At 56.2% G+C, this 81,321-nt stretch carries 80 protein-coding genes and 2 tRNA genes; 53 read left to right on the forward strand and 29 right to left on the reverse strand.

The window, feature by feature from the left end:
• The first annotated feature begins 521 nt into the window (after positions 1-521).
• The 3 genes from HZB34_16450 to HZB34_16460 all read left to right on the forward strand — a co-directional run bounded on the left by HZB34_16450 (position 522) and on the right by HZB34_16460 (position 2,164).
• Positions 522-1,202 (forward strand): uracil-DNA glycosylase, encoded by a 681-nt coding sequence (locus tag HZB34_16450; GenBank protein ID MBI5317554.1) that lies wholly within the window; start codon positions 522-524, stop codon positions 1,200-1,202.
• 267 nt (positions 1,203-1,469) lie between these two features.
• Complete coding sequence (locus HZB34_16455) at positions 1,470-1,715, forward strand: hypothetical protein (GenBank protein ID MBI5317555.1); 246 nt, start codon at positions 1,470-1,472, stop codon at positions 1,713-1,715.
• Between the two features lie 104 nt (positions 1,716-1,819).
• Positions 1,820-2,164 (forward strand): hypothetical protein, encoded by a 345-nt coding sequence (locus HZB34_16460; GenBank protein ID MBI5317556.1) that lies wholly within the window; start codon positions 1,820-1,822, stop codon positions 2,162-2,164.
• Positions 2,165-2,186: 22 nt separating this feature from the next.
• Here HZB34_16460 and HZB34_16465 read toward each other — a convergent pair whose 3' ends face one another.
• A complete protein-coding gene (locus tag HZB34_16465; GenBank protein ID MBI5317557.1) occupies positions 2,187-2,375 on the reverse strand; it encodes a hypothetical protein in 189 nt (62 codons plus the stop codon).
• Between the two features lie 123 nt (positions 2,376-2,498).
• Positions 2,499-2,840 carry a hypothetical protein gene (locus HZB34_16470; protein ID MBI5317558.1) on the reverse strand — a complete coding sequence of 114 codons (342 nt, stop codon included), beginning with the start codon at positions 2,838-2,840 and terminating at the stop codon, positions 2,499-2,501.
• 227 nt (positions 2,841-3,067) lie between these two features.
• Between HZB34_16470 and HZB34_16475 the strand changes: the two genes are divergently transcribed.
• A complete protein-coding gene (locus HZB34_16475; GenBank protein ID MBI5317559.1) occupies positions 3,068-4,783 on the forward strand; it encodes a GGDEF domain-containing response regulator in 1,716 nt (571 codons plus the stop codon).
• 243 nt (positions 4,784-5,026) lie between these two features.
• Here the strand turns inward: HZB34_16475 and HZB34_16480 are convergent, their stop codons facing one another.
• The 5 genes from HZB34_16480 to HZB34_16500 all read right to left on the reverse strand — a co-directional run bounded on the left by HZB34_16480 (position 5,027) and on the right by HZB34_16500 (position 9,748).
• Positions 5,027-5,458: a hypothetical protein gene (locus HZB34_16480; GenBank protein MBI5317560.1), complete on the reverse strand. Its 432-nt coding sequence runs from the start codon at positions 5,456-5,458 to the stop codon at positions 5,027-5,029.
• Positions 5,459-5,677: 219 nt separating this feature from the next.
• Positions 5,678-6,112 carry a hypothetical protein gene (locus tag HZB34_16485; GenBank protein MBI5317561.1) on the reverse strand — a complete coding sequence of 145 codons (435 nt, stop codon included), beginning with the start codon at positions 6,110-6,112 and terminating at the stop codon, positions 5,678-5,680.
• Positions 6,113-6,164: 52 nt separating this feature from the next.
• Complete coding sequence (locus HZB34_16490; GenBank protein MBI5317562.1) at positions 6,165-6,833, reverse strand: hypothetical protein; 669 nt, start codon at positions 6,831-6,833, stop codon at positions 6,165-6,167.
• Between the two features lie 5 nt (positions 6,834-6,838).
• Positions 6,839-8,401: an AAA family ATPase gene (locus HZB34_16495; protein MBI5317563.1), complete on the reverse strand. Its 1,563-nt coding sequence runs from the start codon at positions 8,399-8,401 to the stop codon at positions 6,839-6,841.
• Between the two features lie 468 nt (positions 8,402-8,869).
• Positions 8,870-9,748, reverse strand: coding sequence for a hypothetical protein (locus tag HZB34_16500; GenBank protein MBI5317564.1), 879 nt, complete (start codon positions 9,746-9,748; stop codon positions 8,870-8,872).
• A gap of 173 nt (positions 9,749-9,921) precedes the next feature.
• Here HZB34_16500 and HZB34_16505 point away from each other — a divergent pair, with 173 nt between their 5' ends.
• The gene (locus tag HZB34_16505) at positions 9,922-10,563 is read left to right on the forward strand and encodes an MBL fold metallo-hydrolase (protein ID MBI5317565.1); all 642 of its coding nucleotides are present in this window, start codon (positions 9,922-9,924) and stop codon (positions 10,561-10,563) included.
• 15 nt (positions 10,564-10,578) lie between these two features.
• The gene (locus HZB34_16510; GenBank protein ID MBI5317566.1) at positions 10,579-11,085 is read left to right on the forward strand and encodes a bifunctional nuclease family protein; all 507 of its coding nucleotides are present in this window, start codon (positions 10,579-10,581) and stop codon (positions 11,083-11,085) included.
• Positions 11,086-11,089: 4 nt separating this feature from the next.
• Here the strand turns inward: HZB34_16510 and HZB34_16515 are convergent, their stop codons facing one another.
• The 5 genes from HZB34_16515 to HZB34_16535 all read right to left on the reverse strand — a co-directional run bounded on the left by HZB34_16515 (position 11,090) and on the right by HZB34_16535 (position 15,964).
• Positions 11,090-11,386 (reverse strand): hypothetical protein, encoded by a 297-nt coding sequence (locus HZB34_16515; protein MBI5317567.1) that lies wholly within the window; start codon positions 11,384-11,386, stop codon positions 11,090-11,092.
• 190 nt (positions 11,387-11,576) lie between these two features.
• Positions 11,577-11,996, reverse strand: a complete 420-nt coding sequence (locus HZB34_16520) for a PEGA domain-containing protein (GenBank protein ID MBI5317568.1) — start codon at positions 11,994-11,996, stop codon at positions 11,577-11,579.
• Between the two features lie 215 nt (positions 11,997-12,211).
• Entirely contained in the window at positions 12,212-13,201 is a 990-nt protein-coding gene (trpS, locus tag HZB34_16525; protein MBI5317569.1) for a tryptophan--tRNA ligase, read from the reverse strand.
• Positions 13,198-13,941 (reverse strand): site-2 protease family protein, encoded by a 744-nt coding sequence (locus tag HZB34_16530; protein MBI5317570.1) that lies wholly within the window; start codon positions 13,939-13,941, stop codon positions 13,198-13,200. The genes trpS and HZB34_16530 overlap by 4 nt, the downstream gene beginning before the upstream one ends.
• 13 nt (positions 13,942-13,954) lie before the next feature.
• Positions 13,955-15,964 (reverse strand): penicillin-binding protein activator, encoded by a 2,010-nt coding sequence (locus tag HZB34_16535; protein MBI5317571.1) that lies wholly within the window; start codon positions 15,962-15,964, stop codon positions 13,955-13,957.
• 107 nt (positions 15,965-16,071) lie between these two features.
• On the opposite strand from HZB34_16535, the gene xerD reads away from it, so the two are divergent.
• The 17 genes from xerD to HZB34_16620 all read left to right on the forward strand — a co-directional run bounded on the left by xerD (position 16,072) and on the right by HZB34_16620 (position 31,375).
• Positions 16,072-16,974, forward strand: a complete 903-nt coding sequence (xerD, locus tag HZB34_16540) for a site-specific tyrosine recombinase XerD (GenBank protein MBI5317572.1) — start codon at positions 16,072-16,074, stop codon at positions 16,972-16,974.
• Positions 16,975-17,103: 129 nt separating this feature from the next.
• Positions 17,104-17,179 (forward strand) — tRNA-Val (locus HZB34_16545).
• Between the two features lie 121 nt (positions 17,180-17,300).
• Positions 17,301-17,377, forward strand: a tRNA-Asp gene (locus tag HZB34_16550).
• 206 nt (positions 17,378-17,583) lie between these two features.
• Positions 17,584-18,288, forward strand: coding sequence for a MotA/TolQ/ExbB proton channel family protein (locus HZB34_16555; GenBank protein MBI5317573.1), 705 nt, complete (start codon positions 17,584-17,586; stop codon positions 18,286-18,288).
• Entirely contained in the window at positions 18,285-18,737 is a 453-nt protein-coding gene (locus HZB34_16560) for a biopolymer transporter ExbD (GenBank protein ID MBI5317574.1), read from the forward strand. The genes HZB34_16555 and HZB34_16560 overlap by 4 nt, the downstream gene beginning before the upstream one ends.
• A gap of 30 nt (positions 18,738-18,767) precedes the next feature.
• The gene (locus tag HZB34_16565; protein MBI5317575.1) at positions 18,768-19,706 is read left to right on the forward strand and encodes a TonB family protein; all 939 of its coding nucleotides are present in this window, start codon (positions 18,768-18,770) and stop codon (positions 19,704-19,706) included.
• Positions 19,703-21,043 (forward strand): Tol-Pal system beta propeller repeat protein TolB, encoded by a 1,341-nt coding sequence (tolB, locus tag HZB34_16570; GenBank protein MBI5317576.1) that lies wholly within the window; start codon positions 19,703-19,705, stop codon positions 21,041-21,043. The genes HZB34_16565 and tolB overlap by 4 nt, the downstream gene beginning before the upstream one ends.
• Positions 21,044-21,362: 319 nt before the next feature.
• Entirely contained in the window at positions 21,363-21,782 is a 420-nt protein-coding gene (pal, locus tag HZB34_16575) for a peptidoglycan-associated lipoprotein Pal (protein ID MBI5317577.1), read from the forward strand.
• 87 nt (positions 21,783-21,869) lie between these two features.
• Positions 21,870-23,258, forward strand: a complete 1,389-nt coding sequence (gene ybgF / locus HZB34_16580) for a tol-pal system protein YbgF (protein ID MBI5317578.1) — start codon at positions 21,870-21,872, stop codon at positions 23,256-23,258.
• Between the two features lie 5 nt (positions 23,259-23,263).
• On the forward strand, positions 23,264-24,052 hold the full coding sequence (gene ybgF, locus HZB34_16585; protein ID MBI5317579.1) for a tol-pal system protein YbgF: 789 nt from the start codon (positions 23,264-23,266) through the stop codon (positions 24,050-24,052).
• Positions 24,053-24,118: 66 nt separating this feature from the next.
• Entirely contained in the window at positions 24,119-25,954 is a 1,836-nt protein-coding gene (gene mutL / locus HZB34_16590) for a DNA mismatch repair endonuclease MutL (GenBank protein ID MBI5317580.1), read from the forward strand.
• Entirely contained in the window at positions 25,954-26,955 is a 1,002-nt protein-coding gene (gene miaA / locus HZB34_16595) for a tRNA (adenosine(37)-N6)-dimethylallyltransferase MiaA (protein ID MBI5317581.1), read from the forward strand. Before mutL ends, miaA begins: the two co-directional genes overlap by 1 nt.
• Positions 26,952-27,851, forward strand: coding sequence for an S-methyl-5'-thioadenosine phosphorylase (gene mtnP, locus HZB34_16600; GenBank protein MBI5317582.1), 900 nt, complete (start codon positions 26,952-26,954; stop codon positions 27,849-27,851). Before miaA ends, mtnP begins: the two co-directional genes overlap by 4 nt.
• Before the next feature lie 3 nt (positions 27,852-27,854).
• Positions 27,855-28,769 carry a sugar kinase gene (locus HZB34_16605; GenBank protein ID MBI5317583.1) on the forward strand — a complete coding sequence of 305 codons (915 nt, stop codon included), beginning with the start codon at positions 27,855-27,857 and terminating at the stop codon, positions 28,767-28,769.
• Positions 28,766-29,452, forward strand: coding sequence for a tetratricopeptide repeat protein (locus HZB34_16610; GenBank protein ID MBI5317584.1), 687 nt, complete (start codon positions 28,766-28,768; stop codon positions 29,450-29,452). Before HZB34_16605 ends, HZB34_16610 begins: the two co-directional genes overlap by 4 nt.
• A gap of 13 nt (positions 29,453-29,465) precedes the next feature.
• The gene (locus tag HZB34_16615; protein MBI5317585.1) at positions 29,466-30,395 is read left to right on the forward strand and encodes a helix-turn-helix domain-containing protein; all 930 of its coding nucleotides are present in this window, start codon (positions 29,466-29,468) and stop codon (positions 30,393-30,395) included.
• A gap of 530 nt (positions 30,396-30,925) precedes the next feature.
• Positions 30,926-31,375, forward strand: a complete 450-nt coding sequence (locus HZB34_16620) for a cytochrome c (protein MBI5317586.1) — start codon at positions 30,926-30,928, stop codon at positions 31,373-31,375.
• A gap of 104 nt (positions 31,376-31,479) precedes the next feature.
• Here HZB34_16620 and HZB34_16625 read toward each other — a convergent pair whose 3' ends face one another.
• Together HZB34_16625 and HZB34_16630 are read right to left on the reverse strand one after the other, a co-directional pair.
• Positions 31,480-33,372 carry a hypothetical protein gene (locus tag HZB34_16625; GenBank protein ID MBI5317587.1) on the reverse strand — a complete coding sequence of 631 codons (1,893 nt, stop codon included), beginning with the start codon at positions 33,370-33,372 and terminating at the stop codon, positions 31,480-31,482.
• A 551-nt stretch (positions 33,373-33,923) separates the two neighbouring features.
• Positions 33,924-34,739: a glycosyltransferase family 2 protein gene (locus HZB34_16630; GenBank protein MBI5317588.1), complete on the reverse strand. Its 816-nt coding sequence runs from the start codon at positions 34,737-34,739 to the stop codon at positions 33,924-33,926.
• Positions 34,740-35,166: 427 nt separating this feature from the next.
• Here HZB34_16630 and HZB34_16635 point away from each other — a divergent pair, with 427 nt between their 5' ends.
• From HZB34_16635 to HZB34_16675, 9 genes are all read left to right on the forward strand, one after another.
• Entirely contained in the window at positions 35,167-36,684 is a 1,518-nt protein-coding gene (locus HZB34_16635; GenBank protein MBI5317589.1) for a Do family serine endopeptidase, read from the forward strand.
• Between the two features lie 68 nt (positions 36,685-36,752).
• Positions 36,753-37,706 carry a twin-arginine translocase subunit TatC gene (gene tatC / locus HZB34_16640; GenBank protein ID MBI5317590.1) on the forward strand — a complete coding sequence of 318 codons (954 nt, stop codon included), beginning with the start codon at positions 36,753-36,755 and terminating at the stop codon, positions 37,704-37,706.
• Positions 37,707-37,742: 36 nt separating this feature from the next.
• A complete protein-coding gene (locus HZB34_16645; protein MBI5317591.1) occupies positions 37,743-38,696 on the forward strand; it encodes an Mrp/NBP35 family ATP-binding protein in 954 nt (317 codons plus the stop codon).
• A gap of 13 nt (positions 38,697-38,709) precedes the next feature.
• The gene (locus HZB34_16650; protein MBI5317592.1) at positions 38,710-40,008 is read left to right on the forward strand and encodes a molybdopterin molybdotransferase MoeA; all 1,299 of its coding nucleotides are present in this window, start codon (positions 38,710-38,712) and stop codon (positions 40,006-40,008) included.
• 90 nt (positions 40,009-40,098) lie between these two features.
• The gene (mobB, locus tag HZB34_16655; protein MBI5317593.1) at positions 40,099-40,623 is read left to right on the forward strand and encodes a molybdopterin-guanine dinucleotide biosynthesis protein B; all 525 of its coding nucleotides are present in this window, start codon (positions 40,099-40,101) and stop codon (positions 40,621-40,623) included.
• A 155-nt stretch (positions 40,624-40,778) separates the two neighbouring features.
• Complete coding sequence (locus HZB34_16660) at positions 40,779-41,507, forward strand: ABC transporter ATP-binding protein (GenBank protein ID MBI5317594.1); 729 nt, start codon at positions 40,779-40,781, stop codon at positions 41,505-41,507.
• 146 nt (positions 41,508-41,653) lie between these two features.
• The gene (locus HZB34_16665) at positions 41,654-42,445 is read left to right on the forward strand and encodes an ABC transporter permease (protein ID MBI5317595.1); all 792 of its coding nucleotides are present in this window, start codon (positions 41,654-41,656) and stop codon (positions 42,443-42,445) included.
• A 250-nt stretch (positions 42,446-42,695) separates the two neighbouring features.
• Positions 42,696-43,025: an RNA-binding protein gene (locus HZB34_16670; protein MBI5317596.1), complete on the forward strand. Its 330-nt coding sequence runs from the start codon at positions 42,696-42,698 to the stop codon at positions 43,023-43,025.
• Between the two features lie 255 nt (positions 43,026-43,280).
• Positions 43,281-44,990: a response regulator gene (locus HZB34_16675; protein MBI5317597.1), complete on the forward strand. Its 1,710-nt coding sequence runs from the start codon at positions 43,281-43,283 to the stop codon at positions 44,988-44,990.
• 87 nt (positions 44,991-45,077) lie between these two features.
• Here the strand turns inward: HZB34_16675 and HZB34_16680 are convergent, their stop codons facing one another.
• Positions 45,078-45,407 carry a hypothetical protein gene (locus HZB34_16680; GenBank protein ID MBI5317598.1) on the reverse strand — a complete coding sequence of 110 codons (330 nt, stop codon included), beginning with the start codon at positions 45,405-45,407 and terminating at the stop codon, positions 45,078-45,080.
• A 499-nt stretch (positions 45,408-45,906) separates the two neighbouring features.
• Between HZB34_16680 and HZB34_16685 the strand changes: the two genes are divergently transcribed.
• Positions 45,907-46,587 carry a hypothetical protein gene (locus tag HZB34_16685; protein ID MBI5317599.1) on the forward strand — a complete coding sequence of 227 codons (681 nt, stop codon included), beginning with the start codon at positions 45,907-45,909 and terminating at the stop codon, positions 46,585-46,587.
• A gap of 7 nt (positions 46,588-46,594) precedes the next feature.
• Entirely contained in the window at positions 46,595-46,741 is a 147-nt protein-coding gene (locus HZB34_16690; protein ID MBI5317600.1) for a hypothetical protein, read from the forward strand.
• A 475-nt stretch (positions 46,742-47,216) separates the two neighbouring features.
• Here HZB34_16690 and HZB34_16695 read toward each other — a convergent pair whose 3' ends face one another.
• The 3 genes from HZB34_16695 to HZB34_16705 all read right to left on the reverse strand — a co-directional run bounded on the left by HZB34_16695 (position 47,217) and on the right by HZB34_16705 (position 51,266).
• A complete protein-coding gene (locus HZB34_16695) occupies positions 47,217-48,596 on the reverse strand; it encodes a sigma-54-dependent Fis family transcriptional regulator (protein ID MBI5317601.1) in 1,380 nt (459 codons plus the stop codon).
• A gap of 113 nt (positions 48,597-48,709) precedes the next feature.
• On the reverse strand, positions 48,710-50,029 hold the full coding sequence (locus HZB34_16700) for a DUF1015 domain-containing protein (GenBank protein MBI5317602.1): 1,320 nt from the start codon (positions 50,027-50,029) through the stop codon (positions 48,710-48,712).
• Positions 50,030-50,153: 124 nt separating this feature from the next.
• The gene (locus tag HZB34_16705; GenBank protein MBI5317603.1) at positions 50,154-51,266 is read right to left on the reverse strand and encodes a polyprenyl synthetase family protein; all 1,113 of its coding nucleotides are present in this window, start codon (positions 51,264-51,266) and stop codon (positions 50,154-50,156) included.
• Positions 51,267-51,402: 136 nt separating this feature from the next.
• Here HZB34_16705 and gltB point away from each other — a divergent pair, with 136 nt between their 5' ends.
• The 3 genes from gltB (at position 51,403) to HZB34_16720 (ending at position 59,545) form a co-directional block, all read left to right on the forward strand.
• Positions 51,403-55,926: a glutamate synthase large subunit gene (gene gltB, locus HZB34_16710; protein MBI5317604.1), complete on the forward strand. Its 4,524-nt coding sequence runs from the start codon at positions 51,403-51,405 to the stop codon at positions 55,924-55,926.
• Positions 55,927-56,012: 86 nt separating this feature from the next.
• The gene (locus HZB34_16715; GenBank protein MBI5317605.1) at positions 56,013-57,449 is read left to right on the forward strand and encodes a glutamate synthase subunit beta; all 1,437 of its coding nucleotides are present in this window, start codon (positions 56,013-56,015) and stop codon (positions 57,447-57,449) included.
• Between the two features lie 431 nt (positions 57,450-57,880).
• On the forward strand, positions 57,881-59,545 hold the full coding sequence (locus tag HZB34_16720; protein ID MBI5317606.1) for an AAA family ATPase: 1,665 nt from the start codon (positions 57,881-57,883) through the stop codon (positions 59,543-59,545).
• A 49-nt stretch (positions 59,546-59,594) separates the two neighbouring features.
• Here HZB34_16720 and HZB34_16725 read toward each other — a convergent pair whose 3' ends face one another.
• Positions 59,595-59,801, reverse strand: coding sequence for a hypothetical protein (locus HZB34_16725; GenBank protein ID MBI5317607.1), 207 nt, complete (start codon positions 59,799-59,801; stop codon positions 59,595-59,597).
• 195 nt (positions 59,802-59,996) lie between these two features.
• Between HZB34_16725 and HZB34_16730 the strand changes: the two genes are divergently transcribed.
• The 7 genes from HZB34_16730 to HZB34_16760 all read left to right on the forward strand — a co-directional run bounded on the left by HZB34_16730 (position 59,997) and on the right by HZB34_16760 (position 62,875).
• A complete protein-coding gene (locus HZB34_16730) occupies positions 59,997-60,320 on the forward strand; it encodes a type II toxin-antitoxin system RelE/ParE family toxin (GenBank protein MBI5317608.1) in 324 nt (107 codons plus the stop codon).
• Positions 60,317-60,610 (forward strand): XRE family transcriptional regulator, encoded by a 294-nt coding sequence (locus HZB34_16735; GenBank protein MBI5317609.1) that lies wholly within the window; start codon positions 60,317-60,319, stop codon positions 60,608-60,610. Before HZB34_16730 ends, HZB34_16735 begins: the two co-directional genes overlap by 4 nt.
• A 357-nt stretch (positions 60,611-60,967) precedes the next feature.
• On the forward strand, positions 60,968-61,246 hold the full coding sequence (locus tag HZB34_16740) for a type II toxin-antitoxin system RelE/ParE family toxin (protein MBI5317610.1): 279 nt from the start codon (positions 60,968-60,970) through the stop codon (positions 61,244-61,246).
• A 1-nt stretch (position 61,247) separates the two neighbouring features.
• Complete coding sequence (locus HZB34_16745) at positions 61,248-61,541, forward strand: HigA family addiction module antidote protein (GenBank protein ID MBI5317611.1); 294 nt, start codon at positions 61,248-61,250, stop codon at positions 61,539-61,541.
• 28 nt (positions 61,542-61,569) lie between these two features.
• The gene (locus HZB34_16750; protein MBI5317612.1) at positions 61,570-61,806 is read left to right on the forward strand and encodes a CopG family transcriptional regulator; all 237 of its coding nucleotides are present in this window, start codon (positions 61,570-61,572) and stop codon (positions 61,804-61,806) included.
• Positions 61,807-61,983: 177 nt separating this feature from the next.
• Positions 61,984-62,415, forward strand: coding sequence for a DUF5069 domain-containing protein (locus tag HZB34_16755; protein ID MBI5317613.1), 432 nt, complete (start codon positions 61,984-61,986; stop codon positions 62,413-62,415).
• Between the two features lie 82 nt (positions 62,416-62,497).
• A complete protein-coding gene (locus HZB34_16760) occupies positions 62,498-62,875 on the forward strand; it encodes a hypothetical protein (protein ID MBI5317614.1) in 378 nt (125 codons plus the stop codon).
• Positions 62,876-63,166: 291 nt separating this feature from the next.
• On the opposite strand, the gene HZB34_16765 is transcribed toward HZB34_16760, so the two are convergent.
• The 3 genes from HZB34_16765 to HZB34_16775 form a co-directional block, all read right to left on the reverse strand.
• Entirely contained in the window at positions 63,167-63,532 is a 366-nt protein-coding gene (locus HZB34_16765; protein ID MBI5317615.1) for a PilZ domain-containing protein, read from the reverse strand.
• A 102-nt stretch (positions 63,533-63,634) separates the two neighbouring features.
• Complete coding sequence (locus HZB34_16770; GenBank protein MBI5317616.1) at positions 63,635-64,159, reverse strand: response regulator; 525 nt, start codon at positions 64,157-64,159, stop codon at positions 63,635-63,637.
• Positions 64,160-64,294: 135 nt separating this feature from the next.
• A complete protein-coding gene (locus tag HZB34_16775; GenBank protein MBI5317617.1) occupies positions 64,295-65,743 on the reverse strand; it encodes an NFACT family protein in 1,449 nt (482 codons plus the stop codon).
• A gap of 192 nt (positions 65,744-65,935) precedes the next feature.
• Between HZB34_16775 and HZB34_16780 the strand changes: the two genes are divergently transcribed.
• The 4 genes from HZB34_16780 (at position 65,936) to HZB34_16795 (ending at position 69,359) form a co-directional block, all read left to right on the forward strand.
• Positions 65,936-66,151, forward strand: coding sequence for a hypothetical protein (locus tag HZB34_16780; GenBank protein MBI5317618.1), 216 nt, complete (start codon positions 65,936-65,938; stop codon positions 66,149-66,151).
• A gap of 194 nt (positions 66,152-66,345) precedes the next feature.
• Positions 66,346-67,188 carry a hypothetical protein gene (locus tag HZB34_16785; protein ID MBI5317619.1) on the forward strand — a complete coding sequence of 281 codons (843 nt, stop codon included), beginning with the start codon at positions 66,346-66,348 and terminating at the stop codon, positions 67,186-67,188.
• A 119-nt stretch (positions 67,189-67,307) separates the two neighbouring features.
• Positions 67,308-68,873 carry a hypothetical protein gene (locus HZB34_16790; GenBank protein ID MBI5317620.1) on the forward strand — a complete coding sequence of 522 codons (1,566 nt, stop codon included), beginning with the start codon at positions 67,308-67,310 and terminating at the stop codon, positions 68,871-68,873.
• A 66-nt stretch (positions 68,874-68,939) separates the two neighbouring features.
• On the forward strand, positions 68,940-69,359 hold the full coding sequence (locus tag HZB34_16795; GenBank protein ID MBI5317621.1) for a PilZ domain-containing protein: 420 nt from the start codon (positions 68,940-68,942) through the stop codon (positions 69,357-69,359).
• A 149-nt stretch (positions 69,360-69,508) separates the two neighbouring features.
• On the opposite strand, the gene HZB34_16800 is transcribed toward HZB34_16795, so the two are convergent.
• The 7 genes from HZB34_16800 to HZB34_16830 all read right to left on the reverse strand — a co-directional run bounded on the left by HZB34_16800 (position 69,509) and on the right by HZB34_16830 (position 75,640).
• Positions 69,509-70,279 carry an ABC transporter permease gene (locus tag HZB34_16800; GenBank protein MBI5317622.1) on the reverse strand — a complete coding sequence of 257 codons (771 nt, stop codon included), beginning with the start codon at positions 70,277-70,279 and terminating at the stop codon, positions 69,509-69,511.
• Positions 70,276-71,082, reverse strand: a complete 807-nt coding sequence (locus HZB34_16805) for an ABC transporter ATP-binding protein (protein ID MBI5317623.1) — start codon at positions 71,080-71,082, stop codon at positions 70,276-70,278. The genes HZB34_16800 and HZB34_16805 overlap by 4 nt, the downstream gene beginning before the upstream one ends.
• Before the next feature lies 1 nt (position 71,083).
• Positions 71,084-72,052 (reverse strand): aliphatic sulfonate ABC transporter substrate-binding protein, encoded by a 969-nt coding sequence (locus tag HZB34_16810; GenBank protein ID MBI5317624.1) that lies wholly within the window; start codon positions 72,050-72,052, stop codon positions 71,084-71,086.
• A gap of 25 nt (positions 72,053-72,077) precedes the next feature.
• Positions 72,078-72,812 (reverse strand): hypothetical protein, encoded by a 735-nt coding sequence (locus HZB34_16815; protein ID MBI5317625.1) that lies wholly within the window; start codon positions 72,810-72,812, stop codon positions 72,078-72,080.
• Entirely contained in the window at positions 72,812-73,633 is an 822-nt protein-coding gene (gene modA / locus HZB34_16820; protein ID MBI5317626.1) for a molybdate ABC transporter substrate-binding protein, read from the reverse strand. The genes HZB34_16815 and modA (HZB34_16820) overlap by 1 nt, the downstream gene beginning before the upstream one ends.
• Before the next feature lie 40 nt (positions 73,634-73,673).
• The gene (locus HZB34_16825; protein ID MBI5317627.1) at positions 73,674-75,317 is read right to left on the reverse strand and encodes a hypothetical protein; all 1,644 of its coding nucleotides are present in this window, start codon (positions 75,315-75,317) and stop codon (positions 73,674-73,676) included.
• A 149-nt stretch (positions 75,318-75,466) separates the two neighbouring features.
• Positions 75,467-75,640: a YezD family protein gene (locus HZB34_16830; protein ID MBI5317628.1), complete on the reverse strand. Its 174-nt coding sequence runs from the start codon at positions 75,638-75,640 to the stop codon at positions 75,467-75,469.
• 208 nt (positions 75,641-75,848) lie between these two features.
• Between HZB34_16830 and HZB34_16835 the strand changes: the two genes are divergently transcribed.
• The 5 genes from HZB34_16835 to HZB34_16855 are packed head-to-tail and all read left to right on the forward strand — an operon-like array spanning position 75,849 to position 81,167.
• Positions 75,849-77,021, forward strand: coding sequence for a helix-turn-helix domain-containing protein (locus HZB34_16835; GenBank protein MBI5317629.1), 1,173 nt, complete (start codon positions 75,849-75,851; stop codon positions 77,019-77,021).
• Positions 77,022-77,076: 55 nt separating this feature from the next.
• A complete protein-coding gene (locus tag HZB34_16840; protein ID MBI5317630.1) occupies positions 77,077-78,633 on the forward strand; it encodes an alginate export family protein in 1,557 nt (518 codons plus the stop codon).
• 12 nt (positions 78,634-78,645) lie between these two features.
• Positions 78,646-79,413 carry a molybdate ABC transporter substrate-binding protein gene (gene modA, locus HZB34_16845; protein ID MBI5317631.1) on the forward strand — a complete coding sequence of 256 codons (768 nt, stop codon included), beginning with the start codon at positions 78,646-78,648 and terminating at the stop codon, positions 79,411-79,413.
• Positions 79,414-79,416: 3 nt separating this feature from the next.
• Positions 79,417-80,091 carry a molybdate ABC transporter permease subunit gene (gene modB, locus HZB34_16850; protein MBI5317632.1) on the forward strand — a complete coding sequence of 225 codons (675 nt, stop codon included), beginning with the start codon at positions 79,417-79,419 and terminating at the stop codon, positions 80,089-80,091.
• Positions 80,076-81,167: an ABC transporter ATP-binding protein gene (locus tag HZB34_16855; GenBank protein ID MBI5317633.1), complete on the forward strand. Its 1,092-nt coding sequence runs from the start codon at positions 80,076-80,078 to the stop codon at positions 81,165-81,167. Before modB ends, HZB34_16855 begins: the two co-directional genes overlap by 16 nt.
• The last annotated feature ends 154 nt before the right edge of the window (positions 81,168-81,321 follow it).

Raw genomic sequence — 81,321 nt, forward strand, 5'->3', positions numbered from 1 at the left:
CCGAGGTTCCGGGCGGCCCGACAGCGGGCTAACCCCGAGAAAGACGCGCTCGGACCAGCGGATTCCCACCTGTTTGCCCCCGTTGATCCACCCAGGAACAGAGTTCTTCGTGCAAACATGAATTAATCAGACCTTCCCTAGTGTATGGCAGCATACAGCGCAGATCCTTTTAGGTGAGCCATAGCTGGTTCACCGGATGTATTACGTCATTCGTATTTCTCTGCAATTTGAGATCTTCATCGCAAAGTGTGAGGGTATTGGCTAATGCCTGCTCAATGCTTATGTGGTTGGTCCGATCGATGTCTCGGAGTCAAAGCAAATTATGAGCCGGGCTCAACGGTGTTTATTTTGGCTCTAAATATGGAATTTCTGATATTTCCATCACGAGATTCAGCTCATGGGTGAATCATTTATTGTTAGAGTTGAATTCGAACCGATTCATTGCGGTTGAATTATTGGGGTTGTCTAGGCTCTGATTTTCGGGGAGCATTAGTGCCTGCTCTGTGGTATCAGTTTCTCCTATGCTTCCTTCCATTCCTCTCGGCTGGCGTTCTTTGTTCAAAGATGAAACGCGCCAGCCCTATTATCGAGAGCTCGATGCGTTTCTACAAAAGGAATTAGCTGATGGGCAGACGATTCTGCCCGCTCGTAAGGACATCTTCAACGCATTAACTGCCACACCGTATGACCAGGTCCGAGTGTTGCTCGTCGGCCAGGACCCTTATCCAACCCCTGGTCATGCCCATGGCCTCTGTTTCTCTGTGCAGCCGACCGTTCGACCGTTACCCCGTTCGGTACAGAATGTTTTTCGTGAGCTGCGCGAAGATGTCGGATGCCGGATCCCCAATAATGGGTATCTGGAACCCTGGGCCAGGCAGGGCGTCCTCATGCTCAATGCGGTTCTCACGGTCCGCACTGGCCAGGCCAATTCGCACCAGGGACGAGGCTGGGAGCGATTCACCGATCGCATTATCGAATTGGTTGCAGCGAAGCAAACCCGGGTGATTTTCATCCTGTGGGGACGCGCAGCTCAGAAGAAGCGGGCACTGATTACACAAGCACACCATACCGTGATTGCAACGGCACATCCCTCTCCTTTCTCGGTTAGAAAGTTTTACGGAAGTCGCTGCTTCTCGCAGATCAATCGACGTCTTGTCGATGCAGGATCGGCTCCGATTGACTGGCAGATCCCAGACAATTGACTCTTCGCCCCATGGGCCTGTAGGGTAGCTTATGACGTACTGAGCCACGTCGACTGTCCCATCTCTCGCACAGCACTCCCTCCCACGTTCCCGTGCGTCTGATTCTCCAGTCTCCGCCGCTTCTACGCCAGAGGTTCTGTTGATTGCCACACGTGCGTGGCCCACTACCACTGTGTCCAACGAGGGAAGTGGTTGTGTCAAACCGATGGGACGCAGCAGTCGTGTTCTGTCTACGCTGTAATTATTCACGCGAGAAAGGAGTGCCATATGAACCAAGAACAATTCAAAGCCTTTTGGGTACAGCTCAAGGCGCCACTCAAAGCGAAATGGGGAAAGATCACGGATGCGGATCTTCAGGAGATCGAGGGGAACCTGAATACGTTTACCGCTGTGCTGGGGAAGCGATATGGGACGACTGAGAGTGCCGAAGTCAATACCTGGGCCAACCGGCGCTATTGCCATTGGTCTGGGATCTATACAAGTAAGTACGCAGATCCGGTAAAGGCAGGCTGACGAACAGCGCAGCCTGATCGTATAGGAAATGTGGCCGATGCACGGCATGATCAAGAAGGGCGCGACGTCGAGAACCACGACAAGGAAGAGGAAAGGATCAATCCATGAAAAAGATTGTGATCAATAAAAGCTACGGTAATTTTTGCGTGAGTCATCAGGCGTTTCTTCGATTGCGTGAGCTGGGCCAGCAGGATGCGCTTACGGAGGTGGATCTCGGCGCCTATTGGCCCGAGGCGGCGGCGCCGAACGAGCCGAGACTCAATCAATGCGGAAAGATGATCCCGCGCGATGACCTGAAGCTGGCCCAAGTCGTGGAGGAACTCGGTGGGGCTGCCAATGGCCATGGGGCCGAGCTACGGGTAGTCACGATCCCGGACGATGTCCGATGGATCATTGGTGGTGTGGGTGGGGTGGAGCACGTCAGCGAAGTTCACCGGACCTGGGCGTAACTCATATCATTCAGGAAGGCTTCTACTGCAACTGTTGATGCTGTGGGGAGAGGGACGTGGTCAGATCCTGTGGTTCGCCTAGCAGCAACTTAGCGCGCTGAAACGCGTTGGTTCTTGCTTCCCATTCCGTCTTGTAGCCTTTCGACGAATCCTGGCCATGCAGTCCGTTGTCGAGATGGCTGAACCCCGGATCGAAAACTTGCACAGCCATTTGCCATTCTTAATCTGGCTGGTAACCAGGATCACTTTCTGGCCTTTGGCGTAGCAGGTTTCCGTTATGATTGGCAGGCAAGAACCGTTGTCCAGATCAATCCTTCTGGCTTGTCTTGTAAAGCTAAGCCGGTTTCATGAAGCGATCAGGCGTCAGCACGCTGTGCAGCGATTGTGTGACAGCGCGGCGGTAGGGCGCCTTCTGACGCAGCATGATCACGAGGTCTTCGTCGTCGATCAAAATCGATAGATCGTTCTCGGTGACGAGCTGCCGATCCGGCGCCCCGATATTCATGCGATACTGCGTCTTCCCGTCAGGATTCCGGTTGGGTCCGCTGACGATCTCGGTGAGCCCATCGATAAATCCAACATGTCCTTCATGCCGGTGCTTGACCTTCGTGCCGTCGGGAATACGGACCCAGGCTTTGGCTGTTCCAGACTGCACAGGGCGGAAAAACAGGGACATTCTACTTTTCTGAACGTGAGATGACCCCAGGGCTTTCTTCTGAGATGAACCTGCTGGGGCGAACCAGTCAGCCCCTCTGCTTCCACATGTCTCGATGCGCGGTTCTCAATATTTCGTTGGCCGGTGGTGGGTCTCATTCTATACTCAGCCATGGTCGTGAGCGAGGCCGGCGCTTGCACACTCCTTTTGGAGGGAAAGGTACGGCCCCGTACCAGACGTGGACGGCAATGGCAACGAACCTCAACCTGCTGCTGCTCGAAGACTCTCCGAATGATGCGGAGCTGATTCTCGATGTACTTGAGGAGGCTGGGTTCTCTGTGGCCTCCCGCCGCGTCGATTCGCAAGATGAGTACATCCGCGCACTCGACCAGCCTGTCGATTTCATTCTTTCTGATTTCTCCATGCCGCAGTTTACAGCGCATGATGCGCTGCGACTCATGAAAGAGCGAGGGCTCGATATTCCGTTTATTGTCGTGTCGGGCTGTATCGGTGAGGATATGGCGGTCGAATGCATGAAGGCAGGGGCAAGCGATTATCTGCTGAAAGACCGCCTCGCCCGCCTGGGTCACTCGGTGTCACAGGCGCTCGAACGGAAACGGTTGATCGAAGAAAAGCACCAGGCTGAGCAACGGCTGTTTCTGGAGACGTTTCACGACTCGCTCACGGGCCTCCCCAACCGTGCGCTTTTTTTAGACCGATTGGATCGGGTCTACCAACAGAGCAGGCGTCAACCTAGCCATCTGTTTGCGTTGCTGTATCTCAATCTCGACGGTTTTCGTGTGGTACGCGACAGTCTGGGGCCTGCGGCAGCGGATCGCCTGCTGATGGAGGTAAGCCAACGGATTCTGCGTCGTGTGCGCTCGGCTGATACGGTGGCGCGGATGGAAGGGGATGAATTCGCGTTTCTGCTGGATAACCTGAAAGCGGTTGGCAATGCGACGCGCGTGGCCGATCGTCTCCGGCAGGAATTTTCTACGCCATTTACGGTTGAGGGCCGACAAGTGTGCCTCACGGCCAGCATGGGCCTCACGTGCAGCAACCAGGAGTACGAATGTGGCGAACAGCTCTTGCGTGATGCGACGACCGCGATGCATCAGGCGAAAGTCTCCGGTCGGACGAGGTTCGTGATTTTCGACACAGCCATGCATGAGCAGGCGATGGTCCGATTGAAGCTGGAGGCCGAGCTTCGGCAGGCGCTGGACCGGCGGGAGTTCCGGTTGGAGTACCAGCCAATCGTGGCATTGAAGTCCGGGCTTGTCACCGGGTTCGAAGCATTGCTCCGCTGGGAGCATCCTGAGTATGGGCTCGCCAGGCCGGAAGTGTTCCTGGAAGTTGCCACGGAGTTGGGTTTGATGACCAGGATCGGTGAGTGGAGTCTTCAGGAGGCCGCAAAGCAACTGAAGCTCTGGCAGGCTGAGTTTCCCAGGATTCGCCCGTTGACTGTGAGTGTAAACTTCTCGCTCAGCCACTTGGCGAATGCCGATCTGGCAGCGCTGGTCAAGGAGGTTCTGCTGGCAACCGGCTTAGATCCGCCGAGCCTCAAGATCGAAATCACGGAATCGGACGTGATGCAGAACCCTGAAGCGGTTACCTCTGTGTTGAAACAGATCGAATCGCAGAAAGTTCAAACCTGTCTGGACGATTTTGGCACTGGTTATTCGTCTTTGAGTTATCTTCAGCAGCTGCCGATCACGTTTCTAAAGATCGATCAGTCGTTCATCCGGCGGCTGGGAGCTGACGACGACGCCCTTGCGATTGTGAAAACCATCATCGTTCTCGCGCATCAACTGGGGCGCCAGGTGATTGCCGAGGGAGTGGAAACCACCGAACATCTGACGACGCTCCGCCTGCTCGGATGCGAATACGGTCAAGGTTACTTGTTCGCCAAGCCGCTGCCCGATGCGGAAGTGTCTGCTTTCCTCGCCTCAGGCCGCCACTGGTAGCATGCTCGCTTCGCGCCCTTCGTGAATTGTGGGCGAGACAAGCTAGACATGCGCAACAGGCGCGACTCACGAAGATAAAACGTCCGATCAGTTCCACTTTTCGCGCGTGTCTCGAGAGTCTTGCGCGAATATTGAGATACGCTTCACGATTCACGCTTCAAGGGTTGAGGAAACGTCGTCGCAGAGGGCTTCAGCATCCTGGCAGGGGCGATGATCTGGATAAGACACGGACAGTTATGAGGATTACGCGGCGATTTTAGTGAGAAGTTTCTTGAGTTCGACGTGGGCAAAGATGACGTCGGGTTCCCGCTGGAGGGCTTCGTAGTAACTGCGCTCGAACCCATCTCCTTCCTCTGAAGGGCGGATCAGGGCGCGGGCCTCTATCAGAAAGTGCTCCATCTCGACGTGCAAGAGTTCGGACTTGTCATCCAAGAGTTCATCGATGCGAATAACCAGCTGAGACAGGGGATGAAGCCAGGTAAACCAGGGATCATTCAGCACCAATTGCAGCAGTTGGCTGGTTGATGCGACTCTGCCATTGATGCGTTCATAGGTCACTTGTTCCGCCAGAATCAGGGCCTTGTGAAGACTCAAGAGGCTGCCTCGCATATCGAGGAGTTGCTTGCGGAGAGGGCAGGATCCTCTCGATGAGGTCTTATGCGAGACAGGTAGCATGAAATAATTCTAGCAGGTTATTGGAAAAATGGTGTCCCTGGAATTCGACTGAGAAAATGACACCAGTGGTTGTTTGAATATCGGCATATTCTGTCGCCTACTGTAGCAGGCTGTGGACCCTGGTGGGTTTGGTCTATCTGGTCTATTTCGTTTATTTGGTTGAACTGGATAGACAAGATAGACCCTACAACCGTCTTCCGATGCCGGCGCCGGATTGATTTACGCGGCTTCTGCTTGCAGGGCGCGCGTGACGTGAAAGTGGGCGAGCAGCACATCAGGAGCGCGCCTGAGGGCCTCGTAATACGCACGCTCGAATCCATCTCCTTCATTCGACGGGTGGGTCAAGTTGCGCACCTCGGCGACAAGGTGCACAACGTTTTCATGGGTGATGTCAAACGCGTCATCAGCGAGGAGTTGATCGATTCTGAGCAGCAGATCCAAGAGCGGGGAGAGCCATGTAAACCAGGGATCTCTGAGCAGCAACTGGATGAGCTCGTCTGTTGAGCCGACGCGGCCGTGGATGCGTTCGTAGGTGAGTTGCTCCGCTACAATCAACGCGCAATAGAGAGACAAGAGTCTCTGCTGGACTTCCAGCATTGTATGGCGTAAAGGGGCATCGTAGGTGGTTGGACTATACGGTGTCAGTGAATCCATTCGCTAAGTGTAGCAGGACGATAGGTTCTGTCTATCTGGTACCGGTCTTCTGTTAGTTCCTCACCCGAGTGGCAAACTGAGCGAATAGTTCCCCTGCGAGGTAGCCGGTATCGGATGGATCGGCGGCATCTTTTCGGCGAAGATAGTCGTTGAGGATTCTGCCGTCTGAGGTCTTGTGGACGTGGGGCAGGCTGAGATTCATGTGGTAGCGTTCGATAGCGTCTGCCACACGACTGATGAAGATGATCGTGCCATTCGGCTCCCGCCGCTCGACGATCCCGACGTGGGTCAGAGGGTCGTTCACCTTACCGTCCCGATTGAAGTCCCATGTGTTGTTGAAGAAGACGAGATCGCCCGGGTGGGCGACCGGCCCTGGGTGGAACGTGCCCTGTTGCTGGATATGGGCATGGATAATTCGGACGCCGTTGGCGTCTGGCTCGCCAGGTTCACCGGCATAGAGATCGATCCCGTGCGCGAGAAACACGGCGCGAGTCACCCCGGCACAGTCATAGGCGATGCGTCGCCCGTTGCTCGTAATCGTTTTCGCGCCCACGAGCTTGGCCGCTGTCTGCACTATGCCGTTCCGGCTCGGCCCGCGCTCACCGGCTTGACAGCAGCGGCGCGCGTCCGATGTCGTTGTGCGAGGGTGCTCGACCTGTGGTGTGGCGCAGCCTACGAGCGTGACCATTGCGATCGCGGATGTGATGAAGAGCAATCGCATCGGGTTCACCGTACGTTGACAAACCGGCCTTGGGCCGTCTCCCGGAGCTGATCGATGTCTTCACTCCGGGTAACGGAGAGAGGTACAGTGTTGGTCAATTCTTCAATCAATAGGTCAGTTGTGAGCGGTGTTTTTTGATGGAGCGCGCGATAGAGGCCTGCGACCACAGCCTGTTCGATTTCTGATCCGCTGAACCCGTCGCTCGCACTGACGATTTTGAGTAGATCGAACTGTTTCACGTCCTGCTTCCGAAGACTCAGGTGAATGGTCCAGATGGATTCCCGTTCCCTGTCGTCCGGCAGATCTACAAAGAATATTTCATCGAATCGCCCTTTGCGAAGGAGTTCGGGAGGGAGCAAGGAAAGATTATTGGCGGTCGCCACGACGAAGACTTCTTGTTTCTTCTCCTGAAGCCACGTGAGAAATGCGCCGAACAGCCGGCGGCTCAACCCTGCATCTGCCTCGCCGTTCCCGCCCCCTGCGGCCATCGCTTTTTCGATCTCATCGATCCAGAGAACAATTGGAGACAACGACTCAGCCGTCTCGATCGCCTTGCGGAAATTCTTTTCCGTCTCCCCGACATACTTATCGAATAATCTGCCTGCATCAAGTTTGAGGAGCGGAACCTGCCATTCCCGCGCAATGGCCTTCGCTGCCAGCGATTTCCCGCAGCCCGGCACGCCCACGAGCATGATGCCTCTGGGAGGCGTGAGATTGAGCGCCTTGGCCTCTGCGGTAAACCCGACTTTCGCCCGTGCCAACCAGGACTTCAGATTGACGAATCCGCCCAGCTCGAACCGGTTGTCCTCAAGTGGATAGTATTCGAGCAGACCGCCGTCTTTAATGGCCTGCACCTTGCGCGTCAGAATCTTTTGCACATCATCGGCGGAGAGTGTGCCGTCCTCGACGAGACATTGCGTAATAACCTGCCGGCCCTGATGGAGGGTCATCCCCTGCAAGGCGCGGAGGATGGCGTCACGCTCGTTGGCCGAAGGGTACGGGTCCGCCGCTTTGGACTCGTTGATGGAACTGAGGAGGCTTTGCACGACGGTGGTCGAGCGTGGACGACGGGGCGAGGTTCTGGGAGCGAGCGATTGCAGGACGTTCTGGAGCATGGATTGGAGTTCATCACGATCCGGCAGTCGCAGGTCGAAACGGACAGCCATCTGTTCGATATCGAGCGGCAGGGCAATGGGATGGCCGGTCAGCACGCAGGTGGCACGCGAGTGCCCGTGGACTGTCGCGACTTCTCGAAGCTGACGGGCGACGGCTGGATCTTGTAGGTGTGGCGCGAGATCTTTGAGCCAGAAGACCGCTTCGACGGTCAGACCCTGCAGATGTTGGAGGACAGCCAGAGGAGAGGCCGTGATTTTGCTCAACGTCGGTGTGTCATCGCTTCGGGTCAGCCCCCTGGTGACGGACCATTCGAATAACGGCATGCGCTCCTGTGCGACCACCGATTGCAGCAACGCCAGGACTCGGTCCTCTTCCACCGTCTCGATGATGATGAGCGGGTGGTAAGAGCGAATGAGGGTGCGGAGGTCATGTACGCTGGTTGACAGGGCCATAGGAGGAAAATGGTAGCACGAGGCTTGTCCCCTACCAAGGAAAGGGAGCTTTGGTGCGACCTGATTGCAGGATGCTGAAAAATGGGTGGGGGTGGCCTGGCCGTCCTCCTGCTTGCGGAACGCGCACGATCAGAATGTGCTCGTTCGACGCGCGCACTCGAGGAGCGACCAGGCTACCCTTGAAAGTGAAATAGGGGATTGGAAAGCCGTGTGCAATTGGGATCATCCCAGCCATCCCTTGGTGAGTGATAGTTCGCTGAGGCCTTGCCTGAGGAACGGCGCGCCAAGATGCGCCTGGTCCCGAGCAAGGCCGCAGACGATTCGAAACCGGAGGCGTACCCTCTGGGGCGTACGGTGCGACGAATAAGGAGCACCACGTCTGTGCGCGCCGCCGAGTGGTGAGGCGGTCGTCTCCCCGTTGAGGATTTCAATGAGCCAAGAACGAAGCTGGTGGACGTGTTCATACTGCTAGGTTTTGCTGGGAGAGGCCAAGGCCTTGTTAATCTCGCGGATGAGGCTCCGTTCAATTTCCGCGACTTCTTCCGAGCTCACGCTGAGGACCCGTCCTCCCTGAGCCAGTTTTTCGAAGTCGGCTTTGACGCTGAGCCTGGTGACGTTCGAGGGAAGCGCGTGAAGCGACAGCACGTACTGATTCCGTGAGCCGGCGACTTCAAGCGAGGCAGGGGGTGAGACTTTGCGCTCAGTCACGTAGACCGCTTTCTGATCGGTCTTGATACTCACTTTGATGTGGTATCCATTGCGGCTGAGCGCATCCTCTGCAATCTTGGCGACGCTGCTCAAGGGGCGGGGAAGGTCTTCAGTCTGTGTCCCTTTCTCCTCAACGTGGATATGCTGTGCTGCCTGAGCTGCTACAGTTCTCTCAAAGTCTGCGCTCAACTTCTTCGCCTGGGCTGTTTGTATGGCCAAATTCTCGGCGGCAGATTTTGCGTCGGCCTTGGCAGTCTCGGCAGATTTCTTCGCATCGCGCAGCTCTTGGTTCAGCAGATCGATCTGTTGCTGCATGACCTTGTTCCCGTCCTGCAGAGAGGTCACGACCGACTCTTCCTTGGCCAATTGCTTGCGAAGCGACTCATTCTCTGCTTTGAACGGAGAGTCGTCAGGTTTGCAGCCGGTTGCCATCAGGCAGAGCGTGAGGGCTCCGATCCACGAGCCCGCATTACTCATGACGGTTCGTCGCGAAATCGTGCAGTCGCGTTGCGAGATGGGCATGCGGAGCCGCGAGATTCCGAGGCGTACTTGAACAGTATGTCGAGGAAGCGAGCGGCGAGCCTGCCAGCCGAAGGCGCGTCGCAGCAGCGAATCCACGATTGCAGCAGAAGCGCTCATGAATAATGCGGGCAAGCGCCATTGGTTCGATGGTGTGTTGTCCTGCACGTCAGGTCCCTCCCGCTTATCTGATTTCCAGGATTATCTACGGTTCGCGCCAGCTTGTCCATGTCGGATTCTATGAAGAAGGGCCGCTGCTTGCGCTCTGAGGAGCATGGGGGTAGCATGCATCCATGACGCCGGCTGTGATCCGAAAAACTTTTTCCGTCCCGCCCCTTGGTTGCAATTGCTCGATCATCGGAGATCCGGTGACAAAACAGGCGATCGTGGTCGATCCGGGTGGCGCCCATGAACAGATTGTGCGCGAGGTCCAGAAACTCGGATTGACGGTCACACATATCCTCCATACCCATGCCCACTTCGACCATTTCCTTGCTTCCGGAGAGATGAAGAAGTCGACAGGGGCAACGATCTGTCTGCATCAGGATGATCTTGGCCTGTGGAACAATCTTGAATTGCAATGCCGGAAGTTCGGCGTCACCTACAGTCCTGTTCCTTTGCCGGACTACTGGCTCAAGGATGAGGAGAAACTGTCGGTCGGTCAGGTTTCCGTCACCGCTCTCCATACGCCTGGCCACACCCCCGGGTCCATGAGTTTTCATGTCCCCGGCGATAATTTGGTCTTGGCCGGTGACACACTCTTTCGTGGCAGCATCGGACGTACCGATCTCTGGGGCGGCGATTTTGATGCTATTGAGCGATCCATCCGGGAACGGCTCTATACCTTGGAGGATGCCACGATCGTCGTGACAGGGCATGGCCCAGAGACCGAAATCGGACAGGAAAAGGAGACGAATCAGTTCTTCCGTGCCTGACCGCCGGAGGTGACCATGATGGCATGCATGCGGTCCGTCCTCTCTCTCTGTGTTCTCGGCTGGCTTGCGCTACCAGTCGCACAAGCCAGCGAATCCTCACCGCCAATCTCGGAGCAGGTCACGATCACCGATGTCCAGGTTCGCATGTCCGACCACGGTCCTGTGGTGCTCTTGTGGGCCGAAGGTAAGGCTATTCCCATTTTCGTCGACGTTACAGTCGCGAGGTCGATCCAAAGTGCGTTGAATGGCGAGAAGCTCTCCCGCCCCCTCTCCCACGATTTGATGCATACAATTTTGGAAGCATACGGCGGGAAAGTATTAAAGACCGTCATCACGCTCAGGGGAAGTACCTTTTACGGTGCCTTGACCGTTGCGGTGCAGGATCAAGTGAAGACGTTCGATAGCCGGTCGTCTGACTCCATCGCGCTGGCGGTTCATTTCAAGGCGCCGATCATTGTGGGACGGGATTTGCTGAACTCGGCTGGACCTCTATCGGGGGAATCGAAAGCAGAACCACTGTGAGGGGCTATTCCTTGTCCATCCTGGCGCGAAGCCGTTCAAGGCGCTTTTCTGTGGACTGTTTGATGAACGCCATGTTTTCACCCAGGTGCTGCTCGGCGTTGATTTTACCTTCCTCGCGCCGCTTCAGCTGATCGAGCCCGAACTGAGCGATGAGAGGCCCATCTTCTTTGTTGAGTTCTTTCCAAATCTCAGCGCAACGTACCTGCTTCCCCGACGGGTATTTGTCGCAAGGCGGATCGGCGCCCCATGAGCTGCTCCAGTTCGCTCCCAGTAGAATGAATGCCAATACCAGTGCGGTCATGCTCCCTCTCCTCGCGGCATGAATCGCCTTTCTCGCCTGGCTCACCATAACACAACTCAAGTTGTCCTGCAGACAATCCACGTGTATGAACGGTTGGCCATGGAATGCCTCGCCTGTTGGAATAAGCGGCGCTATCGACGCCCGCCGTATCCTGACGGGCCTATGCCAGTCTGTCCGGTCGGCCTGTAAGCTATTTGGATGGCGCTGGTTCTGATCCGGTGAGGCGATCGAGCGTGAGATAGATCTTGTCGTCGAAGGTGTAGTAGCCGCCCTGGTCCATGTCATTCATGATGCAGATTGGTGAAAAGATCACAAGGCAGCCGAAAATATCTCCGAGGACCCACCAGGACCAGGTGCGATCGATCTTGAAAAAAGTAGGCTGAAAGCCCTCCTTCTTCACTTGCGCGAGGTGGTTCCCTTTCCGACTGAGCGTGACTGTGCCAGGCGCTGTGAGGTGCAGGTAGTCGTCGATAACGACCGATGCCTCAGGCGGGTTGGTAAAAATAGTGACAGACTGCTTGTCGGAATGCATCCAGCTTCCGCAGCCAGAAAGCCCTCCGACCAGGGCACATAACACGAGGCCGCCTTGCCATATCCTGCAATTTTTCATTTTCCACTCCATCTAGGAGGCTACGGGAAAACTCTGTTATATATAAAACATCGATTGAATCGTACCGAACGATACCGGCTTCATAATGGTCGCAGGATGCTCAAAAAGGCTGTCCAGCAAGGCCGCAGCGAGTGAAGGCCCGAGGCGTACCCTTGCGGTACGTTGAGGGTCTGAACGATGCGAGAACGATGCTGGCGGACTTTTTCAGCATCCTGCTAGATATTCATTGCCTCATTTACATCGTGCAGCGTCGCTTTGGCGACCTCGCCTGCCCGGCGGCTGCCTTCTGCCACGATGTCGTTCAGATGGGCTGGGTCTTTGCTCAGGCGCGCGCGCGCATCCCACATTGGCGTCATTCGTTCCACAACTCGATCCGCGACGAGTTTCTTACAATCGATACAGCCGATGGCAGCTGTCCGGCATTCGGTATTAATCTGCTCCTGAATCATCGGCAATGAAAAGATTTTGTGAAAATCGTACACGGGGCAGAGGTCCGGGTTTCCAGGGTCGTGACGTCGGACGCGGGCTGGATCTGTGACCATCGTCTTGAGTTTTTGGCGTACGATCGGTTCGAGGTCTGACAGGTTGATCGTGTTGCTGTAACTCTTGCTCATCTTCCTGCCATCCGTGCCGAGCACTTTCGGGAACTTGGTGAGCTGCTCCATCGGCTCCGGGAAGACCGGTTTGTACAGGCTGTTAAATCGGCGGGCCAGCTCCCTGGTGAGCTCCAGGTGCGGCAGCTGATCCTTTCCTACTGGCACGAAATCAGGTTTGTAGATAAGAATATCTGCGGCTTGCAAGACCGGATAGCCGAGAAATCCGTACGTACCCAGATCGCGTTCCTTCAGCTGTTCCTGTTTTTCCTTATAGGTCGGATTCCGCTCCAGCCAGGCGACAGGAATTATCATGGAGAGCAGAAGATGCAGGATGGCATGCTCCGGGACACGCGACTGTACGAACACCGTGGCTTTCGCAGGATCGATGCCTGCGGCCAGCCAGTCGATCAATAACTCGCGGGCGAACTCCCGGATGCGGCTGGTATCGGCGTAGTTTGTCGAGAGCGCATGCCAGTCTGCGACAAAGAAGAAGCACTCGAACTCATTCTGAAGCCCTTTCCAATTCTCCAAGGCGCCAAGATAATTGCCGAGATGCAGCAGCCCACTCGGCTGCATGCCGCTGAGGACTCGTTTCCTGGGTGTGGTCATGGTGGGTTTCCTGCTCCGAGACCGACTGCGGTGGAGAGAATCGAATTGGAGAGGCTGTGGGTCAAGGTGCTTGTAATGGTATGGATCAGATGAATCTGTGGGTCGAGTATGATGAGTCCCATCAGGATGAACATGCCATAGGGTTCCACGCGCATGAGTGCCATTGCCGCGTTCCTTGGAAGAAGGCTTGTCAGAATTCTCCCGCCGTCCAATGGAGGAAGCGGCAGCAGATTGAACAGCATCAAGAGCACGTTAATCAAGACGGAGTAGACTGACATCACCGCAATCGGCAAGAGGAACATCTGGTGCCAGGTGTCCTGTGGGTCGGTATTTTCCGACTTGGACCAGTAGTTGCCGACTGCTGGGTCAATCGACAGCAGGAGCGCGAAGAGGAGGGCGCTGCCGATGGCCAGTGCGAGATTCATGGCCGGCCCTGCCGCTGCAACGAGCGCCATGTCTCGACGTGGTTGGCGCATGGCGCGTGGGTCGATCGGGACCGGCTTCGCCCAGCCCAAGAAGAATCCCCCCGGTATCAACAGGCAAATCAGCGGCAAGATGACGGTTCCGAATGGATCGATGTGCGCCAGCGGGTTCATGGTGAGCCGACCTTGGAGCTTGGCCGTCGAATCGCCGCACCGATAGGCAACCCAACCATGGGCATATTCGTGCAAGACCATTGCGAAGAGAAGTGGCAGGCCCATGTAGGAAATCGTGTGGAGGATTTGGGGTAAGGAATTCATCCGGTTGTCTTTGTTAATTCACCTGAACGAATCGACCGCGTTTGATTTGAATCAGGAAGAGCGGCCGATTCAATGTCCCGTCCTGTCCAAATGCAGCCGGCCCGGTGAGGGAGGAGAGATCCGGCTGGTTCAAAAGCTGTTCTTGGACCGCTTCGCCAGAGGAAGCGCCTGAGTGAGCTGCATCAATCACCAACTTCGCGGCATCATAGCCCTGCACCGCAAAGAGTGTCGGGCTGACCTGGAACCGTTTCTTGTACCGCTCGACAAAATCATGTACGACAGGGGTGGGGCTTTCCGAAAAAAATCCATCGACGAATACGGCGCCGTCGACCGACGAATCGGCCGTGCGGGCAAAGTCGGGCGAGTTCCATCCGTTCGCGCCTAGGAATGGAACCTTCATGTCGTGGAAATTGAGCTGAGCTGTGATGATGCCGGCGTCGGCTGCGCGGCCTGGAATAAAGATCGCGTCGAAGCCCGGCGTATAGAGAACCTTCTTGTCCAGCTTTGTCAGCTTCCCGGTCAATTTGGTCTGATCGATCGGCATAGACAAACCATATCGCTTGATATCCTCTTCCTTCATGCGTTTGAGCTGTGCGCTCATGTCGGTTTCGCCTTCTTTGTACGATTCGATCGCGATCACTTCTCCCTCGTGTTGCCGTACTTCCAGGGCAAAGAGACGGGCCAATTCACGGCCGTAGGCCGTGTCGGGATGCAGAATGCAGAATCGGCGGAATCCTTGTTCCTTGATGGCATAGGCTGCAATGCGTTTGGCTTGTAGTTGAAAGGTGAGGGCCGTACTGAATACGTAGTTGCCGAGCCGCCTCACGTTGGGTAGCGTCGCTGTCGGTGTGATCAGGGGAATGTGGGCTCGCTCGGCGAGTTCAGCCATGGCTGGAAGATTCTTCGAAAGAAGCGGGCCGATGACAGCGAGGGGGCGATCGGTGTTCAGCAGTTCGGAGAAGTCGTCCAAAAACGAGCCGAGATCGGATTCGAAATCTTTGACGATGAGGCCGACCGACGCGCTCCCCGCCTTGTCTCTGTTCGCTTCGACCGCAAGTTGGATGCCGCTCAGAACCTCGTTGGCAAAGGAGGCGAGTTTCCCTGAAAGCGGCAGGACCGCCGCAATGAAAAACTGATTGGATTTGAGTTTGGCTTGGAGTGTTGTAAGGAGGTCCGAGGTTTTGTCTGCCTGCGGGTGTGTCGGGAAGTTCACGAGAAATTGCTGGATTTGCCGGATGGCCTGGTGTTCTTCCCCACGGTTGATGTAGAGATCGATCAGCCGGAGGGATGCGACATCGCCGGGAAAGCTGCGTGGAAAGGTATCTTTGATTTGCTCAAGAGCCTTCTTGTCAGACGTCTCGTTGGCCAGCTCTCGAATGCGGGCACGCACGTCTTCAGCCTGGTCATCGGTTCCTAATGCGACTTCATCGAGCCATGCCTGAATGGCACGGGCCGCGTCTTTTTTTTGAGCATAGAAGCTGCCGCTCAGCTGAAGAGCTTCGCGTTTTGTGCGATCATCTTTTGACAGGTTGCGCAGGCCCGTTAAGATCGGCATGGCCAGGTCGAGATTGCCCATTGCTGCGTGAACCCTGGCTTGCATCAATTTGCCCCGGTCCGCCACCTCTGAGTTGGGAAACTCGGTTTCCAACTGCCGTAAGAACTTCAAGGCCTCCCCATCTTGCTTCGCACGGTGCAGCGCTGCGCCGAGCAGGAGATAGGTGTCGTCGAGCAGGTCGGGTTTCGGGGATGTTGCTAGAAAACGACGGAGTATGGTGAGGGCTTCCTCAGCCTGATCTGCATCGATGAGGCGCTTTGCCTGGTTCAGTGTGGGGTTGTTTGCCGGGCTTGCCGGGGCTGTGTCTGCAAGGGCATGGTCATAGAATTCGAGCCCAGTGAAGAGGGAGGACATGTTCCAGACAAGCACGAGCAACAGACAGCAGCATGCCGAACGTACGTACGAGCGATGTGAAAAAACGGACAGCAACGGGCGGGCCATGAGCTCCTGGGCAATGTGATGGATCATGTTATGCGCAGGTGACTACTATCGGAAACCCTGTGGGGTGTCAAGGTAAACTCCCACAGGGTTCATTGTGTTCATCTGAGCGATTGGCTATCATCGCGTCGATGATACTGGACCCGCTGGCCGAGCGATATCTCAGCTATCTCCGTGTCGAGGGAGGGCTCTCCGTCAACACGGTCGAAGCCTACCGCCGTGACCTGAGTAAATTCCACTCGTACTTGCAGCGAAAAGGCATTGTGCCGCTCGAGCCTCTCCTGCCAGAGACATTCACGGGATTTCTTCGTTCCTTGCAAGAGGCGCGGTTATCGCGCGCGTCCTCTGTGCGCTGTCTCTCCGCTATTCGCGGTTGGCTCAGGTTTCTGATTCGGGAACGGATGATTCGGGAGAGTCCTGTCATCGGTCTGGCTCCAGTGTCGCGGGGTGTTCGGTTGCCCAAAACGCTGTCGCAACAAGACATCATCGCATTGTTAGACCTGGGGGCGCTTCCAACCCCGGAAGACTTGCGCGACCGTGCGATGGTGGAGGTACTCTATGCGACGGGGCTTCGCGTATCAGAATTGATCATGGCCGAAGTCGCGCAGGTGAATCTTGATGTCGGATATCTTCGGGTCACAGGCAAGGGCGCAAAACAGCGTCTCGTGCCAATTGGCGAGGCGGCTCGACAGCTCCTGCAGCAGTATGCGGACGAGGCGCGGCCGCAGCTTCTCAAGAAGCGGGCATCGCGATATGTGTTTGTGTCGAGACGGGGCAGGCCCTTGACGCGGCAAGCTTTTTGGAAGTTGCTGCGGTCTCGCGCACGGCGAGCGGGGATCACACAGGTCATTTCGCCTCACATGATTCGGCATTCATTTGCGACGCATCTGCTCGAAGGTGGCGCCGATCTTCGATCAGTACAGGCTATGCTGGGCCACGCCAATATCGCCACGACGCAAATCTATACGCACATTGAACGGGGACGTCTGAAGGGGGTGCATGACAGGTATTTCCCTCGTACAAACCGGCGTCGCGAGTAAAAATGTGCCTGGCGAGATCTGAGTCATTGCGGCGGAGTATACAGCAACTGAAAAATGCAAGAAGGGTGCGAGATTCGATTGACAAGGCCAAGTGGAGTTGGTAGCATCCCCAAGGTTGCTAAGAAAATCAGGCGGATAGCTCAGTTGGGAGAGCGCTGCCCTTACAAGGCAGGGGTCACAGGTTCGATCCCTGTTCCGCCTACCATCACGAGATCTGGCTTAGGGGGTGGGGCAGATAGTTGAATCGCATAATGATTATGTTAGACAGGACCGACCGCTAGATATAGTCGTGTCACCCACATCTCCCGCTATACGTAGAGCTTCGAGGGGCCGTCGTTCAGCTGGTTAGGACGCCAGATTGTCAATCTGGAGGTCGCGGGTTCAAATCCCGTCGGCCCCGCCATTTTCTCCTGGGTTTGCTAGACTCGGTAGGCAGGACTGTGGGTACTTCCTAAGCAGGATACAAAAAAGTCCGCCAGCTTCCTTCTCCCGTCCCCCCTAAGACGGGGAGCGGCACGTCTCTCGGCGTAGAGGCGATCTCGACAGATTCAGGGTGGGCGCGGAGACGGTTGCTCTACAACTTGTTAAGGCTGAGAAAGGTCATTCCGCATGTTTCAAACTGGTCTCATCGGGCTGGTAGGTTCGCTGGGCGCCGTGTCAAAAATCGTGCTCCTGGTCCTGCTCGGCTTTTCAGTCATCTCATGGGCCATAATTTTTTTCAAATGGCGGGCCTTTCGAGTGGCTGACCGCGAAGACAAGCGGTTTTTGGCGCTTCTCGTGAAAACACGAGATCTCGATGATCTCTATCGACAAGTTGGCCGAATCGAAGGAAGTCCCGCCGCAATTGTATTCGAAGGCCTTATGGAACGTGTGGGGCCTGGGCGAGTCGAGGAGGGAAATGGTATCGGTTCAGGACCAATTGATCGACAGGTCATAGAGCGGACCGCGTCCCATCTCGGCCAGCATCAGATCTCGCAGCTCGAGGCCTATCTTCCATTCCTTGCCACGACGGGGAACATTACGCCGTTTGTCGGATTGCTCGGGACTGTGATGGGGATTATCGATGCGTTTCGTGAAATCGGAACCCAAGGGACCGCGAGCATTTCTGCCGTCGCTCCCGGAGTTGCAGAGGCCTTGGTTGCGACGGCGGCCGGACTCTTCACGGCTATCCCGGCTGTGATTGCCTATAACTACTTCCTCACTCGGATTCGCAATACTGCATTCCGATTGGACTCGGTCTCCATCGAGATGATGTCATCCTTCTCGACCAGTGCATCGAAGACGAAACCAGTTCCAGTCGGAGTTCGAGGATGACCTTAGAGTCTCGTCACCGCCGATTTCTGGCAGAGATCAACGTCATTCCCCTCGTCGATGTCGTCCTTGTCCTCCTGGTGATTTTTATGGTCACTGCGCCGCTGCTCTATCGAGGGATGGATATCAAGTTACCGGTTTCTGCCACGAATACGATCAAACAGGAAATGCGTTCGGTGCTCACGATCGAACAGGATCAACGGTTGTATCTCGATAAAGATCCGGTGGGAGTGGCTCAGTTGGAACAGAAATTGAAGCTCCTGAAACGGGACCACCCAGATGTATCCCTCTATCTCAGGGCAGATCGCGATGTGCCGTACGGCGTCGTGGTGCAAGTCATGGATGGTGTGAAAAAAGCCGGGATCGAGAAAATCGGGATGGTGACCGAGCCGGTTGGACCGGAGCGTGTGGGGACGCCACACATTCCGCCTCTCCCGGGGCCAAAAAATTGATGCAACGTTTGTGCGAGGGGGCTGCTTGTTATGGCGTTCCAGGCGTCGGTCCAGTCAGGTCTCTGGTTTGATCAGGATGCTCATTCCAGGCTGGCTGCTCGGCTCAAGCGAATGCTGGTGCTTTCCCTTGTTATTCATGTGGTGATCTTGCTCGTGGCAGTGGGGCTCCGGTTTCCGCGACAGAGTGAACGGCCTTTGACGTCTGTGGAAGTGTCGTTGGTCAGTTTGCCAACGCCGCCAAAGCCGGTTGAGTCGGTGAAGCCGGTCGAATCAGCAAAGGTTTCGGATCCGAAGCCGGCACCTACAGTCAAGGCGCTGCCCCCAAGCGTGACGCCTTCTCCCACGCCTCCGATAGGCGAAAAAAGAAGGGATATACTGCAGGATCTTCAGCTTCCGCCAGATGCGCCGAAGTTTGGAGATTTGACCCCTGCAACAAAATCGGCGGCTCAACCCCAACAGGTGGCGAAACTTCCCCAGCAGTCCACAGTCAGCGACGAGCTGAATCGTGAATTGGAAGAGGAGCTGAAAAAGGTCAAACAGTTTCAGCCTGCAGCCAAGCTGGACATCCCAAAAGAGGTGAAACCGAGCGAGGCACCGGTCAAGCCGATGGCGCAGCAAGACGTAAAGATTCCAGCGGTCAAGGCTCCCGAGACGGTCCTGAAGATTTCCGGTACGGCAGGGTCGAATCCGTACTGGGCTCGTGTCCAGTCCATTATTAGTAGCCACTGGGAGCCTCCCCCGGTAGATATGACAGGCCAAACCTATACGATGGTTGTCAAGTTTCGGCTTCAACGGGATGGGGTGATCAAAGATGTGGTTGTTCAGCAGTCTTCCGGGAACACCTATTTTGATCTGGCGGGCCAGCGTGCTGTACTGCGACCGCGAATTCTGCCTGCATTTCCTGCTGAAATGGCAGACAGCTATAAAGATGTAGAGATGGTATTTCGAGTCGGAGAATCAGTCGGATGACCAAGGTGAAAATGATCAGCGCCTGGTTCGGAGGGGTACTGTTCCTGGCAGGAGCTGTCGGTATTCTTGAATCTGGAGCAGCGGATGTGTTCCTTGAGGTCACCCGCCCCGACTTCCAAAAGATTTCTCTGGGTATTGCGGGGATACAAAACGGGGGAGGTCCCGAGTGGTTAGGGGGGCGAATCGAAGAAGTCCTTAAGAAGGATGTAAAACGCTCCTTGGTCTTCGATCTGGTGGATTTGCCCAGTCTTGGAATTACACCATCCAATATCGGCAATGGGACAGGGACCGGTTCCAAGGCTGTATTCAAACAAGTAGCTGAAAAGGGTGTCTCGGTCTTGGTCTGGGGAAAAGCAGTCATGAAAGAGGCGCAGAAGGATGCCGACGTGAATATGGAGGGCTTTGTCTACGACAGCGGGAGCGACGAAGTTGTGGGGGGGAAACGCTATGCGGGGTCTCCATCAGTTGTGCGGCTGATGGCGCACCGCTTTGTTGATGAACTGGTATTTCGGTACACGGGTGAGCCGGGCATCGCACGGACCAAGATCGCGTATGTGGCTCAGCAGGGAACTGCTCGCGAGTTGTTTGTGATGGATTATGATGGGTACGATGCGCGTCAGCTCACGGCTGATGGATTTCTGAACCTCATGCCGCAATGGTCTCCAGATCGCCGGTTCCTTGTCTTCACTGCCTATCGTGATCGTAATACTCAGACCATCGATATGATCGAGTTGGCGACGGGTAAACGATGGACTCTTATTTCTCTGGGGGGATTGAATATCACTCCGGCGCTGTCCCCTGACGGAAACTTCCTGGCATTCGCCTCCAGTCATGAAGGTAATTCCGAACTCTATCGGTTGGATACCAGGACAAAAACCATCCAACGATTGACTGTAAACCCGTCCGGTGACTTGTCGCCTTCCTGGTCTCCGAACGGACGAGAGCTGGTATTTGTGTCGGATCGGGGCGGCGGGCCGCAGTTATTCCTCATGGGTTCAGATGGGACGAATGTGCGCCGCCTGACGTTTGACGGTGATTACAATGCCGCGCCGACGTGGTCGCCCCGCGGGAACTGGATTGCCTATGTGTGCCGGACGCAACGAGAGTACAAGCTCTGTGTCATCACGCCGGATGGACAGAAACGAATGCAATTGACAACGGGGCCTGGTGTCGATGATTCACCATCCTGGTCGCCGGATGGTCGGCATCTCGTCTTCAGTTCGACGGTCGAGGGAAAGAGTCACATCTACATGATTGATGCCGATGGTAAGGATCTAGAGCGGCTCACCTTCCAGGGCACGCACAATAGCGCACCTTCCTGGTCACCGGCATCCTGAGGATGGAATAGTGACTCTAGCGGATAAATGAAGGTAAAAGGCAGAGCTTATTAACGTCGGAAATAAGGAGAAGGAAGATATGCGCAAAACACTCTGTACGTTTGGTGTGGCGCTCGTAGCGAGTGCGGCATTGATTGGTATGCCTGGCTGCAGCAAAAAATCTGTGCAATCCGGCGGCGATGCCCAGTCTACTCAGGGAAAGGCGGATAGTTCCAAGCCCGGTGTCGGTAGCTACCCGGACACCAGCGTACAGCCCGGCGGCGGCGGGCTTCGGGGCCTGGACAAGAATCCTTCAGAAGAGCGTGTGGGCAGCGGCACGATGCTGGCCAAGGTGGATCCTTCGAGCAATGCCGGACGACAAATCGATGAGATTCGTGCCGAGCAGGCTGCGTCGGCTGCAGCGGGCTTACGGGATGTATTTTTCGCCTACGATAGCTGGGTGATCACTGAAGAGGGGCGTCAGGCATTGAGTCGCAATGCTGAGTGGATCAAGTCCAATTCGAATGCCCTGCTCAAGGTTGAAGGACACTGTGACGAGCGTGGGACGTCTGCCTACAACCTGGTACTCGGTGAAAAAAGGGCGAAAGCCGTACGGAACTACCTGGTCGAACTGGGTGTCGGCGCCAATCGTCTGTCCGTTGTCTCGTATGGGAAAGAGCGGCCGTCCTGCACCGAACATGCGGAATCCTGTTACCAACAGAATCGGCGTGGACATCTTGCGGTGAAGGTCGGGAAGTAAGCGATATGTTGTTTGTCGCCTGGCTGTGACTCCGTTGTCCTTGAACAAAGAGTCGTGGATTCCTTTATCATAAGTATGGGTGGAACAATGTGGAACCATTCGAATGCAAAGGGAACCTGGACAGCGGTCTGTGCGATCTCTGCCTTATTGTCGGCCGGCTGCCTCGCCCAACAGGCTGAGCTTAAGCAGACAGAGCGAAATCTCCAGCAACGTATCAAGCAGACGAGCGATGAGTCGGCCCAGACCCGTGCGCGGCAGAGTCAGGAGATTTCGGTGCTTCGGGAGCAGGAGTTGCCGCAGTTGCGTGGCGAACTGGAGCGGGCATTGCACCAGGCTCATGAACTCCAGGGTAAGCAGGAAGATCTCAAGCAGCGCTCGGTACAACTTGAGCTGCAAACCAAGCGCCTCGAACAGTTGGCCGCGAAGCTGGATGCGGATAATACCACCCGCTACAACCAGGTGCGTGAGAGCCTCAATGCTCAGGATGTCAAGAATAAGCAGGAGCGTGACCAACTCCGCATGGATGTGAACGCTCGCCTTGACGATGTGAGCAGACAAATGGAGGTGGTGCGGAAAGAGATCATCGAGGCCGTGCAGAAGACGAACGGCGGGCTTGCCAGGAATCTCGACGCGCGTTTAGAAGAGCAGCAGAAGATACTGGCGGGATTGAGCGAGCGGTTGAGCCAAGAAGAGCAGGCGGGCAGACTGTCGACAACCCATATCAATGAGACGAACAAAGCGGTGACCGGTCATTTGAGCGAGGTGAATAAGAGTGTCGCCTCTGTCGCGCAGAAATTTGCTGCTCGTTTCGAAGAGCAGGAGCGTCGTCTGGATAGCCTTTCCAAGGCACTCGATCAGATCGCGCAGGATGTGCGCGCACGAGGGGGAAACAAGGGAGGAGCGCGTCCGTCGACCACGAAGCCGGCTCATCGATCAGCGTTGGAGCCTTCATCCGAGCTCCGAAAAGCTGAACAGGAGACCTCTTCGACAGCGCTCCATGCGCAAGTGGAAACAGGGCAACCGGCTGAAGCGATCTCGCCGGCTGTCGTGGCCGAAGAACTGCCCACCCAGCAAGTCAGTCCTGGTGGCCAGCGCTCCGATAGAATCGAGTACGAACGTCTACTGGCTCTGTTCCGTGAGGGAGATTTGGATGGAGCCAGGCAGGGCTTCGCCGCATTTTTACGGGACTATGAGAACTCGGATCTGTCTCCAAACGCTCGATATTGGCTCGGTGAAGCGTACTACGGCAAGAAGGATTATCAACAGGCGATCGATTCGTATGACCGCGTCGAGCTGGATTTCCCCCGGAGTGAAAAGGTGCCGGCTGCGATCTTGAAGAAAGGGTACGCGTACCTGGCCATGAAAGATAAGAAGCGCGCTTCTTCAGCCTTCACACAGGTGGTGACGTTGTATCCACGGAGTCCGGAGGCAGGAAAAGCGTCCGATAAATTATCCCAGTTGAAGGAGTTGCAATAACCGTGATGCGCAAAAAAATAGATTCGTGGGAGGGTGTGGCTCTTACGGCCGGAGCAATGCTGTGGCTCGCTGGATGTGCCAACCACGCCGATTTTGTGGAGGTGCGTGACCACTTGTCGACTGTGTCGAAATCTCAAGATCAAGATCAAAAGCGATTGGATGCGTTGCAACGGCGTCTGGAGTCTCTGGAGCGGGTGAAGGATACTGAGTCCGCCAGGCAGAAGTTTGATCCGAGGTTCGACGACCTGTCTGTACGGATCCAAAAGTTAGAAAGCCGATTGGCCAAGTCCGATGAGGGAGCAGGTATCCCGGTTGCGCCCAGGCCAGAGCCAACCTCTGGAGAACAGACTCGTCCCCCAAGACCACAGAAGGGGGGCTCCCCTGGCGATGTATCGACCATGGTGCCAGGCGTTCCCACGATTACTCCGACATCGGCATTCAATCTCGCGTACAACGACTATCTCAATGGGAAATATGATCTTGCCGTGGCCGGCTTTCAGCGATTTGTGAAGGACTTTCCTGGCACGTCGCTGACGCCGAATGCCTACTACTGGTTGGGCGAGTCTGCCTATCAGCAGAAAGATTACGTCCGCGCGATGCAATCGTTCGAGTATCTCACGGCAGAGTATCCGGGAAACGAAAAGGTGCCGGCGGCACTTTTCAAATCGGGGCTTGCAGCGGGAGAAACCGGAGATCTTGCCAAATCGAAAAAGAATCTCAAGCGGGTTATCGAAGAGTTCCCCACGTCGGATGAGGCCAAGCTGGCCAAGAACAAGCTGGCCGACATTCGATGATCGGACGTCCATTGAGATGGCACATGATGGCTTCCTTGTTTCTGGCATCCCCCGGGGTCTAATTTTATGCCTGCCGCCAGCTGTTCGACGAAGATCCATGTCCTCCCAGGCGATGTAGTCAGCCGCATCGCGGCTGGCGAGGTCGTCGAGCGCCCTGCTGCGGTCGTAAAAGAGTTATTGGAAAACAGTCTCGATGCAGGGGGCCTGCATATCACGGTCGATGTAAAAGACGGCGGCCTGACCCTCATTCGAGTGACAGATGATGGGGAAGGGATCAGCCGTGCCGATCTTCCCCTGGCGTTCGAGCGGCATGCGACAAGCAAGCTCCGGTCCGATCGGGATCTCGCCTCGGTGACCACGATGGGTTTTCGAGGTGAGGCGCTACCCAGCATCGCGTCCGTCTCGCATGTCCTGGTGACGACTGCAACAAGGCAAGACACCACTGTGGGATCGCAGTTCACCCTGGTCGCAGGCGGCAGCGGTTCCGTCGTGGACGCCCCCGCCGTGCCGGGCACCAGGATCGAAGTGTCCAATTTGTTTTTCAATCAGCCAGCCAGAAGGAAGTTTCTGAAATCAGCCACGACGGAGTTCTCTCATATCAGCCGTGTCGTTCAACTCGCCGGCCTTGCCTGGCCATCGGTTCATTTCCGTCTGACCCATAACGGCCAGGAGATTCTCAACTATCCTGCCGTCACCACGGATCGTGATCGGATCCTTCAAGTCTATCGCCCAGCCTTTCTCGATCGAACTATTGAGGCGCGGGGTCGGATAGCAGGAATGTCGATCCGTGGCGTGATGGTCGATCCGCTTCATGCGAGATCCTCGAGAACGCCACAGGAATTGTTTGTGAATCGGCGGCCTATCCGCAATGCGACTGTGTTTCATGCGATCGTGGATGGGTATGGGTCGTTCCTGCCCAAGGGGCATCACCCAACGTTCGTGCTCTTCCTGGATATCGAACCCGACCGACTCGATGTCAACGTACACCCTACGAAGAAAGAGGTCCGTTTTGCAGACACGGAAGCTCTTCATCAGTTGGTGCGTCAGACCGTCCGTCATGCACTCGATGGATCTGGGCGGAAGGTTGTGCTGGGTCTGACGCAGGGAGGGGCATCGCAGACGATGCCGGAGTCGCTTCCTACTGCCGTGCGGCAGGTCGATCTACTCAGTGGCTCTCGCCAGGCTGGCTTGATCCCAGCCACTGGCCGGGATTCCCGAATCATGATGAACGATACGGAGACCCTATCCGGCATCGTCGAAGGAAGTCAGGTTGCCTTCGCTCACGAGCCAGTTGCGATGTATCAGCGGGCGGAGAAACCTGACATCGTGCCACTCGGGCAAATCCTCCGGACCTATCTCGTGGCTCAGGTGGGTGATGAACTGCAAGTGATCGATCAACATACGGCGCATGAGCGTGTTCTTTTCCAACGGCTTTGGAGAGGCTGGCAGAGCCGGGAAATCCCGTCGCAGCCGCTCCTGATTCCGGAACCGGTCGAACTGCCGGCAGCGCAGAGTCTACTGCTGCTCAAGCGCAGCGACGATCTGGAAAAACTCGGTCTGCTGGTTGAACCTTTTGGCGCAACAGGCGTGGCGATTCGGGGAGTGCCGGTCGGGTTGGGCAAGGTGGATGCGGCGGTGTTGGTACAGGACCTGCTCGAGGACTTGACCGAGTGGGATCGAGCCTCGTCCTTGGAATTACGCGTTCAACCGGTCTTGGCGTCTATGGCCTGTCATGGGGCCGTACGCGCTGGGCGTACCTTGGCGCTTCCTGAGATTCAGCAGTTGATCCACGATTGGGTACAGGAAGGGTTGATCATGACCTGCCCGCATGGGCGTCGCACGGCCTTTCGTCTTTCCACAGATGAACTCGCCCAGCTGTTCGGCAGGGTTGGATGGTCATGATGACCATTCCAGCGAAAGCAACCTGCCGTCTCTCAGGGAAGCAAGTCTGTTGCAAGCCTGTGGTTGTGATCGTGGGTCCGACTGCTGTGGGGAAGAGCCGCATTGCGGTCGAGGTAGCCAAGACTTTCGAGACCGAGGTGCTCACGGCAGATTCCCGTCAAGTCTATCGTGGGATGGACATTGGGACGGATAAGCCATTTCCGGAGGAACGCCAGGGGGTTCCCCACCGACTAATCGACCTCGTCGGTCCTGGTGAGCTATTTAATGCCGGTGCATATCGACGTCATGCAGTGGATGAGATCGAACGCCTGTACAAAGACCGCCGTCTTCCTCTCGTTGTAGGCGGCACAGGGCTCTATGTAAGGACCCTCCTGAAGGGCTTGTGTGGCGCGCCACCGTCCGATCCAATTCTGAGGAAGGTTCTGCAGCAGGAGGCGATTGACCAAGGACACGATCGCCTCTATGCTCGACTTGCAGCGATCGACCCAATGGTCGCGGCGCAATTGCATCCCCGCGACGAATCGAAAGTAATCCGTGCGCTGGAAGTGTACCAGTTATCCGGTCGCCGGATGTCGGAGTTTCAGCAGGAACATGGATTTACTGAAAGGCCATTTTCAGCCTTGATCATCGGCTTGAACCGGGACCGCGGTGCGCTGTATCGGCGTATCGAGAGCCGGATTGACTGGCAACTGGCTCATGGTTTGATAGAAGAAACCAGACAGCTCCTGGCCCAGGGGTATCGGCGTGAGAGTGGGGCCATGAAGGGTTTGGGGTATCGCCAGGTGGCAGAGCACTTGGCCGGTGAGTATGACGCAGCTGAAATGATTCGTCGGTTCAAAAGGGACACGAGACAATATGCCAAACGACAACTGACGTGGTTTCGAAAGGAACCGGGAATTCAATGGTTGACGATTGAGGAGTCGGAATCAGTCCGGCACACGGCGTCGCTGGTGATCGGATCGGTGGGTCGGTTTCTGAGCACACTTGAGGAGCAGGAATGACACGGCAGAAAACCGGAGGACATGCCGACATCGGCATCATCGGCGGCAGTGGGCTGTACGACATCGAAGGGCTTCGCAAGGTCATGGAACGCCCGGTCAAGACTCCCTTTGGGGCCCCCTCCGATAAGGTTTTGCTCGGCGAGTTAGAAGGGGTTCGTATCGCATTTCTTTCGCGGCATGGGCGCGGCCATCGGATGAATCCCTCTGAAATCAATTATCGCGCGAATATTTATGCGCTCAAGTCTCTTGGGGTTCGACGGGTGATTTCTGTGAGCGCGGTTGGGAGTATGAAGGAGTCGATCAAGCCAGGGGATGTGGTGTTGCCGGATCAATTTATCGACCTCACCAAGCGGCGGGTATCGACCTTCTTCGAAGGAGGGATCGTGGCGCATGTGGCGTTTGGCGATCCGGTCTGCGCCTCGCTTGGTTCCTCATTGTTGGAAGCAGGCCGCATGGTCGGCGCTACGGTACATCAGGGCGGTGTCTACCTCTGCATCGAAGGGCCGCAGTTTTCAACCAAAGGGGAGTCCCGCCTCTATCGGCAGTGGGGTGCTAGCGTGATCGGGATGACCAATCTTCCCGAGGCGAAGCTTGCGCGAGAGGCGGAGCTCTGTTACTCCACGGTGGCCCTGGCGACCGATTACGATTGTTGGCATGAGACGGAAGAGGCCGTCACCGTCGAGGCGATTTTGACCACGCTCCGCCAGAATGTCACGCTGGCCAAGCGACTGTTGCGGTCGGTGCTGCCTGCAGTGGCAGCAGTCAAGGCCTGCAGCTGCCAGCGCGCGTTGCAGGATGCCATCATCACAGCGCCCGATCAGATGCCGGCCGCTCTCAGACGAAAGCTGGCTCTGTTGATGGAACGGGTTGTTCCAGTGAGGAAAGGGGTTCGTTAAGTCATGGGAAAGTTGCTCGTCGTCGGGTCAGTCGCATTAGATACGGTGAAGACACCTTTCGGGGAGGTCAGCGAGGTCCTTGGAGGTTCGGCCACCTATTTTTCAACCGCCGCCAGTTATTTTGCCAGCGTCGATCTTATCGCAGTCGTGGGGGAAGATTTCCCCCCGCAACACCTGGCCTTCCTCAAGAGCCGTGGCATCGATGTGACTGGATTGGAACGGAGATCCGGCTCGACCTTTCGATGGAAAGGAGAGTACACGCATCAGTTGAACGAAGCGCACACGCTCGATACGAAACTCAACGTGTTTGAAACCTTTCGGCCGAAAATCCCCGAGGCCTATCGATCACCGGACGTATTGTTTCTCGGAAATATCGACCCGGAGCTGCAATTGGATGTGTTGCAGAAACTTTCACGTCCGCCATTGGTCGCGTGCGATACGATGAACTTTTGGATCAATGGCAAGCGAGACGCGTTGTGGCGGGTGTTGGAGCAGGTCGATATTCTGATCATTAATGACGGTGAGGCTCGGGCGCTCGGCGAAGACTCGAATCTGGTGAAAGTGGCGCAAAAAGTCCTTGCGCGTGGGCCCAAGCACCTCATTATCAAGCGTGGGGAGTATGGGGTATTGATGTTCAATGAGAAGCAGGTATTCGGAGCTCCGGCCTTTCCGCTGGAAGACGTACGAGATCCGACCGGTGCAGGTGATACCTTCGCCGGAGGCTTTCTGGGCTATTTGACGGCTACAGGCAACCGTTCGGCCGAAGCCTTCAAACAAGCAATTATCTTCGGGAGCGTCATGGCCTCATTTACTGTAGAAGCCTTTAGTCTTGACCGTTTGAGAATCCTAGATTACAAAGAGATTCAGGAGCGGTTTCGAGCCTTTAAGCAATTGACCCATTTCGAGGATCTTTCGTGACCCAGATTCGCCTTGCCTGTTTGATTGTTCGACTATTTGCTCGTCCATTGCTTGCGATGGCTCTGCTGATCAGCTGGTTACCCGGCTGTGCGACCTCGGAAGGTTCGGTACAGAAGTCAAAAGGCTATTACCACGAAGGCCTCGCGAGTCTGGATAAGGATCAGCAGAAGGCCTTTGTATCGTTCCAGAAGGCTGTGAATCTCGATCCGAACAACAAGGAGGCGCGATACGGGCTCGGTCATATTCTGGCGATGCAGGGTAAATTGCCCCAAGCCGAAGAAGAATTTAGGGCGGCGACAAAGCTTGATGAAAGCTACTCGGAAGCCCACACATATCTGGGCCAGATATTGGAAAAGCAGGGGCGATGGACGGAAGCGATCGCCTCATTCCGTCAAGCACTGACCAATCCCTTGTATGGAACCCCGGACCTGGCCCGGTTCCATCTCGGCCAGGCGCTGGCCCACGAAGGTGATTACCAGGGGGCGATGGAATCGTTTGAGGATGCCCTAGTGGTCAATCCACCAAACGTTCCACCGGCGTTGTTACAGTTGGAGCTGGGGCGTGCCTACTACAAGCTGGGATTCGAACGACGCTCACGGGAGGCGCTGACCAAGGTGACGACGCTCGATAAGGGCGGCGAGTATGCCGCAGCTGCGAAGGAACTGCTGACAAGGATCAAGTAATAGAGAGACACCCATGGAATCGATCGGTGAATTTTTCAGACAGGTGCGGGAGACGAAGGGGCTCACCATCGACGAAGTCGCATCCAAGACGCGAATTCGAACTGATTTCGTGAAGGCGTTAGAAGAGGGGAACTTCGCCAAGTTGCCCGACCAAGTGTTTGCGCGAGGCTTTGTCCGGTCCTATGCCAGGTCCCTTGGGCTTGATGAAGAGGATGCGATCCACCGATTCGCTCAATCGGCAGGCACGTACTACGACAAGCAGGCAGAACGAGAACGGTTGAGAGTGCGGCAGGCCGAAGAAGAGCGGAAACGTCAAGTCAATCGGAAGGCCGTTGCGATTGCGATCGGTATCGCGATCCTCACGCTCATCTTTCTCTTAAGCCGTGAACAGTCGTCGCTCCTCGTCCGGCGTTCGAGCACAGACTCCGTTCCTTCCGCATCCAAGCGAACCACTCAACCGGCTCCAGAATCTCAGGAATCTCCGCCAAGCCAGCTGGCTGAGGAGATCCTCCCGTCCCTCAAGACGAAACCGAACGATCCCCCCGTCTCGTCAGCTGAGGTGAGCGCAGGAAACCATGTTGAGCCAGCGACCAAGCCCGCAACGGCTTCGGCTGCTCCGGTACTAGCAGCTCCGAGTCCTTCGTCGCCTGGTAGCGACGGACCACTGGGCGGGATTTCACTCGAGGGGTCGGAAGCAACAGAGGGGCAGTTGGCGCTTGAGCTTGAAGCGACAGAGCTGAGTTGGGTCGTCGTTCAAATCGATGGCGGTAGCCCTCAAGAGGTCCTGCTCAGACCTGGAGAAAAGGCCACATGGAAAGGCCAGGACCAGTTTACCTTGACGCTTGGTAACGCAGGGGGAGTCAAGGCCGAGCTCAATGGCGTACCTCAAAAGCCCTTCGGCCCGAGTGGCAAAGTCGCACGCGATATTATTGTCAAGCGCTAATCTTTCGCCAGCACTGTCTCTCCGGTTGCACCGCGTGAGTTTCCCCGGCCCTCATCTGATGGGGCCTTCCATTCTAACCACACTCACGCATGCCCGAGTTTTGTGGTAGATTGTCGTGATCTTATCTTCCGCAAGAGTTGCACTGGGAGACGAATGTGAGAGATGGGGCGTAGGAGTAGGGACTGAGGCGCAATGGTGCCACCATTTTTAAGCTGTTCTATATTTTTGGTGATGGGACGTTCCTAACTAGCCGGAATATTGTATCTCACCCCTTGCGGGTTCTGGCATGAGCTTTGATTGTCATATCTCATCAGGAATGAAAGCCGTTATGAGAGGAGGGGGATGAGGCCGGGAACGATCGTGGGCCAGTCACGGATGTGTGGGGACATATCGCAACGCGATGGATTGCTTGACAGGAGTGGAAGGCCGTTGTTATATTCGCCCGCGTTTTGTGACTTTACTATGGATCTCAGAGCCGTTGCTGAGAGGCTGAGTCATCTGCGGTGGTTAAACACAAAGGAGGAAGTCTGATGGGGTATTTTTCTAAGTTTTTGGGAATCAGCGCAGTGCTAATGCTGCTATCGGTCTCGGCATACGCAGGCGAAGAGAGGGACCCGCTGAAGGCCCGCGTTCCAGCGGATCAGATGGCCGATGCGAGGGCCGCCAAGAATCCAGTCGCCTCAAGTCCGGAGACCCTTGCCAAGGGAAAGGCTCTGTACGAGGGCAAGGGAACCTGTTTCAATTGCCATGGTAAGGAAGGAGATGGCATGGGCGAGGCTGGTAAAATTCTGAATCCGGCCCCACGTAATTTCACGAACTGTAAGTTCCATAAGAAGCGGAAAGATGGCGAACTCTTCTGGGTGATCAAGAATGGCAGCGCAGGCACAGGCATGGTGCCGTTAATCCCGGCCGCGATCACGGAGGAAGAGGCCTGGACGATCATCAACTACGAGCGAGCCTTCTGCAAAGATAAAGAGTAGCTTCGCCGTAGCCGTGAGTTTGAGAGGGTGGGGGTCGAATCCTCCACCCTCTTTTTTTGTTTTCTGGCCTTGAATTGGGGTGTTGTAGTCAGCGGCAGTAGCGCCTAGCGGCCTTCAGCTCCCTGAATCACAGCAGGCTTGGCCAGTATCAAGGTAGCAGAAGGATCGGTTGAGCGGAGCGCCGGAATAGTGAATGGACGTTGCTCCTGGTCCAGGTGGGTTTTGGAGGCCCAACGCACTTTCTGGCTGAGATAGGTCACGGTTTCGCCGAGTGTCACATCACCATCCCGGTTGGTATCGGCTTCGCCGCGCAGCGCCCGCAGCAGATAGTAGGTGAACAGGCCATGCCGATGCTGGTTGTCCTCCAACCTCTGTCCGATGTCGCTGGTTCCAATGACATGGATAGTCGAACTCCCTGTAGGGTTCCATTGGGGGAGGGAGGTCTTGGTCCGGTGATTCGGCTCCACTGGCAACACAAGACCATCGAACAAAAACAGGGTGTGTTTAGCTTGTAAGCGGGACAGCGCTGCTTCCAAGCGTTTGAGCGGGTACGATCGTGATGTCGTCACAGCGGTTCCATCGTAGGGGATCAGAAACACTTCTCCCGTCGATGAGACCGAAGCCAGGCCGGCAAAATAGACGATCACGACCGCGTCCCTGTTCATGTGAGGTGGGAGCCAATCCAACAGGGCTTCGTCAATATCCGAGCGTATGGCTGTCCGGTCCTGCAGCAAACGGACGTTGGACAGAGGCAACCCGCCGAGGGACCGAAAATAGTTCGAGACCATCTCGGCGTCCAAGGAAGCGGACTTTCGGGCTTCGGTTTGTTGGTCTCGATACGACCCGATTCCAATTGAGAGCAAGTAGGTGTGTGGCTGCCGACCCCCCCCGGTTACAGCAGGGATGGTATCCACGTCCTCGGCTTTGAGACCAGACGGTTGGATCGACAGGGGTAGGACTTGACTCGGAGGCTGACCATGGGTTCCTGAATCAGACACTACCACATGAATCTCTGCTTTCTGTTGCAGGACAGACTGCGGCAATGTCGCCGCAAATTCAACTGAGCGGGATTGACCTGGTTGTAGCCGCCCGACCACGACAGTGGTGGTCGGAAACTGTTCGAGCACCGAGGCGGTACCTTTCAAGGTCGCAGTGACCCCCTGAAGTTCCTGTTCTCCTCCGTTCATGAGGCCGATGCGCACGAGAAGGCGCTCGCCTCCCTCAAAGACCAAATCGCCGTTCTCGTCCAACACAACGGCTTTGAACGAGAGTGCCGATCGAGGGCCATCGGCTGGAAAGGTCGTGGTTGTTGAACCTGCCTTCGATGGTGATGCCGCCATTGTGACAGGGGCGGTTCCGCCAGTGGCTGCTAACTGGATCCTGGCGGCGCGGATGAATTGCGTTGAGAGAGCGACCCCAGCATCATGCACAAACTCCCCGATATTGCCGTAATCGCATCGGCGGAGGCTCGGCTCTAGAATCAGTCGTTGCTGGTGTGTGATCGACGCAGTCTGCTGGCCAAGCTCCTTCCCCGCAGCGTCCTTAAAAGTGAGAAGTATTTCGATGGCGATGTCCGCAGGCACCCGGTCGTAGACAGTATCGGTCCAGAGCTTGAAGTTCGAGCGTTGGAGTGTGAGCACAATTTCCGTGTCCGGCCGGACCGGCGCGGCAATTCCACCGGCGACGGTCACGGCCGAAAAGTTTTGGGAAGCCGCGTCAATCATGACCGATTCGAGCTCTTCCCCCACATGAAGTTCGCGCGGGCTATTGCACCCATTGATGTACTGCATCGTGAGATTCGTGAAGGAGGGATCGAATGTCAGCTTGACGGAGTTGCTCAGGCGAGGGCCCATGTCAGGCAAGGGGGTTCGCTGAAATATCGAAGTCAGCTTCTCGCACCCCCACAGACCACTCACGGTGATGATGACACACAGGAGGAAGGCACCATGCGCCGTGAATCGTTGGGATGAGGCTCTTGTGTGTCGTTCGATGAGCACGGCCTATAGTGGATTGGCGATGGTAGTCGAAGTCTTCATGAACAGGCTGTTGAGAAAGTCCGCCAGCGGCGTTCCCTGCCTCCGCCGAAGCGCTTCGCGCAGGCAGGTCGCCGCGCTCAGAGGCTCAACGTACTACAGAGAGTACGCGTCGCCTCGTCGCTTGCTGCGGCCTTGCTGGACGGCCTTTCTGAACGGCCTGCGATGGCTTCTCAACAGGTCTTCGAGTATCCAGACCTTGCGTGCCTGTTCTGGTCAAGTAGTTTGTCAGTACCCCGTAAATCACGCAGGCTTGGGAAGGCGCCCGCCGTGAATGGTTTGGCCTCTGAACTGCGATCTGGGACCGTACCGAAATGTGTGACCGAATGCAACTTGTCGCTGAGTAATTCGAGCATGAGAGAGTCTTCAGATTTGAGCATTTCTGAATAGATAGAGGGGTGGGTTAAGCCGAGGGTCTCGGGCATGGGCAGAAACGAAACGGGAACATGATCAGACGGTGAAGTGACGATGCACAGGCGATCATCTAGGAGAGGGGGCCTGACAGCCTCGTTTTCTTATCGGGGAGGAAACTCGAGTTGGCCGGCCGCGGAAGGATGAAAGTCCCGCGACTGTGAGGGAACAGCGTAGTAGCCCTTGGTTTTATTCCGTCGAATGAGAGCCATTTCGCGTAACATGGCGAGCACATCTCTGGAGACCCGAAATTTCGAGTCAGGCTGGTGGGACCAATTCACAGGAATCTCTGTGATGCGGTATCCACGTTGTTGCGCGATACAGAGCAGTTCGAGGTCGAAGCCGTAGCCGTCGATTGAGGATACTTGAAAAAGGTCTGCTGCCACACGTTGACGGAAAAGCTTGAATCCGCATTGCGTGTCGGTGATTCCCCTGAGGCTGCTCTGCCTCACAACGGAGTTAAATAGGGTGGTCAAAATGGTTCGATACCAGCGGGTGTGGACTGTATAACCCGGCAATTGGGAGGCGAGTGCGCGTGATCCGATAGCCACGTCGGCTCCACTCGCTACGGCCTGTTCAAGGTGGGCGAGTTCCTGAATCGGGGTGGCGCCGTCCGCGTCGGCAAATAGTTGGATCCGTCCAACAGCGGCTTGCATCCCTCGTCGGACAGCCGCGCCTTTACCTCGACGCCTCGGCGCCCTGAGCAGCTGAATCTCGGGGACTGATGAACCCAGCGTCTCAACAACGGAGGCGGTGGCATCGATACTACCGTCGTCAACCACGAGAACCTCATAGGGCTGTCCTCGGTCTCGCATGTAAGAGGTGATGCTTCGAAGGTAGGGAAGAATGCGGGCAGCCTCGTTGTAGGCTGGAAGGATGATTGAACAGTCGATGGAGCTTGAAACCTTCTGGTAGGGCATAGGAAACCAGTCCTGTTGTGTTGAACCACGAGGCAGTACCAGACCAGACCCTAAGAGAAATAGAGTAGCGAGTCACAGGCAGGATTGCAAGGGGAACATCTCTGCTGGACTTGACAGATCTGTCGAGGGAGAGCGATCGTAGAAACCAACATCGGAAAACAACGCATGAGCCTGCGTGGCCGGAGGTGGAAGATGCGCCATCTGCACCGTTCCGACACCCGGGAGGATATGGAGTTGTCCCTGACGCACGCCCGATCAGCGCGAGGCGAGGTGCTGGCGCTTCGTGACGGGCGAAAGATCCCCTTGGGCGCTGTTTGGCAGGGTCAGACAGGGAGTAGTTAGTCTTTGAAGCCCTCATAACTGTGGTGTACAATATACCGTTCAGCTCATGATGTTACGTCAGTTAACCCTGTGGAGGAACGCTGTTATGGTCACTCGGAGTAAGGGAGGGGATGTCCAAGGTTTTTTCACAAGTATCGGTCTGGTCATGAGTGTCTTGGCATGTACTGTCCTGTTGAGTGAACCCACTGCCTTAGCCGCCGGGGTTCCAGCCGGGCTGGCACAAGGATTCTCAGAGATTGTCAAACAGGTCACCCCAGCCGTGGTAAATATTGCGGTGACCGGAGGTGAAAAAAGTGGAGGCCGAGGCCGGAGATCGCCGTTACCCCCGGGCCCTTTTGAAGGACCTCCGGGTGAAGAAGCACCAGGAGGGGAACTTCCGACGCCTCCACCAATGCCTCCAGGCGGAGGGCATGGGCGCCCTGATCAGAGCGCCGGATCCGGTGTCATCGTTGATCCAAACGGCTTTATCGTGACCAACAACCATGTGGTTGAAGGCGCCACGCAGATCACTGTCACGCTCAGCGATCGACGTGAATTCAGCGCAAAAGTGGTGGGAACCGATCCGAAGACGGACTTGGCTGTCGTGAAGATCGACGCGAAGAACCTTCCCTCCTTAAAATGGGCAGAATATGAGAAGTTACAGGTCGGCGATCTTGTGTTGGCAGTCGGCAGTCCGTTCGGGCTGAGTTCGACCGTCACCCTGGGCATCATCAGCGCGTTGGGGCGAGGCAATGTCGGGATTGCCGACTATGAAGATTTCATCCAGACCGATGCGGCCATCAATCCGGGCAATTCCGGCGGGGCCTTGGTTAATTTGAGCGGCGAACTCATCGGGATCAATACGGCAATTTTCTCAAGGACTGGAGGATCCGAGGGGATCGGCTTCGCTATTCCGAGCAGTATCGCACTGGACATCGTTGAGAGTCTGCAGAAAACCGGTAAGGTCGTGCGCGGCTGGATGGGTGTCGCGATTCAAGAGATTACGCCGGCCTTGGCAAAATCCTTCAAGCTTCCGGAGCATCGCAAAGGTGTCCTCATTAGCGACGTGAATGAAAACGGCCCTTCCCACGCAGCGGGCATCAAGCGCGGGGATGTCGTGGTTGCATTCAACGGGAAAGAAGTTCTCAACGTGAGTCAGTTGCGGAACCTCGTCGCACGCACGATGGTCGGCAAGGATGCACAGGTGAAGGTGTTGCGAGACGGCAAGGAACAGACTATCGCCGTGAAGGTGGCGGAGCGGCCGACGGATGAAATGTTGGCGAAGAGGGAGCCATCGCCTCCGAAGGAACAGGTCGAACCGGTGAAGCTGCCGGATAATGTCCTCGCATCCCTTCGTGTGCAAGCGTTGGACGCAGCCACGATGAGCCAATTGAACATCCCGGCGAAGATGACGGGTGTGGTCGTGACGTCTGTCGAGGGCGGCGGTCCTGCGGAATCGGCCGGCGTGCAGCGCGGTGATGTCATTCAGGAAGTGAACCACCAAGTTGTGACCAAGCTCGAAGACTACCAGAAAGCTTCGAGTGCGCTGAAAAAAGACGAGATGGCCGTCCTGCTTCTGAGCCGGCAGGGGAATAATCTGTTTGTGGCGGTCAATCCCCAGTAATACATATGACGCTGGCCACAATCGCCCGGTCCCCGGGCGGTCGTGGCCAACCATGGGATAACGCTCGCATGGCCTTCGGTTTGAATTCAATCAACCAGTGGCTGCAAGACACGATCTTTAAGCCGCTGGAAGATAAGAAGATGCCGGTCATGGAGCACCTCGTGGAGCTCCAGGTTCGGCTGACACGTGTAGCGATCATCACTGGCGTGGTATTTGTCGGCACGTTTTTCTACGCCGATCTGTTGGTCAAGTGGCTTCGCATTCCCCTCCAGAACATGTTCATGCCGGGCTCTTTGTCCTGGGTGCCGACTGATTTGCCGACCGTTCCGTTTGTTTTTCTCGCGCCGGCTGAAGCGTTATGGCAAAACGTCAAGGTGGCCGGGCTTTTTGCTGTTGCCGCTGCTACCCCATACATTCTCTGGGAAGTCTGGCATTTCGTGGTGCCTGGGCTCCATGCCCAGGAACGACGTTTTGTGGCGCCGTTTGTGTTGTTGACCGCACTGGCTTTTTACGCAGGGGTGGGCTTTTCTTTTTTCTTTGTGCTTCCATTCGCGCTGAACTTTTTGATTTCCTACGGTGTGACCGCCGGCTTCATTCCCCAGATCTCCATTGCACAGTATGTCGGATTTGCCCTGTGGTTCTTGCTGATATTCGGGTTGATTTTCGAAGTTCCACTCGCGATTACTCTCATGGCAAAGCTTGGGTGGGTCGATGCGCCTTTTCTCAAGCGGTATCGTAAGTGGGCGCTGCTGGGGTCGTTCATCTTTGCCGCAATTCTCACGCCGACGCCCGACCCCTTCAACCAATGTCTCATGGCCTTGCCGATGTACATATTCTACGAGATTGGGATTTTTAGCGCGGGGTTTTTCAACAAGAAGAAGCCGGTATCGGAAGGGTCGGCCGTGCCGGCCGTTGCCACTGCGGCGGCGGGAAACGGCAGCGCGCCATCGATGGGACTCCCTAACGTGGGAGGAGGCGACTATGTCGGCGTGCCGACAGATAGACGAAAAGAACGAAAGTAGGCAGATCCGACGTAACGTCTTAGAGAGGGAAGATACATGGCTCGTGAATTGAACGTCATTCAACCCCCCGGCTCCGGTGGCAGTGATGCATGCGTCTACATGTGGGCTTGCGCGATCTGTGATGAGAACGAAACCTGTCAGAAGGACAAAGAGGGGCACAGCCGCTGGTTGGTGGCTAAACGGATGGAACGGATCGAATACAAGGTGCTCATCATGAGTAACAAAGGTGGCGTCGGAAAGAGCACCTGTACGACGAACCTTGCCGTGAGTCTCGCGCTCAAAGGGTGGCATGTCGGGATTTGCGATATGGATATCCATGGCCCGAATATTCCTAAAATGGTGGGGGCCGAAGGTCAGAAGCTGAAGATCAGCAGTTCAGGCGGGATTATTCCATTTCAGGCATATAATCTGAAAATTGCCTCGATGTCCTTCTTATTGCAGAATTCCGACGATCCGATCATCTGGCGCGATGCGTACAAGTACGAATTCATCAATCAACTCCTGGGCGGTGTCGAGTGGCAGGATCTCAATTTCTTGTTTATCGACCTGCCTCCAGGTACCGGCAACGAATCGGTTACGACCATCGACCTGCTCGGGAATGTCAGCGGTGCGGTGATCATCACAACGCCCCAGGAAGTGGCGTTGCTGGATTCCCGCAAGTCGGTGACATTCTGCAAAGATAGCGAAGTCCCGATCATCGGGATTGTCGAAAACATGAGCGGGCTGGAGTGTCCCCATTGCCACAACCACATCGAAGTATTCCGCAAGGGCGGGGGGGAAGCCTCCGCGATCGGTATGGGTGTGCCATTTCTTGGCCGTATTCCCCTCGATCCCGATGTCGTCATTCAGTCCGACGCCGGCGAGCCATTTGCCATGTTTAATTCCGACACGCCGACGGCGGAGTGTTATCACGACATCGCCAACAAGGTCGAAGTGTTCTGTAAAAAGCGCGGGTCGCTCGTAAAAATTGCTTCTTCGCAGGCGCATTGATGAAGGAGAGACTGTGAAGGCGACAGATGTGACGGAGGGGCTCACACAGCTCCACGAGGCGCAGCGGATCGTGTTGGGGGCAACGCCGATCCTGGGCCTGGAAAAGATCTCCCTCCTCGATGCTCTTGGCCGTGTCCTTGGTGAAGATATCGTAGCGGAACGGGATAATCCACCCTGGGATAACAGTGCGATGGATGGGTTTGCGGTGCGTTGGAACGACATCAAACAGGAGCATGCGATTCAGAAACCGGTGACGCTCGAAGTGATCGAAGATGTTCCTGCAGGTAAGATGGCATCAAAATCTGTCGGCGCGGGGCAGGCGATCCGCATCATGACCGGAGCCCCCCTGCCGAAGGGGGCCGATACGGTTTTGAAGGTCGAGGATACGGAGTTTACAGCTGAATCTGTTCGTGTCTTCAAGCCGGAGCAGCAAGGCGCCAATATTCGACCCCAAGGGGAAGATGCCAAGAAGGGCGAATGTATCATTGGAAAAGGGACGCAAATTCGCTCGGGTGAAGCGGGGATGTTGGCGATTCTCGCCAAATCGTTCATCTTTGCCTATCAGCAGCCTCGGGTCGCGATTCTTTCGACCGGTGATGAACTGGCGGATTTGGACGAGCGGTTTAGCGAGGAAAAAATCATCAACTCCAATAGCTACGGGATTGCCGCAGCCGTCAAAGAGGCAGGTGGTATTCCCCTGCTGCTGGGGATTGCGAGAGACACACCCGCGGCACTGAAGGAAAAGATTTCACAAGGCCTGACGGCAGACATTCTTGTGCTGTCGGGTGGCGTATCGATGGGTGATTATGATTTCACGAAAGCGGTCTTTCATGAACTGGGCGCAGACATGAACTTCTGGAAGTTGGCAATCAGGCCTGGGCAGCCGCTGGCCTTCGGGAAGATTCAGGGTAAGCTGGCTTTTGGGTTGCCGGGAAATCCCGTGTCCTCCATGGTGACGTTCGAGCAGCTTGTGCGGCCGGCACTGCTCAAAATGAGTGGACACCGGAGTTATGGTCGGCCGGTTGTCCAGGCGCTTTTCCAGGAGAGCTTCTCAAAACGGCCGGACCGACGCCATTTCCTCCGCGGCGTGCTGACTCGGGAAGATGGTGTGTTCATGGTTCGAACGACTGGTGCGCAAGGTTCTGGAATCTTGACGTCCATGGTGAAGGCCAATTGCTTGATCGATATTCCCGTCGAAGTGGAGCGAGTGAGCCTGGGTGATCTCGTATCGGTTCAACTGCTGAGCGGCGTAGCCTGGGCCAGCCCGACAGACTCAAGTCACACAAGTGGACATCACCAGTCCTGTTGCTGACAAAAAGGAGGTCACTGGTCGTCAGTCATTAGCCAAGCGGGAGGAGCATTGGCGATCTCTCCTGGCCAATGACGATTGACCGGTTTTATCATGGGCATACCTATCGTCGCGTTTGTCGGTCGGTCGAACAGCGGGAAAACCACGCTGATCGAGCGTGTGATTCCAGAGTTGGTCAGAGCCGGCTACAAGGTGGCAACTGTAAAGCATACGGGACACGGGTTTGATCTCGATACGGAAGGGAAAGACAGCTGGCGTCACAAGCGAGCCGGAGCGAGCAGCGTCGTGGTTCTCTCCAAGGGGAGCATGGCAATGTTTGCCGATGTGTCCGATCAGATGCGTGTCGAAGACGTCCGGGATCGGTTTCTCGATCACACCTACGACCTGATCATCGCAGAAGGATGGAAGCACGAACGGTATCCCAAGATCATTGTCGTCCGTGAGCAGGTCGGGGAAATCCCCGTTTCTACGGAAGGGCTACTCGCGGTGGTATCGGATAAGCCTGTAGATCTGCACGTTCCACTCTTTGGGCTGGATGACGTCGTCGGCGTTGCCGCGTTAATCATGAAGCAGTTTCCAAGATCGCAGGCTCGCTCGGAACAGGGACTAGAAGCTTAAACCGGCCCTCGCTCAGCCTTTGTCGCTGATGCTGGCGCTCTTGGCGTTGTGAGCATCCCTCACACAAGGTAACCGACATTCGGTGTCGGTTGCCATGCCATCGCGCGGCTCTTCAACTCACAGGTCGCGGTTACACGAGTGACAGACTGACATTCATGCCCACGCCCATTCTGCATGTGCAACGTCTGGTCAAACAATTTGGCGAATTCTTCGCCGTCAACGATATTTCGTTCGACATCAGACCGGGAGAAATTCTTGGATTGCTGGGTCCAAATGGAGCGGGGAAGACCACCACGATTCAGATGCTGCTCGGGGTCGTCACACCGACTGCCGGATCCATTCAGATGTTCGGGCTCGATCTGGCGACTGATCGAGAGAGCATTCTGCAGCAAGTGAATTTTTCCTCGACCTATGTCTCATTGCCGCAGGCGCTCACGGTAGAAGAGAACCTCTGGGTGATTGGGCGGTTGTATGGTCTGTCTCAGATTCGAGAACGAATCAATGACATCGTGAAGCGGCTCGAGATGGAGGAGTTTCGTCATAAAGTGACGCGCAAGCTTTCTTCCGGGCAAAGCACTCGACTTGGGTTGGCCAAAGCGTTTTTGACCGATCCGAAGATCCTTTTTCTCGATGAGCCGACGGCGAGCCTGGATCCTGATATCGCACAAAAGATTCGGAGCTTTCTCAAGGAAGAGAGACAGTCGTCCGGGCTGAGCGTCCTCTATAGCTCACATAATATGCACGAGATGGAAGAGATGTCGGATCGAATCATCTTCCTTCAGCGGGGAAAGATTGTGGCAGAGGGGACGGCGCAGGAGATCGTGGCGCGGTTTGGGCAGGCAGATTTAGAGGAAGTGTTTGTGAAGTTGGCGCGGGAGAAATAAGAGGGGGGCGATGGGTACGGTTCCCTTGCTCCCGGAGCGCGCACGATCGGAATGTGCTCGCTCGACGGCCGCAGGGGGAACCATACCCATCGCCCCCCCCTGAATGGTCGACAGCCCAACCGAAGAGAGTGAAGAGAGAGGGAACGATGAAGGTGCATCGGATTTACGCGCTGGTGGTGAGGCATATGTATCTGTACCGCCGCAGCTTGCCGCGCGTGATGGAAATTTTCTATTGGCCGTTTCTGGATCTCGTGATTTGGGGGTTCATCACGGTCTACCTCATGAAATTCCAGGGGCAGATCCCGGGCGCCGTGACGTTTTTTTTGGGAGCGTTGATCCTGTGGGATGTGCTGTTTCGATCTCAACAGGGAGTCACGATTTCGTTTCTGGAGGAGATTTGGGCAAGAAATCTCATGAACCTGTTCGCCAGTCCACTCAAGCCGAACGAATTTCTCGCTGCGACGATGGTCATGAGCATTTTCAAAGTGTTGGCGGTCTCTGTGGTCATGGTCGTCTGCGCAGGGCTGTTTTATTCCTACAACATTTTTGTGATCGGGTTGTGGCTGGTCCCATTCGTCTTAAATCTGGTGCTGACGGGCTGGATTATCGGGGTCGTGACCACGGCCCTCATCATGCGATTCGGCCAGCAAGCGGAGGTCCTGGCCTGGAGCATGGTATTCCTGTTCCAGCCCATCTCCTGTGTGTTTTATCCGATGGAGGTGCTCCCTGGATGGCTGCAGGCCATAGCCTGGGCGAACCCGGCTGCCCATGTGTTTGAAGGGATGCGTGCCGTACTCAACGCGTCTCCCGAGCCGAGCGCCCATCTCGGCTGGGCGACCGGTCTCAATCTGTTGTTTCTCGGTATGGTCATTGCCGTCTTCCATTGGATGTTCGAGCTGTGCAGAGAAAGGGGACTGCTGGTGCGCATTGGGGAATAACCGGCAAGGAAAAAGAGAGAGATCGGATTGCCATTTTGAAGAGGGCTGTGATAGCCTCCTCTTGTCTTACCGCAGGGCCTGGCGGTGAGGTGGAATGAAACATTCAGGCCTGTCCGGTCGATGTTGCCTTGCCCGAGAATCTCGTCGGAAGTCAGACCCAAGTCGCCGCGTCCTTCGCGTCTTCGGCCAGTTCCTTCCCCCGTTCCTCGAGAACAAGACAATGTCATTACATTCAAAGGAGGAGCCCCAGATGGGTGCGAAGATCTATGTCGGTGGGTTGCCCTACTCGGCGACTGAGCAGGAGTTAAGCGATCTGTTCGGGCGGCATGGCGCCGTTGCTAGCGCACGGATCATTACGGATAAGTTTACGGGACAGTCGCGCGGCTTCGGCTTCGTTGAAATGTCTTCGGATGCGGAAGCGCAGGCGGCCATTACTGCCCTAAACGGTGCGGAAATGGGTGGGCGAACATTAACCGTCAATGAAGCGCGTCCCCAGGAGCCACGCACAGGTGGTGGAGGTGGATTCGGTGGGGGTGGTCGTAGCGGGGGTGGCGGAGGCGGTAAGCGAGACCGCTGGTAATCCTCATACGCACATGTAAAAGGGGGTTGTTGTCGTTAAGATGGCAGCCCCCGTCTTCTTCCAGCTGCACTATGCCTTTCACCAGACCCTTCCTCGTCCTCATTCGACAGGGGGCCCTACGTGGGGGCTCCAGATTTCCCCCCTGTTCAGTGTGCGTTTTTCCTTTCGTCAAACGCTGTTCCAACGGTATATCTAATGACGAACCTTGATTAATGAGCCTATGATCTGACTCACGACCGTTCGAGGAAGGACGCAATGCCGTCGACGCTGGAAACAATCCGCCGTCTCAGCGAAAGCCTCCTCCAACATACGAATATCGACGACATCGTGCGCCAGGTGTTGCATACGGCCCTGGAAGTCATCGGGGAGGATGCCGGGTCCGTTCTACTCGCCGAAGAGAAAACCAAAAGGCTGATCTTCCACTATGTGGTCGGCGAGAGCGCCGACCAGCTGCGCGGGACCTCTATTCCCTGGGACAAGGGGATTGCCGGGGCTGTGTTTTTCAGCGGCCGAGCAGAGATTATTCCGGCTGTTCGCGAAGATCCCAGGCACCATTCGGCTACCGACCATCTCACTGGTTACGAGTCTCGGGATATGATCGTCGTGCCTCTCAAGCGTCATGGAGGAACACCGATCGGCGTCATCGAGGTGTTGAACAAGGCCACCGGCCAGGTCAGCCGTGACGATCTGGACGTTCTGGTCGTTATCGCTTCCATCGCTGCCGCCGCTATCGAACGGACAAACAATGCCGAAGTCCTTCGTCAGAAGGATGTTCAGCTTCAACAGTCGCAGAAGATGGAGGCCATGGGTCGGTTGGCGGGAGGCGTCGCGCATGATTTCAACAATCTCCTGACCGTTATGCGGGGCTTCAGCGAGATGATTGTCGGCTCGCTGGACCCCTCGGCTGCTGGAAGAAAGTATGCCGAAGAAGTTTTGAAAGCTGCAGAGCGGGCATCAGGTCTGACCAGACAATTGCTCGCTTTTAGCCGCAAACAGGTCCTGGAGCCACGAGTCATCGACTTGAATGGGATCGTTTCAAATATCGAGAAGATACTACGACAGCTCATTGGGAAAGATATCAATCTGTCCACGAAGCTCGATCCCAATCTCGGGTGGGTCAAGGCCGACCCCTCTCAGATCGAGCAAGTAATTTTGAACCTCTCGGTGAATGCGCATGATGCTATGTCGGAGGGCGGCTCGCTGATCATCGAGACGGCCAATGCTGAGCTGGACGAACGATTCGCCCGTCAATCCACCGACCTTCGCCCCGGCCCCTACGTCCTGCTCTCGGTCAGCGATACGGGGACCGGCATGAATCAGGCGACGTTGGCCAAGCTGTTCGAGCCGTTCTTTACCACGAAGGCTCCGGGCAAAGGAACAGGCTTGGGGCTGTCCATCATTTATGGAATCGTGAAGCAGAGCCACGGCCACGTGGCTGTCACTACCGAAATGGGATGCGGGACCACGTTTAAGATCTACTTGCCGCAGGTCGAGGCGCCTGATTCCGATGTGGACGTTGCGGGTTTGGCGCCAACCGCTGCGACCGGGTCGGAAACCATCCTGGTCGTAGACGACGAGGAGCAGGTACGCAGTCTCGAAAGCGGTGTCTTACAGTCCAACGGTTACAAGGTCCTGTCGGTGGGAAACGGACAAGAGGCGCTACGGATCCTGCGCGAATCCCCCGAAGCGATCCACCTGCTCGTCACCGATATTAACATGCCCATGATGAACGGCCGAGAGCTGGCGCGCCTTGCGGCTTCTCTGCACCCATCGATGAGGGTGCTCTTTACATCGGGCCATCCGGACGAAGACCAAATTTCTTCAGCGGGAATGGCCGGCAAGACGAACTTCCTCCAAAAACCCTTTACCACGGACAGCCTGCTTCGCCGTATTCGCCAGAGCCTCGACGAGATCGAGGAATCCTCCACAACCAAGGGCACTTCCTCGCGCTCCCCCCAAAGATAGCTTCATGCCTCAGACTCCGGTTGGAATGTGATCATTGCGAAGGTTTGATCTTCCTCTTTCAATGGGGAGGGCAGCTTGCCGCGCACCTCAGGTTGTCTTGACGAAGCGATCCGGCGTCAGCACGCTGTGGAGTGATTGCGTGACTGCGCGTCGATAGGGTGCTTTCTGACGCAGCATGATGACGAGCTCTTCGTCATCGATAAGAATCGACAAGTCGCTCTCCGTCACGAGTTGTCGATCCGGCGCCCCGATATTCATGCGATATTGAGTCTTCCCGTCAGGATTCCGGTTGGGCCCGCTGACAATCTCGGTGAGCCCATCGATGAATCCAACGTGCCCCTCATGCCGGTGCTTCACTTTTGTGCCGTCAGGGATGCGGACCCAAGCCGAAGGTGTTCCCGGCTTTGCGGGCTTCATGGTACTCATAGTTATGGTCTCTCCTTGTGATCCGATATGGAGTGAAGAATCGCTGCAAACATCCCAACGCATCTTGTCATGGGTCGGCATGGCCGTGCCGGAGCCACATCGCGGGCCGCAGGAACCATTCCTGCCGGGCTGTCGTCAGCAGGAAGCGGCACGACAGAGAGGACCTTCGAGAGCCCAGCGGATTTTCTACACTCTACCACACTCGGGTCTGCCATAGCGACTACCGCCAGGACTGCCTAGTCAATCGGATCTTCACCTGCGACGCAGTGAGCGCTCTTCCCACCTATCCGTATCGTTCATTCTTGATCACATAATATGTCCGGTTACAATGATTGTGCTGGTTCGATGAATGAAATTGCCGCGATAGATCGAAAAACCAAGGTGATTTCCTAGCATAAAAAGCGTATCCTCTGCAGCAACGAGACGTCTGAGCCATGGGGGATGTGGCCCGTCTGAGCAGTCGTGTGAAGAACCCACAACGAGGCGAGGAATGAAGATCCATACCGCCGCAGCCGGGATGCTGTGTCTCACTGCTTTGGCGACAAGCGCATGTGTTATGCCGAGTACCTACGACAAGGCCGTCGCTGATCTCACAGCGACAAGAGCGGAAGTCGCCAGTACGAGGACAGAAATGCAGGTGCTCACCGAACAGATCAGTGAACTCGAACAACTCAAGGCCGATCTTTCAGGGCGTGTAGAGGCTGCCTCGTCGGCCCTCGAGCTTGCCAAGCAGAAGATGAAGGCCGAGCGCACCCTTTCACAGGAACGTTTCAGCAAACTCGCTTGGGCAATCGGTCAGCTGACTGCCCAACAGAATAGGTTGCGGTATGCCCTTCAACGTGCGAACGAAGAACGGCCCGCGCTGCAATCGGTCGTTGAAAGGTACAAATCACAATTAGGTGAGGCAGATGGGCTCAGGGCTTCAGTTTCACCGATCGTACCAAGCAGCCAACAGCCCGGGGTGGGCGTTGCCCCGCCGGCACAGGTTCCAGCCCAAACAGATCCCGCACCCAAGGCGACGGTGACGGCACCACCAGCATCCGTAAACCCCGCCCCAGCCAGCCAAAATCCGCAGCCGCCGAACAAACAACTACCCGAACCGATCGACAGTGATTGGTTGTCTCTGTTCAAGGGATGGATCATGTCCCTCTGGCAATCCATCTTTTCCTGACAGGGTGATGGAAAATTCAGCTAACTCAGACCATCTGATGGATCTGGCGTTTTTGATCGCTCTGCTCTGTCTCGTCGCGTTTGCTTCCGTGGTGGGTGTCCTCGTATGGCGTGCCTGGTTCACGGATCGAACTAAACCGGATAAACCGGACTAGCAGTGCGTTGACAAACTATTTCCGCATGACAGAAACGTGAGGCCAGGACACTCACAAACCCTATCAAAATCGGTCGCGGGCTGTTCAGAAAGGCCGCTTTCTCACCCGCCCAACCCCGGCGCGCCAAGACGCGCCGTTGCCGCGGGCAAGGCCGCAGCAAGCGAAGAGGCGACGAGGTACAAACCGCACTTCGTGTGGGCCGTTCGCCCCTAGAATGGATCCTGGCGAACGGAAAAGCCCCTACAGTGCTCCGACCTCCGAAAATTTATCTTCCGCGTTGAGCCTCTGAGCGCCGCGACCTGCCTGCGCGAAGCGCTTCGGCGGAGGCAGGGAACGCCGCTGGCGGACTTTATCAACAGCCTGCTAGCCAGCGATGGGCGAGAAGCTGATCCAACGGATACACAGAATGCCGGGTTTTTCGAATGGCGGGAGGCCCGGAAAGCGATGGAGTTTCAGATCGTCGTCCTACGAATAGTCAGGACGCCATAGTCTGATCTGGGTCAATGCCATACTGCTTGATGAGGCGGGCAAGGTAAGTCCGTTGCAATCCGAGCCGGGCTGCGGCTTTTGTTTGGTTGCCACATTCCTCGCGAAGCGCGAGGAGTATGAGGGTGCGTGTGTGTTCTTTCATCGATTCATGGTATGGGAGCGAGAAATAGGATAGGCGTTCGCCCGTCGAGCTATGGCCGATGGCATCCAACGACAGCATGTCCGGTTCGATGGTATCCGACTGGTTCAAGACAACGGACCGCGCGACGACGTTCTCCAACTCACGGATGTTCCCTGGCCAACGATATCGACCCATGGCCTCCATGGCAGCGGGGCTGAACATCATACCTGGACGCTTCGCATCCCTGGCATGCCGGTTCAAAAAAAACTTGGCCAGGGCAGGGAGATCATCGGGCCGCTCGCGAAGCGGGGGAAGAGTGAGGCCGATGACGTTCAACCGGAAAAAGAGATCCTCGCGAAACTCACCGTTCTTCACGGCCTGCCGGAGATCCTTGTTCGTGGCTGCGATGACCCGTATATTGATCGACACGAGTCTTGTGCCCCCGACTCGATGAAATTCCCTGTCCTGGAGCACGCGCAACAGTTTGGCCTGCAGTGGGAGCGACATGTCTCCGATCTCGTCCAGGAAGATCGTCCCCCCATCGGCCATTTCCAGTTTGCCCTTTTGCAGGCGATCTGCACCGGTGAAGGCGCCGCGTTCATGTCCGAAGAGTTCGTTTTCGAGCAGCGTTTCCGTGAGGGCGACACAGTTAATGACCACCAGCGGCATGGCTTGACGAGGGCTCCACTGGTGGATAGAACGGGCGAAGAGTTCCTTCCCGGTGCCGCTTTCGCCGAGCAGCAACACACTGGCATCGGATCTGGCGGCGCGTTGGGCGGATTCCAGCACTGTGCGGATCTTCGCGCTGATACCCACGATCGAAGCATAGCGGCTGTCGACCTCGGATTTGAGACAGGCCACCTGCCGTTTGAGAGAATCTCGTTCCAAGGCTTTGCTGATCACGAGGAGGAGGTGGTCGTTGTCCAGCGGCTTGGTCAGAAAATCATAGGCGCCGGTTTTCATGGCCTCGACGGCAGCATCGATCGAGGCATGGGCTGTCATGACGATGACCGGGAGATCCTCAGTCGGTCTGACTTTAGGGAGCCGCTTGAGGACTTCGATGCCGGTTAAACGCGGCATGTCCAGATCGAGCAACATGAGGCCCGGAGCCTCCTGCTCGACCAGTTCGAGCGCCTGCACCCCGTCCTGTGCAATCACGGTTCGGTAGTCGGAGGCCTGCAGACGATCCTCCAGCATGGTGACAATATCAGGATCGTCGTCGACGATAAGGATTTTCGCTTTCATGTTGCCCTTCCATCCGTGGGAGGGTGAGGATGATTCCAACTGCGCGCGTCGAGCGACCACCGTTTTATCGTGGGGGCTCCGCGAGCAAGGGAATCGTCCTCACTCTCCCACGTCTACTCCATCACGTTCATCACCAGTCCGGTCAGCGGCTTCGGGAAAAAATACGTCGACTTGTGCGGCATCCGTTCTCCCGCTGTCGCCACAGCTTGCACTTCGCTGACCTTGGTGGGATTGAGGAGCAAGGCTGCCGTTCCGGTTCCGTCTGCCACCCAATCCAGTGCCTCATGATCGTCTTTGGTGTAGAGGATCGCCTCTTGTTCCTGTTGCGTCGGGCAGATTGTCGTGACGACCAGTTGCTGGAGGAGAGAGACATCGAGCTTCGCGCGAGGCGACGCGCTCGATTGCGGGCGGTGGGTCGGTTTGAGGGCCAACGTGAGGTATGAATCTGTTCCCTTCACGGCTAGGCCGAACATCGGAACCGTGCGGCCGTTGGTTCGCAAGGCCTCAATGAATTGCGCGCGGACCGCCGCTCTGGTTCCAGAGATATAGGCGAATTCATGCAGGTCAAACTGTTCGGCGAAGAGGGCTCGCAGCTTGTCATAGGGAGGGAGTGGCGTGGTCGTGACTCGATGGGTCGGCAAGACGGTGAGTCCCGGGTCTTCGAGGGCGGCCAGCAACATCAGTACGCCGTCGTAGGGCTGGTATCCCGCTGGTGATCCGCCCTGTTGCCGGCGCAGCCGTTGATAGTTCAGCGCTGTTTCGTAGCGATGGTGGCCGTCCGCGATGAAGAGTGGCTTGGGGCCCATCGCGTCGACGGTCTGGGCGAGAACCGTTGGGTCGGTGACGGCCCATAGTTGTTGCCGGAATCCCACGTCATCGGCAAAATCGAAACGAGCCGGCTTTCCCTTGACGGCTGCTTCGAGGAGCCCGATCACGACGTTCTGGGGATCTGAATAGAGAGACCAGATCGGGCTGAAATTCGTGTGGCAGGCTTCGAGCAGATTCAGGCGATCCGTTTTTGCCGCAGCCCGCGTATTTTCATGCGGATACACATGACCGGAGTCAAGGGCTTCCAGTTTCACTGTGGCAAGAAAACCTTTCAGTGTCTTCATCGGGGTCTGAGAGTCTGCTCCGGGCGGGCGATAGTCGATGGTGTGGTAATACAGGGTGGGTTGCGCATCGCGTTTCAGAGCTCCGCTTCGGAGCCATTCATGGAGAGTCGCCCCGGCCCGCGTGTAGCGATTGTTCGCAGGGTTATCGCCGGGCTGGTCGAGACCGAGCTCCAGGCGGATGATATTCTGTGGATGGCGGTTGTAGAGGGCCTGTTGCCCTGCGGCATCGATGATATCGTAGGGAGGGGCAACGACCCGGTCGACGTCTCCGATCACCGACGTGTCGTAGGCGGTTCCGTGAAACGGAATGATTTTGGCCATGTTGAATCCTTTGCTCCGTGAGATGGTTCAGGGCGTTGAGCGACCATTATATGAAAGGTGAGTCCTTGTCCCTACGCGGTGCCATTTCCAAGGGCTGCTCCCTGGAAACACGCAGGAAGAAAGGCTATCGGTCGCGGGTAACCATGTAGTCGGCGGTCACCGAGAGGGCTCGTTTGGCCGTACTGTCTTCGAACTGGTCGAGATCTCGCTGGGCCTCGTCGATATAGGATCGTGCCCGATCCATGGCATAGGTAATGGAGCCCAATTCTTCCATCATGCGGATGAATCGGCCCAGGTCTTCTTCTGTCAGAGCCCTGGTTTCCATGCGATTGATGATCATCTGCCGGTCCCGTTCTGAACAATGATGTAACAGATGTAACAGCGGCAGCGTGGCCTTGCCTTCGCGGAGGTCCTGCCCCAGCGATTTGCCTAGGTGTTCGCCATTGGCTGTGTAGTCGAGCGTGTCATCGGCTACCTGGAAGGCAATTCCGAGATGGAGACCAAACCGGAACAGCGCCTCCTGCTGAGGCTCCGAGGCATCCGCGAGAATGGCGCCCATCCGACAGGAGGCGGCCATCAAGCCGGCCGTCTTGTGTTCGACAATCTTCAGATACTCCGTCTCCGGCATGGAGGGGTTGCCGTTGTAATAGAGCTGAAGCACTTCGCCTTCCGCCATCTTTTTGCACGCTTCACCGAGCACTTCGTTGATCGCATGATTCCGGAAGTCGACGACCTGACAGAAGGCTTTGGAGTAGAGATAGTCGCCGACGAGGATGCTGATTTGATTGCCCCAAACTTTCCTGGCGGTCCGCCGGCCCCGGCGGATATCGGCGTCGTCAACCACATCGTCGTGGAGCAGAGAAGCGGTATGAATGAACTCCACCAGACTGGCGAGTTGGTAATGATCGCGACCGGTGTAACCGCAGAGACGGGCGGAGAGCAGGAGCAAAAAGGGTCTGATGCGTTTTCCGCCGCTGTTCAGAATGTGGGCGGCGACGGTGTTGACAAGCGCCACGCTGGAATCAAGGTTCGTACGAGCCTGGCGTTCCATCCCCTCCAGCTCATCACGGTAGGCCTCCCAGACGTCTGCCATGCTGTTGATCGCGGGAGTGATTGGGCTTGGGGGCATGCGCGGATGGTAGGGCAGAAAAGGAAACAAAGTCAAGCCAGTCACCCCTTTGAGAGGATGGCCGGCATAGGCCATCTCTCCGGGAGACAATCTTGACAGAAGAATCATGCTTCCATTAAGGTGATCCGAGTGGACAGGAACGGAATTCGCCTTGTGAGTGAGGGGGTTATCCATCCCAACTGCCTCTCTGGTGTAGTCTCCGTCAGGTAACAGCTACGTCTTCACTTGTAACGAGAAACGAGCCATGAGCATCCCCGGGCTTCCAGCGAAGCAAGGCCTCTACGACCCTGCACAGGAGAAAGATTCCTGTGGGATCGGTTTTGTGGTCAATATCAAGGGACAGAAATCCCATACCATCGTTCAGCAGGGGCTTCAGATTCTTGAAAGCCTGAGTCACCGGGGAGCGCAGGGCTGTGACTCTTGCACGGGAGACGGTGCCGGTATCCTGCTTCAAGTCCCGCATGAATTCCTCAAACGTGCGACCAGCGATGCAGGGATGTCCCTGCCCAGTGCCGGAGAGTATGGCGTGGGGATGGTCTTTCTTCCAACCCATGCCGATGCGCGACGACAGTGCGAAGCCGTGTTTGCCAGCATTATCCGCGAAGAAGGAGCACGGCTTCTTGGCTGGCGGGACGTGCCGGTCAAGAGTGATGTGATCGGTGTCGTGGCGCGGAGCACCGAGCCCTCTATGCGGCAGGTATTCATCGCCCGTGATGTCCTCAACGAAGGGCAGTTTGAACGCAAGCTCTATGTGATTCGAAAGCGGGTGGAAAAAGCCGTCAGCGAATCCGCTATTCAGGGACGGCACTACTTCTATATCTCAAGCCTGTCGGCGAGCACGATCGTGTACAAGGGATTGTTGCTTCCGGAACAGATGGCGGCGTACTACCAGGACTTGAAGGATGAACGCCTGACGAGCGCGCTTGCCCTTGTGCATTCCCGCTTCAGCACGAACACGTTTCCCACCTGGCCCTTAGCCCATCCCTACCGATACATTTGCCATAATGGGGAGATCAATACGCTCAAGGGCAATGTGAACTGGATGCGTGCCAGACAAGGCCGACTCAACTCCGATCTGTTCGGCCAGGATCTGGAGAAGCTCTTTCCGATCGTCTCCGAGAAGCAGAGCGACTCCGCCTGCCTCGATAATGCCGTGGAATTCCTGACTATGGGAGGCCGTTCTCTTCCGCACGCGATGATGATGTTGATCCCTGAACCCTGGGTCGCGAATCCGCAGATGGATCTCGATCGCCGGGGATTCTACGAATATCACGCAGCGATGCAGGAGCCCTGGGACGGTCCGGCAGCGGTCTGTTTCACTGACGGCAAGCTGATCGGCGCGACCCTGGATCGCAACGGGCTGCGCCCCTGTCGCTATCAAGTGACGACGGACGGTCTGGTGATTTTGGCCTCGGAAGCCGGTGTGTTGCCGATGGACGTCCGGAAGATCAGGCAGAAGGGCCGCCTCATGCCTGGCCGGATGTTCCTGGTCGATACAGTACAGGGGCGGCTCATCGATGATGAAGAAGTGAAGGCCGAGATTGTCAGCCGCAAGCCTTATCGGTCCTGGGTCACTCAATATCGGATCTCGCTCGACGAGTTGCCCGATCCAAGCAACGTGCCGCAGCCGGACCATCCGACGTTACGCCAGCGCCAGCTGGCATTTAGTTACACAGTGGAAGAATTGAAGATGGTCGTCACTCCGATGGTAGTGGAGGGGCAAGAGGCGACGTCTTCCATGGGTACGGATACCCCGTTGGCCGTGCTATCCGATCGGCCGCAACTCCTCTTCAAATATTTCAAGCAGCTGTTCGCCCAGGTGACCAACCCGCCGATCGATCCGATCCGCGAAGAACTGGTGATGTCGCTCACGACCAGCATCGGACCCAAGCCGAATCTGATGGATGAGAATCCGGAGTCCTGCCGGCGCATCCGTGTCAAACAGCCGATCCTCACGAATGCCGAACTCCAGAAGATCCGGGAGATTGCCGATCCGCATTTTAAAAGTAAAACGCTCAAGATGCTGTTCCGGGTGGCAGAGGGGCCGGAGGGGCTCGGGGCGGCGGTCGACGATCTCTGCCGACAGGCGTCGCAAGCGATCAAGGAGGGCTACAAGTTTCTCATCCTGAGCGATCGTGGCATCAACGAGGAATGGGCGCCGATTCCGAGTCTTCTCGGCATCGCGTCGGTTCACCATCATCTTGTGCGCGAATGTACGAGGACAGAAGCAGGCCTCATCGTCGAAACCGGCGAGCCGCGGGATGTGCATCATTTCGCCTGTTTGATCGGCTATGGGGCCGGGACGGTGAATCCCTATCTGGTCTTTGAGTCGATCGTGGACCTGGAGCGCGAGGGGTACTTCCCCGAAGGGTTGGACGCACAGACCGCGGAAGGCAAGTACATTAAAGCGATCAATAAGGGGCTGCTCAAGATTTTTTCGAAGATGGGCATCTCGACCGTGCAATCCTACTGCGGCGCACAAATCTTTGAAGCCATCGGATTGAACCACGAACTCATCGATCGCTATTTTACCGGCACGCCGTCGCGGGTGGAGGGGATCGGCATCCGCGAGGTCGGCGAGGAGACGCTTCGGCGCCACCGTCTGGCCTATGAGCCGGTGCCGATACGGCAACTCGATTTCGGTGGGGAAATCCACTACCGCATCCAAGGCGAGCACCATAACTGGAATCCCGACACGATATCCAAGCTGCAGCATGCAACCAAAGCCAACGATCCGAAGACCTTTGCCGAGTTTTCCCAGCTCGTGGACGACGAAAGTAGGAAGCGCTCGAATATCCGTGGGTTGCTCGAATTCAAATTCCTGCCGGAGGCCATTCCTGTCGAGGAGGTGGAATCGGCGAAGGAGATCGTCAAGCGGTTTACGACGGGTGCGATGTCTTTCGGTTCGATCAGCAAGGAAGCGCACGAAACGCTGGCCATCGCCATGAACCGCCTGGGCGCGAAGAGCAATACCGGCGAGGGCGGGGAAGACCCCGAACGGTTCAAACCGTTGCCCAATGGCGATTCGAAGAACAGTTATATCAAGCAGGTGGCGTCGGCGCGGTTCGGCGTCACGAGCCACTACTTGGTCAATGCGAAAGAACTACAAATCAAGATGGCGCAGGGGGCCAAACCGGGTGAAGGCGGGCAACTGCCGGGGCACAAGGTCGATGAGAACATCGCGAGGCTGCGCTACTCGACGCCGGGCGTACAGCTCATTTCGCCGCCGCCGCACCACGACATCTATTCGATCGAGGATCTGGCGCAGCTCATTTTCGATTTGAAGAATTCCAACCCGGATGCGGCTGTGTCGGTGAAGCTGGTGTCGGAAGTGGGTGTCGGCACGGTTGCGGCAGGAGTGGCCAAAGCGCATGCGGACAAGGTGCTTATCAGCGGAGATTCAGGCGGTACCGGCGCCTCTCCACTGTCGTCCATCAAATATGCGGGGGTGCCGTGGGAATTGGGCTTGGCCGAAACGCACCAGACCCTCGTACTCAACGATTTGCGAGGGCGTATCCGGGTGGAGACCGACGGGCAGATGAAAACCGGACGGGATGTGGCGATCGCTACTCTGTTGGGCGCCGAGGAATTCGGGTTTGCAACCGCGCCTCTGATCGTCGAAGGCTGCATCATGATGCGGAAATGCCATCTCAATACCTGCCCCGTCGGCATCGCGACGCAGGACCCTGCCTTGCGGAAGAAATTTGCCGGGCAGCCGGAACATATCGTGAATTTCTTTTTCTTTGTCGCGGAAGAATTGCGCCAGATTATGGCCAAACTGGGCTTCCGGACTATCAATGAGATGGTTGGACGGGTGGATAAATTGAAAGCACAGAAGGCCATCGACCACTGGAAGGGCAGGGGGTTGGATCTGACCCCGCTCTTGCAAGTGCCGGATGTTGGGCCTGAGATAGCCCGCTTCTGTGTGCAGAAGCAAGACCATGGTCTCGCAGGTGTGCTCGATAACCAGCTGATCGAGTTGTGCAAACCGGCGCTGGAGAAGCGAGAGAAAGTTACGCTCGATCTGCCGATCAGAAATGTGAATCGTACGGTCGGGACAATGCTTTCCAGCCGAGTGGCAAAATCGTATGGGCTTGAGGGGCTACCGGAGGACACGATCACCATCAAGTTTTCGGGTTCCGCCGGGCAGTCGTTCGGCGCATTTTTGTCCCGTGGCATCACGCTGATTCTCGAAGGGGAATCGAACGATTATCTGGGCAAGGGATTGTCCGGCGGCAAGATCATTGTCTTCCCGCCGAAACAGGCGATCTATGTGCCGGAAGAGACGATTCTTATCGGGAATACCTCACTCTACGGTGGGACGCAGGGCGAAGCCTATTGCTATGGCATGGCGGGAGAGCGGTTTGCGGTGCGGAATAGCGGCGTCAGGGCGGTGGTCGAAGGAATCGGCGATCACGGCTGCGAGTACATGACCGGTGGGGTGGTCGTCGTCTTGGGTCAGACGGGGCGAAACTTTGCGGCAGGCATGTCGGGCGGTGTGGCATTTGTGCTGAACGAACTCGACCAGTTCCAATCCCGCTGCAATATGGGCATGGTGGAATTGGAGAAGATCAAGACCGCGGACGATAAGAAGACGCTGCACCAGATGATTACGTCGCACTTTATGCAGACAGGCAGCCGAAACGCCAAGCGCATCCTCGATAGTTGGGACTCGATGCTGCCGAAGTTTGAGAAGGTCATGCCGGTGGACTACAAGCGTGTATTGGAAGAACGGAAGAAGAAGAAAGCCGCGGCCGGTAAGGGGTGAGGCGTGAAGGGTAAAGCCGGAAATATCACCTATCGCTACGGTCTCATAACTTAGAACTCAGAACTCAGAATTTTGGACTCGAAGAGATGGGTGATCCAAAAGGTTTCATGAAATATGCCCGCGAGGGGCCCAAGCGGAAGCCGGTCGAGCTTCGTGTGCTCGATTGGAAGGAGATGTATGAGCCGATCTCCGAAGAGAAGCTCAAGACCCAGGGGGCTCGTTGCATGGACTGTGGTGTGCCATTTTGCCAGGGTAATACCGGCTGTCCGGTCGTGAACTTGATTCCAGACTGGAACGATCTAGCCTCTCGTGGCCGTTGGAAAGATGCGCTCAAAGCCCTGCATACGACAAACAATTTCCCTGAGTTTACAGGGCGGCTCTGCCCAGCGCCCTGTGAAGGGGCTTGCGTGCTTGGCATCAACGAAGATCCTGTCTCCATTCGCATCATCGAGTGGAACATTATCGATCGTGGGTTCAATGAGGGTTATGTTGAACCGGCCCTGCCCGTTATCAATACGGGGAAGACGGTCGCCATTGTCGGGTCTGGGCCGGCTGGTTTGGCTGCAGCGCAACAATTGGCGCGTGCCGGCCACACGGTCACCCTCTTTGAGAAGTCCGATCGCATCGGCGGCTTACTGCGGTATGGCATTCCCGACTTCAAGATGGAGAAATGGGTCATCGATCGCCGCCTGGAACAGATGAAAGCCGAGGGGGTCGAGTTCAAGACCGGCGTGACGATTGGAAAAGACATCTCAGGCGAACAGTTGCGGAAGCAGTTCGATGCCGTCGGGCTCTCCATGGGTGCGGAGCAGGCCCGTGAACTTCCGATTCCCGGACGTGAACTCAAGGGCGTGCATCTCGCAATGGACTATCTGACACAACAGAATAAGCGCATTGCGGGGATTCCGGTCACGGACGAGCCGATCATGGCAAAGGGCAAGCGCGTCGTCATCATCGGCGGCGGCGATACAGGGTCGGACTGTCTCGGCACCGCCCATCGCCAGGGCTGCATCGAAGCGCATCAGTTCGAGTTATTACCAGAACCACCACCGCAACGGGCCGACTCGACACCTTGGCCTCTCTGGCCCATGCAACTCCGCACGTCGCACGCGCATGAAGAAGGCTGCGACCGTCAGTGGAGTGTGTCGACCACGAAGTTCACCGGCCACAACGGCCAGGTGACAAAACTTCACGCCAATCGAGTGAAGTTTGAGAAGGGGAAGTTCACACCGATTCCCAACAGTGACTTCGACATGGATACGGATCTGGTGCTGCTGGCGATGGGGTTTACGGGGCCGGTGAAGAACGGTTTGCTCGACAGCCTCGGCGTGAAGTACGACCAGCGCGGGGCAGTGGCTACAGACGACAATTTCATGACCAACCTCGACGGCGTCTTTGCCGGCGGCGACACCAAGCGCGGCGCCTCCCTCATCGTCTGGGCCATCGCCGAAGGAAGAAAGATGGCGGCGGGGATCGACAAGTATCTGCAAGCCGGTAAATCAGCGAAGAAATCCGCCCCGTAAGCTTACCGGCAATTCCTCCAATGTACGCCAGGGCTCACCACTTCCTCGCCTCCCGGAGCGGCCACTCCGGACTCATCCGAGCGGAAGCCTTCTGGAATTCCTTCGACTGCGGCCCTATGCGGGTCCGGTCACGGCGAACAGCACCCCGCGCGCTTACCCCGCGCCCGGTGTAGGAAAGAGTCGCGGCCCGTTTGTCCCTTGTGCTCGCAGAACGCGCGGTCTCAGAAGGACGGGAAGGGCAGCCTGGCCGTCCTCCTGCTCGCGGAACGCGCACGATCAGAATGTGCTCGTTCGACGCGCGCAATCGAGGATCGACCAGGCTACCCTGTTCCTTCGGCAAAGTTCGCTTTGAGTCCTGGCACACCTACTTGAAGTCCCGGCCGGTTCCTGACACCATTCTGAATCCGAACGCTCGGAACCGGAAGGGGTCCATGGCAGAGGACAAACCGCAGAGTGCGGAAGAGGCTGAACTTAGAGCCGCCATCGAGGCCGTACTGAGTTCTCCCAGTGACAAGAAACTGGTGATTGCCGGCCCGGGTACCGGCAAGACAACTCTCTTCAAGCAGCTGCTCGAACTCGCGCCTGGAGAGCCCAATCAGCGGATCGTCCTCACGTTTATCAACAATCTCAAGGATGATCTGGAGGACGATCTGGGCGGACTGGCTCAGGTATTCACACTTCACTCGTACTGTCTGGGCCTACTACACCGAGACCCGGCACTCAGAGGTTCGCTTTCGCCAGGCTTTCGCTGTTTCCCCGGGCTTGCGAGCCTCATCGCAGAAGACTGGGAACTCATCAAGGAAAACGATGCACCGCAGTTCGTAGCTGAAATGCGCGCGCGCTCAGCGGAGAACCAGATTCCGTTCTACCTAGCTCGCGGCGAATACTACGACGCAGTTGATTTTGACGACACCGTGTACCGGGCGTACGAGGGTCTATCCTCCGGGCGTGCTACGCTCGACAGCTACGACCTTGTACTGATTGATGAGTACCAGGACTTCAACGCGCTTGAGGCGGGAGTCATCGACGCCTTGGCTAAGTGTAGCCCCATCTTGATCGCCGGTGATGATGACCAGGCGCTATACAGTCGACTGCGTGATGCGAGTTGGGACCACATCCGACTCCTTAGCAAAGCCGGAGAGTACGAGGTCTTCAAGCTTCCGTTCTGCATGCGGTGTCCCAAGGTCGTCGTCGATGCAGTCAACGATGTTCTGACCAAGGCCGAAGAGTTAGACAGGCTTGAAGGGAGGATCAAGAAGCCCTACAAACACTTTCCTCCCGCTAAGGGAGCCGATAGCGCGAAGTATCCCAAGATTGCGCACGTAGAGACGTCGGTCCAGAGACAGGGCGCGAACTATATGGGGCGCTACCTTGCGCAGGCGGTTGCTCAAATCCCAGCGGATGAGGTTGAAGCTGCCACTTGCGGCGGATACCCTGCGGCATTGGTCATCGTGGCACAACCCTACCGTGATCAAATCGTCAGTCATCTTGAAGGCGCGGGATACGTTGTCGACAGGAGGCGCGACTCCGATAGCAAGTTCGGTCGGGAAGCGGGCCTCTCGATTCTCAAAGTGGATCGGGTCTCCAACCTTGGATGGCGAATTGTACTCGGCGCAGACGCGCCTTCCTTTCTTAAGGATGCTGTTGTCGCAACGGCAGGTGGCTCGAGGCGTCTTGTCGACGTACTCTCAGATGAGTACCGCGAGAGCGTGCTGGCTGAGGTCGATGCGTACGAGCAACCAGAAGAGGTAGGGGCTGACGCAGAGACTCACGCTCCAGCGGATGTCCCTGCTGTCAAAGTGACTTCCTTTGAGGGAGCCAAGGGCCTCTCCGCACAACACGTGTACATCGTTGGTCTGCACAATGGCGAATTGCCATATGATCAAGCTTCAATCAAGGACATCGAGATATGCAAGTTCGTGGTAGGCCTTACCCGCACACGCAAAAAGTGCACTCTAATCCGCACCCAGAACTTCGGTGGCAACTGGAAGTTGCCTTCCACCTTTATCTCGTGGGTCGATCCTGCTCGTCTGGAGTTCATCAAGATTGACGCACAGTATTGGAAGCAGCAGGCGAAAGAGGCATCTGAGAACTGACAGAGAAAGAAAAGGGGTCAGGAATCTTTTCCAGCCTAATTCGCTCTCTCTACCCATCTGCATCCACTCCGAGCGCTGGCATGCTGCCGCGCGACCTCACCGGAAGAACGGGGACCCACCGAGGCTTGGCGGAGAAGGAAAGCTGGAACTGACCGAAGATTGCGATCGTGTGATCGCAACTGAGGGAATTCCAGAAGGCTTCCGCTCGGCCAAGCCCGGAAGGGTCGTTCTGGGAGGTGGGGAGCAGCGGCGGCATGCCAGCGCTCGTCGTCCCTCCTAAGGGCTGAAAAAAGTTCCAGGAACCATTGATTTGCCCGAAAGAAGGGGGTGGCACCGGGCGCAGCGAGGCGGCTCGCGGCCGCTCGTTGAGTCGGTGCCCGGCGGGTTAGTTCAGGCGTTAGGTGTGCGGGACACTTGCAGACACATACGAATATTCGTATAATCCATTTCGATGAAACCGCTCCGCTTTCTCGGCACAGCTTGTCGTGACTTAGCGGCCTTTCCCGAGTTGGTGCGTCGACAAGCCGGATACGAGTTGTTCATGGTGCAAGTCGGGCGTGAACCATTAGACTTCAAGCCGCTTCCGACCGTTGGATCTGGCGCGTACGAGATTCGAATACGAGATGCCGCCGGTGCGTTCCGCGTCGTATACGTGGCCAAGTTCGAGAAAGCGGTTTACGTCTTGCACGCTTTTCAGAAGAAGACCCCAAAGACGTCACGGGCGAACATTGATCTGGCAGTGCAGCGTTACAAGTTAATCGGAGGGCAGTCATGAAGAAAAAACAAGCACGGCAAGTGAAGGGCGCAAACAATGTGTTCCTTGATCTCGGCTTCCCACCGCATGAGGCGGCTGTGATGCTCTTGCGTTGCGAGTTGGCCGAAGCGCTACGTCAATGGATGGACCGTGAGGCAATTACCCAGGTGGAAGCCGCCAAGCGCCTTGGCGTGGTCCAGCCCCGCATCTCCGAGATTGCGTGCAACAAGGTTGACAAGCTGTCTCTGGACTACCTCGTGGGCCTGTGCGCAAAGGCTGGTGTCTCAGTCGCCGTGAAATTGGCCGCCTGACTCGTCGCCTAACCAACAGCTTGAGACCGGCGTTGAAGACGCGGCTTAGCCTTCTCGTTAACCCTGCAAATGTGTATGTAAGATTGGCGCTCAGCAAAGAATACATTCAAGTAAAGAAGAGAACACGAACCGTTGATTGCTTCGAGCACTGGCCTGCTGCCGCGCGACCTCGCCGGAGGAACGGGGACCCACCGAGGATTAGCTGAGAAGGAAAGCTGGAACTGACTGAAGATTGCGATCGAAGGATCGCAGCTGGGGGGGGGAGAAAGGGGTCAGACCCCTATAAATTTGCTCCGCCGCTGCTCCGCGGGGCCGGTAGACCTTGTTGCGTAATGCGCAACATGCTATATCTTGCATGTGATCCAGTCATTCCGACACAAGGGGCTGAGGAAGTTCTTTGAGTCGGGGAGCGCGGCGGGTATCCAGCCGCACCACTCCAAGCGCCTGCGTATGCTTTTAGCAGCCCTGGACACGGCTCTGTCTATTGAGGACATGAGTGTTCCAGGATTCCGACTACATCCCTTGAAGGGATCGGAGCGCGGTCGATGGTCTGTGTGGGTAAATGGAAGCTGGCGCTTAACGTTTACATTCAAAGACGGACACGCCTACGTCTTGGATTATGAGGACTACCACTAAAATGGCTATGCACAATCCTCCCCATCCCGGCGAGTTCATCATCCAGGCCTATCTGGAACCCAACAATCTGAGCGGCCGCGAGCTGGCCGGGAAGCTTGGTGTGGCTGCGTCGACCCTGAATCGCATTCTTACTGGTACGAGCCGTATCAGCCCTGAAATGGCGCTACGCCTTTCCAAGGCGCTTGGCCGTACTCCAGAGAGTTGGCTTGCCATGCAGTACAACCACGATCTCTGGCGAGCCAGGCAGCATGTCAAGCTCGGCAAGGTCGGAAAAGTCAGGCTAACAGCGGCCTAACAGGCGCTTCACGATAGACATGGTAACTATGAAAGCGAAGAGTCTCGATAAGATGTTTCAGGATGGGAAAGACATTACACCTCATCTTGCCCTCTCGAAGGCCCGTCGCCCTGGGCATGAACAGAGACGCGTGAACGTCGATTTTCCCAATTGGATCATCGAGTCGCTGGATGCTCAGGCAAGCCGTCTTGGGGTAACGAGGCAATCGATTATCAAGATGTGGATTGCCGAGCGATTGAAGGAAGAAGTGAGGAAAGCCAGCTAACTACCGGCGGGAGAATTCTGACAAGCCTCAGAGGAGAACAAGATGAAAAAGTAGGGGCATTCTGATTTTCTTGAGGTCTGATTCGAGCGCCAGTCAGCAACAATTCAGAATGTCCCCGTTCCCGTACACGGGGCAAGGCCTGAAGATCAGCAAGATATTCGTCCGGAGAAAGCTGAGATGATGAGGTATCCACGGAGCCCGAAAGTCCTCCTCGGTGGCATTGCCCACTTGGGGCGGTTTATCGACAAGATTCGTCTGCGGCATGAGGGTCAGATTCAGGACTACAACTACATCACAGTTGGGTTCGACAAGTACCTGGTCGATTTTCTGCAAATCGATCCGAAGGCCTTTGAGCAGTTAGTATTGGCCGGTGGAACGGATGAAGAATTGCTGGCCTGGGTGAGGGGCAATAGTCGAAAACCGTCGGAGGAAGAAATCTCGCAATGGTCGCAGGGGCTTCTGTCCTCCGGTCCTAAAGATGACGCCGCGCGCCAGCGGTTTCAGGGTCGTCTGCAAGAAGTGGCGACAAAGCGTGGCGTGGCGGTCGGTTCCCTTCCTCCTGTCTCTACCTGGGCCGATGTGATCGAACTCGATGAAGGGCGATTATAGTTGGTCCTCCCTGTAGCATCGTACTTGCTTTGGTCAGGACGATGCCACGTTAACGGTCACACCTAATTCAGGGAGGATCAGTATGATCAGGACCGTAGCTTCATTGACGGCTGCCGCAGTGTTGTGCGCGTTTACGATCGCGTTGGCGCAAGAGCCTACTCCGGCTTCAGTGCCGGAGGCGACTACCTCGGCTTCTGTTCAGACTCCGGCTGTGGAAGGGGAGAAGAAGGGCGACAAGCATGAGATGAATGGCAAGCACGACGGGAAGGGCAAGGGGAAAGGCAAAGGGAAAGGGCACGGAAAAAAGCGCGGTTTGGAGCGGGCCGACGAAGCAGCCGGCGAACATGGAAAGCATGGTCGTGAGAAGGCTCGAGGCCATGGGAGGCACAAAGATCGGGAGAAGCACGGTAAAAAGGAGAAGCACGAAGACGGTGAGCAGAACGAACACGAGAAGAACTAATCGATAGCGTCATGCGGGCACATAGGCTCGTAGCAAGGCGGCCGGTCCATAGGGGCCGACCGCCTTCGTGCTTTAGCAGAATGCTGAAAAAGTCCGCCAGCATCGTTCTCGCATCGCTCAGAGGCTCAACGTACCGAAGCGTACGCCTCGCCTCTTCGCTCGCTGCGGCCTTGCTGGACGGCCTTTTTGAGCATCCTGCTGGCAAACAACTTTTCTGTCGTTCGCGAGTCTCGTGCAAATAGCGAGATACACCTGTATTCCGATTTTGATGGGTCTCTGTGTCAGAAAAGGCTATGAGCTGACCGCGCTCAGCGTCGATGCCGCGTGGTGAGGGGGCGTATGTATCGCCGGCTGTGGCAGGACTCCGACAAGCTCCGTGACTCGTTCACGGTCTCCCTGACTATACCGGAGAAACTCTACTCCGCAGTGGCCGTCTTTACACCAGCGAACCACCGATACCTCAACTGCCAGGGGGATTGGTTCGTGAGCAACGGCGATTTGCAGCGCGACATAGGCTCCTGCACTCAAGGCAATGTTGCTACGTATCTTGCAACCAGTGGGCGAGAGGTCGAGTAAGACCCCCTCTCCTGCACCGGTATCGCTCTGGATACTGGCAGGGTATCCGACTGGCACTCGCGGGCGACATCGTGGCTGCACGGCTACATTCTCCGGGATGAAATGGTACCTACCGTATCGGTAGAGCCACAGAAAACTTGATGAGCGGATGACAGACTGAGGAGCTGTGTCTGTGGCCGTAAGTTAATCGGCCCACCCATCACCGACTTGTGGAATTCCCGTCTGACGCACTGCCAGGCCCGCAATATTCTCGGCCGAAGGCGGAGGCGCCTGAAGAGCCTGTCGTATAAGTGCGACCAGGGCTTGCTGCTCGAACGGTTTGGGAAGAAATGGGAGGTCTCCCCGGCGTATTCCGTACCCCGCCAAATCGTGGTCGATATTGCCGGACATGAGGATCACTCGCAGGTCTTTTCGTATGTGGAGAGCTCTGACAGCCAGCTCATGGCCATGCACGTGGGGAAATTGATTGGAACTTGAGGCCAATTGAAAGCCCTGCGGAGGCAGAACAAGGTCTGTGAGCAGCAGATCTATAGGCCCCTCGTACTGCGTGCACAGTTTGAGAGCATCTGAACTGTCGTCGGTCACGAGGACTGTAAAGCCGGCCTGCTGAAGTATTGCTCTGCATAGCTTCGTGATGGACGGCTCATCATCGACCACCAGGATGGTGGGGGATGCGGATTGAGGGGCTGTGTCCTGCGGTCCTGGCATGGTGAAATTCCTTCACTGCAGCATAGTACTGGAGAGAGCCTCTGGCGAGAGAATAGACGATTTTGGCAGCATGGATCGGGGTGGGTGGAGGGGCGTCTGTTGGGCTGACAGGTTGCTCGAGGCAGAATCGAGCGATTACTCCTGAGTCGATCTGGTTTTGAGAGCCTCCAGCCGTTTCTTTTCAAGATTCACGTGCAATGATTTTTCCTGGGTCACGGTGACGGCCCCTGGCGCTTGGCCCTTCGCCTTTTTGACCCACTTGCGTCTCGTATAGATGATCTCGCCTTTGCCGCTTTTCTTCAAATCACTATAGAGCAGCGCCAGTGTAGCGGCGTCTCGTATCGTTTCGGGCGGCGGATCGCTTCCTTTTTCCAGACGCACCACGACGTGAGAGCCGGGCGTGCCGCGGGCATGCAACCAGAGATCGTCGCTCTTGGCAAGGCCGAACGTCAGCTCATCATTCTCCCGTGCGTTTCTTCCGACATAGATCGCCAGACCGTCTGATGACGTGAAGCGTCGGAACGGGCCTTGGCGTTGTTCCCGGGGTCCTTTCTCCCTGCCGGCCCGCGTGAGGTTTCGCTTGCGCATGATCGGGAGGGGCTTCTTAGGCGCCTGCCAGGTTCCCTGTTCGATCGCGGTCAATTCTGCCCGCAAGAGCTCCAGTTCTTTCTGCCCTGTTTCGATCCGTGGGAGCAGTTCACGCTCTGCCGCCAGGTGCTTCCGATGCTTTCGGAAATAATCATCCATGTTGCCCTGAGGAGTCTTGGCTTGATCGAGCGGAATCGTCAGGTTGGGAAGTTCTTCATCGAAATAATCAACCAGCGTCACGTTGGTCTGGCCTTTGCGGATGGTTCCGAGGTTTGACTTGATGAGTTCGCCGTAGCGCGCGTAGGGTTTGTATTGCTCTGCTTTTGCGAGGTCTTCGTGCCATGCCTCAATGCGGCGACGGAGCTTCTTGATGGATTTTCTCAGTACCGCAGCCCGTGTATTCCGCATCGTCTCGGCAACAGAGGCTGCCTCTACTTTGCGGTAATGGGCGTCGATGGCAGCCGATAGAGGAAATGGCAACTCCGGGATGTTCTGCGTGAATCGGACGCAGGTACTGTGGCGTGCCTCTCGTTGCTGGTGAGCGGGAGGAACGTAGAGCTGTCCTGCAGAACCTTTCAATCCGTTCAGGTCTCGCCAGATATGTCCTGCCTCATCGAGCACAAGGAGATTCGCTGTCTTCCCTGTCAGCTCCAGAAGCAATCTGTAGGGGCCCTCTTTGGTCGTCAGTGTCAGTTGAACGATCCGGTCCTCGTGAATCTGTTCAATCTGGTCGATGTGCGATCCTTGCAGGTGGGCGCGGAGAAACTGACAGAAAGGAGGGGGTGTCGGCGGATTCTGAAAGGTTGAGGTGGTGAAGTGCAGGCGGGCTGATTCGGAGTGGCACGAGATGAGCAACCGGTGCGTCCGTCCTGGTGCTCGAACCTCCAGTACGAACGCCCGATCGGTTGGCTGGTAAATCTTTTGTATCCAGCTTCCGACCAACACAGGAGCAATTTCACCGAGCACCTTCGAGATTTCTGTCGCGGTGAGTGCCATAAGGTGTCCCTGCCCTGCCGTAGCGTAGTCTGTGAAGAGCTCCACTCTACGATTCACGGCCAAAACACGCAAGCGGTGGCAGCAACTGCCGTGGCACCGCAATTGCTACATGATGCGGGTGATCCGGTCGGTTACACGTCTGCTACGCTTAGAGGGTGGCGAGGGTTTCAGCGTGAACAGAAGGAGGGCTCTATGCACTGTGCTAAATGTGACGGTCTCATGGTCGCCGACAACTTGATCGACATCAAGGAGAGCAGCATTCCAATGTGGATGAAAGGATGGCGATGTGTATCCTGCGGCAATATTGTCGATCCGCTTATCCAAAAACATCGAATGAACCAACAGGCGGAGGCTTCGCAAGTATCGGAGAAAGAAGCGGCTGCGCCCAGGCTCCGGCGCGTCGCATAACGCCGCATCTTCCCCTTCCTCACTTCCGGCGTACCATCTTGTTCGCCACGCTGTATGTATTGACCCGCCGCTCAATGGGGTTGATCAGGCTCTCATCTTGTCGATCTCCTGAATAACGGCAAATAACTCGACATGTTGCAGGTGCTGTGTGAGGCTCATTCCAGTGGGTACTTCTCTTGCTGACAGGCCTCTTCATGACGTTGGACTCTAAGGAAGAAAGCTTCGGTCGGGCCGTGGCCAGAGCCGCTTGCCGGCATGGTTGGGTGCGTGTGATCACCCTCAGCCTGGCTGTGGTTTGGACCCTGATGCTACAGGGTTGCCTTGCTGGAGTCTGGGTGGCAGTGGTGGCAGTGGATACCATGAGGAACAGCAACGTGCCGGTTGAGCCGTTCGAGCGATCCGGAGTGGGACAGGTAGCGGTGAATTCGAGAAACAACAATGTGGTATTTGGGCAGTTTGAGAAATCTTGGGTGGCACAACAGGGTCCATCCGGCGATGCGACCTACAATTCGAAGGTGACGAGTGTCGCAGTTCTTCCGGTTGAGGGCGACTCTGACATGGGTGCGCGGCTTGCGACTCTCTTGCAACAGGAAACCGCATTGCGCGTCGAGTCGCCGGTGACCGTCTCTGCTGGAGTCGCTGCAGCCGATCTCCGTTCGGGAAACACCGATGAGGCAAATCGCAGTGCCCTTGCCAAAGAGGTCACGCGGGACCTGGGTGTCGATACGATCCTCGTCAGCCGCGTAACCGAGTCGCCTTCTCATCCGAGCGACTGGGGGTGGAGGGCGGAGGGAACGCGACGGTTGTATCTGTACCTCGTGAATCGTGAAGGCCAGTTGCTCTGGAAGGATGAACTGCCCTTCACGCTGGTCAACGGTCCCCACCCCCCTCTGGACATATCCGTACAGACCAATCTAACCAGTCACGTCATGCAGCATGTGAAGGCGCTGCGTTTAGATGATCTCGGCTACCTACCGAACAAGGAGCAACGGAGAAAGTTCAAACTGCCATCTGAGACAGTGAGGTCTATCGAATGACATTCGTTGAGGGCCCACCACGCGATGTGACAGGTCAAAGCACTGCATCCTAGCCCTTCTTGCGCTGCTCCCTCCCCTCCGGTACAGTCTGACTTCTTTAATTTGGAGTGTGCATATCTATGCCGTTACTCGATGTGCCTTTGCTGGCCCGGCTTCAGGAAGAGTTCCGCCTGTCGATGAGGCGGCTTCTGGACGACCTCTGCCTGGATTTGGAAAGCCAATATGCGGGTGTCGCGAAATCGCTAGCCTTGCCTGTGGCGTACTTCCGGTTTCTCCGGCAATTCCTCGAACGGGATTCCTATGCCCACTGGAAAGTGGTTGGCTGGATCGAAGCCCTGAATGACTTGGTCTACTTCATCGATCTGCTGCAACAGATTCGCGAGGAGCGGAGTCCTCGTGAGTTTTCGGCACAGTTGTTTGCCGAGTGCCAGGAGAAGTTTTTCGAAAACAGTTATCTGGATGATCTGTTTCCGCGTGGAATGTCACAGGCTTCGGGACTCGAGCGGCGACTGCATGTACTCTGTACCCGCCTTGCTCAGGAAATCACGCAGGAGTCGCTCGGTCTCGTGCCGGGGCTTCCGATGCGCTGGTGTTCCTCTCACAAGATTCCGTCATGGGCTGTAGAGGTACATCTCGGCCACAACGTCGAGCGGGCAGATATGTCGGGAACGATCGCCATGGGGCTAGAGGGCGATGCCTACGAGGCTCCTCCATCGGTGAAATGGGCTCTCAAGCAATCGTCCGGTCAGGCCGCTATTCTCGTCCAACCGTGGGAGCTCTTTCTGAAGGTCGGACTGCTGGTGACTCCTCTATGCAGGATGAAACAGGGTCGGCTGACATGGAACTGGGCGCATCTGGCGCCGGCTGTAGCAGCGGATACTTCATCTGGAGCTGTCACCGTCGGGCCTTCACTTGTTTATGGGAAAGACCGCCAACCTCGTACAGTCGCCGTTACCTCAACTGATCAGGTCGCGCGAATCAGGCGGGCCTGGACGGTCATACAACAGGTCTGGCCCGAAGGGCAGGAGGTGCTTGCACTCTTGACCGCACGGATTATTCCACTCAAGGCCAAGGGCGTCGTCAGTTTCAGCTACCGCCATAGGCCGGGACTATCCTTTATCAACTGCTTTGAGCGGGACAATCTCGATTTGATCGACGATTTGATCCACGAGAATAGCCATCACCATCTCAATCTCTTGTTGCGGAAACAGATTCTCTTTCATGGAGATCGCAACCAGCAGATCTTCTATTCCCCCTGGCGTCGTAGCTTGCGTCCACTCAGAGGTATTCTCCATGCGGCCTTTACGTTTTCGATGGGAGCCCTGCTCTTCGAGCGGCTATCGACGTGGGCATCCGGGCCTGGTGGTCTGGCTCGGTGGACGAGAGCAGGTCTAACCTTGCGCGATTTGCAGCGGGCCCGTTTTCGATGCCTCGAGGAGGTGGAATCCGTCCGCTATTCAATCAGCGATTTGGAACACGCCGGTTGGCATCTCAAGTGGCTCACCGGCTCAGGCCGACGATTGGTCAAGCAATTGGCGGAATCGATCGAGCAAGTTGAGCACGACATCGCTCCCCACAAAAAGAAAGTCCTCGCCTCCACGTTCGGCCCAGCCTTTCGCCGTCATGTGGAAGAACTGCAGAAAGCCCGCCGGACATACGGACCGGTGCATCTAGGGAAAGTATGAGAGTAGTGCTACGCCTCACCATTTACGAATTGCCGCTTCCCCTCCTAACGTAGGATACCGCTCCCGATGCGTACCTCGGTACAATCCTCCGATGCGGAGGTTGTGATGGCATCCTCTCATTATTCTCGGACCTATCATCGGTTCCCGCTCCGTTATCCCGTCATTTTCGGCGGGGCTCCGTTTGTCGGCGAAGGGATCCTGAACAACCTGTCGTTGATGGGCTGCTCCATCCGATGCGATAGAGAGGTCCTCTGCGGCAGCGAAGTGCGAGTAAGTGTCCTGCTCCCCAATCAGAAACCGACGCTGTCAATTGAGCTCGGCACAATCAAATGGGTCCAGGGCAACGAATTCGGGGTGGAGTTTCTTCGCTTGCCCTTCGAGGCGCGGCAACGTCTCAATAGCGCTCTGCGAATCGAACTGATCCATCTACTAAAGGCCCGTTCTGACAGAAGCGAAGTGCCGGAATTGCTCAATCGCATAGGCTAGGCAAGGTGGAATTGTCCACTGTAGTACGGATGTTCAGTGGGCTGAAAAACCCTGGTTCCTTCGTTGTCTTTCGGCGTGCCGAACTGCTCCGCCATAGCAGCGGGCACGAACATCAGTGCCATGGCAAGTCCCCCCGCTTGGTGGAGAGTCTACTGCCGCTCTGTCCCCCAACGGCGATGGAGAAATCGTTCAATGGGAGCGAAGAGCGTTTTATCCACTGCCAACCCGATGATGACGATGACCAGCATGACGCCGATCACTTGATCCATGGCACTCAGTTCTCGGCCATAGTGAAGGAGGTGGCCGAGGCCAAAGCCGGTCAGAATTGTGACGAAAATCTCAGCCGCCATGAGGGAGCGCCAGGCAAAAGCCCAGCCCTGTTTCATGCCGCTCAAGAGAAATGGAAGTGCTGCCGGCAAGACGACGTGTGTCCAGGTGTGCAGTCCGGTCGACCCCATACTTCGGGCTGCACGCGTATAGATGGGTGGGATGGTCCGCACGCCGTTGTCGGTCGCAATGATCAGCGACCAGAGGGTTCCCATCACGACGACGAACAGCAAGGAGGCTTCTGTTTGACCGAACCAGAGCAGGGCCAGCGGTACCCAACAGACGCTGGGGAGAGTTTGTAGTCCTAATGCGAGGACGCCGATCGTGTCCTGGCACCAGCGGGATGATGCGGTGAGCAGTCCCAGTGGAAGTCCGGCGAGGATTCCCAATCCATAGCCGATGAGGAGCCGTTGAACCGTGACCCATGTGGCCTCCAAAAGCGTGCCGTCTTCAGCTGCGGATCGGAGATACCCGAAGACGCTGAGGGGCGAGGGCAGCAGGAGGGGAGACCATATGTGTGCCTCCACGGCCAGATACCATGCCACCACGAGCAGCAAGAAAAACAGAGATGCCGCCAGCCAACGCGCGATCATCCTGCCACTTCCGTCTGGACGTACCCTTTTAAGATGCGGGTGATTTCCGTCGAGTAGCGCGCCAGGTCTACACTGTTGATGTCGCGTGGCCGCGGAAGGGGAATGGCGAACTCCTCGCGAATCCGTCCAGGGTTCGGCGAAAACAAAATGACGCGGTCGCCTAAACAGACGGCTTCACGCACGTTGTGCGTGACGAAGACGATGGTCTTACGGTGCTGACTCCAGATTCGTTGGATATCCCCGTACAGTTGTTCGCGTGTGAGGGCGTCGAGCGCACCGAAGGGTTCATCCATCAGGAGGACGGTGGGGGTCGGCGCCAGGGCCCGAGCCAAGGCAACGCGTTGTTTCATGCCGCCCGATAATTCGTGCACATTGGAATGCATGAATTTCTTGAGGCCGACAAGTTCAATGAAATATTCAGCCTTCTCGCGGCGCTCCGCCGCGCTCAGCCCAGTATTGAGCTTCAAGCCGAACAGTACGTTGCCGAGAACGGTCAGCCATGGAAACAACGCCGCCTCCTGAAACATCATGAGGCGGCGGGGTCCGGGGCCGACGATGGTTTTTCCGTCGGCCTGGACCAAGCCGCCATCCGGCCGCTCTAATCCGGCAATGATATTGAGCAACGTTGATTTACCGCAGCCACTGGGACCGACAAGACAGACGAACTCTCCTTCTGCAATGTGGAGCGTGACATCGTCAAGGGCGTGGACTTTCAGCGAACTGGTTTGAAACCACTTCGAGACATGTTCGAGGACGAGCTTGGAAGGTACGGTCTTGGCCGGATTGACTTCGGGAGCGGCCATCTTAGTTCAACCTTTCGATGAGTCGTGACAAGTCGGGGGCTGTGCGCATGAATCCCGCACGCTGGGCATTGGAGATGAAATGCTGATACTCATCCGGAGAGACGTCTGTGGTGAGCACGAGGCGTTTCCAGGCTTGGGCAATCAAGTCCGCCGGCGCCTCGGCTCGCGTCTCGGCGGCCAATTCCTGCCGGACCATCTGCTTGGCTTCATCAGGATGCGCGAGAATCCACTCGGTGAGTTCACGGTGGGCTTGCGCGAATTTCTTGGCTAATTCCCGCTTGGTCTTGACAAACTTCAAGCTCGATACCAGAACGGTGATGCTTTCGCGCGACTGTTCGATGAGCACCTTGCCTCCGGCTTCGCGTTCCAGGCGTGAGACCCAGGGTTCGACCGTCCAGACCGCATCGACTTTTTTCTGCTGAAACAGGATGAGCTGATCCGGGTTGGGAGTGGGGATGATAGAGGCCTCTCCACCTGTCTGTGTGATCTTCACACCCCCAGTGGCCAGCCAGGCCCGGCATGCGATGTCCTGGGTATTGCCGAGTTGCGGGGTGGCAATCCTCTTCCCGCGAAAATCTGAGGGTTGTTGTAATCCGGCGTCTGGTTGAACCACTAGTGCTGCGCCGCCCGCTACTGCACCCGCAATGATTCGAGCTTCCTCGCCGTTGGATTTGGCATAGACATTCAATGCCGGACTAGGGCCCACATAGGTCAGATCAATAGAATCCGCCAGTATCGCTTCCATGGCACTGGGGCCTGCGTTGTAGATGTACCATTCGATCTTGACGTCGGCTCCCAGCCGCTGTTCAAACCAACCGCGGCCGGTGCGAGAGAGATGTTGCGCCACGAGGCCTTGGACATGCGTAATGTTTGGGAAGTGCCCAACACGGATCGTATCCTCCGCGGTTACGACAGAAGCTGCGGAGACAAATGCCCAGATTCCTAAAATTAACACCAAGGGTATATTCATGATTTCCTCATCGCCATTCGGTCGTTCAAGGTTGTAGTGGTTGAATGTTTTGACGTGGTTCCAGACCCGGATAGAGTGGCAACGCGGCAAGCGCATCCTGATACCGAATCTGCAACTCTTCCCGCTGATCCGGCGCCCAGAAACGGGCCGATGAACTGGCCTTGGCCAGAAAATCATCCGGCTCGAACGTCACGTCATACAATGCAGAAGCTTCGGGAATGTTCGGCAGTTGCCGGTCGTACTTACTGATATCGGGACCGGGGCTATGCCTGGCGTGCACGGCGCTGATGATCAGGTGCAGAATCGGTCCTTGGACGGAGATCCAGCCCGTGGTGGTTTCCTGATCTCCCTGATCCGTGGCATGACTCAAGTTGAAGTAGACACGTTCTGTCGGCTCAGCCAGAGAGAGCGCTGTTGAAAGAGGCAATGCCAACACGGCGATCTCTTCTTTCCGGAATGCCCTGGTTTGATCGGCTTGACCGAAAATCAGGCGGTGAACGATGTTCCGACGTTCCGATGCGCGGACGCCACGGAGCAACGTGCCGACCTCCGCTGCCGTCAGCGTGGCAGGATGTGCATTGGATGTGGAGTCGGGGTCCTGCTCCAACAGGACCGTATTCAACCCTGCCTCATAGATTGTCCTCAAGGGTGAGATAGGCTGGCTCGCGCAACCGGCGGTGATGGAGAGGCCGACGATGAGGAACAGCGCGCGCAGGGGCCATGCGGGCCACTGTTTTAAATTGTTCTGGTAGCGATTCATTATTGTCCCTCCTGTCGTTGAGCGACGCCGACCGGCTCGGCGATACGATCGAATCCGTAGTCTTGCAAGAGGGTTTGGATCTGGGGTCTCCCCAGAAAATTGATGAAATCCCCTGCGCCCGAGATGTTCTTCGCGGTCCAGACTGCAGCGACTCCGTAGTGGACCGGCTGGTGCGAGTCCGCCGGGGCCTCGTCGAGAATACGGATCTTCTTATTCGAAACGGCGTCTGTCCGGTAGACGACGCCGAGGTCGGCGTCGCCCTTGGCGACCAGGTCCAGGACGGCTCGCGAATGCTCGCCATAGACAAGTTGCGACTTCAGTTGGGTGTCGAGCTTGCTGTACTTGAGATATTCAGCCGCCACCTTTCCTACCGACGAGGTTTTCGGGTCGCCGACGGCGATATACCGAATTAGGGTGGTCCGAAGATCCTGGACCGATGCGATCGGCGCCGGGAGCTCCGTGCCGGCGATCAGGACCAACGAGGTGCTGGCATAGACCCGTCTGGTCCCTTGGATGACGAGTCCTTTCTTCTCGAGTTGGTCGATTTCCTCAACCTGCGAAGGCAGGAACACATCGATCGGCGCACCCTCTTCGATTTGCTTGCTGAGGGTTTGAGACGGCCCGTAGATGACTCTTACATTGATGTCCTTATTATGCGCTTCGAAGAGCGGGAGTATTTTTCGAAATGCATCCTTCAGACTGTTGGCAGCCGCGATTGTGACGGTCTCAGGTGCCGCCTGCACGGACGGCGCGGTCCACACGGACGCGGTCAAGACCGCGAGGAACAACAGACTTCTCAACAGGACACTTGGGCGTGTCATAAAGAACCTCCTGGTCATCGTGATGACGTTCATCATATGTTTAGAAATAGAATTGGTACTGCACATTGATCCGGTTTTCGACGAGATCGCGACCGAATCCCGGCTGGGTCTCGAACGGGTACCGGTCCGGTGCACGCCCGCCGCTTCCCATGGTGATGTTGGAGTAGTCGATGACGAGCCGATTATTGTAGGTACCGTCGAAGCTATAGTTGATGGCGGCGCCGAACTCTTTGGTCAGATCGTCTTTTTGTTTCGTGGACGGATCCAATACCCCATACCGAACGGCAAGCTCGAGCTTCCTGGGAATGATGTACTTGCCGACTTGCGCATACCAGCCCCAGGCCTGGCCGAGATCCACCGGGGGGGCCACTGCCAGCGGGCTAGTCGGAATCGTATTCAGGTCGAACGGTTGGGTTCCGGAATCCTTGTTCCGTACCCGCTGGTGCCGGTAGTACCCTTCTGCCTGTAGAGACCAGCCTTGGTACTTGGCAATGAAATCCGTTTCATAGGTCTGGAAATCGTAGATGCCCCCGCCAAGGAGTCGGCCGTTCTTGGCGTTGGCCACTGCCTGGCGGTATGAGCGATCGACAATATCCGAGCGTGTGGAGCTTAGATAGTTTTGAGCCGGGTCGTATGCATACCCGAAGGCGATGGCTGATTGCAGTGTGCGGGAGTTCAGAATGTCGCCCTGTCCATACCCGGGATTGCCGGCTATCTTGTACAACACCCGGGCCGTATACATTAATTCGCCGCTCATGAACCGGGTGTCGTAGTTGTACGTTCTGGTTGTCCCCGAATTAGGCGCTCCCGGGGTTCCGGATTGAGGCAGCACGTTCTGGCTGACAGAGGTGCCGTCCCGCGCGAGATTCGGCCCGACGCCTCCCCAGATACCAATGGCGTAATTGAATTTGTATTGATCCTCATCGCTCAGGATGTTGATTCCGACATCGCGACTGCTCTGAAGGTTGGAGGCGAACACATTCTGCACCATCATGTTGTCCGCGAACGTGGACGTGGCAGCCGAACTGATCAGGGCGCGATTGAACCAGACCCGTTGCTGGCCGACCTGGACGGTTGCCCATGGGATATGCCAGGAAGAGATGTACGCATCTAGGAGCGTGGCTCTTCCGTTCCCGCCCTCTTGGTTATATTGCGTTGAATTCATCGCCAACGACACGTTGTAGCGGAGGTCGGGATCGAAGGCGTACCCCATGAACTGGAGTTGGACCCGGGGCACCGTAAACTGACTCGAATCACTCTGGCGCCTAAAGGCTCGAAATTCGACCTGACCTCCCAGAATTTCTGGATTCCTCGAGTCTCCGACGGTCCCCCAAGTCTCATTAAAGGTGCTGTAGCTGTAGCGCACCTGAGTGAGCAGCCGAATCTTGAGCAGAAATTTCGAGCCGACGCGGATGTTCAACCCGTTGTTGACGTCGATATTGAAGTTCGGTTTCACGATCCGTTCCCTGGTCTCCACGACCTTCAGCCCCTTGTCGTACTCATCTTGGGTAATGATTCCCTTGAGGAGTAGATACTTGAGGCCGGGGTCTTCACTGGGCACATACTCCCATTTGCCGTCTTTCTTCTGAAGCTGGCCTTCTTCCACCGCCCATCCGTTTGGGGTAAGCCCGAAGACCAAGCCTGCTAATACGATGATGACGAGAATGAACCGGAGATGTCTCATGCGCGACCTTCCTTTTCCGCATGGAACCTCCGGTTGACCGGTCAGTAACCAATTACATTGAATGGTAGAAATGTGAGCGTTGTGCCTCCAGTTGTCTGGACGGCGGTATATCCTCCATTAGCTCCGACAACAGTACTGTGTGATCATATTCACCTCTCGATGCGAATCTTTTCCCTGCGTTCGATCTGGACCACTTTTGAATCGTGGATGATAATTTCCACCGAGCCGTACCGGATCTCTTGAATGGCTCGAAGGATGTTTTGCGTCAGATGACGGTGCGTTTCGTCCACGAACTCATTAGGATGTTGCAGAGTGGCGTCCATATACTACTGTTCCGATCATGATTAAGTTGTATAAATGTAAATTAAGTAAACTTACTTTGTCAACAACATAAAAATATGAAACATTATAAGTCAAATCACAAAACTATGAGTAAACATCATGAAACGTTTTGGCTTATAGTCAAGACATTTTGAGACATTATAATTGACAGATAGCAATTATAATTGCTATTCATTGGCCATGGAAATTATGAAACAACCGACCAAAACGATCGCAAAGTTTTCCAATCACCTCAAATCGCTTCGTACCCAGAAATGTTTCTCGCAGGGCGAACTTGCTGCTCGTGCAGGGATCACAAGGCAGGCGGTGTCTTCAATTGAGTCCAATTTGTATCTCCCGACAACAGCCGTTGCCCTCCATCTAGCTTCGGTATTGGCCTGTCGTGTTGAAGACCTTTTCAGTATTGGGATAGCCGAGGACATTGTCGAGGGTGAGTTGATCGGCCATCTCCCGCAACGTGACATGAAGGCCTCATCCATCCGAGTGAAAGTATCGATGGTGGGTTCGAAAACGGTTGTGCGACCGGTCAGCGGATTGGGGGAGGCGCTTTCCTTTACCGTTCCTGCCGATGGTTATGTCGTCGAGGCGCAGGGTCAAACATCGGGCGCCATGGTGCGGGTGAAACTTTCTCGAGATCGCCAGGCGATTGAACAGGAAATTTCTGTCGCTGGTTGTGATCCCGCAATTTTTCTCGTCGGTGCGCACATGCGGCGGCACAAGGACCAGACCTCCGTCGTTGGCTGGACGATGGGGAGTATGGCGGCGCTTCAGGCCCTGCAGCGGGGCGAGGTTCATGTCGCAGGTCTGCACCTCTTCGATCCGGCGACCGGGGAGTCAAACCTGCCCTTTCTTCGGAGACTATTAAAAGGTTCGAACTATGAGGTCATCACGTTTGCGACGTGGGAAGAGGGCCTGCTCGTTCGAACAGGTAATCCCAGGTCTATTCGTGCAGTCAGTGATGTAGCCGATCCCAACGTCACACTCGTGAATCGGGAAGAGGGTTCCGGGGCCAGGCTGTTGTTGGATCAGCGGTTGCGCGCAGCAGGAATCAATCAGGATCAGGTGAAGGGCTATGGCACGATCGTCGCCTCGCATTTCGAAGTTGCGCGCGCGATTGCAAGCCGCCAGGCGGATGTCGGAGTCGGTATAAGATCTGCGGCGCAACTCTATGAGCTCGATTTCGTACCGCTTCAAGCCGCGCGCTACGACCTTGTCGTGCCCAAAGCCTATCTGAAGTCCCATCCGACGTTAGCTCATTTGTTCGAGACCCTCGTCAGCCGTCCGTTTCGAAATGAGATCGAAGCTCTGGGGGGATATGACACCAGTGAAACAGGCAAGCTCCATCCGTTACGTGTCGGCTGACAAGCCTGTAGATGTGATGGTTCACGAATTGCGTTTGCGCATAAAGAGAGGATCGATGGTCAAAGGAAGCTGGTGGTGCGCCTTGCTGAGCATCCTTCTCTTTGTTGTTGGAACGAGCCCGGTGAGGGCAGTTGAATATGGAGAAATGGTGCGGAAGGACGGAAAGTGGGGGTTTCGGAGCGCGGAAGACCCTGTACTCAAGCTCATGCTCACGAAGGGGCTGATCACGGACGAGAGATACCTCGAAGTTTCAGCACAAAAGGGGAAAAACTGGATCGAACCAGCCGATGCGGTCCTCAATCTACGGAGAGAACTCGAATGGACCCGATATGTGAAAACCGCAACGCACCTACCAGATTGGATTGACCTGGGCCTCGAAAACCGGACCAGATTTGAATCGTACGACCATCCCTGGCGATCTACCCAGGCAATTGGAAACGGGGGAACCGATGCCCAGTTGCTCCTCCGATCCAGGGCGCGCGTAGGATTGGGGGGCAATGGCCCCTTCAGGTTTCTCTTTGAAGGGCAGGATTCGCGGGCCTTGTCGAGCGATCAGCCGGGGGATTTCCAGAATACCACGACAGTCAACCAATTTGACATCTTGCAGCTATTCGGATCATTGACCATAAACAATGTCGGGGGGAGTGTATTGCGAACAGACTTGCATTTCGGTCGTATGACCATGGATTTCGGAATGCGTCGGTACGTTGCCCGAAACGATTTCCGAAATACCACCAATGCCTTCGATGGAGTCCATTGGCAGATCGGCGAAGGCCAAACCTGGCGGTTCAGGACCTTTTTGGTAGAGCCGGTCATTCGGAATGAGGCACAACTCGACGAGCAGACTGCAAGGAGTGTCTTCTGGGGAACCTACGTGGAGAGTGCGCACTTTCCCTGGTTCAACGTCAATGCGTTTTATTTCGGGTTAAACGATCAACAACTTAATAATAAAGCTCTTCAGCGTACCTATGGTACCTACGGTCTTCGCCTATTCAAGTCTCCCGCGATCAACGAATTCGATTATGAATTCGAGGGGGCCGTTCAAACGGGACACTTGGGCAACGTCGATCATTTTGCCTATAACCCGAACGTTGAAGCCGGGTATACGTTTAATCTGCCTTGGACTCCTCGGTTTTTGGCGCAGTATACCTACGCCAGCGGCACTCGTACTCCAGGAGGAAGCCAGAACGGAGACTTCGACCCCCTGTTCGGCGCCCGTCGGTTTGATTTAATGCCCACGGGAATTTGGGGGCCATTTTTCCGGTCCAACATCAGTAGTCCCGGTTGGAGGTTGATCCTCAAGCCTGACGAAAATTTGCTGCTCACAGTCAAACAACGGTTCTGGTATCTGGCGGAAGCGGCTGCGGTGTATTCGGGTGGCCTCGTACAGGATTCCACAGGAGGGGCAGGAAACTATTTAGGGCACGATGTGGAACTTCGTGCGCAATGGGCTCCCCTATGGGCTCTTAGACAAAACATGGACTTTGATTTCGGGTACGTGCATTGGTTCAAGGGATCCTATTTTGACAGCCCCGCCATCCTCGCCCAACTGCCCGCCGGTGGAAACAAAGATTCGGATTATTTTTATGCTTCGGTGAGAGTCAGACTGTAAGGAGGTCAGCCTATGATTCAAATTATCATTGCCCTCTGTATGCTCATGATCACAGGCGTGAACGTTGCCGTTGCCGAGGTGATTACGATTGGAGCGGCGTCCGATTTGAATTTCGCCTTTAGAGAAATTGCGATGGAGTATGAAAAGGCGAGCGGCAATCAGGTGAGATTGACGCTTGGATCCTCCGGCAATTTCTATGCGCAAATTCAAAATGGCGCGCCGTTCGATCTCTACTTTTCAGCCGACATCTCGTATCCGAGGAAATTGGAGGAAGCCGGCCGGACCGTTCCGGGCTCGCTGTATCAGTATGCCGTCGGGCGGATTGTCTTGTGGGCCGGCAAGGATTCGCATCTCGATCTTTCCAGGGGGCTGGAGATTTTGCGCGAGCCGGCGATCAGGAAAATCGCCATCGCCAATCCCAAACATGCCCCCTACGGCAGGGCCGCTGTGGCGGCAATGGAACATTTCAAGGTCTATGACCAGGTCAAGGACAAACTCATTTTGGGAGAAAACATCTCGCAAGCAGCGCAGTTTATTGAATCAGGAGCGTGCGACATCGGGATCATCGCGTTGTCTCTGGCTGTGGCTCCTGCCATGAAATCGAAGGGGACATATTGGGAGGTTCCCGCAGAGACCCACCCGCTTCTTGAGCAGGGCGCTGTGATCTTGAAGTCGTCGAAGCAGCAGGAGTCTGCGAAACAGTTTCTTGCATTTATCAAAGGTGAGCGAGGGCAGGAGATCATGAAACGTTATGGATTCACCGTTCCATCGGCCGGGTAATCGATGAACTGGATTGCGATAGCGGTCACCTTCAAGCTCGCGCTGCTTACGGCGGTTGTGCTGCTGGTTGTCGGGTTGCCCATCGCCTACTGGCTCACATTCTCGAAATGGCGCTGGAAGTTTATTGTCGAATCGGTGGTCGCGCTTCCGCTCGTGCTGCCTCCGACGGTACTGGGTTTTTATATTCTCGTCGCGATCGGTCCGCACAGTCCGGTCGGTCGATTCTATAGCGACGTAGTCGGGCATCCGCTTCCCTTTACCTTCGAAGGTCTGCTCCTCGCGTCGATTCTCTACAGTCTGCCGTTTGCCGTGCAGCCATTTACCGCAGCCTTTGAGCAAGTCGATCGCCGGTTGATCGAAACCTCCTGGACCCTCGGGGCGTCTAAGCTCAAGACCTTCTTTCAGCTGATTGTTCCGTTGTCTACAACAGGTCTCATCACAGGCGCGGTGCTGAGCTTTGCCCATACGCTTGGAGAGTTCGGCGTGGTCCTGATGGTCGGCGGCAACATCGAGGGCGAAACGCGAACGGTCTCGATCGATATTTACGATGAGGTGCAGGCCCTCAACTATGCCGGGGCTGCCAAGACGGCGCTGTTGTTGCTTGTGGTTTCCTACGGGGTGTTGCTGCTGGTGTATGCGATGAATCGAAAGGTCTGGGCTGTATGGCCGCAACGCTGACAGTCGATTGCCGCAAAACCTATCCAGGTCGATTTACCGCTGCGGCACAGTTCACGTTGCCGCTCGACCCTCCGCGCGTGATGATTCTCTTCGGGCCATCAGGATCCGGGAAAACGACCCTGCTGCGCTGTCTTGCCGGCTTGGAATGGCCGGAAGAAGGACGGATTCAATTCGGCTCGACGACCTGGGTTGATGCGGCTGCCAATATTCGACTCTCGCCGCAAGCGAGGCGGATCGGCTACATGCCGCAGGATTATGCGCTCTTCCCCACCCATTCTGTATGCGGCAACATTGAATATGGATTGAGCGATCTTCCGGCTGAGGCACGGAGGGAGCGTGTCCGTGAATTGATCGACTTATTGCAACTTCAGGGGCTCGAACAGGCCAAGCCTGCGCAGTTGTCAGGTGGCCAACAGCAACGTGTCGCGCTCGCGCGCGCAATCGCCAGACGACCGCAGCTTTTGTTGCTCGATGAACCTCTGTCGGCCTTGGACGCGCCGACACGCAGTCGCTTGAGTGGAGAGCTGCGAGGCCTGTTGACGCAGCTGCAGATTCCTTCAGTCGTCGTCACGCATGATTGGGCTGAAGCCTTGACGTTGGGCGATGTCCTTGCGGTGATGCAGGGTGGCACGATTCTTCAAACCGGTTCTACGCAAGAGGTGTTTTCCAGGCCGGCCAATGCGGAGGTGGCGCAGATCGTCGGGATTGAAACCGTCGTGCAGGGGCAAGTAGTCGCGAACGATAATGGGCTGGCGAGCGTGTCGGTAAACGGTGTGACGTTGAAGGGTTTAGGAGCGGACGTGAACGGCTCGGCCGTCTACGTCTGCATTCGCGCGGAAGATGTCTTGCTCGAACAGGCGGGGAGTGGCGTCACCAGCGCGCGCAATCATTTATCCGGCCTGGTGACAGAGGTGCTGCCGCGAGGTGTGATGGTGACGGTCACGGTCGATTGCGGGTTTCCCCTGCGCGTGGTGATTACGAAAGGAGCCAGAGAAGAACTTGGCCTCGAAAAGGGCTCGGCAGTTGTGGCGGCGATCAAAGCCGGTGCCGTGCATCTGGTGCCTCGATCTCTGTGAGAATAGCAGGATATATATGGACTCCCCCTCCGGTGCAAGGTCACGGGTCATGGCGATAGGGTCTGACTGCACGCATATATTCGGCCTCGTGGTGAACCCCTGTTCGGGTTCGGGCCCTGATGGACATTCGCGCACCGGGTCCTCATCAGAAACG

This window comes from Nitrospirota bacterium (assembly GCA_016219645.1).
Lineage (GTDB): Bacteria > Nitrospirota > Nitrospiria > Nitrospirales > Nitrospiraceae > Palsa-1315.

Coding starts and splice junctions, on each gene's coding strand:
- HZB34_16450 (MBI5317554.1), top strand. CDS start 522: ATGCTTCCTTCCATTCCTCTCGGCTGGCGTTCTTTGTTCAAAGATGAA.
- HZB34_16455 (MBI5317555.1), top strand. CDS start 1,470: ATGAACCAAGAACAATTCAAAGCCTTTTGGGTACAGCTCAAGGCGCCA.
- HZB34_16460 (MBI5317556.1), top strand. CDS start 1,820: ATGAAAAAGATTGTGATCAATAAAAGCTACGGTAATTTTTGCGTGAGT.
- HZB34_16465 (MBI5317557.1), bottom strand. CDS start 2,375: ATGGCTGTGCAAGTTTTCGATCCGGGGTTCAGCCATCTCGACAACGGA.
- HZB34_16470 (MBI5317558.1), bottom strand. CDS start 2,840: ATGTCCCTGTTTTTCCGCCCTGTGCAGTCTGGAACAGCCAAAGCCTGG.
- HZB34_16475 (MBI5317559.1), top strand. CDS start 3,068: ATGGCAACGAACCTCAACCTGCTGCTGCTCGAAGACTCTCCGAATGAT.
- HZB34_16480 (MBI5317560.1), bottom strand. CDS start 5,458: ATGCTACCTGTCTCGCATAAGACCTCATCGAGAGGATCCTGCCCTCTC.
- HZB34_16485 (MBI5317561.1), bottom strand. CDS start 6,112: ATGGATTCACTGACACCGTATAGTCCAACCACCTACGATGCCCCTTTA.
- HZB34_16490 (MBI5317562.1), bottom strand. CDS start 6,833: ATGCGATTGCTCTTCATCACATCCGCGATCGCAATGGTCACGCTCGTA.
- HZB34_16495 (MBI5317563.1), bottom strand. CDS start 8,401: ATGGCCCTGTCAACCAGCGTACATGACCTCCGCACCCTCATTCGCTCT.
- HZB34_16500 (MBI5317564.1), bottom strand. CDS start 9,748: ATGAGCGCTTCTGCTGCAATCGTGGATTCGCTGCTGCGACGCGCCTTC.
- HZB34_16505 (MBI5317565.1), top strand. CDS start 9,922: ATGACGCCGGCTGTGATCCGAAAAACTTTTTCCGTCCCGCCCCTTGGT.
- HZB34_16510 (MBI5317566.1), top strand. CDS start 10,579: ATGATGGCATGCATGCGGTCCGTCCTCTCTCTCTGTGTTCTCGGCTGG.
- HZB34_16515 (MBI5317567.1), bottom strand. CDS start 11,386: ATGACCGCACTGGTATTGGCATTCATTCTACTGGGAGCGAACTGGAGC.
- HZB34_16520 (MBI5317568.1), bottom strand. CDS start 11,996: ATGAAAAATTGCAGGATATGGCAAGGCGGCCTCGTGTTATGTGCCCTG.
- trpS (MBI5317569.1), bottom strand. CDS start 13,201: ATGACCACACCCAGGAAACGAGTCCTCAGCGGCATGCAGCCGAGTGGG.
- HZB34_16530 (MBI5317570.1), bottom strand. CDS start 13,941: ATGAATTCCTTACCCCAAATCCTCCACACGATTTCCTACATGGGCCTG.
- HZB34_16535 (MBI5317571.1), bottom strand. CDS start 15,964: ATGATCCATCACATTGCCCAGGAGCTCATGGCCCGCCCGTTGCTGTCC.
- HZB34_16555 (MBI5317573.1), top strand. CDS start 17,584: ATGTTTCAAACTGGTCTCATCGGGCTGGTAGGTTCGCTGGGCGCCGTG.
- HZB34_16560 (MBI5317574.1), top strand. CDS start 18,285: ATGACCTTAGAGTCTCGTCACCGCCGATTTCTGGCAGAGATCAACGTC.
- HZB34_16565 (MBI5317575.1), top strand. CDS start 18,768: ATGGCGTTCCAGGCGTCGGTCCAGTCAGGTCTCTGGTTTGATCAGGAT.
- tolB (MBI5317576.1), top strand. CDS start 19,703: ATGACCAAGGTGAAAATGATCAGCGCCTGGTTCGGAGGGGTACTGTTC.
- pal (MBI5317577.1), top strand. CDS start 21,363: ATGCTGGCCAAGGTGGATCCTTCGAGCAATGCCGGACGACAAATCGAT.
- ybgF (MBI5317578.1), top strand. CDS start 21,870: ATGTGGAACCATTCGAATGCAAAGGGAACCTGGACAGCGGTCTGTGCG.
- ybgF (MBI5317579.1), top strand. CDS start 23,264: ATGCGCAAAAAAATAGATTCGTGGGAGGGTGTGGCTCTTACGGCCGGA.
- mutL (MBI5317580.1), top strand. CDS start 24,119: ATGCCTGCCGCCAGCTGTTCGACGAAGATCCATGTCCTCCCAGGCGAT.
- miaA (MBI5317581.1), top strand. CDS start 25,954: ATGACCATTCCAGCGAAAGCAACCTGCCGTCTCTCAGGGAAGCAAGTC.
- mtnP (MBI5317582.1), top strand. CDS start 26,952: ATGACACGGCAGAAAACCGGAGGACATGCCGACATCGGCATCATCGGC.
- HZB34_16605 (MBI5317583.1), top strand. CDS start 27,855: ATGGGAAAGTTGCTCGTCGTCGGGTCAGTCGCATTAGATACGGTGAAG.
- HZB34_16615 (MBI5317585.1), top strand. CDS start 29,466: ATGGAATCGATCGGTGAATTTTTCAGACAGGTGCGGGAGACGAAGGGG.
- HZB34_16620 (MBI5317586.1), top strand. CDS start 30,926: ATGGGGTATTTTTCTAAGTTTTTGGGAATCAGCGCAGTGCTAATGCTG.
- HZB34_16630 (MBI5317588.1), bottom strand. CDS start 34,739: ATGCCCTACCAGAAGGTTTCAAGCTCCATCGACTGTTCAATCATCCTT.
- HZB34_16635 (MBI5317589.1), top strand. CDS start 35,167: ATGGTCACTCGGAGTAAGGGAGGGGATGTCCAAGGTTTTTTCACAAGT.
- tatC (MBI5317590.1), top strand. CDS start 36,753: ATGGCCTTCGGTTTGAATTCAATCAACCAGTGGCTGCAAGACACGATC.
- HZB34_16645 (MBI5317591.1), top strand. CDS start 37,743: ATGGCTCGTGAATTGAACGTCATTCAACCCCCCGGCTCCGGTGGCAGT.
- mobB (MBI5317593.1), top strand. CDS start 40,099: ATGGGCATACCTATCGTCGCGTTTGTCGGTCGGTCGAACAGCGGGAAA.
- HZB34_16660 (MBI5317594.1), top strand. CDS start 40,779: ATGCCCACGCCCATTCTGCATGTGCAACGTCTGGTCAAACAATTTGGC.
- HZB34_16665 (MBI5317595.1), top strand. CDS start 41,654: ATGAAGGTGCATCGGATTTACGCGCTGGTGGTGAGGCATATGTATCTG.
- HZB34_16670 (MBI5317596.1), top strand. CDS start 42,696: ATGGGTGCGAAGATCTATGTCGGTGGGTTGCCCTACTCGGCGACTGAG.
- HZB34_16675 (MBI5317597.1), top strand. CDS start 43,281: ATGCCGTCGACGCTGGAAACAATCCGCCGTCTCAGCGAAAGCCTCCTC.
- HZB34_16680 (MBI5317598.1), bottom strand. CDS start 45,407: ATGAAGCCCGCAAAGCCGGGAACACCTTCGGCTTGGGTCCGCATCCCT.
- HZB34_16685 (MBI5317599.1), top strand. CDS start 45,907: ATGAAGATCCATACCGCCGCAGCCGGGATGCTGTGTCTCACTGCTTTG.
- HZB34_16690 (MBI5317600.1), top strand. CDS start 46,595: ATGGAAAATTCAGCTAACTCAGACCATCTGATGGATCTGGCGTTTTTG.
- HZB34_16695 (MBI5317601.1), bottom strand. CDS start 48,596: ATGAAAGCGAAAATCCTTATCGTCGACGACGATCCTGATATTGTCACC.
- HZB34_16700 (MBI5317602.1), bottom strand. CDS start 50,029: ATGGCCAAAATCATTCCGTTTCACGGAACCGCCTACGACACGTCGGTG.
- HZB34_16705 (MBI5317603.1), bottom strand. CDS start 51,266: ATGATTCTTCTGTCAAGATTGTCTCCCGGAGAGATGGCCTATGCCGGC.
- gltB (MBI5317604.1), top strand. CDS start 51,403: ATGAGCATCCCCGGGCTTCCAGCGAAGCAAGGCCTCTACGACCCTGCA.
- HZB34_16715 (MBI5317605.1), top strand. CDS start 56,013: ATGGGTGATCCAAAAGGTTTCATGAAATATGCCCGCGAGGGGCCCAAG.
- HZB34_16720 (MBI5317606.1), top strand. CDS start 57,881: ATGGCAGAGGACAAACCGCAGAGTGCGGAAGAGGCTGAACTTAGAGCC.
- HZB34_16725 (MBI5317607.1), bottom strand. CDS start 59,801: ATGCCGCCGCTGCTCCCCACCTCCCAGAACGACCCTTCCGGGCTTGGC.
- HZB34_16730 (MBI5317608.1), top strand. CDS start 59,997: ATGAAACCGCTCCGCTTTCTCGGCACAGCTTGTCGTGACTTAGCGGCC.
- HZB34_16735 (MBI5317609.1), top strand. CDS start 60,317: ATGAAGAAAAAACAAGCACGGCAAGTGAAGGGCGCAAACAATGTGTTC.
- HZB34_16745 (MBI5317611.1), top strand. CDS start 61,248: ATGGCTATGCACAATCCTCCCCATCCCGGCGAGTTCATCATCCAGGCC.
- HZB34_16750 (MBI5317612.1), top strand. CDS start 61,570: ATGAAAGCGAAGAGTCTCGATAAGATGTTTCAGGATGGGAAAGACATT.
- HZB34_16755 (MBI5317613.1), top strand. CDS start 61,984: ATGATGAGGTATCCACGGAGCCCGAAAGTCCTCCTCGGTGGCATTGCC.
- HZB34_16760 (MBI5317614.1), top strand. CDS start 62,498: ATGATCAGGACCGTAGCTTCATTGACGGCTGCCGCAGTGTTGTGCGCG.
- HZB34_16770 (MBI5317616.1), bottom strand. CDS start 64,159: ATGCCAGGACCGCAGGACACAGCCCCTCAATCCGCATCCCCCACCATC.
- HZB34_16775 (MBI5317617.1), bottom strand. CDS start 65,743: ATGGCACTCACCGCGACAGAAATCTCGAAGGTGCTCGGTGAAATTGCT.
- HZB34_16780 (MBI5317618.1), top strand. CDS start 65,936: ATGCACTGTGCTAAATGTGACGGTCTCATGGTCGCCGACAACTTGATC.
- HZB34_16785 (MBI5317619.1), top strand. CDS start 66,346: ATGACGTTGGACTCTAAGGAAGAAAGCTTCGGTCGGGCCGTGGCCAGA.
- HZB34_16790 (MBI5317620.1), top strand. CDS start 67,308: ATGCCGTTACTCGATGTGCCTTTGCTGGCCCGGCTTCAGGAAGAGTTC.
- HZB34_16795 (MBI5317621.1), top strand. CDS start 68,940: ATGCGTACCTCGGTACAATCCTCCGATGCGGAGGTTGTGATGGCATCC.
- HZB34_16800 (MBI5317622.1), bottom strand. CDS start 70,279: ATGATCGCGCGTTGGCTGGCGGCATCTCTGTTTTTCTTGCTGCTCGTG.
- HZB34_16805 (MBI5317623.1), bottom strand. CDS start 71,082: ATGGCCGCTCCCGAAGTCAATCCGGCCAAGACCGTACCTTCCAAGCTC.
- HZB34_16810 (MBI5317624.1), bottom strand. CDS start 72,052: ATGAATATACCCTTGGTGTTAATTTTAGGAATCTGGGCATTTGTCTCC.
- HZB34_16815 (MBI5317625.1), bottom strand. CDS start 72,812: ATGAATCGCTACCAGAACAATTTAAAACAGTGGCCCGCATGGCCCCTG.
- modA (MBI5317626.1), bottom strand. CDS start 73,633: ATGACACGCCCAAGTGTCCTGTTGAGAAGTCTGTTGTTCCTCGCGGTC.
- HZB34_16825 (MBI5317627.1), bottom strand. CDS start 75,317: ATGAGACATCTCCGGTTCATTCTCGTCATCATCGTATTAGCAGGCTTG.
- HZB34_16830 (MBI5317628.1), bottom strand. CDS start 75,640: ATGGACGCCACTCTGCAACATCCTAATGAGTTCGTGGACGAAACGCAC.
- HZB34_16835 (MBI5317629.1), top strand. CDS start 75,849: ATGAAACAACCGACCAAAACGATCGCAAAGTTTTCCAATCACCTCAAA.
- HZB34_16840 (MBI5317630.1), top strand. CDS start 77,077: ATGGTCAAAGGAAGCTGGTGGTGCGCCTTGCTGAGCATCCTTCTCTTT.
- modA (MBI5317631.1), top strand. CDS start 78,646: ATGATTCAAATTATCATTGCCCTCTGTATGCTCATGATCACAGGCGTG.
- modB (MBI5317632.1), top strand. CDS start 79,417: ATGAACTGGATTGCGATAGCGGTCACCTTCAAGCTCGCGCTGCTTACG.
- HZB34_16855 (MBI5317633.1), top strand. CDS start 80,076: ATGGCCGCAACGCTGACAGTCGATTGCCGCAAAACCTATCCAGGTCGA.